This is a genomic window from Parabacteroides merdae ATCC 43184 (assembly GCF_025151215.1).
In the GTDB taxonomy this organism is placed as follows: Bacteria; Bacteroidota; Bacteroidia; order Bacteroidales; family Tannerellaceae; genus Parabacteroides; species Parabacteroides merdae.
The window spans coordinates 3,056,589-3,171,931 of the sequence record NZ_CP102286.1; the positions used below are offsets into that span (position 1 = coordinate 3,056,589).

Here is a 115,343-nt window from a genome sequence, read left to right on the forward strand (position 1 = left end):
CTGGCTCTCGATATTGACATTAGCGATACCGGAGTTGGTGGGTAACAGCTGGCTGAGTTTCTTGTTGTTCAACTCTTTCCGGATATACTGTGCGGTGGAAAGCTGGCTGTTGAGTGCCAGCAACTCCTTCTTGTTCTCGGCGGACTGGGACAGGTAGAGGCTGGATGCCGCCTGCACATCCGGCAGCAGGTGCTCACTCTTGTAACCGGCGATGTTCTCATCTACATTGCCCAGCTCGTTTTCGATCACGCTCAGACGGTCACCGATGAACTGCGAAGTACTGACGGCGATCTGGTTCTTGTCCTGAATCCATTTCTCGTTGTACATTTCAATCAGGGTGTTCAGAATGTCTTCAGCCTTCTGAATGGAGGCATCGTTGATACTCAGATTGATAATGGTGGCATCCTCGTTTCCCAATTCCGCATGCAAAGCGGCTGTATAATAATCGGTGACGGCACACACATTACCTTTTCTATAACGTATGGAAGTGCCCACGAATGAATCGTTCCAATATTTTGTGAAATTGATGACAAGTGTGCCTATTTCAGTACGGATGGAATCGCCCATCTTTCCGGAGAAATCTTCCCCAAACGCTTTCCCGTTTACTTCCATGTCGGATATGACAAACGTTTCTTTGGATGAAATATCTATTGTAAAACCGACAGGAGTTTCATCCAAGTGGCGATAGGTGACTGCTAAAGGCGAACTTTTGTATAATTCCACATCTTTCAGTCCTTTGCGGACAGTATAGGTCTCGTTTAATCCCAACCGCTGTACCACCTCGGTCATCAGCGTGGGCGATTTCAGGGTGAGCAACTCATTGTTGATATTGGTATTCGACTTGAAGATACCCAAGTCAGAAAATTCACTGACCACATTGGTGGATGTTCCTCCCTTGGAATCATCTTTCACCAAAATGGCAGCGGTACGGGTGTAAATGTTCGGGGTGCCCAGCAGGTACAAGGCGGCTGTCGCCAGGGTTACGAACAGGGAGAGGGCAAACCAGTGCCACCGGGGCATGAAAATCCCCCACAGGTCTTGTATGCGTATGAAGTCGTCAGCAGGCTTGCTGGCGGTTGTTTTCTTTTCTGTCATATTATAAAAATATAAAGTGATTCCTTTTCTGAAGGTTACTTGAATATTAGCACACCCAACGAAGTGAGGAATGAAGCGACGCTGATCCATAGCGATACGGACTTCACGTTATTCTCGTTGATGGTGCTCTGACCGGCACGCATCTTATTGGGCTGCACATAAATCACATCGTTTTGCTTCAAATAGTAGACCGGAGATTTAAAAATGTCCTTACTACGAAGATCTACCCAGTGGGTGACACGCTCACCGTTTTCCTCGCGGATGACAAAGATAGCATCACGTTTACCGGTAATGGTCAAGTCGCCCGCCATGCTGATGGCTTCAAGCAAAGTGATCTGGTCTTTGGTTATGTTGTACTTGCCGGGGGTTTTTACCTCACCTAACACGGAGAAATAGAGATTCATGAACTCTACGGTCACTACCGGATCTTTCACCAAGTCCTCTTCCATCAGCCGTTTCTTGATAAGGGCGGCAATCTGGCTTTTGGTCATACCGGCAATATGAAGCGTACCAATGACCGGAAAGTCTATGTTTCCCTTGTCATCGAGCGTGTAACCGGATATTTCACCATTATTGTTGCTACTACGTAAATCGGCAGTTCCTGCCCGATACTGGACACGTGTCAGGTTGAACAACGCTGCCAACTGCGGGTCTTTACTGGATACCATGATGGAAATTTGGTCCTTGGGCTGCACGGTGATGTCTCTTGCACCCACAATCGCTTCAGGCTGATTCACAGCAATGTCTTGAAAGTAAAGAATCTCCTTCGAAGTGTGACAGGATGTAAACAACACTATCGCAAAGAGATAAATCAAAAATCGATTCTTCATATTTATATCTGTACAGTTTATATTATTTCTAATTTGTAATTTCAATTAATTTTTATCGTGATTTTTGCGAAGTCCCGTAAAAGCCAGCGGTTTTAGGAAAGAACTTCAATCAGATCGGGGTGCACCTCAGCGGAAACGGCCATGACACCCTCCAATAGGACAACCACCCTACGGTTTCTCTTGCCCTGCACCCGCACAAACATGCCCTTCACGTTATCGAACTTGCCACCGTGGATACATACACGCATTCCTCTTTTCAAGTCTATTTCTTCGGGCCTATAATAAACAGTGTCCTCCTCATAATGAGAAGCTATCTTGATGAAGCTGTCCATCTGGTCATCCGGTACGGTAATATATTCCACCCCCGTGCTCTTTTCCCACATGGCGAATTGCAAGAAATTGTATCGTTTCTTGAATTCAGTGATCTGCGAATGGCTGGCGTGGACGAAAAGCAGACTCGGTATAACCGGCACCAACTTTTTTGACTTCACTCCATGATAAGTTCTTACGGCATAATGTTTCGGGATAAAATATTCCAAACCATATTCCTTGTCTTTCAGCCTGTCCTCTGCCATTTTCTCATTCTTGTAGGCGCGCATGACGAACCATCGGACCTGCCTTTTTTCCTCCGCTGTAAAAAGACTCGTACTCATATTCCGAAACATTTTATAGGTGTGGATATAAACCTAGTTCATGCCAACCTACATATTGGCATGTATTACAATGGATTACGTTCCCTTTTCCCATAATATCCATTGTTAGTTCCATACTTTTGACAAAGTGTACAGACCTCATTTCCGGGGCTTCCGTCACTACTTCTCTTGGCAAGAGAAATATTAGAGGACCATATTTTATGTAATTAATTGATAGACAAGCAGAAAAGCGAAGTGGCATTGTGGCGTTTATCCAATATATGTTAAGCAAATACACTCTGTATGAATGTTTTGGTTATATTTTATCACCTGTTTTCTATCGTTTCTTCAATATTTTACATAACTTTGCACATTGTAATATTTCTCTTGCCAAGAAAATGAGCCGTATGCTCAACAATTTTTATTATATTACAAAATGCTTTCAAAAACCTTTCAAACGCATCTGGTTTTAAATTGTCAATAAGAACATTTCCAACAGTATTCTGCCACTGTATTCATAGATCTTTTCCGGTACTTTTCTTTTTAAGAGAAATATTAGACATTGCAAAGATAGGTAAAATATAGGAAAATATCCACCTGTATGATAAAAAACAGTTTTCTTCGAAAGAAAATGTTTCAAATTCCGGTTTAATTGTCAAACAAATCCTTGTCAGGTTCCATATATAGCATCTGATTATCAGAACTATCCCTTTCCGGTATTTCTCTTAAAAAGAGAAGCAGGATCGGTATAGCCTTTTATTCAGTATTCTGCGTGTCGCATTTGTTCCCGTTATAAAGATTTAAGTATGATGTCATTTGCTTTGTCTACCTGTGAGGTGTCCAGTGAGGCGAGGTAGATTTTGGTCGTGTTCTCCGAATCATGTCCCATCGCCTCGCTGATGGTTGCCAGCGGGACATTTTTGCTTCTGGCAATACTCGCCCAGGCATGGCGCGCTACATACATCGTGAGCGGCATGCCGAGCCCGAGCCGTTTCCCAAGTTCTTTGAGTTTCCCGTTGATGAAATGCGCTGTGCTCCTGTACTGCCGCACGGCATCCTTAGCCGTATCTTTGATGACCGGAAAAAGGTAGGGGCTGTCATTGTGGCCATACCTGTCCAGTATCTCCTGCATGGGTTTCTCCCATTTAATGGACAGACGCCGTCCGGTTTTCTGCCTGCGGTAGGTTAGCACACCGCTCTTCAGATCAGCTTTTTTCAGGTAGGCAATGTCAACGAACGACATGCCACGGGTATAAAAGCTCAGCATGAACATGTCCCTGGCGTATTCCATGCCCGGGGAAATGCGAAGGTCCAGATCGCGTATCATGCGGATCACTTTCAACGGAACAGCACGTTTTACGGTCTTGTCTATCCCGGTGTAGACATGTTTGAAAGGGCTGCGCTGTATCGTCAGTTCCTTGTCCACCGCACGGTTGTAGACGGCACGCAGGTTCCGCATATAATAGGAGGTGCTGTTCGGACATATCCCCTTGTCCTTCAGCCATGCCTCGTATTCCAGCATGAGGGTGGAGCCGATATCCTCCAGCGGGATGTCGCCGTCCCTGCCCCGAAAGCGCGTGAAGCTGTTCAGTACGGTGGTGTACCTCTCGGCGGTGCGCTTCTTGCCGACACGCTCCAGTTCCTCCACGAGCCTCTTTCCGAAGGCCATGAAATTATGGCTGTCCTCAGGGGGCGGGTTGTGAAAAAGTTCGACAACCCTGCCGGCGGGATAGGTACCGCCGGAACGTTCCAGTCCGGCAATGATACTTTCCAGACGGCGGATGTCTTTTTCCATCCGCTCCTTTAACGCAAGCAGAAGGCTTCTTCTGGCATCACCGGATACCGGCAGTATGATTTCCGACATGCGTCCGTCCCATTCCGAAGGGAACAGCCTGTAGCCGGTGTTTATCTGGCGCGCCACCCTTCCGTGGATGATCTGGAAATAGAGCGTTCCCTCCCTGCCTTCCACGGACGAGGACCTGAATTTGGTTTTGATTGTTGCCATAGTGCAGTCATTTTGAATTAGGATTGTCCACTTGCTTCCTGATTTCCTGTGCCTCCCTGAACAGCCGGTGCGCCAGACTGTCCTTGTAGGCCGCCATTTCATGATTACGGATGCGGTTCCTGACCGAGTCCTCAAAAGCGGTCACCAGCCTTTCCACACGCCGGATCTTTTCCTCGTCCCGCTCGATGGTGAAATGCTTCTCCAGGAAGGCGATGTCGGGATCATCCCCCGGCAGGCAGATCCTGATGGCACGGTATTTCAAATCGGCATCCTTCAAAAGCCGGTTCGTGCGGTACTGGTTACAGTTGGTCCAGACGGAAACGACCAGTGCCAGGATCAGTGCTGAAGCTGTCGTTACCACCGCCTTGGATGCGCTTTCCAGACGGTAGGTCACCAGTTTGTGTACCGGTTCCTTTTTCAACAGGACCATTCTCTCATCCAGCCGTCTTACCGTTTCCTTTACCGCCTGGCTGTCCTGCCGCAGGCTGTCCCTTGTCTTTTCCATTTCTCCGGCAAACGTTTCGGCAGACAACGGCCTGCCTTCCGACAACCGGGCGGTATGGCTACGTACCGCTGCTATTTCCGAACTGTTTTTCTCCACTGCGGATTGCAGGCGTTCCAGACGGATTTTCAGTTCCGCAATCCCTTCAGGGGAATTGGTCCGGTTTTCAACTGCGGGGCTTGTGCCTTCCACAGGCAGCGTCTCCACTTTCTTCTCGATCCTTTCAAGGCATCCGTAGATGCCTTCCAGATAATTTTCCTGTTTCATCTTTCAAAGTTTTTTCGTTATACATATGGTTCACAAACTCCTTCCTTTCCTGCGCTTCTTCTTTCTCCGCAGGCGTTCCGCCTCTTTCTCGTCCTCCGTCGGTACCACCGACGGCATGAACACGCCACCCGTACCGGTGACTTCGACCAGGTTATCAATAACAGAACCATGACTTTGTTCATGGTACGGTTGCTTTTGGGAAACGTCATTTTCCAGGGACGTGACATGGTTATGGTCCAATGCCGCATCCAGCCTTGACCAACTGAAACTGCGGTCAATCCCACTTCCCTTGAATGACAGACCGTTCTTTATAAAGCGGATGCCCTGCACTTCATTAGTGTTTTCCTTGTACTTGAATTCCATTTCCACGCCCATTTTTAAGAGCTTATTTTGAAATTCTTTCCATGTATCTGCACTCCTCAAAGCTTCCTTGACCGCACGGTATATTTCGTATTTCACCTTTTCGGAAGCATGCAGCTTTTCCGTTTTAACGGACTGTTTGCCTTCGGAATAGGTGAGCGAATACTTGTCCTTAAGCATTTTTGTCACTTTCTCGTTGCGCTTGAAATCGTTGCTGTCGGAAATCACCTTCCCGTCGAAGTTCACCCGGTTGAAGACGATGTGGCAGTGCGGGTTGTCCGTCCCGTGATGCCTCACCACGATGAACTGCGTGTTCCGTATCCCCATCAGCTCCAGGTATTCCTCCGCCAGCCTTGCCATGAACGCGTCGGTCAGCCTCGGTGCGTCCTCCGGCTTGAAGCTGAGCGCAATGTGCCCCACCGGTTTCGCCACGTCCGGATTCAGCAGGCATTGCCACCGGAAACTGCGTGCCGTCTCCTCCACCGTTCCCAGCAGCACGCCTTCCGAGGCGATGATTTTTGCGTCGTCCTTCTGCGTCACGTAGCGTATGCAGCCGCTGAACGAGCGGCCTTTCCTGATCTTCCCTATCATGAGGCTATCCTCCTTTCGGCCTGTAATCATCCATGATCCGCTTCAGCTTTCCCAGCAGCCCCTCTATCAGCAGCCTTGTCCTGTAAAAGCCGGTCTGGTGCGAGAGCTTTGTCAGCTGGTTCAGGTTGTTCGCCATTCCCGCCAGGCTGCGCAACAGTGCGTTCTCCTCCGGTGTATGCCTTGCCGTAACGGTGGCCGCCAGTGCTGCCTCCCTGATATAGACCGCCAGACTCCGGCCGGACTTCCCTGCCCTGAACCTGAGAGCCTCGTAGCTGACGGGGGAGAACTTCACCGTCACGCCTCTGGTCAATTTACGCGTCCTGCCCAGTGCCGGACAGCCACATTTTTTCTTCATCCCATTCACATCGTTTGTCATATGTTTTTTCTTTTTCGTCCGTACTTCTTTCATTCCAAAATCTGCGACCGGCGGGAGCGGATTTGCCCTCCCAGCAACCGCCGGGCGCGGGGAGCAAGGGTTTTCGGGAATCCGGAAACATACCCTTGCTCCCCCCACAGAAAAATCCCCCCCCGCATTTTCCACATTGAAGCGGGTATACAGGGAACAGTGCATACATCGGGTATACTCCACGCCCGGTAACAGGCTGTCAGATTTTTCTCCACTGCTCGATGTCCCCACGGTAGGCGGCAAGATGCTCCCTGGCAAGGTTCTCCAGCAGTCCGGAAACGCTCATGCCACGCCCGCCGAGCCTGCGGACGACGGCGTCCAGTTCGTCCCTCACATCCTCACTGACGAACACCGTCTTGCGGTTCCTGATCTTCGGGACGGTGAGGTACGTTTCCCGGTACTCCTCCAGCGAGGCCCTGCGTTGCCTGCCGCTCGTTCTTCTTCTCACGGGGTCTTCCGGTTCCGGCGGGGTGTCCTTTCTTCTCGCCTCCCCGGATACCTCCTCCGCAACGAGCCCGGATGGAATCATCGATTCCGTCACGGAAGCGTCCGTACCGGCGGATTCCCCCGGACCGGGTTCCATCATGAGTCTTTCCCACCACTCGTCGTGGCCGGGCTCGAGACTACGGCTGTTCTTTCTGTCTGCGGTTTCGGATACCACCGTTTTCTTTCTTCTCGGTTTTTCAGTCGGTTCACTTTTCATTGTACATGGATTTTAGCTGGTTGATACTGTGGGCACGGTCTACCCGTTTGCCCGGTTGTCGGAAGCAAATAAAACGATAATAACAGACGGTGTGAAACGGACGGGTCCGATTGGCGGGGTTTGCCGCGTTATTCATATTGTTGGATCAGTCTGACAGTGATGACTTCACAAATATACGCACCGGAAATTTTCCACTCTTCGGGAACGGATCTGAACATCTGTTTACTAAAAACAAATGAATGTTAAAATCAGATTTCCATGACATCTGATGACATATAATGACATCTGATGACATATAATGACATCTGATGACATATAATGACATCTGATGAAGGGCCGGAACCATATCCGGGAACAATCATTTACTTTGCGGATGAAACAAGTACGCATATGGTGTCAAAGGTAGTCATCCTGTCTTGAAATTCAGGATGTTCCGCCGGAATTCACTAAATTGCGGCACGGAATCCGGATCCGAAAAGAGAATGAAACAGATGTCAAACCTGAAATTACATTAATTATGGAAATAGTGAACATTGAAGCAAGGACCTTCGAGGCGATGCTCTCGGCCTTCCGGACGTTCGCGGATCGGCTGGACACCCTTTGCCGGCTGTACGGTGACATGGAAGAGAAGAAATGGCTGGACAACCAGGAGGTGTGCCTACTGCTGAAGGTCAGCCCGAGAACCCTGCAGACCCTGCGTGACAATGGCACGCTGGCATATACACAGATCTGCCATAAGACTTATTACAAGCCCGAGGACGTAGAAAGTATCATCCGGATAGTGGAGGAGCGCCGCAAGCGGGCTGAAAGCATGGGAAAATCAATTTGAAAAGCCATGGGAAACGAAAGGATGATACTTTCTCCCGGCAGTCTGGCAGGCGGCTGGGAAAGTCTGGACGGCAGTCCCGATTTCTACATCTTCAGGGATTCCAGCGGGGACTACCGCCTGCTGGCCTACAGCCTTGACGCGGAGTACGGGCGGGGAAGTTTCTCGCTCTACAGGATAGACGGGGACGGGGAGGGATGCCATATCCGTATCGGTACGAAAGAGTGCCGGTTCATGTCGGAGGGATGCCCCCATATCCTCCATGTCATGGGGTGGGGCCGATATATGAGAAACTGAAAAAGTAAATGTCAAACCAACAAACAGATGAGATTTATGATGAATACCGATAACCGTTTGCTCACCCGTGAGAGCAGCGAGCATATAAGAGAGTTCTTCTCTACCGTCGAACGTCTCTCCGTTTCCATGGAGCGTCTCTTTGCCGGCAGGTCACCGGCGATGGCGGGCGAGAACTTCTATACGGACCGCGAACTGGCTGAAAAACTGAAAGTGAGCCGCCGCAGCCTGCAACAGTACCGTGACAGCGGCCTGCTTGCATTTACCCGGCTGGGCGGCAAGATATTGTACCGTTCTTCCGATATCGAGAAGTTGCTTGACGGCTGCTACCGGAAGGCGAGAACCAGGCCGGAGGAACTTTAGAAATGTTCCGTACGGGATCGTGAATAAAGGGGCGGTCGGTTGTCATACCGGTCGCCCCTTCGTTTTCTTTCCATCGGATGAACGACTTTAATTTGCTCATAAAGTATTTATACACAGAGTATTTCTCTTTATGAATTATGATCCGGTGACAACATTGGCATAACATGGCGGGACATGGAAACATTTTTCCGGTATGGCAATAAGATACGGGGATTCCATTATAAAAAAAGACCCTTATTTTATTATGTCATTATGTTATTCTGAAATTGGGGCGGGTCGTTCGTGTACCGGTGGGACGATCCATTCCCGTAATGACGGCATATTCCGTACCGGTATCATTATCCTCCGGCAATGCCGTTTCCCGGTCTTTTCGGAGTGACCTTATGCCGGCCGGTGACAACCGCATGTCCGTGTGTAAACATGACGGCACATAAAAACAGGCACATCCTCCGGGCTTTTGTCCCGTCGGATGCGCCTGTCTCCGTCATGTCATATACAGCCGGACTCCTCCGGCCCATGTCTCTATCTGAGTATCGGATTCGAGAGCAGTATCTTGTAATAGGCCACTCCGCCAATCTCTACCGGCATCCTCGCCATCATGAACTGCACGCTCTTCCTCTCCACCTTCGCCTGCCGCATGAGCCTCTGCACGATAAACCCCGCCGAGAACCTTGCGCATCTTTTGTCCTTCCAGACGATGAACCCCTCGCTGTCGTCGGCCCGGCAGATATACCAGTCACCCGTCTCGTCGTCGTGGGCGAAGTTCACCCGTCCGCCGCCGAGGATTCCTAATTCGATTGACATCGTCTTTGACAGATAGACAGTCCCCCTGCTGTCAAGGTTGATGGTCCGCTTACCCTTGTATGTGACTTCCTGCGGACGGGAGTTTTCCCTGTTGTATACTATCAGTGCCATAATTGTCCTTCTTTTATCGGTTGAACTGTTTTTGTTTTTCAATACATGAAGCTTTCCACCGCCAGCATCTGACTTCTCCATGCGAAACCGCTGTGGGTACGTACCGCGTCCACTATCCTGCATACTTTCTGCGATATGGCCGATGCCGAGATACCCATGCATTCCGCCAGCGCCTTGAACGAGAACTGCGCTTCATAGAACCTGAGCATGAACATCCGGTATTCCTCGTAGGAGAACTTCTGCCTTACGAAACGCAGTATGTCTCTTACCAGCCGCTCGCACCCGTTCAGGTCGTCCTCGGAAAGGAATTTTGCCTCCTCGCCACATCGGAGGAAGAAATCATCTTCAGGGTGTGCATACCGGTTCTCCCTTTTAATCTTTATCAGGGCCGCCTTTTTGTAGCATCCGATGAAATACGCGTCATAGTCCGTTATGTCCTTTCCGGGAACCAGCACCTGCCTTCTTACGAAAAGGTAGGTGTCATGGAAATTGTCCTCGTCCAGCATTCCGTACCGGCGTAACGTCCCTCTCAACCTGTCATAGGATTTTGTGAACCACTCGTTGAACAGTCTTTCCTTTTCTGCGCTCTTGTCTGCCATAACCTTATATTTTTTTGAGTTATACATGGCCTACACGGGTAGGCATTCTTATTTCTTGTGCTTCCTCCAGTTTGTTTTTCGGCGGTCTCCGGCAAGGCTTGCCGTGAAAAAATACGCTCACGCAAAGCGTGAGGAAGATTTTTTCACGAGCAACCAGCCCGCAGGGCCGCCTTGCGGGACCGGCCTGAAAAACAACTATTTTTGCCGCAAGAAATGAGGATGACGGATTCCTTCTGTCTATTGCCTGTCCGGTGAGAATCTAAAATACCATGCAGCTTTTCTGTCTTCGGCATACTTGGAGAAATATTCAAGGATATGGAATGAGAACGGCAATACGTGATATTGCAGAAGGAGCGGAAATGGGATTGGAAACAGGAAGCATGTCCGGGCTTTCATGCGGTTTATACGGCAGTGTTGATTTTGGGGAGGATTACAGGGAAGTGACAGGAAGGTTAGCCGTTCCGGAGAAATTGTATGTGTACGTTTGTTCCTTCTGGAATACGGAGTCTTTTAAAATCATGGAAGACCTCATTCGGGAATGTGTTCCGAACAATACCCCGCCACGGAACGGTTATGACACTTGATATCAGGCTGTAAGCCGTTCCGTAGCTTCAGTATCCCATATCCCATGCATGAATGTGGATCAGGCGGCATTTCACCTCCTTGCCCCGTTTACGGACATGCCGATGCGTTGCCTGCCGGAATTCTCATTCAAGCAGTTTTCGTCCGCCATCATCTTCCAACACACGCATTTGCTGGATGGCTATCCGGTTCAGTCTCACGAGCCGTTCGCCTTGCGGTATGCCCTGGTCTATGAATACGGCGTTCAGGTTTTCCATATTGGAGAGGCAGATCAGTTCATTGATGGAGGCATAGTCACGGATATTGCCCTTCAGACCGGGATTCTGCTCACGCCACATCCTGGCGGTCATCCCGAACATGGCTACGTTGAGCACGTCCGCCTCTTCCGCATAGATGACGCCGGCCTGTGCGGGGGTGACTTCCACCGGTATCAGGTTCTGCCTGATGGCATCGGTATGTATGCGGTAGTTGATCTTTGACAGTTCCCGTTTCGCACTCCAGCCGAGCTGGGCCTGTTCCTCCTCTTTCAACCGCTGGAACTCTTTCAGCAGGTACAGCTTGAATTGAGGGGATACCCACGTGGCGAACTCGAACGCGATATCCTTGTGTGCGTAAGTCCCTCCATAGCGTCCGGCCTTGGCGATGATACCTTTGGAGTTGGTCTTTTCCACCCATTGTTTGACGGAAAGGATGAAACGGTTCAATCCGGCCTCGTTTTTAATTCCCTCGAATTCGGGGGAATTAAAATCCGGATTGTACATCTCCTCCCATATGCCCAGAAACTCGACGGTATTCTTGTTACGCAACCACTTTTCAATAAGGGCGGGACCGTTTTCCATATTGCGGACCATGTCGGTCAGGGAGATATAATCCTTGTCATTGTACGTGATGACTGTCACTTCTGTATTTTGGACTTTAATTTTAGCCATGTTCTTTTAACGGTTATTCGGTTATTATTGGTTCGATGTACAAATGTACGGTGTATTTTCCGGAATGGTCCTCCATATCCGGAAAAGTTTGTGTCACGCCGCCTGTTGCGACAAGCCGTTTCTACCAAGGAAAGGGCAGGCAATACCGGCTGACGTGGATACAGGCGGAACAACTCGCATATGCAATGCAGAGGGAGCAGGAGAGCCTTCACCACAGCCGGAGAGGAAAGCGGTCTCATGCCGGGGTACGGCATGAAAAGGGGCTCCCGGACAGTTCTTTTCCTTGTCGCACATGCACTACGTCGGTCGCAGTTTTCGCCTTCTGAATCCCTTTTACGTCCGTCCCTGCGCTTTCGGAGCGTTTTTCCGGTAGAAAATTTCACCATGCGGAAATTTTCTACCGGAAACCGAAGGGAAAACGCGGAGTCCCGCAGGGACGGACGAACTTTGATGAGGAAGGGGAAAATCGTCCGTTTCATAAATACCATTTCCTCATATGGCATCGCATATTTCCTTCTCCATCTTTTCCAGCTTATGGGACAGGATTTCCATGTCGCTGCTGATCTTCTGGTTGGTTATCCGGGCATATATCTGGGTGGTTTTCAAATCCGTATGCCCCAAAAGACGGCTTACGGTCTCGATGGGCACACCGTGCGAGAGCAGCACGGTGGTGGCGTTCGTATGCCGGGCAACATGATAGGTCAGCCTTATCTTGAAACCGCACTGCCTGCCAAGTTCCTTCAATATGGTGTTGCATCTGCCGTTGCTCGGTACCGGAAATACATGATCGTCCTTGGACAGCCCCTTGTACTTCTCTATGATGCGCTTGGGAACGTCCAGCAGGCGGATGTTGGACTCGGTGTTTGTCTTGCGCCGGCGGGTGATGATCCAGAGGTTGCCGTCGAAGAAGGTCTGGAGCCGGTCGGTCGTCAGCGCCTTCACGTCCGCGTATGCCAGTCCGGTGAACACAGAGAAGATGAAGAGGTCGCGTACCAGTTCGCAGGTCCCGCTTTTCACCGGGGCCTCCATCAGCGTCTGTATCTCACGCTCTGTTAGGTAGCCCCGGTCAACGCTTTCGGGGGAGTTGATGTACCCGGCGAAGGGGTTGAAGGGAAGCGCACCGCTGTTGCGGGCGATGGAGATGACGTGCTTGAGCCCGATCATGTAACCCCATACGGTATTGGTGCGGCATTTCTTCTCCGTACGCAGGAAATACTCGAAGTTGTTGATGAACGTCAGGTTGAGTTCCTTCAGGGGAATGTCGTCACGGCGGTACACTTTCGGGACGAACTCGCAAAGGTGCCTGTATATGGTACGGTAGCGGTTGTATGTTCCCTGCACGCGGCTGTGTCCCACTTTCTTGATGAACTCCTCGTTGTGCTGCTCGAAGAGTTTCAACAGCGTCTCGCGTTTCACGCCCAGCCCGAGGCAGGCGTCCCTCAGCCTGGCGGCGGTGACATAGCCGTCGGACTGCATCAGTTCCTGGTAACGGCGGTTCACGTCCACGCGTATCCGGTCAACCTCCGCATTGATTTTCTGCGCCTCGGCGCTCTTGCCCGTGGCACGTGCCGTTTTCACGTCCCAAAGTTTCGGAGGTACGTCCAGTTTACAACTGAACTGCTTGATTTCACCGTCCACCGTAAGACGGCACATTAGGGGGAGATAGCCGTTGGCTCTCTCGCTGCCCTTCTTCACGTAGAAGAGGATTTTGAAAGTCGATCTGCTCATACTCGTTTTCATACTTTTTTGATCGTTACAAAGTTAATATCAAGCGAGTTGTCCTCAGGTATGAAAAACTGTGCAAATTACTGAAATAGAACCCGTTGTGCCGTTTCTTATTCCCGTTATATCAGTAACGATATGGGAACTGAAGTCTTTCGCTGTTTTTAGCGGATCTCCTTTTTCAGCTTATGCAGTATTATGAGTTAAACACCTAACTGCTTAATAGACTGCATTCTTGCTGTATTATCATCAACCTTGCTTTTTCTTGCTGCGTTTACTTTAAATTTGCGGATTTGCTGCAATACGCGGAAAACATCGTCAAGACTGTCGCGCTGCCTGAATTTTCCCGTATAAGTATCTTTGAATAAAGATGTGTCTTTTACTACGATCTTTACGTCATAGTAAAGTTCCATTTTTTCCAGAATATTGATCAAAGGTTCATTTTCAAAGGCATATATACCGTCAAGCCATAAAAAATGAGCTTTCAGGCGAATCGGTTCTACCTTCATCTTTCCGTTCGAGACAGTCACTTGTTGATCCGGTTCCAAAATGATCCCGTCAGATTCCTTATTCCGGAAAAAGACGCGTACGGAACCTTCCAACAAACTGGTTTGTACATAGCCGGTCGCAGGATAGCTGCACACGTTAAATTGGGTGCCTAAAACTTCCATATCGACATCATGCGTAGAAACAATGAAAGGGCGGGAAGGGTCTTTCGCCACTTTGAAGAAGGCTTCTCCTTCGATCGTAACATTCCTTTTATCATCGGTAAAACTGGCTGGATAGATCAACTTCGACTTCGCATTCAGCCAAACTTCCGTCCCATCCTGCAAGACCAGTTGTGCCCGCTGTCCGGCAGGAGTGTACAGAGTATTCATCACATTCTCCGATAAAAACTCCGCTTGCTCAGGCTGTGCATACCAATATGTCAATATACTTGTTGAAACGACTAATATCAGGATAGCAGCCGCATACCCGATCCGGCGTGTCCAACGCTTCCACATCACGGAGTGTTGCTTTTGCAAAATAAAGCAGTCGTATTTCTGTTTGCCGATTGTTTTATCCTGCACCTGATGTCCTAAGTTCAACAAGGCATATAGATTTTGATACTCTACAAATTCTTTTTTGAGTTCTTCACTCGCCTCGACATCGCGCAGCAGGGATAGTCGCTCTTCCGTGGAAAGTTCCTCATAAAAGTATTTATGTATCCGTTCGTTCATATTTTCCGCTTTTGTTCTTAATAAACGGATCAGGGAACCAAAACCCCCAAGAGGATAAACGGATTTTTTTAATTAGCGAGTAAAAATATTAATAAAGGGAGATAGTCTTTCAATTCGCTTTTAATTTTCTTATAGGCGATATCCATCTGATTTTCAACAGTTTTAAGGGAAATATTCAATTCAGCAGCTATGTCTTTCTGTTTTTTCCCCTCTATTTTGCTTTTGATAAAAATTTCCCGACATTTTTCAGGCAAAGAGTCTACCACTTCAGTAATGATCCGTTCGATATCCTGCTCGGAGAGTAGAGACTGATCGAATAATTCCAAGGAGGCAAGTTTCATCCGCAAAGTAGCCTGATACTCTTCCTGTATCAGGTTGACAGCTTCCTTTACAACAATGCGGTGACGTAAAAGGTCGATACAACGGTTTTTGATCGAAGTAAAAAGCAGGGCAACCAGATTCACATCATAAGCCAAGATCTCTTTTCTTTCCCACAATTCGGTAAATACGTCCTGGACGATATTTTCTGCGTCTTCTTCTGACACGACATACTCCAGAGCGAAATATTTCATCCGGGAAAACCAAGAGACATATATTTCTTCAAAATGGTCGGATAGTATTTTCTTTTCAACCAGCATCTTTCTTCTGTGTGAATAAAATCACGGCGTTCTCGATCTCCAAACTTTAATCTTTAAATTATTATATAGAGTGTGAGAGCTGTGACTTATCTATCAAATAGGGCTCTGGAAAACCTTTGGGAGTAAATAAGCAACATACTCCCACACCATACTTACGGATACGATGCGGGATATGCTAACCCATTCTTCCCCCTTTCAAATTTTCCAGATTTTTATTTGAAAGAATCAGTTAAACAACGCAATTGTGCTATTTGCACAATGCAAATATAGTAATAGTTATTGGTTAGACAAGTAAACTGTATATTGTATTCAAGACAAACGTATCTAATTTTTAGTCGATAGCAGTGTATAAAGTACAAGAACTTCCGAGAGAAGGAACCTATAAGTTCTCCAAACAGCGTTTCTCGGATCTAGTGGAAACAATTCGCATGATAGGGCATGAGTTATCAGAAATTTCCATTGTTTGAGCCTATGACAAACTATTAATGGCAAGTTTCATTATTCAAACTGGCGAAGGAAGAGCTAAAAATATTCATAGCAACAATTTATTTCTTGTTTTTATATACTTTTGCAGCCTGATTAAATAAGTAATATGAATACACATAATCTTTGTTGCATCGGCCACATTACGTTGGATAAGATTGTAACGCCGAAAAGGACACTGCATATGCCGGGAGGAACATCTTTCTATTTCGCGCATGGAATGAGCAAATTAGATACTTCCGACTTCCTGTTGGTAACAGCTCTTGCTGTCAGTGAGATGGACGCGGTGGAAGAAATACGCAGGAAAGGGATCGATGTAAAGGTTTTGCCCAGTACCCATTCCGTCTATTTTGAAAATACATATGGCGAGAACCAGAACAACCGGACGCAGCGGGTATTGGCAAAAGCCGATCCGTTCACAGTTGAAGGGTTACAGGATGTCGATGCCCGCATCTATCATTTGGGAAGTTTGCTGGCGGACGATTTTTCTTTAGATGTAATCAAATATTTATCGACCAAAGGGATGTTATCGGTCGATGCCCAAGGCTACCTGCGTGAAGTTCGCGGTGAGAATGTTTTCGCCGTAGACTGGCCGGAAAAGGAAGAGGCACTGAAATACATCCATATCCTGAAAGCCAACGAACACGAAACGGAAGTTCTCACCGGATGCAAAAATCCGCGTGAAGCAGCTCTGAAATTAGCCAACTGGGGCGTTAAGGAGGTTTTGCTGACATTAGGAAGCATGGGATCTGTCATTTATGCCGACGGCGAATTTCATGAAATACCCGCATACCCTCCAACAGAGATTGTGGACGCTACGGGATGTGGCGATACCTATATGGCCGGCTATCTGTACATGCGAAACAAAGGAGCTTCATACAAAGAAGCAGGATGTTTTGCCGCCGCCATGTGTACAATCAAGCTGGAAGCCTCGGGACCTTTCGGGGGAACAGAGAAGGATGTTTGGGATATTATCGAAAGGTATAAGTGAAACGATTTATGATTTCAGATTTATGATTTATGAGCTATGTATCACTGATAAATCATAAATCTGAAATCATAAATCAACGCAGTTTCTTAGCCATCACCATATAAGAATAAATAAGGACTACGGCATACCCAAATAGCGGTACGACGAACGAAAACGACATTGTCGAGATATCGGCTACATAGCCCATCAATAACGGTCCGACAGCTCCTCCTATCGGAGACATCATCAAGAAGGACGAAGCACGCTTGGTATAGTCACCCAATCCCCTCAGCGAGATAGCAAAAATCGTCGGAAACATAATAGCCTCGAAGATATAGCAGGCAAATAGAGCACCTTTCGACAGAGTACCTAAATTCAGGGTAACGAACAGAGCGCCCAAAACAGTAAAAATCGCACAAATAAACAAGACTTTCTCCGCTCGGATATAACTCATAATCCAACTACCGATAATACGCCCGATCATAAACAAGCCCAATCCACCGAAGGAAAGAACGATCGCTGCCTCATGCGCATCCATCCACCCATCGTCAGTCACATAATTAATAAAGAAACTGTTAATCGATATTTCCGCTATTTCGTAGCAGAACAAGGCCATCACCCCCCAGGTAAAACAACGATGTTTCCACAATCCTTTCAACCCGGCTTTAGCCTCAGCAGTCGTATCTTCGCAATCGTCATGGTTGATCTCCGGCAAGCGGATGCGGAAGAAAATAAGAGCAACAGACAGGACGATAACGCCCATCACGGTATAGGGCAAAGCAATGTTAGCATCTCCGTTGCCGGAAAACAACAGCATTCCACCGATTACAGGTGCACAGATACAACCTAACCCGTTGAAGGATTGTGCCAGATTCAAACGACTGGCTGCCGTCTCGCGATCCCCAAGCTCTGTCACGTAAGGATTGGCTGCCGTCTCCAAGAACGTCAGTCCGCAACCGATCACAAACAGGGAAAAGAGAAAGAAGTTGAATGACATCAACTGTTCGCTCGGAATGAAAAGCAACGATCCGATCCCGTAAAGGATCAGACCGAACACCACCCCCTGGCGGTATCCGTATTTATTAATAAAAAGTCCGGCTGGGATAGCCATTGTGAAATAACCCGTGTACATCGTTGCCTGGATCAAAGCAGAATGAGCCTTCGTCATGACAAGCGCCTCCTGGAAATGCTTGTTCAGCACATCTAAAATAGCATGTGCAAAACCCCATAAGAAAAACAGAGATGTGACTAATACAAAAGGAACCAGATACTCTTTCTTTACCAACGATTTCTTTACTTTTTCCATTTTATTGTTATTTGTTTTATACTCATCTTATTCATTTACCGGATTGTAGGGAATCGTGAACCAGAAAGTCGAGCCTTTACCTAACTCCGAATCCACACCGATCTTGCCATCCAAAGACTGTATGATGGACTCGCAGATGGAAAGCCCCAACCCCGTTCCCTGGACAAAGCTGTCAAATTTAGCAAAACGTTCAAAAACATGCGGAATATTCTCCTCGGCAAGTCCTTTGCCGGTGTCCGCCACATAAAAGCGCAGGATAGCGCCTATCCTCTCATATCCCATCGTAATAGAACCCTCCGAAGTGTATTTGCAAGCATTACTGAGGAAATTGGAGAGAACCTGTGTCAGCCGATTCTTTTCCGAATGGATCACACAAGCGACAGACGGCAGATGGCAAACCAAATCGACACCATCCTTCACACGCGACTTATAGACCTGCTGCAAGTTATTGAATATCTCGGACAAGTCGACTGCCGAATAATTGAAATCCATCTGCCCGGCTTCGATCTTCGAAAGGTCGAGAATATCATTGACCAACTGGAGCAAAAGCTCATTATTCGTCTCGATGATCTTGACATATTCACCGATCTCATCCGGCTCTTCCGCCATCGCAATCAGGTTCGAGAAGCCGACAATCGCGTTTAGGGGCGTTCGTATCTCATGGCTCATATTGGCCAGGAAAGCGCTTTTCAACCGATTGGCCTCCTCCGCCTTATTACGCAGGCGGATCAGTTCGTTCGTCATCTTCAAGTCCGTAATATCGCGCCTCAACCCGATGAGTTTACGTATCTTTCCATTTTCATTCCGTCCATAGGGAACGGCATGCATCTCGAACCAGCGATCTCCCAGTGCTGGGACCATTGTCCTGATCTGGACCTCCATCACATGGATCTTTCCACAGGCAAGGTCTTCCAAACCTTTCCGAAGCAAATCACGGTCTTCGAGATCTACGAACGAAAGATACTCATCCAACGAAATTGTCATTCCTTCGAACACGGTAGACCGCGGCGAGTAGAAAATCCGAGTATCCGGATTGTACTCCCACGAAATAATCTGAGCAGCATCAAGAGTGAAGTCCAACTGTAGTTTGTTCTCTTCAAGTTCCTGCCGTCTCTTCATCTCACCCGTTATATTTCTTTCCGTCCCGATAATCTGTTCGACTTCGCCAGTCTTTTCCGACTTCAACCCGATTGCATAGGTTTCGAACCAATCATAGCCTTCACCCCGCCGGAAGCGAAACACTTCCCTCAGTTTGTTTTCTACTCCCCTGGACAGGCGGGACATAAACCGACTGTATTTTTCTTTGTCGTCCGGATGCAATAAATCCAGTGCACCTTTATTGCTCAAACCATCGTTGGCAAGCGTCTTCCGGTAAAGAGAGGTGAATGTATCCTTCTGCACATCATAGCACCAAGCCGACAGGGAACCGGCATCAAGGGCAACGGACAATTCCCGGCGTATATCATCAAGCTCGAGTTCATTCCTACGAATATCCGTCGTATCAACCATTGTAGCAACAATATATAGGTTTCCCTCTTTATCTTCCAAGCGCGTCTTAGTAGTAACAGCCCAACGGACAGGTAACCCGGTTTCTTCATCAAACAATACCCGGTTAAAAGAAATCGGCTTGTCGCTTTGCAACACCCGGTTATCTTCTTCCCTGAAAAGAGAAGCTTTCAAATCGTTCACTTCAAAATCATTCTTCCCCAACATACAATCAAAGGCCTCTTTATAAAATTCGGAGACTTTGTTGTTGTAGAACAGATAGCGGTACTCATTACTCACATCCTTGATAAACAATCCTACCGGCAGATTATCCATGATCGATTGCAGGAATGTTTTCAAACGCAGGATTTCCTTTTCGGCAACGACATAAGGAGTCACGTCATGGGTAAAGCAGATAACCGAATTATTCTCAAACGGTACAACACGTGCCTTTGTATATTTGATCCGATCCTTTTTCCCGTACTTGCAATTAAAGACAGTCACCTCACCCGTTTCGACCGTCCGCTTCACATGCAAGATAATTTCATCCAGCATCTCTTTAGCCTGCGGATATTCAAGATGAAGATCCTTCAGATTCTTCCCTATCTGGCATCTCGTGTCGACATCTTTCCAATTGTGATTATCAGGGTTCACGATATCCACTATATTCAGATCGAAGTCATAGATGGTTGCCATGTCCGGCATCCGGCTCAAAAGTTCCATCATTTTGGTATTTGCCGTCTTGTAAGCGTCTTCCTTTCGTTTCCTGTAATTTAAGATACCAATAAAGATAACCACCATCAAAATAACCAAACAGACAAACAGGATCACTTCTACCGGATGTTCTTGCCATAATGAAGGTTCTTCGTTATAGAACACCGTATTTTCAGGCAACAACGAGGGGTCGATCCCTGAAGCTACGAGCGTCGGATAGTTGATATAGTAATTGGGAAGTGAAGGAGTGAACTGAAAAGCCGGACTATTTTCGAATCCTTTCGTCAGAACACAATGAGTCAGCAATGCCAAGTCCTTACCCAAATCCTCTCCGGAAATAAAATAGCCACCAATGTAATTCATGTTCGACGTGCCCTGATCCAAAACCTGATAAACCGGCTTGGACGTATAACGTGCCAGCTCATTGTGGAGCATCGAATGTGCATGGGGATATTGAAGGGCATCGGTATACCATCCCGCCGATAAGATGGCATAGGAATCATCCATACAGGCAATCGAATCGAGTAGTTGGGGAGTAGACAGCTTACAGCCATCCATATAGCAAAGGTCGAGCGAATCGATCTGCTCGAAAAGATCGTTGATATAGGACTCGAAAAACGCCATATTATAACGATTGTCATAACAAAACGCCACTTTGCGGATATGTGGCTGAAGTTGTTTTATCAGCGACAGGTTCTCAATGACAAAGTCCTTATAGGAATATCCCGTTATTCTGAAATCGCCGAACGACTCTTTCATCGGCATCATATCGGCAACCGAAAACAGCTTCTTGTCTTTATTCTCATAATCAATGAAGGCTCCTTTCACATAACCCAACACGACAGGAATCTCATGCCAGCTATCCACACAAGTGACCCGATAGGAAGACCAAGCCTCATTACCTAGCAGCACGACCACATCCGGCTTTACCTTATAGGCAGCAAAAAGCTGCCGCATCCATCCTACCCAGGTTTCAAAGACGGGAGAAGCCTCGCAGTCCATATACTCAACAAATATTTTCGCTTCCGAATCTACCTGCATCTGATCTATGAAAGACGCAATCAGATGGTTTCCCTCTTCCTTGATCGGAGAATAAGAGCTAATGACCAAAACCTTCTGACCATTGCCGCTTGTCGTCCTTGCCTCCACAGGGAAAAGAGAAAGAGTAAAAACAAATAAAATTATCAGCAGTTCGTCGATTATCAACTTGCCATTTAGCATCATTATCCCGTTGTTATTAGACTATACCTGCAAATGTACAGCATTTTTTCATTTCAAGAACCTAATATGCTTGTATTTGAGCCACATTATGGCAAAAACGTCCCATTAGCCAGGATACGATCATTGACATCAAGCCAATGCTAAGACGGATAATAAGGGAGTGTCAACCAGAAAATCGAGCATTTTTTCTTCTGACTTAACTTTGAGCTCCCCCCAAGCATTCGACGACCATCTGAGAAGATGCTGTTCAAAAATTACCCACACATCCTTCCTGACACATAGGCACATCGACTTGAATAGCTTTACTTTATTACAGTATAAAGTTACCCTACTACATACCTGGCATTCTTCCCCATCAATCGATAAATGGAAGCTACGATCAACCAGGAAATGGCAAATGCGACAACCGCGGCGGCAGGTATCTGTAAAGCCACCGGTACATGCAAGGCACGCATCAGAACGACACCCGGACCGGTAAAGAAATAATGCACCATATAGATTCCGAACCCACAAGTCGTCAGGTTTGCCAGCAAACTCTTGATCTTTTCGGATCGCACATCCACCTTTTTCATCAATAGGAAAACGGGGACCGTCATCATCACGACGTTAAGAGAACAATAGGTAAAGAAAAGTTCCAGCAATTCTTCGCTGTATTCCGGCAGAGCGGTTACATAGCGGAAACCGAAAAAAGTTACGACATAGCCGATCAAAAACATCGGGATCCCGGCCAACAAGATTTTATTCAGACTCCAGTCGTGATTGCGCAGGTAATGTCCTAAAAGCAGATAGCCGTTGAACCCGGCAAAATAATACAACATATTGAAGGAGTTCCAGGAACAGCCTCCCCATACATAAGGTGAAACGAACTGATAGTAATAAGGCAACAGTGTCGACACGCCCCAGGCCAGCAAAAACCATAGCTTGGCCTTTTCAGAGGCTTTTTCCACCCAGGCAGAGAAAACAGGCAAGTACAAGTATAACCCGATCAATAGATAGATATACCACATATGCACATCTACAATCGAGAAATTCAATGGGATCTCCGCAATATATCTCAAGGAAACATCCAATGACTGACGAGCCACTTCTTCGCCCGAATAGGGAAAAAAGTCCAAGATCACCTCCGGTGACAAGCCTAGCTGTCCGGTTATCCAAGGGAACAGGTTATAAAGCACAGACCAAATCAGGAAAGGCCAAAAGACACGGCTGATCCTTTTTTTATAAAAGACGGAAGTATCGTCCTTCAATGGCAACAGCAAGGCTCCCGTAATCATCACAAACAGGGGGACACAAGGACGGAGAAACGATCCATAAGCTGCTCCCCAGAACTTAATCTGATCGATATTAGCTGGTGGTTCACCCGGATAAAAGTTAAACGGATCTGCACTATGGCAACAAACCACGGTAAACATGGCAACAAAACGTACCACATCCAGCCAAACAACATGCGATCGGCCAATTGCCGAATTCTGACTCTTCATCATAATATTAGCATCTTACTAAGTTTATATTCCAAGCTAAGAACCGCCCGCCGTGCAAACGGAACCAGAAAAGCTTTCATTGCTTTATCAAACTATTAAAGGATTTGTCCGCTCTATAAAAGAGAAAATCCTGACAATCAATATTGTCAGGATCTCTTGTACCCAGACCTGATACAAACCATAGAAATCACAGGAAAACAAAAAGAGTTTATTCTACTCATTATCAACCATTTGCACATCTCCTGTTTTCTCCATTTTTGCCCTATTTTGCCCGTTTTCTGTTATTCAGTACACTTTTAGTACACTTTGAAATATCATTTTCTTTTGCACCTTTGCAATATCGGAAAACAAAAGAAAATCAACTATTTAGTGTAATTACCCGGTTACGGTACCTAAATCGGGATAAAACCTCTAAACAATGGCAAAGTTAGAAAATAAAACGAAAGAGAACCCCAAGTTGGAGCAAAATAAGCTCTCAGACGGTAGAATAAGCCTTTACTTAGAGTATTATTTAGGTAGAGAGGAAAAGCCCGTATTGGATGAAAACGGTAATCAGGTGTATTACGAAAGTGGTAAGATGCAAGGAAGGCCAAAGTTCGCTATCAAGCATCACAGGCGAAAAGAAAACCTTAGCCTTTATCTGATAGACAAGCCCCGTACCCCTGCGGAACGGCAACAGAACAAGGAAACATTGGAACTCGCCATGCGCATACGTGCAGAGCGTGAACAGGAGTTTAAAGAAAGCATGTTGGGTTACCGCTTAAAGAAAGACAGGGCTGTTAATTTCTTGGACTACTTTCAAGCCTATATCAATAGCTATACCAAGAAAGATATTCGCATGGTGCAAATTGCGCTTAGCCGTTTCAAAGACTTCTTGAAAGAGAAGTACCCCATGAATGAATGTAGCATTAAACCGGAACTCATCACCAAAGAAATGATGGAACAGTTTGTAGCTTATCTGCAATCCCGAAGCGTTGGCGAAGGTGCTAAAAGCATTTACCAGCGTTTCAAGAAAGTTATTCGCTATGCGATAGAGCATGATGTAATGCTGAAAGACCCTTGCAAAGATGTCACCTGCAAAGTAGATAGCCAGATGCTTCGGAAAGATGTGCTTTCGCTCGAAGAAATACAAAAGCTGATGGCTTGTCATTATGACAACGAAAACCCTATAGTCAGACGAACGTTTATCTTTTGTCTGTATTGCGGTCTGCGCTTCTGTGATGTAAAAGACCTTACCTATAGGAATGTGGATTACGCAAATCGGTTATTGAAGTTTGAACAAAGTAAAACAAAGGGACATTCTGCCAGCAGTGGTGTGGTTATTCCTTTAAATGACGGTCTATTGTCTATCATTGGTGAAGCTCCAGCAGATAAAAACTGTTTGATATTCGATTTGCCTACATACGAAAGCTGCTGCAAATCGGTCAAGCGTTGGGTAAAGAGAGCCGGAATAGACAAACATATAAGCTGGCATTGTGCCCGCCATTCTTTTGCCGTGAACATTCTAAACAATGGGGCAAATATCAAGACCGTAGCCAGTCTTTTAGGACACAGCGGATTGAAGCATACCGAGAAATACACCCGTGCCGTGGATAAATTGAAAGAGGAAGCTATAAACAGCCTACCCGAACTAAAATTTTAATCATAAAAGACTTATCTTTGCGACTATGGACTTTGAAGCATTAGTAAAACATATCAGTACGATACAGAACACGTTGCAGGCACAAGCCGCACACGCTGTAAACCTCGCCCTTACTTCCCGTAACTGGCTTATGGGTTGCTATATCGTGGAATTTGAGCAGAACGGAGAAGACCGTGCCGCATACGGTGAACAACTGTTGAAAAGGCTGGAACAACGGCTGAAAACAAAAGGTCTGAATGAACGTAGATTTCGTGAATTTAGGCGGCTGTACCTTGTTTATCCACAGCTGAAAGAACCTATTGCACAGTATATTACATCGCAAATTCAAATTCGGCAGTCATTGACCGCCGAATTCACCGAACCAATTCGGCGGTTGGCGACCGCCGAATCTGAAAATAACGTTTGGAAGCTATCAGCAGAACATCCACAAGCCAAAACATCGATGATTCCGTCTGATAGATTATTCAACAGATTATCTTCCACCCATTTAAATACCATATCAGGAATTGAGAACCCGGTAAAACGTGCTTTCTATGAAATGGAAACGATTCGTGGTTGCTGGTCTGTAAAGGAGTTGGAACGACAAATAGCATCTTTATATTACGAGCGTAGCGGACTCTCCAAAAACAAAGAAGCCCTCTCCGCTTTAGTACAGCAACAAGCAACCCTATTACAACCTAAAGATGTTATCAACACCCCTGTTACCTTAGAGTTCTTAGGATTGAATGAACGTGCCTTAGTAACAGAAAACGACTTGGAGCAATCCATTCTTGACAACCTGCAACGCTTCCTGCTGGAAATGGGGCATGGATTCTGTTTTGAAGCCCGGCAAAAGCGTATCTTGATTGATGAGGATTATTTCTTTGCCGACCTCGTATTCTATCACCGCATCTTGAAATGTCATGTCATTGTGGAATTGAAGATAGACAAATTCCGCCATGAGTATGCTTCGCAACTGAATATGTATCTGAACTATTTCAAAGCGGAAGTGATGCAGCCGGATGATAATCCGCCTATCGGTATTCTGCTTTGCACAGAAAAGGGAGATACATTGGTTAAGTATGCCACTGCCGGATTAGACCCGAATATCTTCGTACAGAAGTACATGATAGAACTTCCAAGCGAGGAAGAAATAAAAGCGTTCATTGCTTCCTCAAATTACTAACCTATCATAAAAGTAATGCTGGCGAAAAGAAGAATACTGTTTTTCTTTTCGCCAGCACATATATAAATTGCCGTCAATAGAAACAAGTTTAGTCCGTTTTGGATATATAGACAAAAAAGACTAAACCTTGCAAGCAGAACCACAAATCCATTACTTTAAATTATTGCTTTGAGAATGTTCTTGCCTATATTTCAAAGATGAAATTCCATAAACCTTTTGAAACGACTTTACGAGGTAGCAAGAATCAGTATACCCCATTTTATAGGCTATCTCTTTGACTGTCATGGAACTGTTCAATAACAAATTTTCTACCATCTTCAAACGATTTCGTCCAATATACTGTTGTAGTGTTTCTTGATAATATCGTTTGAAATAAATTCCGATATAATCAGGCGAAAGATGAAATATTTTGGAAAGGCTTTCCGCCCTCAACAACTCCGGTTGGTGTATATGTTGCTGGATATACTGCAACATATATACAGCTGGGTTGGTTTCATTTATAGTAAGATATTTGACAGACAGGCACTCATCTTTAGCTTCATGAACGATATTTCTTGCAACTAAAACCAAGATACTGTTAAGCCACTGCTGTTGCAAATAGTTTGTCCCCATTTGCCTATTGTCTTCTTCCTTTCTTATAAAGTCAAAAAGCTGGAATACCATATTTTCATCCGATTTATTTAGAGAGATTTCTGCCTGACGACTGGAGTCACGAAATATCTCTGCCAGATATTTCCCTATATAGTCTTCCACATAATGAAGCACAAAACGAATAAATATATATTCACTATGCGTATCTATCGTGAAACAATGAGGGGTTTCCGGAGGAATAAGAAACAAAGAATGGGCATGATAAATAACTTCCTCAACCTTACAATCTGACTCCTTGACATAAAATCGTCCAGTTCCCTCATGCACATACACCATTTCGAAGAATGAATGCTGGTGTTCGGCAATTGGAAATATTTCATGATTGCGAATCAGAATTTCAACGGGTTGATATAAATTTTCTTTCCACATAACGAAATAGTACAATATCTTATAGCAAAGATACAATAAATTACATTTCATTCCACTTTAAATTTGCAATAAAAACAAAGAGAAAGGATTTTTAATATTCACCAAAAAAATGATTATGAGACTAAAAGACAAAACAGCACTAGTTACAGGTGCAGCATCGGGCAATGGTAGGGCAATAGCTACTTTATTCGCTCAGGAAGGTGCAAAAGTCGTCCTTGCTGACATCAATAAAGAAGGCGTGGAACAAGTTACTGCGGATTTGCAGCAGAAAGGCTGCGAGGTGTTGTCGGTGGTCATTGACGTAACCAAAGAATCGGATATTGAGCGGATGGTATCAACAGCTATTTCCGCTTTTGGGAGATTGGACATTCTGATTAACAATACTGGTATTTTTGACATGTTGGTTCCTGTTGCCGATACAGATGATGCACTTTGGGAGAAAGTATTATCTATAAACCTGACAGCTCCCATGCGAGCCATACGTTATACGATTCCCATATTCAAGGAACAAGGTGGTGGAGTAATCGTCAACACAGCATCCATAGCAGGATTGACGGGTGCAAGAGGTGGCGGAGCAGCCTATGTCGCCTCGAAACATGGCTTGGTAGGATTGACCAAACACGTGGCCTTTTGCTACAAGGAATGGAATATTCGGTGCAATGCCGTGGCTCCGGGACGTGTAGATACCAACATACGGGATAATAGCAAAAAAGCACTTCAAACATCCAGTAAAGATGGATGCTTATCCGAAGACATGGCTAAGATTACGGAAAAAATTGCAATGGGATATGCCACCAATCAGCGTAAGGCTGCTCCAGAAGAAATTGCAAAAGTTGCTCTGTTTCTAGCTTCTGATGAAGCATCATTTGTAAACGGTAGCATTTTTGTTGCCGATGGTGCTTGGACAGCTTATTGATTTTATAGTAACATTTAAATTCTCAAAGCGTATGAAAAAAATTATTTCTCTAGGAATGATTCTCATTCTCATGTTATTTGCAGGACAAGCATTCGCACAGAGTGCCAGGTTAAACAACAAAATAGCTTTGGTTACGGGAGCGGCATCTGGCAATGGAAAAGCTATCGCCACCTTGTTTGCCCAAGAAAAAGCTAAAGTCGTTCTGGTTGACATCAATAAAGTCACTTTGAATGAAGCCGTAACCTCATTGTCCAAGCAGGGATATGATGTAATAGGCGTAGAAGCGGATGTAACCAAAGAAGCCGACATTCAAAAAATGGTGGATGCTGCTTTATCCAAATATGGACGTCTGGACATACTGGTGAATAATGCAGGCATTTTTGACGAGCTGATACCGCTCGGTGAAGTCAGTGACGACTTATGGTACAAGGTAATGGAAACCAACCTGAATGCACCGATGCGAGGTATTCGTAAAGTGATTCCCATTTTTGAAAAACAGGGCGGTGGGGTCATTGTCAATACAGCTTCCATTGCCGGATTTACTGGAGCACGTGGTGGTGGAGCAGCCTATGTAGCTTCCAAACATGCTTTAATCGGATTAACCAAAAATGTGGCGTTCAACTATAAGGAAAAGAATATCCGTTGCAATGCTGTTGCCCCCGGTAGAGTAGAAACCAATCTGCGCATCAACAGTGAAAAGCTGGCCGGATCCAAAACAGCACGCGACCAGTCTATTGGAAAATGGAAAGATATTGAAGATAAGATTACAGAAGGTTACATCACGAACATGAGGAAATGTACCCCGGACGAGATAGCCAAGGTTGCTCTCTTTCTTGCTTCTGATGAAGCTTCATTCGTAAATGGCAGTATATTCGTGGCCGATGGCGGTTGGACATCATATTGATTGACTGTGAATATATGAAGCATCTTATAAATTATTTAGTGAGTAGAAATTCCTTTTCAGGGAATTTCTACTCTTTCGTAATTCTTAATTTCCGTAGCTTTTGCGGATTGATGATGTTACCTTATGGATATGGGAAGATTGTCAATTATGACAGATATGCCGCAGATTTTTTCGGTAACCCTATCTGTATCGGTAATATTCCGTCTCTGTGGCTGACTATCTTTGCCCAAACCATTTGTCCAATAATGCTTATAGTTGGATTTCAGACCAGATTGGCTGCAAGTATTTTAGCATTTAACATGTTGATTGCGGTCAAATTTCACTTCTTCGACTCATTCAATATTAAGGTATTACCTACTCTATTTTTAGGCTTATACCTTATCCAGCTGCTATTAGGAGCTGGCAAGTATTCATTGGATTATTTTCTTTTTTCCAAAATAAAAATTAGAATTAGCAAAAACGAAACAAAGGGGATACTTCTCTATCTCGTAATCTGTGGAATTAGCTGGTTCGTGTTGGCTAATTATTTTACAGGATTAGTTTCTGTTTGCCTAATTGTGTTAGCAATAACATTATACTTACTCAGTTTATATTACATAAAAGACAATGAACTTTGATTGGAAGGGACATGCCTCCATGCTTGGAGCAAATGTCATGTGGGGACTTATGTCACCGGTCTCCAAAGTTATTTTGGTAGGTGGTGCCATTACTCCCTTAGTAATAACAGATTTGCGTATTGGCGGTGCTATGATTTTATTCTGGATAACGTCTTTTTTTCAAAAGCCAGAACACGTTAATCACAAAGACTTAGTATCTTTATTTTTTGCTTCATTACTAGCCATAGTGTTTAATCAAGGATGCTTCATATTCGGAGTTAGTTTAACCTCTCCCGGAGATGCCTCCATCATTACGACAAGTATGCCGCTTTGGGCTATGATTTTAGCTGCATTCATTTTGAAAGAACCCATAACTGGGAAAAAAGTACTAGGCATTACATTGGGAGCAGGAGGTGCTTTATTGCTTATCTTGGGTAGCGGACAAAATATTCAAATAACATCCACAAACAAAGATACAGCCATATGGGGAGATTTGCTTGTTTTATTTGCCCAATTGAGTTATGCCCTTTACATTGTACTCTATAAAGATTTTGTAAATAAATATTCATTAACAACCATTATGAAATGGATGTTTACCTACTCTTTTATCTGCATGTTACCTTTCTCAGCAAAAGACTTGGCAGATGTACATTGGGGCAATTTACAAATGACTGAAATAGTTGGATTGGCTTTTATTGTGATTGGGGCAACATTCATCAGCTATATGCTTGTTGTTGTAGGACAAAAGAAATTGCGACCAACCGTAGCTGGAATGTATAATTATATCCAACCGATTGTGGCATGTATTGTTGCTGTCTGCTGGAATATAGACTCTTTTAATTTCACAAAAATAGTAGCAGTATTCCTGATTTTCGGTGGAGTATATTTAGTAACTTCCAGCCGCAGTCGAATGGAATTAGAGAAATACGAGAACTGTTCGAATAAAAAAGTACAACAATATTGACAAGCTTAAGAAAGAGCACTACACAAAGAAATGAATTTGAAAAAAGCCGAAGCGGTGAACATAGTTCATCACCCCGGCTTTACTTCGTTTATGGCTTACCCAGTTTATCAGCTTCCTTTCTCAACTGCTCGGCTTGTTCATTGAGTAGCCTTGCACGCTCCAATGCTTCCGCCTGTTTCTTGCTGCGAAATTCAAAATCTATCACAGAATCAGTCAGAATTTGAATGAAATCGTTATCCCTCTGCCAGTTGAATTTGGTTTCCAGTATATCAAGGACTTCTCCGTCTGCCCAACCCTGCATCAGCAAAAAGCGGTATTTCATATCGTTATCCTGTAACTGCTGCATCCGTGTAGCCAAACGGATATTCAACCATATGGAAGCAGAACAAAGAACCAGCACTGCCGAAAAAATAAACAATCCCGGACGAATCCAATAAGTAACCTTGTTATAAATCCGTTGATAGAACGGCAAGTGGGCAACTTCCTCTTTATCCGTCTTGTAGGAATTCAAGGTGTCAACTATTATTTTAAAATTACGATAGATTTCCAATGATATTCTCTTGGTGTCCTCGATGTGCTGCTGCTGACCTTGCATCCTGTTCCGTACATCGTCAAGTTGACTTTGGATAGTCTGCAACTTCTCCACAGGAACAGCCGGATTACTATGCAGCCTCGACAATGCCTGTTCAATCGCTCCAAACCGTTCGAGAGTTTCCTCCCGGCTAGCTGGCGTTACCTGCGCTTCCAACTTCTCTTTCAGTTCTGTTACCATAGAGAGAAGCCCCTCTAAAATCAAGTTGTCTTCCATGTCTTTACAATTTAAGTCGTTTTTTCTTTTTCTTCTTCTTTCTCAAATTCAAGTTCGGCTCTTCATCCACCGGGGACGGTGATGCAAAAAACAGACCGAGCGAACCGCTTATAAACGGACTTTCTGCGTTACTCCGTGTGGGTATTTGTTCCCGAATGGGTGCGAAAGCTGTTTGCCGTTGACTTTCGGCAACATTCAAACCTGTATCTCCGAAATATCTATCCAGTTTGGAAAAACTGAAACTGCGGTCTATCTCCGAGCCTTTGAACGTGTATTCTCCTTTGGAAAAGGATATGCCCTGTATTTCATCGGTCTGTCCCTTTCGTTTGAACTGGATAGTGATACCCTTTTCCGCTAACCTGTGCTGCAACTGCTGCCAGTTGCGGGATTTGCCGATTTCATTTTTCACAGCCGTGTAAATCTCGTATTTCGACTTGTCCGGCTCTTTCAATCGGTGCTGTTTCACCTGCTCTTTCCCCTTGGCGAAATAAAGCCCATGTTTGGCTTTCAGCTTCTTGCATACCTGTTCGTTACGGTACATATCGTTCCTGTCCGAAATAGTCTTGCCGTTGTTGTCTATACGGTTGAACACGATATGCACGTGTGGATGCTCCCGGTCTTGATGGCGCACGATGATGTACTGCGTATCGGTGATTTTCATTTCACGCATATACTCCTGTGCAAGCTGTACCACCTTCTCGTCTGTCAATTTGGGTGCGTCCACTGCCGAATAGCTTAGTGCAATATGTCCAACCGGCTTTTTCAAGTCGGGATTCATCCCGGTCTGCATACAGAAACTGCGGATTATATCGCTCCGGCTCTCGGTCAGAACCCCATCCGCATGAAGCAAAACCGCCTGCTCCTTACCAAGCACATAGTTCACACAGCCCTTAAAACCGCTTCCTTTTTTTATTTTTCCAATCATCCGACAAATGGTTTATGATTTCAACAATCCTATCTTTGAGTTTCACCAATTCCACCGCCACCAATGCGAAACCTCCGGCATTTGCCCTATGCGCCAGCTGGTTGATATTGTTGGCTTCCCCTACCAGCTTGCGGATAGCATCTGCATCCTGCCTGTTCAGCCGGGGTATGACCTCTGCCGAAATAACTGCTTGCCGGACATATTCACTGATGCGCACCCCGGCTTCCCCGGCTCGCTTCCTGATGGCGTAATACTGCAACTCGGTCAGCTTCGTACTGACTACCTTTTTCTGCTTTTCCGTCCGTTTCTTTGCCGGACGACCGCCCGGCTTATCCTGTATCCTTTTCATGTCTTTTTACTTTTTGATGGTATCTTAGAAATTGCGACCAACGGGAGCGGTTTCCTTTGCGGTGAGCAAAGCAAGGTGGTTTCGGTCTACCGAAACATAACCTTGCTCTCCCTATGAAACCGCCAGCCGCTGGCAATCCTGCCGGATTAAATGCCCCTACCTCTCTTTTGTTTTTGGACGGCACATTGTCCGGTTTTCTGCTTCGTTTCCTGTACTTGGCTGGCTGCGTTTTTCTGTTCCTGCTTCCTGCCGCACAAGTAATCGTTCAAGTCCGAATATCCCCTGTAATTGTGCGAGAAGTCACGCACACGGTAGGAGTATTCTAATTCGATAGCCCGTGTCGCCTTATACCCCGCCTCGTCATTGTCGAGCATACAGTGGATGCGTTCATACGGGTATAGCACATCAATGGCTTTCGGCACATTGACAGTCGAGTTAAGAATAACATAGTCCTGCCTGTCAAGGTCAGGCATGGTCGGACAGTTCTTCATGCGGAGCGTAAGGAAAGAGAGGTAGTCCATGAATCCCTCGAATACCAGACACTTCTCTCTCGGCTCTCCCTGCTGCCGTATATGGGTGATGTCTTTCGGGGCAATACAGCCTTTGAAAAAGGAATTGCGAACCTCGTAACCTCCTGCCATGTTCGGGAACCCGATAGCAAAGAATGGCTTCCCGTTATTGGTAAAATGAAGTTCCTTACATTCTCTTTTTGCCAGCTCAATATTGATACCCCGTCCCTGCAAATAACGGAGCAATGCCGGATGAGTTAAGTCCCGGACTTCCAAATGTTGGAAACTTGGTTCTGTCCTACACTGGGGAAAAGAAAAACTGACTGGGCGAACATTCGGGGTCTGCTCTTCTATCCTCTTTAAAAGGTAGGGCAGACTGTCGGAAAAGTAAAGTTCCTTTGCCAGGGCAATGATGTTGCCGCCTTTTCCTGCGCCAAAGTCATACCAAAGGTTGCGGTCTGTATTCACCTTAAAGGACGCTTCGTGTTCCTCTCTCAATGGTGATTTATACCATAAACCGTTACCCTGCCGCTTGACGGGCGAATAACCTAAACTATGCAGATAATCTGCGATGGGTATTTGTTTCACATCTTCGATGTTCATAATATTTTCTTTTTGGGGATTAAAAAATCGTTGAAAAGTGCGCCAGTCCTGTTTAGTCCGTCATATATATACCCGTACCATACTAAACCTGCCTGCTGTCGATACCGGGAAACAGACAGTCCGTTCCGCTTATATATACACCCGGACTAAACCAAACCGACTTTTAATAATGAAAATCGGGATTGTAGCGATAGCCCTTACCCTCTTTCACAATCATGCGCTTGTTCACAAGGAACTTGTTAAGCGACACAAGGACATTGCGTCCACGCTCATAACCTATACTTGCGTAACCTTGTTTCAATGCCGCTATCACATTGGAATAGCCTTGTACAACCTGCTTGCCAAAACCGTTCTCCAATGCTTCCCGGTGCTGCTGTTCCGTCAGCTCTGTAAGCGGAAAGTTCCTGTCTTGTTTGGGTTGCTGGAATACATAACCGTCCATGACTTCGGGCAAAGCGTTGTCATTGATGCGAAATGCGAACGGGTCAAACTCCCGGTCACGTATATGCATCGCCTTTACTTCGCTTATATTGCCGTCCTGCGTGCTTTTCGTGATTTGCAGGACGGTTTCAGCTTTGTTGTTCAGCTCTGTACCGATATGTCCTCTTGTGTTATCATCCCCCTTGTTCAAATGCAGTACGGTATGGATATGCAGATTATACCCACTTGACCAGCGCATCAAAAGGTTGATTAGGTCGGTCGATTCGCTCGGACTGTTGATGTCGTACATCAAATCACGGATTCCGTCAATGATGAGCAACCCCACATCGGGCATATTCTCTAACATATAGCCAATTATCTGCTTACGTTTGTCGGGGGTCTGCTCCCTTAACACAATGAAAACAAAATCGTCCACATCTTTATCGGTCGGCAGTCCGGCAAGGCGCAAAATACGTTCCATGACCTTATGGCAATGGTACTTGCTCTGCTCGGTATCAACATAGAGAATTTTGCGCTTGTTCGGTGGCAGATATGCCGAATACTTCAAAACCTCGTCATTCTTCAATGCTGCCGCAACAATGGCGGAAATGTTGAATGTCTTTTTGCTCTTGGCTTTGCCTGTGGATGCACTGAAATTGCCCAACGTGCCGATAGTAGAACCGTTCACCCAAAGAATTTCGGGCGGTACTTCATAAGTGTCCGTCACCTTTAGACGAATGGTTTTCCAAAGGGCTGCAAAATCTTCTTTCGTCATGGCTGTACCTTGTCCGATTTCCTCTTTCGTCTTGTTTTCCATAGCCATTATTTCTTTAGAGGACGGTTAAGGATATACTTCTGCGCTTCCTGCTCTATCTGCGCCTGCGTCTTCACCGGGTTCTGACGCAACCATGCTTCCAGCTCAGCCTTTTCAAAATAAAGCATTTTGCCCTGCGGCTTGTAATGGGGTATCAAGTTACCCGAAGTCAGCTTGTACAGGTAACTTTTAGAAAGGTTCAAGAACCTGCTCGCTTCATCGAAGCTAAGCACGTTCTTTGAAAGGAACAACATCTTTTCGAGTTCGGAAACTCTTAACTCCAAGTCTTTTTCCATATCGTTTGGGATTTTAGGTGAAACAATATGAAGGTGCGCACCCTCGTCTTTTGTGTTAACGGGAGCAAAGTTAAGAGGTTGAAAATGAAGTCTAATTGACCTTTGTTTGAGCGTTCAATCTATGCTCAACCTTTTTGCAGTTGTTTGATGTATTTGTCTATAATTTCATATCCTTTCGGATAGATGTTCTTCGCCTGGTCTGTCGCACTCGACAAGTCAGTGCGTGTAAGCGGTTCTCCTTTTATCTTCTTCAATATCAACTTGTTGTTTGCTATAACTGACTGCCACTCATAAATGATGTAGTTATAACAGCTGAGTTGCATCATTAGGTAAGCCAACAGACGGGTATTATTAACTTTCAATACACCGTCCAACTTACAGTTGAAAAAATCGGTAAGTATTTTGGTGCTGACAGTAGTAGTAAACATATTCGTTTCGTTCACACATTCAGTCAGAAGTTTGATTTCATTGGCTTTCAAAGTGGATTTGAAAGGATTGCTTTTGCCCACAATCTTGGCTGGAGTGGTTTCTACACTTTCATCTTTTTCTTTTGGCAAGACTTGTTCTTTAGTGGCAACAGAATCTGTATAGTATTTGCTCTCCTGCTCTTGCAGAAAGTACAAATACTTGGAAAGTACCACAAGGCTAACGATGATGGAAAAATAGGGAAGCCGTTCATCATAGCAAGACGGTTCATGCAAATATGCGTCCATATCAAAATCAGAACAACGGAAAGCGATGTACTTTTTCCTCTCATCAGAAGTCAAGTCCTCAAAATAACCGCTTTCCCACAAAAAATCGGGAATATCCATATCCTGTACAATGTCACGCACGACACGGTATTTTTGCTGAATGGCTACTATATTTTCGGTAACACGGAAAATTTCCTGCCGCAAATAATCCTTTATCTGAGCCTTTGTCAGATATTCACGCTTTAAAAATAGTGCATCAACTTTAGTTTTATAGTCATGCGCTACGCAACTATCTAATATCCTCTGTATCGCTCTGAAATTGGTTTCTATATGATTTTCCATAACTGTACCTTTATAAATTTGTTCTCAGATACAAATATAAGGTGGAAATCGCATTTTCCGAGAAAACATTAGCAAGAATAAGACAGAAAAGAACGCATAAGAGTTAAGAAATCATAAAGATGAAAGAATGAAAACCACAAAAGTACACTCTATTCTTGTTTTTGTCGCTCAGTACACATTTAGTACGCCTTATAGAAAGAAAAAACCCTGATAATCAGTCGATTATCAGGGTTTATTAGTACCCAGACCCGGGATCGAACCGGGATGGAAGTGAATCCATTGGTGTTTGAGACCAACGCGTCTACCAATTCCGCCATCTGGGCATTTGCTTTGAGTAAGTTTGTTTCTCATTTGCGTTGCAAAGGTAGACATTATTTTTAAACCTGCAAACATTTTCCTCTTTTTTTTCATTTTATATCTTCTTAGGATTTATGGATAAACGAAATCCCGGAATATTTCGTTAACTTTGTAAGAGTATAACTAAAAAAACAACCTGGATCATCATGAAAGATAATTATTGCGTTATCATGGGCGGTGGGATCGGAAGCCGTTTCTGGCCTTTCAGCAGAGAAAGTTACCCTAAACAGTTTCTTGACTTTTTCGGTACAGGCCGGTCGCTACTACAGATGACATTCGATCGTTTCTCCAAGATTATTCCGATCGAAAATATCTATATTGTAACAAATGAGCAATACGCTTCACTTGTAAAAGAGCAACTGCCAGAGTTGGGAAAATCGCAGATATTATTGGAACCGGCACGTCGTAATACAGCTCCTTGCATCGCTTATGCGGCATATCATATCAAAGCTTGCAACCCGAATGCAAATATTGTTGTCGCACCTTCCGATCATCTGATTCTGAAAGAGGACATTTTCCTGAAAGATGTGCAGAAAAGCCTCGACTTCGTAAAAGACAACAATGCACTAGTTACGTTAGGCATTAAACCGAGCCGTCCTGAAACAGGCTACGGATATATCCAAAGCAGCGATATCATGCTGGACGAATTCACGAAAGTGAAAACTTTTACTGAAAAGCCGGATTTGGAACTGGCAAAAGTATTCATGGAGAGCGGCGAGTTTTTCTGGAATTCCGGTCTTTTCGTCTGGAACGTCAACACCATTTTAGAAGCATTCTCCAAATTTCTCCCCGATATCTCCCTCCGTTTCGATTTGGGCAAAGAAAAATTCAACACAGCGGAAGAACGAGATTTCATCGCCGAGAACTTCCCTTACTGCCTGAATATCTCCATCGACTACGGGATCATGGAAAAAGCGGACAACGTATATATGCTCTGTGTTGACTTCGGCTGGGCCGACCTCGGGACATGGGGATCGCTGTTTGACCTGGCGAAGAAAGACGAACAAAACAATGCGCTCCTAAAAAGTGAAGCGATAATGTACGAAAGCAACGGCAATATCGTTGCCCTCGACAATCCGAAACGCCTCACCGTCATACAGGGCATCAATGATTGCATCGTGGCCGAGTCCGGCAATGTTCTCCTGATCTGCAAGAAAGAGGACGAACAACGCATCAAACAATTCGTTGCCGATGCACAGATGAAATATGGGAAAGAGTTTAATTAACTGATAATCGCCAATTAATCAGGCATCTCATAATGATCAAAAAAATGACAATTGACAATCAAAGGCCTGCCTTTTTGTTGTCAATTGTCATTTTTTATTTCTTTCCACCTGTAAAAAGCCAAATTTGCGATTATATGTGTTTAAACCAAAAGTGTCGAAGTCCGAAACAATGACAGCTTATGCTCACAGATAAATATCCAACTCGAAAAGGAGATAAAATTTACCTATTTGAAAAAAGTTGCATAAACTTGTAAAGGAAGTGATTGAAAAACGAATAAATATATGGCAATTAAATACAATATGGAATTTTACACCCACATCACAATCCCCAAAACCCCATTTACATTTTCCTATACGGTGCAAACGGTTCTGCTTGGTTCCTGCTTTGCCGAGAACATAGGAAAAAAATTGGAGGGAAACAAGTTCAAGACCGATTTGAACCCATTCGGTACGCTTTATAATCCTTCGTCCATAGCCGAAGCGATTCGCATGTTACTTCAGCCGGAACAGTTCACAGGAGATGATCTTTTTCAGCATGAAGGGATTTATCATAGCTTCAGCCATCACAGCCGTTTTTCCTCACCTTCGGAAACGGAATGCTTAGCCAACATCAATAGGCGACTGTTCAGTTCCGCTGACACGATACTGAAAGCCCAACGGATGATCCTTACTTTCGGCACGGCATGGGTCTACAAGCTGAAAAGTTCGGGAAAGGTCGTATCCAATTGCCATAGGCTGCCAGAAAAGATGTTCGACCGACAGTTACTTACCGTAGGAGAAATCGTAGCGGAATGGAAAAGTCTGCTTCTATCGCTTTGGAAACAGAATCCAGAGCTGAAGATACTTTTCACCGTCAGTCCGATCCGCCATTGGAAAGACGGAGCACACGGTAACCAGCTCAGCAAAGCTACCCTCCTGCTTGCCATCGACGCTCTGCAAAAGGAATTCCCGGAACACACCGCCTATTTCCCAGCTTACGAAATCATGATGGACGAATTGAGGGAGTACCGTTTCTATGCCGACGATATGCTGCATCCATCCACCACGGCGATCGAATATATCTGGGAACGGTTCACAGGCAGCATGCTTTCACCTGATTCGCTGTCAATTCTTAAAGAATGGAAGGATATCCAAAAGGCCATTAACCACAAGCCGTTTCAACCGGAAAGCGAAGCCTATAAACGATTCATCTCGCAAACTTTGTTAAAGATGGAACGACTTAACGAGAAATTCCCTTACTTTGATATGACAAATGAAGTCGAAATGATTAAAAAGAAGTTCTAAACTTAATTATAGAGAAAAGAATGGAATATTCAATTAAAGAAATCGCCGGGATAATTGGAGCTGACGCCCAAAAATTATATGACGCACCTGTCAGTATATTGCTTACCGACAGCCGCCGTCTTTCATTCCCCGAACAAAGTCTATTCTTTGCCCTCCAGACAAAGACCAACGACGGACATAATTATATACAAGGATTATATAAATTACGTGTACGCAACTTCGTAGTCAGCACTTTTTTACCGGAGTTCGAATCGATGCCTGAAGCAAACTTCCTTGTCGTCAAGGATACACTGAAAGCACTCCAGAAGTTAGCGGCCCATCACCGGAAACGTTTCAATATTCCGGTAATCGGCATTACGGGAAGCAACGGGAAAACGATTGTAAAAGAGTTTCTTTATCAATTATTGCACAACGAGTTCAACATCGTCCGCTCCCCCCGGAGCTACAACTCGCAATTGGGGGTTCCGCTGTCGGTATGGCAGATGAGCGACAAGAATACATTAGGCATCTTCGAAGCAGGCATTTCCCAGCCGGACGAAATGGAACGCCTTCAACCGATCATCGCACCAACCATCGGCGTAATCACAAACATAGGGGAAGCGCATCAGGAGAACTTTATCTCTTCCACGCAGAAATGTCTAGAAAAGCTGACGTTGTTCAACGACTGCGAAGCAATCATCTATGACGGCGACGATGCTTTTATCGCCAACTGCATCGAGTCGGCCTGCCTGTCCCACAAAGCAATCACTTGGAGTCGGACAGACTCGGAAGCCCCTTTGTATATCGAGTCGATCAAGAAACTGGATTCCGAAACCATTATCCGCTGCACGCTTTTAGGTTTCGACCGGACATACACGATTCCTTTTACGGACGACGCTTCTATCGAAAACGCCATCCACTGTATGGCCGTGATGTTGTATCTGAAACCGACAAGCGTAAACGATATCGAAAAATTCAAGCGCCTCGAACCGGTTGCCATGCGCTTGGACGTAAAGCAGGGTATCAACAACTGCCTATTGATAAACGACACCTACAATTCGGATATCAATTCTTTGGATATCGCCCTCGACTTCCAACAGAGCCGCCGCGTAGAGAAGAATTTAAAATGCACACTAATCCTTTCAGACATCCTGCAATCGGGAACGTTACCGAAGTCTCTTTATAAGAAAGTTGCGGACTTGGTGCGCAGAAAGAAGATCGATCGCATTATCGGTATCGGCCGTGACTTGAAAGAGTACGGAGGTGCTTTCGATATCGAAAAAGAATTTTACCTGACAACGGATGAATTCATCAAGTCTCCGTCTTTCAAAAAGTTCAAAGACGAATTGATCCTGATAAAAGGCTCCCGCCAATTTCATTTCGAACGTATATCCGAGCTGCTGGAAAAGAAAGTGCATGAGACGATCTTGGAAGTGAACCTGGATGCCGTTGTCCATAACTTCAACTATTACCGCTCAAAGCTGAAGCCAGAAACTAAAATGGTCTGCATGGTCAAGGCTTTCGGATACGGAGCCGGTTCCTATGAACTGGCAAAGACACTGCAAGAACATCGTTGCGACTACCTGGCTGTTGCCGTTGCCGACGAAGGAGAAGAACTGCGCAAGGAAGGCATCTCGATCCCGCTTATCGTCATGAATCCGGAATTCAGCAGCTTCAATGTCTTGTTTGAAAACCAGCTGGAGCCGGAAGTGTACAGTTTCCGTCTGCTCGACGCAATGATAAAAGAGACGGAACGCAGGGGCATCACCTCTTATCCGATCCATATCAAGATCGACACGGGAATGCACCGTTTAGGCTTCCAGCCGGAAGATGTACCGGAGGTTTGCCGTCGCCTGAAAGAACAGAGCGGCGTAGTAGCTCGCTCCGTATTCTCACATCTCGTAGGCAGCGACTCCTATATCTTCGACGATTTCACAAAAAAGCAACTGGATACGTTCACCCGCGTGGCAGCAGAACTGGAAGCCGGGTTGGAATACAAGGTGATCAAGCATATCCTGAACTCGGCCGGAATAGAACGGTTCACCGATTATCAGATGGATATGGTACGTCTCGGCATCGGCCTGTATGGAGTCAGTGCCTCCGGTCAGAAAGGGTTGCGTAACATCAGCACGCTGAAGACGACTATCTTGCAGATACAAAACGTTCCGGCAGGCGATTCCATCGGCTACAGCCGGATGAGCTATGTAAAGCGCGATTCCCGCATCGCGATTATCCCGATCGGTTATGCCGACGGCTTGGACCGTCATTTCAGCAATGGTGGTGGCGAGGTCGTGATTAATGGCCACCGTTGCCCGATCATTGGCAATATCTGTATGGATGCCTGCATGATCGATGTCACCGATACCGACGCACACGAAGGAGACTCCGTCATCATTTTCGGCGAAGAACTCCCTGTCAGCGAACTTTCGGACAAACTAAAGACCATCCCATACGAGATACTTACCTCTATCTCGCCGAGGGTAAAAAGAGTGTACTACAGGGAATAAATATCCGGGGGCCCTATCCTGTCCCAGACTTGAAGGGGTTTCATGTAAGCGATTGCGTATCTTGCACATTTTTACTATCTTTGTGCCGTAACATATTAAAATAAAAGGTATGAGTCATAATTTATTGAAAGGCAAGCGAGGCATTATATTCGGTGCGCTGAATGACATGTCCATCGCCTGGAAGGTGGCTGAAAAAGCCGTAGAAGAAGGAGCAACGATCACACTGAGCAATACACCGATCGCCGTTCGTATGGGACAGGTGGATGCTCTGGCTGAGAAGTTGCACGCCGAAGTTATTCCGGCGGATGCTACGAGCGTGGAAGATTTGGAAACGGTTTTCTCTAAATCAGTAGAAATATTAGGGGGTAAGATAGATTTCGTTTTACATTCCATCGGCATGAGCCCGAACGTGCGTAAGAAACGCACTTACGACGATTTGGACTACAGCATGTTGGAAAAGACACTGGATATCTCCGCAATCTCTTTTCACAAGATGTTGCAGGTTGCCAAAAAGCAGGATGCCATTGCCGAATACGGTTCAGTGATCGCCCTCTCATATGTGGCAGCACAACGTACATTCTTCGGATATAACGACATGGCAGATGCCAAGAGCCTACTGGAATCCATTGCCCGCAGTTTCGGCTACATCTATGGCCGTGAAAAGAACGTGCGTATCAATACCATTTCCCAGTCACCGACATTGACTACAGCCGGTAGTGGCGTGAAAGGCATGGATCATTTGATGGATTTCGCCGAAAAGATGAGCCCGCTGGGCAATGCCACAGCCGACGAATGTGCAGACTATTGCGTTATGATGTTCTCCGACCTCACCCGCAAAGTCACAATGCAGAACCTCTACCACGACGGTGGCTTCTCAAGCATGGGTATGAGCCTTCGTGCCATGAACCAGTACAGCAAAGGTCTGGAAGAATATACCGACGAAAACGGACACATCATTTACGGTTAAGCCGTAAATCAGGTGAAAGCGGAAAGGTGAAAGAGGAAAGTTTACTTCGTGTTTTCTCAAACTTTCAGCTTTCAACTTTCAATTTTCAACTCATAACGCTATGCTCGTAAAAATATACCCCGAAAACCCCAATCTCAGGGAGATAGACAAGGTGGTCAATATCATGCGCGACGGTGGCCTCGTGATTTACCCGACCGACACCGTTTATGCCATCGGTTGTGACGCGTTGAATGTGCGTGCAGTCGAAAAGATCTGCCAGCTGAAAGGCGTCAACCCGCAGAAAAGTAACCTGTCCATTATCTGTTATGATCTTTCCAATCTGAGCGAATACGCCAAAGTGAGCAACGCTGCTTTCAAGTTGATGAAGAAAAACCTACCGGGCGCCTTTACCTTCATCTTGCCGACCAGCAGTGAGCTACCAAAAATCTACAAGAACAGAAAAGAGGTAGGGATCCGCGTGCCGGACAATAATATCATCCGTACACTTGTACGGGAACTCGGAAATCCGATTTTGACCATGTCTTTGCATGACAAAGACGAGATCATCGAATACAGTACCGACCCCGAACTGATCGAGGAGAAGTATGAAAACCTAGTGGACATCGTCATCGACGGCGGTTACGGAGGTACGGAAGCCTCGACCGTCATCAACTGCACAACAGACGACTTTGAAATCATCCGCCAAGGAAAAGGAGAATTAATCTATTAAGCAAACAAGACAAGATGAACTGGAATCAATTACTCTCCGGCAAACGTTTCGGAATGGAAGAATATCACGAACGCAAACATGAACGCACCGATTTTCAGCGAGACTACGACCGCCTGATCTTTTCCTCCCCTTTCCGCCGTTTACAGAACAAGACTCAGGTATTCCCCCTACCGGGCAGTATATTCGTGCACAACCGTTTGACACATAGCTTAGAGGTCTCCTGTGTAGGACGCTCATTAGGCAACAATGTCGCCAAAGGCCTGATGCTGAAATATCCCGACGGAAGCGTCAATTTCCCGGAAATAGGTTCCATCGTCTCAGCCGCCTGTCTTGCCCACGACATGGGCAACCCGCCATTCGGACATTCAGGAGAACGGGCGATCTCCGCTTACTTTGCTGAAGGTAACGGAAAAAAGTTACAGGAAAAGATTCTCAACGAAGGAGGGCGCTATGAAGACTTTCTTCATTTCGAAGGGAATGCGAACGCCATGCGTCTGCTCACCCACCAGTTCATCGGGCGCCGCAAAGGGGGCTTTGCCCTGACATACAGCACGCTTGCCTCCATCATCAAATATCCGTATTCTTCCGTTTACGCAGGGAAGAAAGGAAAATTCGGTTTCTTCCAGTCGGAAGAGGAGGCTTACCTGCGCATTGCCAACGAATTAGGCATTAGCCGGAACCCGGAAGACGCAAATAGGTTCGTCCGCTATCCGCTTGTTTATTTGGTGGAAGCAGCTGACGATATCTGCTACCAGATCATGGATATCGAGGATGCCTACAAACTGCATATCCTAACAACGGAAGAAGCCATCCGGTTGCTCCTCAATTTTTTCGAAGGGGAACGCCTCGACCATATTGTCCGTGTCATGAAGATGGTAGACGATACCAACGAACAGATCGCCTACTTACGTTCCTGTATCATCGGCCTCTTGGTTGACGAATGTTCCCGCATCTTCCTCGAAAACGAAGAGGATATCCTCAGCGGAACATACAACACTCCGCTTATCGATAACATTTGCGATCAGGCAAAAGCCGCATACGACACCTGCTCAAAAACCGCTTACAAAAAGATATACCGCGCCAAAGAAGTTTTAGACATTGAACTAGCAGGTTACCATATCTTCAGTCATTTGATCGACACGCTGACAGAAGCTGTCATGAACCAGGATCATGCCTACAGTAAGCTCCTGTTGCAACGCATCCCGGAACAGTACGACACAAACGCACCGACCGTCTACGGCAAAGTACAATGCGTCCTCGATTATATCTCCGGCATGACAGATGTATATGCATTGGATTTATACCGCAAGATCACAGGTATGAGCTTGCCGGCAGTCTAATATTCTTCCCTATACTTGCTCTCCTGTTTATCATCAAGAATACTCAGGTAGCTTTTATATCGCGATTCGCTGATATAATGTTCTTCTACGGCACGCAAGACGGCACAGCCCGGCTCATGGCGGTGAGAGCAGTTATTGAATTTGCAATCAGCGGAGAATTTGAATATTTCAGGGAAGTAATGAGCGATTTCCGCACCTTCCATTTCGATCGTGCCAAAACCTTTGATACCTGGAGTGTCAATCAGGTAACCGCCATCCGACAAAGGAATCATCTCAGAGAAGGTGGTAGTATGCATTCCCTTGTTATGGTATTCGGAGATATCGCCGGTACGGAGATTGACACCTGGGATCAGTTTATTGATAATAGTTGATTTCCCCACACCTGAATGACCCGACAATAAAGTGATTCTCCCTTTAAGGTCTTCTCTCAACACATCCAAGCCCTCTTCGGTACGGGCACAAAGCATAGAGCAAGGATAGCCGATCGTCGTATACAGAGTGACCAAATCGTCCAATAATTCCCGGTCACCGCCATGATAGCGATCTATTTTGTTGAAGACTAACTTCACCGGCACACGATAAGCCTCGGCTGTAGCAAGAAAACGGTCGATAAAAACGGTAGTGGTAATCGGATAGTTGACTGTCACGATCAGCATCGCCTGGTCTACGTTCGCGGCGATAATATGCGACTGCTTGGAAAGATTGGAAGCGCGGCGGATGATGTAATTCTTCCGGTCTTCGATCTTGGTGATAAAGGCGGTCCCTTCGGTATTGATATCAATATCGACCCGGTCTCCGACCGCAACAGGATTGGTGGTACGGATATCTTTCAGGCGGAAATTTCCTTTGATCTTACTTTCTATATCGCGACCATCATCGGTGCGTACGGTATACCAGCTACCCGTATTCTTAATAACCAATCCCCTCATGTTAATTGAAAGTTGAAAGTTGAAAGTTGAAAATTGAAAGAAAGGATCTATTCCGTCACTTTCAACTCTCAACTTTCAACTCGTTATACTGTCATTATTTCTTTTTCTTTTGCGGCGTAGAGTTCATCTACTTTCTTGATATACTTGTCATGGACCTTCTGAACTTCTGCTTCCGCATCTTTCTCGACATCCTCAGGAGTTCCGTCAGTCTTAATGCTCTTCTTCAATTGCTCGATCGCATCACGGCGAGCGTTACGAATACTGATTTTAGCAGTTTCCGCTTCCTGCTTAGACTGTTTAGCCAACAGACGACGACGTTCTTCCGTCAGAGGAGGAATACCCAAACGAATCACTTCACCATTGTTTTCAGGAGTGATACCGACTTCGGAATCCATAATTCCTTTTTCAATATCCTTTATAATCTTCTTCTCCCAAGGAGTGATCATGATCGTTCTTGCATCCGGAACAGTTACGGTAGCCACATTTGTCAAAGGGACAGGAGCACCGTAATACATGACTCTCACACAATCCAAAATTTTCGGATTCGCCTTTCCGGCACGGATATGAGACAACTGTTCGTCCAAATATTCAATTGCGAAAGTCATCTTCTCTTCTGCCGCCTTTACATACTGCTTTATATCTGCCATAAGTGATTGTATATTTTTGTTTTCTTTGTTATTAGGCAAACAAAAATAGTAAAGTTTTTCTTTTTGGCAAACTGTTTATAGAAATATGTTATTCCCGAACTGCCGGGACTACCTCAACTTCGTAAAAAGGAAGAGCAGATAAAACACTCCAACTACCAAGACCAACAAGGTACCTGTCTGCGAATGAAGGGCATCAGAAGCAAAGCCCATCAAGAGCGGAAAAACCGTTCCACCGAAAAGTCCCATAATCATCAAGCCGGATACTTCGTTTTGCCGTTGAGGCATCGACAACAAAGCCTGGGAGAAAAGGATAGAGAAGACGTTTGAATTGCCATATCCGACCAAAGCAATGCTGACATATAGCAGGACCTTACTGTCAAACAAAAGGAAACCTGCCATCGAAGCAACCATCAGTACGACACTGACGACAAAAAACTTCTTCGCCGCCCAATGAGCTAAGACCAACGAACCGGTCAGGCAACCGATCGTACGAAAAATGAAATAGAGGCTCGTTGCAAATGCCGCCGCATGTATATCCACCCCCAACCTTTCCATCAGGATCTTTGGGGCGGTAGTATTCGTACCAACATCTATGCCGACATGGCACATGATACCTACAAACATCAACAAGATAAACGGGTTACCCAACAAGGCTATGCATTCGGCAAATGTGGACGGTCTACCTTCCGGCGCCTCTTCCTTAATAGAAGCCGCCCCCAACAGTAAAATTGCCACAATCGCTATTGCCATATAGACCGGGAACAGTACACGCCAGCCCAATCCCAGCGAAGGGATCGCCGCCGTCGCCCCCCACATGGCGATATAAGGTGCCAGAAAAGAAGCGATCGCCTTGACAAACTGCCCGAAAGTCAAACTACTCGCCAACTTATCTTCAGTAATAATATTAGAGAGAAGCGGGTTCAGAGAGGTCTGCATCAAAGCATTCCCGATCCCTAATAAAGAAAAAGAGACCAACATCACCATATAGCCATCGCCGAAACATGGGATCAGCAACGACACGAAGGTAACGACTAGGCTCAGCATGACCGTCTTTTTCCGCCCGATCTTATTCATCAACATTCCCGTCGGGACGGAAAAGATCAGAAACCAGAAGAACACTAAAGAAGGAAAGATATTCGCTTCGGAATCCGTCAATCCTAAATCCAACTTCACATAGTTGGAGGCAATTCCTACCAAATCCACAAATCCCATCGTGAAGAAAACTAACATCACTGGGATCAGCCTTATATACAAGCTTTTCTCTTTCATAATCAGTCTTTATATAGGATAAGCAGGCCATGCACCCTCTTTCGTACAAACAAAAGCTGCTGTCCCGACAGCTGTTTGATGGGCTTCGCGCAAGGATTTACCGGCTAATATAGAATAAACGAATGCTCCAGAGAAAGAATCTCCCGCCCCGACCGTATCAGCCACCTCGACTTTGGGAGTAAGAATCGTCGACTTGTCGGCAACCGTATAGACAGAACTGTAGCGACTGCCGGCAGTCAAAATCATATAGCGCAGGCTGTAACGCTCAACCAATTGGCGGCAAGCTGTATCTTCATCCTCCGAAAGGGAGAACATTTCACGTATCAGGTCGAGTTCCTCGTCATTGATCTTAAATACATTCGCCTCTTCCAGCAGACTGGCGATCAACTCCTTCGAGTAGTAAGACTGGCGGATATTGACATCGAAAAACCGAAGCGCCTCTTTACGGGCATAGGAAAGTAACGCATGAATCGTCGCACGCGATTCGGGCGAACGCTGCGCCAACGTACCGAAGCAGATGGCATCCGCTTCTTTCACCAGATCGACGGCTTCCTGAGTCAAAGGTATATGATCCCAGGCAACACCTTCTATAATCGTATAGGTCGGGATACCGTCTTTCAACTCCACCATCACGCTTCCGGTAGGATATTCGACTGTCCCCAGCAAATGGCAGATACCGTTCTTATCCAACTCCTGGACGATCTCCGTCCCAAACACGTCATTCCCGACCGCGCTGACCGCATATCCTTCGGCCCCCAATTGGGTAGCATGGTATACAAAATTGATCGGAGCGCCTCCGGCACGTTTCCCCGTTGGCAACACATCCCAAAGGAGTTCGCCTATACCGACAACAACAGGTTTACTATCTTTCATTAATTTACTTATTTTATATTTTCTAAATTACTCCCAGATGGATCGGGACGTGTATACTTCCATTTCTTTTACTTCGATATTATTTCCAAAAAAATGGAATCCTTCCCTGTTTTTCAAGTCCGGCCGACGCTCCATCGAATAAGAATAAGCCCCATCATCAATATAAACTTCAATAGAAGTTTTATCCAAGATAATATCGGCCGCGATTTCCATGCTTGTCATGTCCTCGGGCGAATAAAACACACCATTGATCCGATTGTAATTCATATCGTAATCCAGTAATGACTGCCCGAACAGGTTCAGGCCGGCATTCGTGGCATGAGACAATTTGAGGGTTGTACGGATACGCAATGTACTTGCATCCTTATACTGCCGAAGCAGTTCATCAGCTTTATCTGCCGTCAGCGCTCTCCACTTTCCGACTGAGGTCTGCAAGCGGTCAAGTTCGTCGATCGGTTTACTAAACAGGCGAATGCCGTCTTTCGTCGTTCTCAAAGACAACTCCGTCGGGAATAACATCATCCCATTAAAAGGCATTCCCGGATGAGAGATACGCCCCCAACCGATCTGAATACGACGGCCATCCGACTCAGGTATATTCGTAAACGTCTGGGCAGCATAGATAGAACCAGTCGAATAGTAATATTTGCCGGATTCAGGTGTAAATTTCTTTCCGTCAAACACACCCAACATATAAGTCCCGGAAGCACCATACATCACCCATTTAGTATTGTCCTTATTCCCATCGACAGGGAGTTCGAACAATTCAGGACACTCCCAAAAACCGGTAATATGGCTTTCGAATGTCCAGTCTTTCAAGTTGTCAGAGTTGTATATGGAATGTCCATCGCGCTCATTCAGCACCATGACCCATTTACCTGATGGTTTATGCCAAAAGACTTTCGGATCGCGAGTATCCTTACTGTTCCATTTGGCCTTAGAATCGATCACCGGATTGCCCTTATATTTTGTCCAAGTGCGTCCTTTATCCAGGCTATAGGCTATACATTGCACCTGCTTTTCCGGGTTGTCAGCTGTATAAATAGCCACCATCGCCGGAATACCATTCTTTCCGAAGCCAGAAGTATTATCATAGTCGATCACTGCCGAACCGGAAAACATCGTACCGTGTTCGTCGGGATACAGGGCGATCGGTAGCTCTTCCCAATGTATCAAATCATTGCTTACTGCATGCCCCCAATGCATATTCCCCCAGTCGCGTTCATACGGATTATGTTGGTAGAACAAGTGATATTCACCGTCATAATACAGCAATCCATTAGGATCATTGTTCCATCCTCTACGTTGAGTATAGTGGATTTGCGGACGGTTGGTTTCTTTATACAAGCTATCTTGCCCGGTTATTTCATCTGCTTGATAAATCTTGTTTATACCTGTTTTATTCCCAGTATAAGATATTTTTATCTCTTTGTTCTTCAAGGCAGACATATCGCAAAACACCCAATAGTCCGGTTTTCCCGAGGCCAAACGAATCTCAAACACCCGCTCTTGCCGCCCTCCCACATCAAATGTCATCAGAGCCCGGTCTACCTGATGCGAAACCGGCAGATTGAGGTATCTCTTCGTTATTTTCATTGTCAGGTCTTGCGCACTCAAGGTGAAGATACAACCCACCAGGGCACTCGCAAGCACCCCTATACGTTTGTTATTCATTTCAGCATTAATTATGCACCAGCGTTCCGATGTTTTCACCGCTCATCACCTTTTTCAGATTACCGTTGGTGTCCATGTCGAAGACGATGATCGGAAGATTGTTTTCCTTACACATCGTGGTGGCTGTCAGGTCCATCACCTTGAGGCCGCGCGTATAGATTTCGTCGTAGGTGATGTCCGAGAACTTGGTAGCAGTCGGATCCTTTTCCGGATCGGCAGTATAGATACCATCTACACGGGTTCCTTTCAGCATCACATCCGCTTCGATCTCGATACCACGCAGGGAAGAACCTGTGTCAGTCGTAAAAAACGGATTGCCAGTACCGCCCGACATAATCACAACATGGCCCTGTTCAAGCAATTCGATCGCACGCCATTTGTTATAAAACTCGCCGATCGGTTCCATACGGATAGCAGTCAGCACTTTGGCTTTCACGCCCTGAGCGACGAGGGCAGAACTCAAGGCCAAACTGTTGATGACCGTTGCCAGCATCCCCATCTGGTCGCCTTTCACACGGTCGAAGCCTTTGGAAGCCCCGCTCAGGCCGCGAAAGATGTTGCCGCCACCAATCACAATTCCAATCTGGACACCCATTTTGGCAATTTCCTTGATCTGCGTCGCATATTCGTTCAGACGAACTTCGTCTATACCATATTGTTTACCTCCCATAAGCGATTCTCCGCTTAATTTCAACAGGATACGTTTGTACTGAGCCATATTGTCTTGATTTATTTGATTGTTATACCCACAAAAATACAGTATTTCAATGACCCAGCAATAGCAGTCCTTTATTTTAGTAAAACATTTTAACGAGACTGTACACCCACTGTAACAATTTTGTAACATCCCCCTTCTACCTTTGTCTGTAAAAAAGAGAAACACACACTTATATTACTTATTTTGAAGACGCGAAGAAATCACCAAGACCTTATTCCTAACTTTTATACGGCAATCCTCTTTCAGCGGAAAGAAACGGGTTGCCGTATATTTTCCCGCAATACCTATAAATACTTTAAAAACCGAAACAATACGGATTTACCTCTTGTTTTGAATAAACAAAACTAAAGTAGTAATCATTTAAAAACGTAATGGTATGAAAGATTTATTAATCGGTATGGTAGTCGGAGTTGTCACAGGTTATGTACTCCGCAAAATGGAAGATGATGGAAAATTCCGTTGCCTCCACGCAAACCTCCACCACCTCGCTTCAAAGGCAAAAGAAGAAGCGATGAACCTGAAAGACGCAGGCTTGGACAAAGTAGAATATGTTGCCGACCGCGTTCATCAGGTTGCAGAGCAGGAAAAGAGCAAAAAATAAAATAGTCGAAACAAAATCCTGCTCACTAATTCAGACATAGTTTGAGAAAGGTGTGTCAAATATCGGTATTCATGGGACGCAAACAACGAAGACGAGCGCAGATCAACGCAGATATTATTAATTATCAGCAAAATAACCTGCGTCTATCTGTGTATTCTGCGTCATCTGCGTCCAGTGATATCAAATTGGCACACCTTCCTCGAATTATCGTGACAGACGTGTTTTACTAACGCGCCTCTCCATGTTTTATCAGAGTTTATCCTTTAAATATTTTCCCGTATAAGATGCCTCGCACATGGCCACCTCCTCCGGCGTTCCAGTGCAAACCAGATTTCCTCCGGCATTCCCACCTTCGGGGCCGAGATCTACCAGATAGTCGGCACATTTGATCACATCCATGTTATGTTCGATAATGACAACCGTATGACCTTTATCGATCAGGGCATTGAAAGCCTTTAGCAACGTCTTGATATCATGGAAATGCAGGCCAGTCGTCGGCTCGTCAAAGACGAAAAGTGTCGGTTCCTGCTTCTCTTGACCCAAATAGTAAGCAAGTTTCACACGCTGGTTTTCACCACCGGACAAAGTGGATGAAGTCTGTCCGAGTTTGATATACCCCAACCCAACATCCTGGAGGGGTTTCAACTTTTTGACAATCTTCTTTTCCTGTGATCCCGGATATTGTCCAAAGAACTCAATCGCCTGGTTCACGGTCATTTCCAGCATATCATAGATACTCGCACCGTGATATTCGACATCGAGCACATCCTGTTTGAAGCGCTTGCCGTGGCAGGTTTCGCATTCGAGGGTGATATCGGCCATGAACTGCATCTCGACCGTGATCCTGCCTTCTCCTTTACATTCTTCACATCGCCCGCCTTCCTTATTAAAGGAGAAATAGGCAGCCGAATAGCCCATCTGCTTAGCCAAAGGCTGCTCACCGTAAAGTTTACGGATCTCATCATAGGCCCCGATATAGGTCACCGGGTTGGAACGGGAACTCTTTCCGATGGAGTTCTGGTCGACAAACTCGATACTTTTGATCATGTGCATATCGCCTTCCAAGCCGGAACAGTCAACCATCAAGCGGGCAGCCTCGTCTAAATAATGCTTGACACCTTCGTAGAAAATATCACGCACGAGCGAACTTTTACCCGAACCGCTGACACCTGTTACGACTGTCATCACATTCAGGGGGAACTTCACATCAATCCCTTTCAAATTGTTTTTACGGGCACCTTTCACCTCGATATAATTATTCCAGGGACGACGATAAAGGGGCACTTCTATCTGGTCCTCTCCCGTCAGATACCGGACGGTATAGCTGTTGCTACTGGTTTTCAAATCGTCCACATCACCCTGATAGACCACTTCCCCACCCAGGCGACCGGCCTTCGGACCGATGTCGATAATGTAATCGGCCGCACGGATAATCTCTTCGTCATGCTCCACCACAACAACCGTATTACCTAATGCTTGCAATTGCCGGAGCACCTTGATCAGCAAATCGGTGTCACGAGAATGGAGCCCGATACTCGGCTCGTCCAATATATAAAGAGACCCGACCAAGCTACTCCCCAAAGAAGTCGCCAAATTGATACGCTGGCTTTCTCCTCCGGAAAGAGAGGAAGACAGGCGGTCAAGCGTCAGATAGCCCAACCCCACATCCAACAGGAATTGCAGGCGGTTAGTGATCTCCGTCAGCAAACGTTTGGCAATGGATGCCTCGTTCTCGTCAAGTCGAAGATTATCGAAAAAGGCTTTTGCTTCCGTGATCGGAAGGGTAACCAGTTCCGCAATATCCTTTCCCCCTACCTTTACATAAAGGGCTTCGGGACGCAGACGGGACCCTTTGCAAGTCGGGCAAACGGTCTTTCCACGATAACGCGCAAACATCACACGGTACTGTATCTTATACAGGTTCTCTTCCACAAATTTAAAAAAGTCATCGATGCCGTGCAGTCCGCGGGCACCGTGCCAAAGCAAGTCTTTCTCCTTTTGCGTCAGATCGTAATAAGGACGATGGATCGGGAAGTTATATTTCTCGCTCTTCACTATAAACTCTTTCAGCCATTCTCCCATCACATCGCCTTTCCAGCAGACTACCGCTCCCTGGAAAACAGACAAGCTTTTATCCGGCACGACCAGATTTTCATCGATACCGAGCACCTTCCCGAAACCTTCGCAAGTCGGGCAGGCGCCTAACGGGTTATTAAAACTGAACATCATATCGGTCGGTTCCTCGAACACCATACCATCGGCCTCGAATTTCTTGGAATATTCTTTTACAACCGTTCCTTCGGATGTGTAGATACGGATGATACAAGTATCGTGCCCTTCAAAAAATGCCGTTTCGGCAGAATCAGCAAGACGGCTTTTCAATGTCTTGTCATCCGATACGACCAGACGGTCTATCAACAGTTCGATCACCGGGTAGGAAAGCAATGCGTCATCCGCCAATACTTCACCGATACGGTAAACGGTCTCATTGATAGACAAACGGGTGTAACCTTCTTTTTGCAGGATTTCCAATTGTTCCTTGATACTGCGCCCATCCGGCAGGACGACAGGGGCGTATACGGCAAAACGAGTCCCGGCGGGATAACCCAAAACTTCTTTCACGATATCGCTCACCTGATGTTTCTTCACCTCCTTCCCCGACACGGGAGAGATGGTTTTCCCGATACGGGCATACAGGAGCCGAAGGTATTCGTATATCTCCGTAGAGGTTCCCACCGTCGAACGCGGGTTACGGGTGTTCACCTTTTGTTCGATGGCAATGGCAGGGGGAATACCTTTGATATAGTCGCATTCCGGCTTGCTCATACGCCCCAGGAACTGACGGGCATAGGCCGAAAGGCTCTCCACATAGCGGCGCTGCCCCTCCGCATACAACGTATCAAATGCCAATGATGATTTTCCACTACCGGAAAGGCCGGTTATAACGACCAGTTTATCTCTGGGGATCTCGACATCGATATTTTTCAGGTTATTGATTCGAGCTCCTTTGATGAATATAGAATTGTTTTCGGACATAATGATGATTTATCAGCCTGACATATAGACACGGATTACACATCTGTGTAATCCGTACCCAATATAAACAACGCAAAGGTAAAAAAGGATTGCCGTTTTGCCAAGTAAACGACTGACATTCACATTCGGAAACAATCAATTTACACATTCTATATAAACGGGGCCGACCAAGCCGGATTTCTGCAACGTATCGGTTGGTTTCCAGCTATTGCAGGGTGTCCAGGTTTTCCGTTCGGATTCCGGCAAACCACTGTCGCCGATCAAACGGTTCATCCAAGTGGTAACGACCTCTATCTCGACTTTATTCTTTCCTTTACGAACCAAATCCGTGACATTTACCCGGTAGGGAGCCGTCCAGACACCACCGGCATACTGACCGTTGATCTTCACTTTTGCCATCACACCGACATCGTTCAGATTCAGATACAATTCGCCCTCAGGCTTCTTTTTCAACTTAAATTCCGTTTCGTACCAAATCGTACCGGAATAATAGCGGATATCGGGGTTCTCGTTCTTACTGATATCTTCCAGGCGGGCAAAGGTCTGGCTTGCGGGGCCTCTTCTCTTTTCCTCAAAGGATACTTTCCAGGGAGCATCCAGGCGGACAAGCGTCTGCAGAACCGGATAGTTTAGTTGTAACCCTGTCTCCTCTGCTTTTGTGGCCGACCGACGGAACACGATAAAAGCACTCTCATAAGGATACAACTTCAATGGAACGACTGTCCCCGCAGCTGTCACCTCATAGGCCGGAAGCGTACGAATACGGCCTGTTGTCGCATCCCACAATTCCGGTTGCCTTGAACGGATACGAAATTCCGGACGGATCTCAATCATCTCGTCTTTCTGGTTGGAGATAAAATAGATATCTGCATCTTCGGCAGAACGATGTCCATAGAGAACCGGAGCATCTGCCGGCAATCCGCAATCCGGCACACAACCGATATGCTTCAAGGCCTCCTCCATTGTCATACCGAACAGCAATTCGCCCTTTCCTCTTTTGACAGCCTTCACACTTCGCCCGTCCAAACCGGACCATAATTCGCCGGCCAACTTTTCAACCTGCCTGTCAGCCGTCGGGAATGATTCTCCACTCGGCGAACGTTTCGGAGCCGGACCTAAGACAACTGCACCGTCTTCGATCAGTTTCTTGATCTTGGCAAGTAGTTCGGGACGCATGGTTTCAAGCTTCGGAAGTACCAGTATCCGGTATTGAGTGCCGTGAGGCAACGTCAGTAAACCGTCCTTTACAAAGAGGTCGCGCTCGATCACCTCGGCATTGATATAATCGAACTGGTAGCCTTTCGGCAGTTCAGGGTCTACGATACCGGTCATCTTGGGAGCATCTTCGCCGATGAAATAAGCGACATCGGCAATATTCAAGCCTTGTTGCAACATATAGTTGACTCGTTTCAGATAGGATGTAAACAAATCCATCTGCGGATACCAGGTGTTCAGCCGGTTGAATTCGCTGCTGAACCAGGCGTTCATCCCCGGCTCCCGTTCTTCCGAAGGCTGCGAGATATAGACATGCAACAACGTATTATTGATTCCTTCCGTAAAGAAACGGTCGCCACGCTGTTTCATCATGGCAGGATAACAACTGAAAGGCGTCCCTCCACTGGTAAACGATTCGACCGAGATCTTCTGCTTTCCATAAATATGTCCGCAGGAAGAGGCGGCACGGTTCTCGATATTCCCTAAATCGCCAAAGCTCCAGAACTCACCTCCTATCTCGTCCGATTGTCCGCCATATTGCAGGAACTCACCGGGAAACCCCCAATGCCCGTAGTTTTCCAACCAGGTCGTCAAACCATATTTATGACAGACATCCCGTAAGCCGCCGACATAATCGTATGCGACCTTATCTGCGATCAGACGGCGCAAATCCCAAAGGAAACGGTCGGAACGATCCTCGCTCCCGACCACATATCCTTCATAAGCGGGAAGAAACGGTAACGGGTCATAGCCGTAACGCGCCTGGAATTCCGACAAGAAATCGTCGGTAAAGTTTTGTCCACCCGTTTCGTAACTATCTTGTACGACTACTTTCCAACAAGCACGGTCTTCAGCCGGAATACGACGGTAGATTTCACCCATGAAAGCCTCGAAATGCGCTTCTACATGCTTGCGGCTCATCTTATCTATCTCCAGTCCGGTCGCTTCGGGATCAGCCGGGCTGTTCGTCACGCCCGTCGGGAGCATACCGGTACGCAGGATCGTCCATTCTCCCGCCGGAGCTTTCCAGATAAGGCGGTCTCCTTGCAAGAAAGCTGAAATATCCAATACTTTCCCCGGATCAATAACCAGAGAGGGATCACCCACTTCCGGTTGTACCGGCCACTGGTATTCATGCCAATAAGGAAGCGGAGTCTGAAACATCTTGGCTAATGTCTTTTCGGGATAACGTTCCACAGCAGGAAGGGACAAGAATTCCACCTCTCCCAATCCCATACCAGATGCCGTGTTAGCCAGTTCCAACCGGAACTCGCTTGCCGTCGTCTCCGGGACAGAGATAACAACCGGAGCATACGGATCGAAGCCGACATTCAAATTCGCATTGAAACGGTCGATCTTAAATTCGGACAGCATCCGATAGCCTCCGTTCTCTTTTACTAATAAACGGGCATTGGTTTGAATCGGCTGACGGGCAGGGAAGATTTGCAAACTGCGTAAAGTAAACGGTTGGTCCGTCCTGAAATCAATCGCCACCGGCTTTTCGCTTTTTTCCGTAAAAAGCACGGCAGTCTCCTTATCTCCGTCAATCAGGCTGTTCAGGTTTTGCAAAGACATAGCAGATGTCACTTTTGCATTTGCCGCCGACAATCGGGTCGCTTTCTTTTCGACAGAGGGAAAAGCGATCACCCTCACATCCTGAAAGTCTTTATCGGGTTTCGCCAAAACCACTTCTACCTGTTTTCCTCCACTGACTTCCGCCTTTACCGATGCCAGATAACGCATCGCCTGCTCCGGTTTCACCCACGGACCGCCCGACTGGCTCCATCCGGGTGAATTAAAGATACCGATCTCTATCCCTAACTCCGTCGCTGTTTTAAGGGCTGCATGCAATATCTTCCACCATTCTTCACTATAAAACGGAACGGTCTTATAGGGCGTATGAATCCCTTCCAAGCCGATATTCCCGATAAAAGCCCGGTTGATCCCAGCTTCTTTCATCGAATACAGGTCCTTCTTCACTCCTTCTTCCGAGATATTCCCGGAGATCCAATACCAATAAACGGAAGTTTGTACTTTTTCAGCCGGATTCATAAAACCGGCCTCAAGTGCATTTTTATCTTGCCCATTTCCCGTAAAAGGGACCAACAACGAAAGGCAAAGCAATGTTTTAAACAGAGGTTTTCTCATGATCTGTTCTTTTTAAGATTCCGACGGTAAAAGTAGCAAGATTATCTTTCACCTCTGGTTTCTATATTGATTTATATCTTTTCAAAAATGCTTTTTCAAACAAGTTTTTATCCAGCATTATTTCCAAAACCATTGTTTATAACATAAAAAACGATAGAGACTTTTAAACTTTTGCTATCTTTGTGTCGGCTTGTACAAAGTATATAAGACAACAAACAAAAGAATCTCAAATCACAGACTTCATGATGGCAAAACACCTCCGTCTGTTACTGATCTTGTTGCTTGGAGCAGTAACATCCTGTAAGACGACACAACAAATACCGCAGCAACCGACTGGAAAAGAAGCGAAACGAGAATTTCGCGGAGCTTGGATACAGACAGCTTTCCAGGGAGAATATAAGGATATGACACCCGCACAAATGCGGAAAGACTTTATCCGCAAGCTCAACTATCTGCAAAAATGCGGGATCAACGCTATCATCTTCCAGGTACGCCCGGAAGCCGACGCCTTCTATAAATCCGACATCGAACCCTGGAGCCGTTTCTATACCGGCAGGCAGGGACTCGCCCCGGCCGGAGACTTCGATGTGACGGCCTTCCTGATCGAAGAATGCCACAAACGGAATATGGAATTCCACGCCTGGCTGAACCCTTATCGGGCAAGCACAGCCGGGAATACCCGTTTTGCCGATTCACATATATATAATAAGCATCCGGAATGGTTCGTGACCTACAACAAGCAAATCCTGTTTGACCCGGGACTACCGGAAAGCCGGCAGTTCATCTGCCGAGTGGTACGGGATATCGTGAGCCGTTACGATATAGACGCGATCCATATGGATGACTATTTCTACCCCTATCCGGTAGCGGGCATGCCTTTCCCGGACGACAAAAGTTTTCAAAAATACGGATTGAACAAAGGATATAAAGTATCACAACGTGCAGAATGGCGAAGAGAAAATGTAAACAAGCTGATTCGTGAGATCAAGCGTACCATCCTATTATCCAAACCGTGGGTAAGATTCGGCATCAGCCCGTTCGGCATCTACCGCAACAAAAAAAGCACACCCGACGGTTCAGGCAGCAACACCAACGGATTGCAAAACTACGACGACCTGTATGCCGATGTGGCACGCTGGGTAAAAGAGGGTTGGATAGACTATAACATTCCACAGATATATTGGGAGATCGGACATCCGGCTGCCGACTATATCACGCTGATCCAATGGTGGAACAAAAACGCGACGCGGGAAGGCACGCATCTGTATATCGGCCAAAACGTAGCACGTACCATGAAAGCAGACCAGCTCACCCGCAAAATGCTTTACGAACGTTCACTCTCGAAAGTAAAAGGCAATTGCTTTTGGCCTGCAAACGAAATACTCTGGAATAACAAAGGGGTGGCCGACAGCCTGAAACAGAACTACCACCGTTATCCGGCATTGATCCCGGCCTACACCCATCTGCACAACCGGGCTCCGCAAGAGGTCAAGAAACTGAAAGCCGAATGGACTGCCCAGGGCTATATGTTGCACTGGCAGGCGGAACAGAGCAAGACCAATCCCGAATTGGCAAGCTATTTCGTCATTTACCGCTTCGAAAACAAGGAATCGGTCAATCTGGACGATCCTTCTAAGATCGTAGCGGTCACACGCGAGACGAACTATCTGCTACCCTACGACGACGGAAAGCGCAAATACCGTTATGTAGTCACAGCCGTAGATCGTTTCCATAATGAAAATCAAGGTAAAAGCAAAAAGGTAAAACTTTAAATTCAGCCACGGATGTCAGATTTTATCTGTCAGAAATATACAGACTGTTCTTCTTGCTCCCACTATCAGAAACAGATATTCAAATACCGTTCTTTCCCGAAAGGAATGATGATCCCGAAAGAACGGTGTTCACAAAATACGATCTATTTTCTGATATCCGGCTCCGTTCGGGTAACCAGCGACGAGCATCCGGATACGGTATTTCACGACGGGCAGTTCATCATGCAGCCGATCGGTTCACGTGTAGAGTTCCACATCCTGGAATCCACGGAATGCATCCTTTACCTGTTCGAGACTCCGCAAAACATTTGTACCGACCGTTTCAACAAAGGACTGGAACTGGCGAAAGAGTCTCCCATGCTCCCTATCGTCATGGATATGTGTTTCCCTTTGCGCCTTTTTATCAACGGGCTCAAAATGTACCTCAACAACGAACTCCTGTGTGTGGAATTCCTGAAAGCCAAGCAGACGGAGTTGTATTTCCTGCTCAACTGCTATTATACATTGAAAGAGATCGCCAATTTTTATGCACCTATATATAGGTATAGCCAAACATTCCGCTACTTTGTCATGCAAAATTACCTGAAAGCGAAAGATGTCGAGTCTTTTGCTCAATTAGGAGGATACAGCACTATCACCTTCCGGCGTTTATTCAAAGATACGTTCGGAGAGCCAGCTTACCAATGGATGACCAAAAAGAAATGCCTGGATATACAAAACGACCTGATAACCACGAATGCAAGCATATCCGAGATCTGCTATAAGTACGGTTTCGAATCCTTGTCTAACTTTTCCCATTTCTGCCGGGCCAACTTCGGCAAATCTCCACGCGCCATCCGCAACGAAAGAGACGAAAACGTGTAGAAATCAATCCATTTCATACATTCCAACCTTTTGATTAAAAAAGCAATTCATCCGGAATCTCCCACCCTCGCGGAACAACTAATCCGAAACATACCCTAAACTAACTCGGAAGTCATAGTAAACTAAATCAAGACATACAGTATATTATTTATATGTAGTACTACTTATCGCAAATAGGTAGCACTACATATCGTCTATAGGTAGTACTACATATAGGCAATAGATAGTGACTACCAACAGATACTTTACTATATGTTATGAATTAGTTCTTGGGGTGTTTTGATTTAGTTGATGGTATGAAACGGATTAATTTACCGGTCATCCCAGGCCGATCTCTCAGAGTGCCGCATATCGGAACCGACACCTATTTAAATATGTAAAATCTATATATTTATAAACAGAATCGATACTGAATACACATTCGGACAGATTTATTGCATATCTTTGTAGAATAAACTATTTAGTATTGGGGGTATATGAAATTTAAACTTATCACTCTGTTTATCATCCTTTGCCTAGGATTCACAAGCTGCTCCGAGAACGAGACTCCGGAACCCCGGACAACCCGCACCATATTAGTCTATATGATGGCCAATAACAGCCTCAACAGCTTCGCCTCGAAAAACATAGAAAGCATGATAGAAGGAGCAACCAGCAAAAATCTCAACGGAGGAAACCTGATCGTTTATTATGCTCCCGCCGGTTCGCCCCCGGAACTTCTCCGGATAAAAGAAGAAAACGGTGTTGTCAAGAAAATCCATCTGAAGGACTATGAAAAGCAGAATTCGGCTGATCCGGACGTGATGCGGAGCGTGATCGGCGAAGTGGTTTCACAATATCCGGCAGACAGTTACGGGTTGGTGTTATGGAGCCATGGGACAGCCTGGCTTCCTTCCGACTACCAGAATAAGCTGAAAGCGTTCGGACAGGACGGCAACAACTGGATGGAGATCGACGACCTGGCAAAGGGACTGCCAGATGATCTATTTGATTTTATCCTGTTCGATGCCTGCTACATGGCAAGCGTCGAATGCACTTATGAGCTTAGAAACAAAGCTGAATATATCTTAGCTTCTCCCACCGAAACAATGGCGGACGGATGGCCTTATGAAGAGATGATGCCGCAACTGTTCGCTACTGACCTGCAACTGGAAAAGGTTGGTGAAACATTCTACAACCATTACCTGAACAATACCTATCCGTATGCGACCGTATCGCTCACGAAAACAAGCGAACTGGATAATCTGAAAAGCGCAATACATGATATCTTGGCAGATAAGACCGAAAGCGATATTTACAGTCTCGATCCAAAGAACATGCAAAGACTGGAATATTTATACCGTAGCCCAGGAATGCTTTATGACTTCAATGATTATATCAAGCAGTTGGCGACAGCCGAACAATACGATCGTTTCATCAGTTGCCTGGATAAAGCAGTCGTCTACAAGGCCCATACGCCCAAATCCTACTACGCCGCCATAGGAAATGCGTTGCCGATCAAAAGCTATTGCGGCCTGACCATTTTCGTTCCGCAAGAATCTCTACCCAAAATGCTCGAATGGTATAAACAAAGAGTCGGCTGGTATAAGGCAGTTTATGAATAAATCCTCTATCACCGGATCAGGAAAGCCTTTTTAAAGCGTTTCACCGTACCTTCGGGGTGGTATATTTCAGCATAAAAGATATAGACACCTGTTTGCAGCGGACTTCCGTTGTTGGCTACGCCACTCCATGTGATCTTACCGGAGATGCCTAACAACTCATGATTGGATATATCAGCTACACGCAGACCGGAGGTATTGAAAACGAAAGCGCGACAGCTATATCCCGGACGGTCGAGCAGGTAGGACACCGTGTAACTACCGGACTCTTCTATCCACACAGGAGGTTCTATACCCGTGGCACCGCCCGATGAAGCGTCTTTGTATTGGGAGTTCTGATAGCCAGGTGTGCCATAGCCAACTGTTTCGGAAGCGGAGGTCCAGTTTGCCGCGTCTTGTGTAGCGGCATCCGGATCGATACGCTCAAGGGCAACTCCTTTTTTATTTTTGACTGAATGAGCATGCCATTTAGACGAATAGGCGACTTCATCTATTATTATTTCATCCGCTGTACGAAACAATACCAAGGTAGAAGATGTATTGGCAAGAATAGGAAGCTTGGCCAATCCGCAAAGAGCAGACGGATCGGCTATATCATAAAAAGAAGTCACACCTTCCAAGTTCTTGGTCAAGAGGAGGTAACTTTTTGCCTCCAGATTATGCAGGACGGAAGTCAATGGATAGCGAGTGCTAAGTGTTCCGTCCGATTTACGGATGGCGACAGAAAGGGCGGACAAAGACAAGGAATGCTCCGAACGATTATACAATTCGATATATTCGCTGCCTCCGACATATGGGTCAGGGAGCAACTCGTTAATGATGATTTCTCCGGGTTGGATCAGTTCTGTGACTCCCGGAATGTTGGGATCATCCGGATTATCCGGGACATCGGGTCGGTCTGGATCTACCGGCGGATCTTCCTCCTTATCGGGAGAAGAATTAACGGCACCGGGAGTTCCACCACGTGGATCAGTAGAAAGATGCCAGCCTGAAGTGCCTCGTTCCCACGACACTCCGGAGGTAGCCGCTTCATACGCCACTTCTTCTATCTTGCCCCCGGCAGCATCCCACAATTGCAATACAGCTCCTTTGTCATTCAAAGCCGGAAACTTCTCGATAGGAATCAGCAACGTTTGGACAGGGAAGGAGAACGCATCCTCCTGGTCCAGTAAAACTGCATATCCGCCAGCAGGCAAATCCATCTCTGGCAGGGCTTTCGTCTTCTTCCCCGTCACATTCTTGTACACCCATCCGTCCAACGAGACGGTAGCAGCAGTCGTATTATGTAATTCGATATATTCCACCATTCTTCCATCTCCCGGCTTTGCCATGACTTCATTGATAACGACCGAACCTGCTGGATAGCTCTCCGGTTCATCCGGATCAGGCTTCGGTTCCGGCTTATCCGTCCCAGGTTCTTCTTCCCCTCTCAACACGACTTCGACAGCTTCATCCGGCATCGCCTTTCCCGACAAAGAGCGAAGACCGGCATAAGAGATCGTGTATGAATGGTCCAACTGCATCTCTTGATCGAAAAAAGTGCTTACGAATTGCTTCGTCCCTGCATCTACATACCTTTTGAGGTAAGCGTCTCCAATATCCGAAATACTGAAGACAGCCTTATCAATATCAACCGGCTTATCAAAAGCGAACAGCAAGTTGGAGGCCGATAGCGGCTCGACCTCAAGCAACTTTGGCGGACTTTCTGATTCTCCCGGTTCTTCTTCAGGCTTGTCCGGCTCGATCGGTGTCTCCGTCACCCGATTAAGCACACACACATTATCTATGCTGAAAAGAGAACTTCGTGTCTTCGTGTAATAAAACGTAAACACCAAGTTGCCTCTCTCAACCGGCTCTTCGATCGTGTACATGGCTGAACCTTCAAGGCGGTATCCCTCCATATCGTCTGTCTTGTAATACAAACTCCACCGGAGATTGTCTTCAAGCGTCACTTTCACATGTAACAACAATGGCGACTCTTCAAAATCGGTCTGTGGCAGAATCAAATTCCCGTTTCCGTTACGCTTCAGTCCTAGTTCCTTGTTGCCGGTATTCCCGATACGTACATAATAATAACGTTCTTGATTTTCCTGATACAAATAGATACATAATTTGTTCTCGTCGCTCGGTTGGTTTTGCATATAAACATCGAACTCCCATTGCATATCGGGCGAATAGGCGATTTCTTTGCCTATGGAAGCAGTACCTGACTCTGTCGGTTTGATATTCAACTGAAGCCTGCCATCAGCATTGACTACAAACTGCCCTCTGTCTTTGCCGATCCAGTCGGCCCCCAACATCGGGCCGTCAAACGTCTCATTCACCTGTGAATTCACACAAAAAGGAAGTAATATGAAGAGATAAAGAATAAATTGTTTCATAGCATTCTAGTTTTGTTTATAATTTGCATATCTTTGCACCCCAAAACGTTGTAATGAAGGAAATGCAAAGCTTTCCGTAAACGTTGTAAAGTTATACTATTTTTTTTATAAACAAATTAATTAGTGCTCAAAATGAAAGTAGCAATTGTTGGAGTGAGTGGAGCGGTAGGACAGGAATTCCTGCGCGTACTCGACGAGAGAAACTTCCCAATGGATGAGCTTGTGCTTTTTGGCTCATCTCGCAGTGCCGGACGTGTTTATACTTTCCGTGGTAAACAAATTACCGTCAAGGAGCTTAAGCATAACGACGACTTCAAGGGAATCGATGTTGCTTTTGTTTCGGCCGGTGGCGGTACTTCTATCGAATTCGCAGAAACCATTACGAAATATGGTACTGTGATGATCGACAATTCCAGCGCATTCCGCATGGACAACGATGTACCTTTGGTAGTTCCCGAAGTGAATCCGGAAGATGCACTGAATCGTCCGCGCGGTATCATTGCCAATCCGAACTGTACCACCATCCAGATGGTCGTTGCATTGAAGGCAATCGAAGGCCTGTCGCACATCAAGCGTGTACACGTATCGACCTACCAGGCTGCCAGCGGTGCAGGCGCAACAGCAATGGCCGAACTGGTAAAACAATATGAACAACTGCTGAAAGGCGAAGAACCGACTGTGGAAAAGTTCGCTTATCAACTGGCTTACAATGTCATCCCTCACGTAGACGTATTTACGGATAACGGCTACACGAAGGAAGAGATGAAGATGTATAATGAAACACGCAAGATCATGCACTCTGACATCGAGGTGAGCGCAACTTGTGTACGTGTTCCGGTTATGCGTGCCCACAGCGAAGCGACTTGGGTAGAGACAGAACGACCGGTCAGCGTAGAAGAAGCTCGTAAGGCGTTCGCCGAAGCCGAAGGTGTCATCCTGCAGGACGAACCAGCGAAGAAAGACTATCCGATGCCGTTGTTCATCGCTGGAAAAGACCCAGTTTATGTGGGCCGTATCCGTAAGGATATCACGAACCCGAACGGCTTGACATTCTGGACAGTAAGCGACCAGATCAAAAAAGGGGCAGCCCTGAATGCTGTACAGATTGCAGAATATCTGTTGAAAGTAAAGAATATCGGATAAACGATATACGATATTTGGATATAAAGAGAAGGAGATGTCAAAACTCCTTTATCAGGATCTTTTAGGCACGGATTTACACGGATAAATTTATTTTCTTTCCGTGTAATCCGTGCCTAAATTATATCTTCATTTCTTTCAGTCCTTCTTCCAGCGTATGCGGGCGATAGCCCAATTCGCGTTTTGCTTTTTCGATGGACAGTCCGCTATTGCGTGGACGTGGCGTTGCCTCCTTCATCTCTTCCGTTGTGACCGGACAGATCAGTGAACGATCCAGTCCGAAATAATCGGCTACACGGTATGCCATTTCTGCGATAGAAAGATATTCCGCGCCACAGATATGATAAATACCGGAATCATCGGTATGCACAAGCCGTTCCACTCCGTCGGCAATATCCTCTACCCAAGTCGGTGTGCGATATTGATCGGCGACGACACGGATCTCTTGCCCTGCTTCCAAGCGGTTCTTGACTAATTGAAGGACATTGCCATGCTGTCCCGGCAACGCTTTCCCATAGACGACAACCACACGGACAATAGCATAGTTGCGGCAAATACTCGCTACCGCCTGTTCTCCCTGATACTTGGTCACGCCATAGTAATTGAGCGGAGCGGGCAGATCTTCTTCCGTATAAAGACGGTCACTTCTCCCGTCAAACACAAAGTCTGTCGACAAATGGATCAATCGGCTCCCCTGATGCTCGCAACAATACGCCAAGTTCTCTACCGCCGACACGTTAATGGCATACGCCTCCTCACGGTGCTGCTCGCAATAATCCGGGACGGAAAGAGCCGAACAATTGACAACGACATCAGGACAGATATGGTCGAACAAGGCCTCCACCGCCGGATAGTCGTTGATGTCCAACCGGACGGAAGTATGGTTCCCTCCCGGACGGATATCCGGATGAAGGGAACAGCCGAATACTTCGCAGGCCCCGTTCTCCGAAAGGTTATCCAGGATTCTTCTCCCGACAAACCCATTAGCACCTATAACCAATATCTTTTTCATCAAAACATATAGATCAGAACACCCAACACACGGTGGTTCGTCACCGAATGCGTGTTTTCTATTTTACCATTTTCTGCATTCATATCTCCATACCAGGCAAGAGAAGGACTGTATTCCACTCCCAGCTTCCAGTGGGGCAGATTATAAGAGAGTTGGAGGTTGGTAGTAAACACCTGATCCACCTCCAATCCGACACCATAGGTCGGCCCGGCAATCGTCTTTCCCGTTCCTAAGTTCTTCAGATAGCCGACAAAGATTCCCGGTTTCCATTTCTTGCCATAGACTATATTCAGCCAAGTCATGGAATGACGGTAAGGCGTATACTCCTGTTCACCTGTACGCGGATCGACAGAGGTAACCGCATAACCACCCAACATACAGGCTTGCGTCAGATTGGAAGCCAGCAACGTCTTACCTGCAATCACCCAATCCTGAGTCATATATTTGGCATATGCCTCAAAAGACAACGAAGTGACCCGCTCGTTCACTTTATACACCCGGTCGTCCACCGTCGTTTGCTGTCGGGGTTTCAAGGACAGCACTTCCATGCCGACGCCGGCAATCAAACCATCAACCTTATAATCAGCCGAGACGTAGACTTCCGGGATGCAGCTGTTCTTGATATATTCCTCGCTTTTTCCGTTCGGGCCGGCAGACAAATACTGCAACTGCCACAACACGGCTCCTGTCAGCTGCAACCCTTTGCCCGACGTGTACCGGTAACGGATCTGAGGGCTACGGTTAAACGGTTGGAAAGGCGCACCGGTCGAAAGGTTCAACATTTGCGGAGATACATCGCCGAACAACGGATGCCAGGTTTGTCCTACCAGTACCGCCGATTTTCCCCAATCTAAGTTGACATAAGCATGGCGAATACGCAAGACCGCCCAGTTGCTTCCGGAGCCGCGAAAATCCGCCTCTAACTTGGCTGTTGTCACGGCTTTCCCGATATTCGGTCCCGTCACGTCTACTCCCAAACGGGAATAGAGCAGATAGAAACTCCCGTTTGCCGTGGCATTCAGGTCATTACCATCGGCATCCAAATTCTTGTCTTTAGGATAAAGGTGGAATAGCCCATCCACAATTTCAGCATTGGCACGTGAATTATAAAACAGGTCGCCACGCACCTGTCCATAAAATTTATAAGAAAAATTCTTTTTCTGAGCATGACCGGCCATAACCATGCATAAGGCCGCGAAGAGTAGCAAATATCTTTTCATTTCTGTCTTTTCAAATTGATTGCAAAGGTAAGGAAGTTTGGGATTACTGCAAAACAAGAAGAGTCTTACTACACCTTAACCTTATCCGAAAAACAGGAAATATCCTGGTAAAAGCCTCCCTGACACCCATACAAAAAACGGAGAGAATAACATTTTAATACATTCACACCAAGCAAGTCGTAGTTCCACTATAGGGAACCATCAGTTTTATTCAAAGATAATTCTTAGAGCTCTGAAAAACGCTTGGAAAAAGGAACAGGGAAATTCTTCGAGCCTTTAAAAGTAATACATCACAAGTCCCAATATACGATGGTTCGTGACACTATGCGTATTGACGGTCTTGCCAAAGGCTTTGTCCGTATCACCATACCAAGCTGTCGTCGGCATATATTCCATACCGATTTGCCAATGGGGCAGATTGTAGGAGAAAGCGATATTGGTAGAGAAAACTGGTCTATATCCAATCCCATACCATACTCGGTGGCGGAAACTAATACGTCGGCCGTTCCCAAGTTCTTGGTATAACCGGCAAAGAAGTGCCCCTTCCATTTCGTCCCGCAAGTGAAATTAATCCAAGATGTGGAATGCCGGAAAGGCCATGCAGATGCCGGCCAGCAGTAATATCAGCTTTTTCATTCTTATAGTTTGTTACCAGTTTAACAGAGTTGAGCCACAAAGATATATATTTTCCTGTATTTCATTTGAAGAACGAAATATTATTTGTTACTTTGCTTCCAAGTTGTAAGCCTTAAAGGCCAAATCGATTAATAATGTAAACTACATAACAACATCATGGAAAGTAAGAAATTTTTACTGCAGGAGAAAGATATTCCTACAGCCTGGTACAACATCGTAGCAGACATGGAGAATAAACCGCTTCCTCCGCTCAACCCCAAAACAAAGGAACCGCTCAAGCCTGAAGATCTCTATCCTCTATTTGCCAAAGGATTGGTAGACCAGGAGATGAACCAGACGGATGCCTGGATCGAAATCCCGGAAGAAGTTCGCGACATGTATAAAATCTGGCGTCCGACTCCGTTGGTCCGCGCTTACGGACTTGAAAAAGCACTCGACACGCCGGCTCACATCTACTTCAAGAACGAAAGTGTCAGCCCTGTCGGATCTCATAAACTGAATTCCGCTATTCCGCAGGCCTATTTCTGCAAAAAGGAAGGCGTGACCAATGTCACGACCGAAACAGGCGCCGGACAATGGGGAGCTTCCATGGCTATGGCCGCCAAACATTTCGGATTGGAACTGGCTGTCTATATGGTAAAGGTCAGCTACAACCAGAAACCCTACCGCCGTTCTATCATGCAGACGTTCGGAGCCGAGGTGATCGCCTCGCCCAGTATGAGTACACGTGCGGGCCGCGACATTATCACCAAGCACCCGAATTATCAGGGAAGCCTGGGAACAGCCATCTCCGAAGCGGTCGAGTTGGCTATGCAGACGCCCAATTGTAAATATGTATTGGGTAGCGTGCTGAACCATGTGATGCTCCACCAGACAGTTATCGGCCTGGAAGCTGAAAAACAAATGGAGATGGCAGGAGAATACCCGGACGTAGTTATCGCTTGTTTCGGTGGTGGTTCAAACTTCTCCGGTATTGCATTCCCATTCCTGCGTCATAAGCTGACACAAGGAAAAAATATCCGTATCGTGGCTGCCGAACCGGCCTCCTGCCCGAAACTGACACGTGGACAATTCCAGTACGACTTCGGTGACGAAGCCGGCTACACGCCACTGCTTCCGATGTTCACTTTAGGGCATAACTTCGCCCCGGCCAATATACACGCAGGCGGTCTGCGTTATCACGGTGCAGGTTCTATCGTCAGCCAATTAAAGAAAGACGGCCTGATGGATGCTGTAGATATCCAGCAGCTTGAAACATTCAAAGCTGCCACGTTATTCGCTCAGAGCGAAGGCATTATACCGGCACCCGAATCTTCCCACGCTATCGCTGCCGCTATTCGCGAAGCAGAGCAGGCTAAAATCGAAGGCAAACCACGTACGATCCTGTTCAACCTGTCCGGTCACGGCTTGATCGACATGGCCGCTTACGACCAGTATCTGGCAGGCGACCTGACAAACTACGAAGTCACAGACGCCGATGTAGAGAAGAATCTTTCGGAAATAGAGAAGATCATTAAATAAAAACAAGATAAACTCCGATCATTTTCGTGATCTCACGAAAATGATCGGAGCAAATGAAAATGGCGCTAATAACAGGGACTCACGTCTTTTGTTATTCGCGCCATTTTCGGTTGTGTCTATGAAATATTCTAAAATAGGTATTATGAGAAAATGTCGTTATAACTTGTTGCCGGAGCAACCATATTCTGGACATTTAAGCTAAAACTTTTCTTCTTTTTATCCCACATTCCGTATGTGGTGTTGATTTCCCCTGTTTCTGCATCGTATGAATAAGTCGTCAGATAATAGGGAACCCACTCATCCTTACTCTTATTCCAGCGATATGCCTTCTTTTCTGACACTTTGCCGTTTTCATTGTAAGAAAATTCATATTTAACTTCTTTATTCAAAAGCCCATTGTCATTTAAGAAAATGACTTTTGAAATAACCTTACCATTCTCTTCCTTCGTATCATACATGTACTCTCTGGGAGAGGCTGCGCTCATTGCAAGATTACACAAGAACATAACTGCAAGAACAAGAATGCTTTTACTTAAAATCGAAGTCTTCATATAATTATTACTTTAAGATTACTTTCAAATTGCGGTGCAAATGTAGGTACTATTCCATAACCAACCAAACTTTTGCTTACATATTGTCAGCATACACATCTAATTTAACAATATTAAGCACTTCGTCCGCCTTTATATGGCCTGGCATACTTACATATTGTAAGAAAATAATCATTCATATCCAAGACTTCACGTTTCATCTTCCTTAAATTCGAGTATATCCGCCGGTTGGCAATCGAGCTCCTTACAAATTGCCTCAAGAGTAGAAAAGCGTATAGCTTTGGCTTTACCCGTCTTTAGGATCGAAAGATTTGCCGGGGTAATACCGATACGATCGGCCAAATCACCCAAAGTGATCTTTCTTTTTGCCATCATCACATCCAAATTCACTATTATAGCCATATCTTACTCCTCTGATTATTCGTCAATTACGACATTATGAATTTCACTACCCGCATCTCCAGATGTTTGCCAAGCTGGAATACTCAAACTCCGATTCAAGCAATAAATACAGGCAGCAGATAATATTATACTAAGAACGGAGAACCCAGTAAAGGGCATTCCCCCATTATTTCATATACGGAACAGACATTCGGGTAATAAATTATAAGCAAGACCGAAATTCCATTCACAATCATATCCGAAAGAATACATAGACTCAAACTGCCGGAACAATAAAAAAGACATCGCTTGTGTCTTATTTATCATGATCAGATTCTTAAATTGTCAACTCCTGTTCCTCTTTCATCTGCAGACCGATTGCAAAAATACGACCTACCAATAAAGCAATCAGGCCCATTATCAATGTCATCGGCTGAAAGTCACACCAGAAATTATGTTCATAACCTTCCAACTCGAATAATCGGGTTGCCTCCCAGTAATTCGTTATCATATAAGCTTGTGTCAGTATGAAAGAGATCAGCAGATTGCGTCCGATGCGATTCAAACGGCGTACATTCATCCAATCGAATATCACCTCGTGATTAATCGCATTGATAAGCTTATAGAATTGGATGATCGCTTTTATAATAAAGAACAGACCGATCAGTATAAGGAAACTTACATATCTTGCAATTCCAACATCTTTGGATTTCGCCCAGACCAATGTCTTGATATGTGAAGCCGGATACCACTCCTGATCCTTCTGATTGAATAGCTTATCTGAAGTGGCAGCCAAAGATTTCGGCCATAAACTAAGAGTCATCGGGCTTAATATTCCCGCACTAATGTTTGTTGTTCCCTGCTCATGCGCTTCTTCAGCCTGTGACATTCCTTCTTTGAAACCGTCCACAAATGCATTACCCATCGAATAGATGCTCGGAACCAAAGACAAACCGACAAAGAAAAATATCAAAACACAGATTAAATTCAATTGCTTTTTCATAACCTATAGCATTCTTGCTTAAGAAGAAGGGCGGGCAAACCCCGCCCTACCTTCCATTATAAACCTTTTATATCAAACGGCATACGGGCAATAATACCGGATTCCGTTTCAGCCCGGCGGATCGTTGAGAACAGTTTGAATTGCTCTTCGCCCATTACAGATTTGGCGATGGAGACTTTTACTTCATCCATCTGCTTCTCCATGAATTTGGTAAAGAAATCTTTCGGGCCATCTGCTACTATTACAGAATAATCAGTCAATTCCGCTAAAGTCGCAGCCTCTTTGATCGCATCATCCATGCCGCCCAACTGGTCGACCAAACCTCTTTCCAATGCCTGTTCGCCTGTCCATACACGTCCTTGTCCGATCGAATCGATCTCAGCTTTTGTCATGCCGCGGCCATCTGCGCAACGAGTCAGGAATAAATCATATGTTTGTTCTACACCACGCTGGATCAACGCCTTTTCATCTTCACGCATCGGACGACTGATGTCCCCCAAATCAGCGAATGTATTTGTCTTTACGATATCCGTAGTTACACCTACCTTATCAAATGTTCCGGTAAAATTACGGACGACACCGAATACACCGATTGAACCTGTCAAAGTCGTACGTTCGGCGACAATCTTGTTTGCGGCACAAGAGATGTAATAGCCACCGGAAGCAGCATAGTTACCCATCGAAACAACGATCGGCTTCTTAGCTTTCAGCTCGACCACTTCTTTCCATATCTGTTCGGAGATATAAGCGCTACCGCCCGGAGAGTTCACACGAAAGACTACGGCTTTTACATCATCGTCATCTTTCAGCTTGCGCAATTTATTTGCCATTTCTTCTGAAATCACCTGTTCGTCGGCACTGAAAGGAGAAGAAGAATCTTCGTCTCGGATTTCACCTTCCGCATACAAGACAGCGATCTTATTCTTGTTCTCTTTTTCTTTTACTTTGATAGAGACAATTTTGTCCACTCCGGCAGTTTTCAGCTTGCCCTTCACATCCTGTCCGGCCATTTCTTTCACACAGTTTTCCACCTCATACCGATAACGAAGCCCGTCCGCCAATTTATAATCGACAGCATTGGAAGCCTGGCCCATTGCAAGACCTTCGTTCAGGTAACGATCCAATTCGTCGGAAGAGATATTACGGCTTTTCTCGATAGCGGTTGTCAAGTTCCCCCATACGCTGCCCAAGAAAGAAGTCAACTGTTCACGATTGGCATCGCTAAACTTTTTCAGGAAAAACGGTTCTACGGCACTCTTATAAGTTCCAACCTTAAAGATATAATGTTCCACTCCGATTTTCTCAGCCAACCCGGTAAAAAACAACCCCTGTGATGCAAGACCAACCAACGAGACGCTACCTTGCGGATTTAGGAAAACAGAGTCAGCTACGCTACACAGGTAATAAGCCCCCTGCGTATAATAATCGCCGTATGACACGATAAACTTACCGCTATCCTTAAAGTCCTCCAACTCGCGGCGGATCGCCTCAATCCCTGCAAAGCCTGTAGAAAGCGAACCGGCTTCCAGATAAATACCTTTAATATTATCGTTTGCCTTTGCACGGCGGATCGCTTTGATCACATCCGACACAGCCATTTGATTGCTACTTTCTCCCATCAGTTCCGAAAAAGGATTCTTCACAGCCTGATCGACCAAGACACCATCCAAAGACAATTTGAACACCGTGTTCTTATCCGGTTTGTACTCGGAAGAACCGTCAGCACTGGCGGCTACTCCTATGATGAAAAAAATGGAACCCATTGTTACGATTCCCAAAGCAACCAACACTCCCAGCGTGGATGCAAATACCGTTTTGAAGAATTGTTTCATAATGTTTTATGTAATTATTGTTCGTTTTTCAAATAATATTTATCGTTTTTCGATATTCAAAAGAATATATTATTTCTGACTCCACCAAATATTTTTATTGTTTTTCGATAAAAATATTACGAAACACAGAAAATATATATTGAAAGTAAGCGTCAACCTTCATCAGAGACCAAATCAGCTCCGGAAGGCTCTATTTAAGTGACAATCGCCATGCTACTATTGTCAAACAGCCTGCTCATAGACCTTTTGCCTTTAGTCGAAAGCCTTTTCGCCCTTGGTCAAAAGCCCTTTCGACACTGGTCAAAAACCTTTTCGACTAAGGGCGAAAAGCAAAGGAGTGGTAGTAATAGTTGTTAATACCTGTGTATTTGTTGATTAATTGATATTGTAACGTCTTTGTTTTTCACTTAAATATATAGAGGTGAAACCGAAGAGGCATGGTCAACCTATTTCAGGACGAGACAATCAGACTCTTCCTAAATACTCATCCACCGTATAATTCAAGAATTGGTTGAACGGATATAAAAGTTTGAAATCTTCAACGGCCTTATCCATCCAATCCGGTTCGAAAAAGAATTCATCCGGTTTATAGGAGACGACACTGAAATCTTTGTGACGTAGGATTTCGTCATATTTGAAATCGGAAGGATAGCCGGCAGGCATACGTTTCAGGACTTCACCCTCCATTGTCGGATATGTCTTCTTGAAAGCCGGCTTTTCCATGATGGCGACAAAATCTTCTATATTTTCATAAATGTCTTTACGGAGTGCTTTCAGCAAGGCAGGCGGCGGACACCAAACACCTCCCGAAAGCAGGCAGCCACCCGGTTCAAGATGAATATAATAGCCGGCACGCTCGCTGCCCCGTCCGCCACAGGAAGCCATATAGGCTGCAAAATGAATCTTATACGGAGTCTTGTCCGGTGAAAAACGAATATCCCGGTAAATGCGGAACAGGCAATCTTTCGCCTCCAATCCGGCTATTTCCGGATCGAAGAGGGCGATCCGGTCAATCAGTTGTTGTACTTCGTCAATAAAACCCTTGCGAAGGGAATCGTAACGGCTTTTATTGGCCTGAAACCATTCCCGGTTATTGTTCTGACGCAGTTCCGTCAGGAATTGTATTATTTCTGCATTCATCCTTTGATATATTATTTAAAACATAAATCCCAAATTCATATAAAACTGCAAATGCGAATTACGGTTGGACATGCCGAACGTTGCACTCAAAGGACCGGCAATACTGTTATAGGCATATCCCAGGCTGCCTCCCCAAAGGCTTTTCCCCTCCAGCAGATGAAAAAAATCGTTGTTATGAATGCCATAGTTGCCGGTCAGCGTGATATAATTGTTCCCCGCAATACGTTGCCGGAGCTGGAGGCGAGCCACCACGACCGAATTATCCAGGATTTCCACATGATTGATCCCGGCAAAAGGCAATTGCTGAGACAAATAACGTCCGAACGTCTCCCCACCGATCGCATTTAAGAACGGAAAAGCCGTATTTCCCCCGATCAGGACACGCCCGTAAAACGCAGGCAACAAACTCAAACGTGAACTAATGGGACAAACCGTCATAAACTTCAAGCCGATAGCCGAGAAAGGAGAGCTACCGTTATATTTCACAAAGTTGTCCGTATAGAGTGAATAGTCCGCCTCCAAAGAAACTCCCCTATTTGGGAAATACCGCCGGTCCAATGTTTCGAGATGTGCCGATGCGAAATAACTAAAAAAGCCCTCCGGTTTCACAGTATACAATTCATCACTCCCTGTGTAAAGAAAGGAATTATAATTAAAATATTCATAACGCAGTCCGGCCTTCACCTTAAAGCTCAACCAGTTCATATCCGAATAAGCGAATTCTGCAAGATGGTGTGTATAGGTGGTGTTAAACCGTTTATCTCCCTTCTCATAAATGTCCAAATTATTATAGCTGAACTTATACGACAAATTGAAATTGCGCAGCGGAGAACGTTCTATCGAGTAATCCAGCATAGCAGAAGATATCTTACTCCCCACACGCCCGGTAAAAGCAAAACGGGAATGATTCCGTTTCCCCTTATGATAGGTGGCATTCACCAACACTCCGATGATTTCCTCCGAATCGAAACGTATACCTAAATTCACAGAACTTTCCGATTTAGGCTGCAAGGTCAAGACCAGATCCTGCTGGCTCTCGCCGGTCAGTTTGTAGTTTACATAAGCATAGGCATTTGTCCCGACCAGAATAGACATGGATTTGCGCAGTTCCTTCAACGTAATATGACTGTTCTCCTTTAGCGCACAGATACGATGCAACCAGTTCAGGTCGCGCGGATCGGCTCCATCGAAACGAATATGACGGACATAGAATGTATCAGCAGGCAAAACAGGACGATGCGCCAGGCGCCGCGACTGTATAGAAAAGGTATCGGTATCCGAAAGACCGATCCTACGCTTCAAAGCCATGATTTCGTTCCAATGACGGCGAGCATCAGCTTCTCCCCTGTGTAACATCGTATCAAGAGCTGCAGGAGCAAAACTGGAAGAACGGTAAGGTTCCATATCCGGACGAAACAGCAGATCGGTCCGGTCACGGTTCCGCTCATATTTGTCATAGCCATGTAAAGCGATGATCTGCGTTGCGATGTCACCGGGAGAATGCAGGCGGTCGTAACTACGCAGATCGCTCGTTGCCAAATCCACGCCGATAACGATATCCGCTCCCATAGCAAGTGCGACATCCACCGGATAGTTATTGTTCAACCCGCCATCGACAAGCACCATACTGTCCAGCCGGACAGGGGTAAACACCGCCGGAATCGCCATACTGGCACGCATGGCAAGCGGAAGGCTGCCTTTGTGGAATACATAGTCTTTACCACTAACCATATCGACCGCCACACAAGCAAACGGGATCAGAAAAGAATTAAAATCGACCGAATCGTGATAACCGATCGTCAGGTCCGAAAAGAGGTTTTGCAAGTTCTGGCCTTTCACAACTCCATCGATCACCCGGTCTTTCTTCTCCAACCCGAAAGGTAAAGAGACTATATAACGCTCCGCCTTCTCTTTTTCAGGGAAGAGGAGATGACTACGTTTCACTTTGTCGCTCAACAACATATCCCAGTCTTGCAACTCTACCATTCTTTTGATCTCATCCGGGCTGTAACCGATAGCATACAAACCCCCGACAATCGCCCCCATACTGGTCCCAGCCACGATATCGATCGGTATACCGACTTCCTCCAACACTTTCAATACCCCGATATGCGCCACACCTTTTGCACCGCCACCGCCCAACACGACTGCGACTTTCTTGCGTTCTCCCGCCATCCCAGGCCAGGCAAGCAAGCATATAAGCAAAAGAGACAGGTATTTCTTCATCATCACAATCCCTTTTTTAGTTGTTATCCACAGATATATTCTTCTACGAGCAGACTCTTATCAATCGTTACTACTTCATAACGAATACCTTACTTATATCCAATGGCAAAGATATATTTTGTTATCACCTCACGCAATAAAAGGATTGAAAAAACATAACATGTGCCGTCTATTTTCCAACAAACAACAGCTCGAACCAGATATATTCTTTCATATCAAAAGCCTTATGCCACTCTTGCGGCGACAGTTTGGCATTCCGTACATCGCAATAGCTGCCGCCCTGTAGTAATTTTCCGTCTACCAGTATTTCGCGCAAAGCACCACTGGTGTAGGAAGTAAGCGGGATCGTATCTGAAGTAGAAAAAGGGCGGTCGGGATAGGTTTCCAATAAGATACAGTGCAGGATATCTTCCAGTTCTATCTCCTTGGTTATTTGTAAAGAATCGACATTCAATGTAAAACGTGCCGTATGTTTGTGGACTGGCTCGACTGCCATCTGTAGGCGCAAAACCGTATCTTGCATAAAGCAAGGCGTCTCGTTCAATATTTTATAACTCACCTTCCCGTTTTGGGAATATGCCATTCGTAACTGATACGGCCGGCCCTGGAAAGCACCGGTTATTTCCACACACTGGCTACTTGACGGAACATCCGTTTCCACATAACCAATACGGACCGGGACCGGTTGCTTAGGCGAACAGCCGGCAACCAGCCCGATCAATAGTACTATTCCAACAAAACGCATCATAGCTTATTTCATATAAACGACCATCAATACCGGATTATCATCTTCTGTCAATTTTTTCAATTGGGGATGTTCCAGGACTCCCGGATTCTTTTCTGCTTCTTTCATAATATCACCGGCCTCCCAGACAGAGACCAGAGTGTTCCGGTCCAAAGAAGTCGCCGGACGCAAAGGCAAAGCACCGGGGAAGTCGTTCTTGATATAACCTCCCGGAACGGAAAAACATTCCTTTGCTTTTTTGTCGTAAAGCACCATATGACGCTCCCGTTGTTTTTCTCCCGCCCAATAATTATAAGGCATAAAAAGCAATGAATCGGTTTCTATCACCTGGTTGCGGATATATGGAGCAGCAATCGTGTTGTAGGTCTTCCAGTCACCATCGCAGGCTTCCATGCGACAGTCAATGGGGATGGAATATTTGCCTAAATCGAAGATATAACGGGGTTGGAGCTCCTTTTCCGTCACAACGAACAAAGTATCATTGTAAAACTCTTTGTAGCAAATCAAATCTTTATAGCGGAACATGTATCTGTCTATGCCACTCATCATCAGCCACCTAGTTCCGCTTTTGACTTCAAACAGGTCCGAACGATAAAAGGTATTCAATATATTCTCTTTTTGGCTGGAGATATAGATACGTTCTTTTTGTTGCCCACTGCTATTCAACATGAAGGTCGCCACCAAGGTATCATTCAACATGGCAAATTGTGCCGTTTCCTTATCCGGTATCTTTATGTCATAAAGGAATTTTCCGGTTTCCATCTCATAGACATTGATCTTCCCGGAAGTTGTCAGCATAAAGATCAATCCCGTATCCTCGTTCACATCTATCTGTTGGAAATAGTTGAATTGTCCGGGACCACCACCCCTCGAACCGATGTTCCTGACAAACTTTCCATCCGTCGTATACTGATACAACCTCGTATTACTGGAAACAAACCAATATTTACCGGTCTTTACCACCTTCCCCGAATTTATAAAATCGATCAGGCACTTATCATTCGTTTCCAACGGAACATACTGTACGGAATCGGCAATATCGCTCAACTTAATCTCCCGCTCGACACCGACTCCTGCCTCGAACGGAATGGTTATCGGATACTCCGACTCCACAGGTTCGAATTCGACAGTTACCGGTTGTTCGACATTCTTTCCCGCACAAGCCGAAAGAAACACGACTACACTCAACAGAAATACTTTTCTATATTCCATATTTATATCGATTATATTGTTCAGATATTCTATCTATTCCAAGTCGGCGTCTTTCAACATTTTCCGTGCTTTCTCTTTTTCTTCCTTACTCAGGGCGAGCGTATCGAGTTTAGCACCGCTTTTACGCAATTCCTTTTCTTTTTCTCTGGCTTTTTTAATATGTTCCTGCATCTTCTCGCGCCTCAAACGTTCATCTTCCGGCATCTGCGGCAGTTGGGCGACCAAGGCACGCAGATCAGCGACAGCCAACTTCGTCTTCTTCCCATCGGGAGCCAACATCGTCACTTCATCGGCATTCCGGAAAAAGGCATCTTCACAAACCGCTTCCAAGAAAGGGCGGTAATTATAAAGATACTTTTGCGACTTGTCTGTCTTCATATAGGCTGTCAGGTAAGTGTATCTACTGAAAATCGTCTTTTGCAATTTTTCCTCCTGCTGAAAGAGTCCCGGATCGACATCCCAGTATTGTGTACTGATCTTATACAGGAAGTGCAACTGGGTTGGGTCTTCCTTCCATGCGGCATAATACAGCTTTTCCGCTTCGGGCCAACGGCCGTCCCTTTCCAAGGCATCACCTCGGAAGGTCGTCAACATATTAACTAGGAATTTTTTCGGCTGCATATTCGTTTCCGCCAGATCGAAAAGCTCATAAGCCCGTTTACGGTCGTATGTTTTTCCCAGGGAAGCGCCATACAACATGACTGTTTCCACATCCGTCGAATCTATTTCATAGGCCTTCTCCAGCAGCTCGACCCCATCAAGTGCATGACTGGACATATAGCGGGCCGCCCCCGCATATTTAAGATTCAAAAAAGAAGAATCGCCATCGGCCAATAGACCGGTATAGACTGAATCAGCCTGCTTATAATCTTTCGTCATATAGAGAGCCATCCCTTTACTCTGCCGTATCTGGCTGTTATCCGGATTATAGAACAAGGCGGTATCGCACACCTGCAAAGCTCCCTGTCCGTCCCCCATCCGCAATAACGTATTTATCAGAGAAGATGCCACACGCACATTTTCCGGGTTCAGCTCCAAAGCACGGGCATACAAAGAAAGGGCGATCATCGTATTAGGACCGGTCCCTCTTTTAATATGGCAATCAGCCAGCCCGGTCAGGATAGAAGGATTTTCACCTTCGATGGAAGCAAGTATATGATAGTGTTCCGTCGCTCGACCATAATCTCCCAACTGATAATAGAGACGCGCCAACTGATAGTTGGCATAGAAATTCATGCTGTCGGTTCCCAATACTTTACGATAACATTGTTTAGCTTCCGCTATCCTTCCGAAATTGATCGCATTCCTGGCAACGGCATTCAATGCATCCACATTGTTCGTATCCATCTTCAAGCAATGAGAAAAACACTGATAGGCCTCCTTATAGCGTAACAGCCCCTCATACGCCTGCCCGATTGCCGACATTGTAGCATAATCGGCTGAATCGGCAGGAGTAAGACTATCCGCACGTGCTACAACTTCCTGAAATTGTTTTTTATTGACCAATTCCTGAAGATTAAGACTCTGCGCCTGTCCCCAAAGGGACAGTACGCAAAGAAACAGTAATAGAGAAAACTTACATTTCATAATGGTATCGTATTAATGACCGATTCTGGTCAATTACTGCAAACGGAAAGTAACCGGAACCGTATATTTTACGGCTACAGCCATATTGTTTTGTACGCCAGGATTCCATTTCGGCATTTCCCGGATCACCCGGACAGCCTCCCTGTCCAGCGAAGGATCGATTCCACGGATCACTTCAATATTTTTCAAACTTCCATCCGTGTCGACAACGAAAGAGCAAGAGACACGTCCTTGTATTCCATTCTCCTGAGCAATAGCCGGATATTTTATACGTGTTGCCAGATATTTCAACAACGAAGCCTGTCCACCCGGAAATTCCGGCATCTGTTGCACTACCGTAAAGACACGACCGGACGTATCGACTTCTTTAATCTGCCTCTGCACGATACGAGAGGATGCTTTTTTCTTTCCACCGGAAAGCCGGAAAGTTACCGGTACCGTATATTTGACATTAACCACTTTGCCCCGCTGTTTTCCAGGCGACCATACCGGCATGGAGTTTATCACACGCAAAGCCTCCTCATTCAGTTCCGGACTTACCCCACGAATCACTTCTGCCTCCGAGATAGCCCCGTCTTTTCCAACAACGAAAGAACAGCTAACCCGTCCCTCTATACCATTTTTAACGGCCGATTCCGGGTATCTGACATTCGTCGCCAGGAATTTCAGCAGAGCACCCTGTCCGCCAGGGAATTCCGGCATTACCTCCACAACGGTAAACACCTGGTTACGGGCACGTCTGGCAGCCTCAATTCCTTCCTCCGATAGCACATACTCCTCACGTTTTTCAGCAGGAGAAGCATCACCGACAAAAGGGAACGGCAAGATAGCCTCCGGTAGTAAGACATCGGCAAACGTGCTTTCCGTCAGTTCGTCCGTGATCCGGGCCAATGCATCGACATTGCTCAAAATCAGCAAGGTGCCCACAACCGGTATAAAAATCAGGTATTTCGTCCTCCCTATGCTCCGGGAACGTTTCTTATTCATCATGCTGATCCGATTTTTCAGATGCAGCATATTAAAGTTATTAGATAAAGAGGTCACCGATCTATTGGTATGTGCCAACCCCAAAAGGTGATATTGGTAGCTACGACTGTCATAGCCCGATTCAAGTACCGTATCATCCGCCAAATATTCCAGATTATGACGTACCTCTCTTTTCAACAGCCAGACAAACGGATTCACCCAACAGATGATACAAACCAATTCGCAAATAATCACGTCAATCGAATGCCACTGGCTGACATGCGTACACTCGTGTACCAAAATCTCATCGATCTCTTTCTCGGAATGGCTGTCGGGATGCAGAAATACCAGCCGGAAAAAAGAAAAAGGACCGGCCGGTTTATTCAACAGATGTACACGTACGTTACGGATCAAAGTCACTTCCGACCGCCGTGCCAGTAACAAGATGCTGCTCAACTGCACTAAAAAACGGAACGATAAGGCAATTACACCGCTCCAATAAAGATAAGAAATACCGGGAAGTAACAAATCATGCCAATTTGTTTGGGGAACATTGCCGGGGGTTATTGTCGTTTCGGGCAAAATGGCTGAATACATTTGTATGACTTCCACTATCGGCCCCTGCTCCCGGATCCAATCCTGAATATTCATCAGCGGATAAAGCAATGACACCCCGAAAAATGCCAACAAGATGGTACGGCGTAGTTTAAAGAAGGTGTCCTTATAAAAGAACAGCCGGTAGAAGGCATAAAGGAGTATAAAAGCTACATTTACCTTCAAGAAGTAGGCAAATTCCGGTGTCATGGCATTATGTATTTAACAGTTTATTCTCGTCCTTTTTCAATCATATCGATAATCTCTTTCAACTCATCGGTCGATATCTTCTGTTCTTTAGCAAAAAAGGAGACCATTTCCTTGTAAGAGTTCTCGAAATAGTTGTTCACCACACTTCCCATAAACGTCCGTTTATATTCCTCCTGTGGGATCAGCGGCCTGTATTCGTAAGTATTTCCGTAACGTTTCGCTTTCACGTATTTCTTACGTTCCAGATTCTTCACAATAGAAGCGAGTGTCGTATAAGGAGGCTTAGGCTCTTCATACTTCGCCAGGATGTCTTTGATAAAACACGGCTCGATCTGCCAGATCCAGCGCATTACATCCTCTTCCTGTCTTGTTAATCTTTCCATGTTTCTATATTATTTTTTACGATCGTATCGCAAATCTACGAATACATCGTAAATATGCAAGAAATAATGCGTTAATTTGTATTAACAATTAATAATCCATCATCTATTCGCTGCATGCGCCAAAAAGGAATTTATCTATAAGCAGCCACACCAAAACATCCCCCTATATTAATTAATGATTTTATATACTCCAAGGGGACACTTTTTAAGCATGGGATTTCACTTTTTCCGACGATAAAAAGTATTTGAATTAGCAGTTTTTACATGGAATCTGTATAGTTTATAAATAACCAACATTTTTTGACAAAATAGCTATTAGAGCTTAACATATATTATCCGTAAAAGGCTTGACAAACAAGCTTAGCTAGTGTATTTTTACATTGTGGTTTTTTCATAATAGTATTAGATTTAAGGTTAACAAAGTTGGTTAGGGGTTGTCGAGATGACAATCCTTAATTTTTTATATACCTGCCTCTTTCTTTGCACATCTTGTTGCCTGTCATATTTTCATGTTTTTATAGTGCTTTTATAGTACGCCACTGATAAAAAAGTCTTACTTTTAAGCCGCATAATTGACAAAGAATCTATATAAATACAATATCATGAAAATGCTATCTTTTATTTTGGTACTCCTTTTAGGGGGGTTTATGCCTGCCGGGAATCTTTTGGCTTCAGACAAAGAACAAAATCCTCATTACATTACTGTGAAGAACAGCCGGGATCTACAAGCCTATTTCCGGTATGCTCCCGATCGCCCGATTGTAATCAGTGGACATCGTGGTGGAATGCTAGACGGCTATCCGGAGAACTGCATCGAATCATTCGAAAAGACCCTGTCCTATATGGAATCGTTTTTCGAGATAGATCCGCGTTTGACAAAAGACGGGATAATCGTATTGATGCACGACGAAACCATCGACCGGACAACTACCGGGAAAGGAAAGGTTTCAGATTACACTTATGCAGAACTGCAACAATTCAATCTGGTGGACCGAAACGGCAACGTGACAGCCTTCAAAATTCCAACTTTAAAAGAATGCCTGGAATGGAGCAAAGGCAAAACAATCCTGAATTTGGATATCAAGGATGTACCTTTAGAAGTTATGGCTGATTTTATAGAAACAGAAAAGCCTGTTAACGTCATGTACACGGTACATAACGCCAGTCAAGCCCGCTATTATCTCGACCGGAAACCGGATGCGATGTTTTCTTGCTGGTGTAAGAATCGGGAAGAATTCGATAATTATGAAAAAGCCGGCATCCCCTGGAAACAGGTAATGGCTTATGTAGGCCCGAAGATGAAGCCTGAACAGCAACCACTGTATGACGCTCTGCACCGTAACGGAGTCATGTGCATGATTTCCGTTGCTCCGACACATGATCGCGCGAAAACGGAAACAGAGAAAACCGCCGGTTACCGGTCAGAGATCAGCACTCGTCCCGACGTGATCGAAACGGACTATCCGTACCTGTTTCAAGGACTCGATTTAACAAAATAACGCAGTTTAAAGGACTCTTTATAGCCGATTAAAATCTTTTTGCTATTTATGCTCATCTGATTAACAAGTATTAGCAACAAAATGCTTGACAAACGCTCTTGACGAGAGTATCTTTGCAATGTGGTTTTTTCATAATAGTATTAGATTTAAGGTTAACAAAGTTGGTTAGGGGTTGTCGTGAGACAGCCTTTAATTGTTTATAGAGGTTCCGTTTCTTCTCCCACATACAAATCGTATACGAAAAAGCCGGTCAGGACAGCTTATAGAGATTTCCCGGCAACGCTTTTACCTTCCCGTTTATTTCCAGTTCGAACAATAGCATAGAGAGTTGATGTACCGGTATCTCCAACACTGAGGCAAGCTCGTTGATATGAATCTCATTCCGCGTTCGCATAATGGCTAAAACCGGATTTTGTTCCGAGGTGAATGTTTCCGCTTCGGCGAAAAACAACTCCGTTTGAACGGGAGTAGCCCCAGCTTGGATATCCCAACAAAGAGCGGAGAGCAGATCGTCCGCAGAAGTGATCAGGCCGGCTTTATTTTGTCGGATCAAATTGTTGCATCCTTTGGAATGGCTGTCACCGACACGCCCTGGAAAGCTATAGACATCCCGGCCATAAGAGAATGCAATATCGGCAGTTACCAAAGAGCCTCCTTTTTCTGCCGATTCAACCACGATCGTACAATCCGAGATTCCGGCGACAATCCGGTTCCTCCGGAGGAAATTTGGACGGTCTGGTTCTGTACCGCTGGGAAAATCGGTCAACAGACCGCCCGATTCCAGCATTTCGACAGCCGTATTCCGATGGCAGGAAGGATAGATACGATCCAAGCCATGCGCCAGCACAGCAACAGTCGGAAGTCGGTTGTACAAAGCGTTCCGGTGAGCACAGATATCGATGCCGTAAGCCAATCCACTCACGACCAACAAGTCCGGGATCACTTTTGCCAAGTCTTTTATAAGGGATTCGGTAAGCTCCCGACCATATTCGGTCGCGTTGCGAGTACCCACAATACTGATGATACGGGTCGCATCAAGGTTAGTATTTCCCTTAAAATAGAAAAGTATAGGGGCATCCGGACATTCTCTCAAGCGCACCGGATAATCTGTATCAGTCAGATAATAACAGGAAATATTGTTTTTCTCGATAAAAGCCAACTCTTTTTCCGCCCGTTGCAAGATTTCCGGGCGTTTGATTTCGGCAGCAATATTGCTGCCGATACCAGGGATCCTTCCTAACAACTGTTGCTTTTCAGTAAACACAGCCTCTGCTTCTCCCAAAGCCTGCAGGAGATGACGCGCCAGGATATCTCCCACGCCGTTTATCATAGTAAGGCCGATTTGGTAAATCCGTTTGTCAGTCATGTATGTTCTATTCTTTTTAGCATTTCGTCGAAATATTCACCGCGTGTCAACTTTCCGTTCTCAACGATAACCGACTCGACGATTCCTTTCGTCGCCAATGCATTGTCAGAAGCCCTATATATATCCTGCTCGAATACGAGCTTGACTCCTTTTTTATAGGCATTGAGGCAAGAGATATAGCTGTCGCCGCTCTTGAGCGAGGTCTTATACTGGATTTCTACCCGCGATACAAATCCGTCAACCCCTTTTTCGTGCATCTTTCCGAAGTTCTCGCCAAGCGACTCCAAGAATTCATGCCGAGTATGTTCCATATAATGCTGATAATTGGAGTTGTTGACCACTCCTTGCAGGTCGCATTCGTAGTCACGGACCTTGTCTGTCAGTTTAAAAATATACTCTTTCATTATTCAAATACCTTTTCAAGTTGAACCTTTTCCATTTTATACAATCGGTCAGACGGCCGAATCTTCTCGTTCACCTTGAGAGAGAACCGTTCACCTTTAACGGTCTCGTCCACCGGCTTCAAGTCCACACGGATTTCTTCTATCGTCTGCATAACCGCACCCGTTGTCGGTCCGGTAATCAGGATCTCATCACCCACTTTCAGGTTACCGGATTCCATTTCGAACTCCGCCACGCCGATCTTGTCGAAATATTTGATTCCTTTGGCAACATACACTTTCTTCTTAGTCGCGCCGGAGCCATATTTGCTACTCCACTCACCCAACCGTTGCCCCAAATAATAGCCATCCCAGAATCCTCGGTTGAACACACTGCGCAGGCGTTCGTCCCAAGCGGCAACTTTCTTTTCATCGAACGTGCCATTGCAATAGGCACGCACAGCTTCCTTATAGCATTCGGTCACCAGGCGGACATATTCGGGACCGCGGGCACGTCCTTCGATCTTGAATACCCGTACACCTGCATCCATCATCTTATTCATGAAATGAATTGTCTTAAGGTCTTTAGGCGACATAATATACTGGTTTTCGATATCCAGTTCGATATTGCTGTCTTTATCTTTTACCGAATAAGCACGCCGACAAATCTGCATGCAAGCTCCCCGGTTGGCGGAAGCGTTCATTTCGTGCAGGCTCAGGTAACATTTACCGGAAACGGCCATACAGAGAGCTCCGTGGGCAAACATTTCGATACGGATCAGTTCTCCTTTCGGTCCCGTAATCTGCTGGTCGACGATCTGCCGATAGATTTCATGCACCTGTTTCAAATTCAGCTCACGCGCCAAGACGACAACATCAGCAAAACGGGCATAGAATTTCAGTGCTTCCGCATTGGAAATGTTGAGCTGTGTGGAAAGATGCACCTCCTGTCCGATGCTGTTGGCATAGTTCATAGCTGCCACATCGGCCGCAATGATCGCTGAAACTTCCGCCTCCTTCGCCGCATCGATAATCTCGCGCATCAGAGGCAGGTCTTCCCCATAAATAACCGTATTGACGGTCAAATAGCTCTTAATACCGTGCTCACGACAAAGCGCAACGATCTTGCGCAAATCGTCTGTCGTAAAGTTATTGGAAGAGCGCGAACGCATATTCAATCCTTCGATACCGAAATAGATAGAATCGGCTCCCCCTTGGATAGCCGCCATCAGTGATTCGTACGAACCGACAGGCGCCATTATTTCAAAATCTTTCTCGTTCAAGTTCTTATACATTTACTGGTTCGTTCGCAAAGGTAGGAATAATATCCGAGAAGATCAGCGCAAATGATAAATCGTGATGAGCGGATTTGAATCTTCCGTTATCTGTTGCAGGACCAGATGCTTCTTGAGATCAGGATATTTCTCTTTGAGATATTCGATTTCCACGGCTGTATTAAACTGTACCATTTGTTTTTTGCCGGGATAAGACAGGTAAGGCCAGATAGGAAGACCGTTGTCTTTCGTATTTCGGAAGCCTATTCCTGCCAGCGTCCAGTTGTTTTTGAATAATTCCTGGGCATTAAGCGGAGAAGTTTCACGTTTCAACTCACCGGTAGCCTTATCCAAGCCGTACAAATAGAATTTGGATTGGTTGGAACCTTCGAAACATTTAACGAAGTAATGCCGGGGTGTCTCAAAGAAGCTGAAGACGCTATATTTCCCGTCTACCGCCTCATTACCGGTTTTGGAAGAGCGCATTTCTTTTTCTTCCTCGACAGAATATCCCGTGTTGATAAGAAAAGCCGGAGCGATATTTCTTGCATTTACATCCCAGACCGTGTCTATCCCTTCCGAATAGCATAGTATGCCGTCCTTACTGCCGCTGAATATCCAACCTTTCAGGCTCGTTTCTTCCAACGGCATCAGATCCATATCCCCGATCGTATGCCGGAATGCGATCGTATCGTCTGTGCCCCAATTAAAGACTCCGAGACTGAACATGCCCGGCGTGTTCATGGGAACATACATCCTCCCTAATTCCGCCATCGTATTCGGGCCAACAGAGAATTGGTACGAGTAAGGGCGCGGATTCTCTATCTTTTTGATAAATTCTCCATCAAAGGAGTAGAAAGAGGTGGAGAAGTATTCGCTGACACAGAAGAGGCGGTTCTCTTCGTCTACGGTTAGCGAAATGATCTGTCCGGTTTCTCCCGGCCCGTTTCCTGTTTTAGCGATGCAGCGCAAGTACTTCCCTTTCCGGTCGAACTGCAAGACACCGTCCTGACGGGTAGAATAGACGAAGATATATTCGTCTGAAACACACAGATCCAATACGTCTGCGATCAGGGATTCATCCGTTAGTTCCAACGGAACATATTCGATGGATTCGATTTCGTCTGCAATCTCTACTTGATCGAAAGCAAAACTTGTTGCTGTCAGATCGATCCGGGGGAGTTCTCCGGCGGGTTGTTTGGATTCGCATCCGGTAAAAGTGGCAATGGCTGTCATAAGCCCGAACAACATCTTTTTCATACGCTTTTTTTAGACAAAAGTAGAAGATACGGCTATTTCCCCGGTTTCACATCAGTTCACATCTGCTTAAAAATCACGAATAAAGGAATCACACAGCTCAGGAGTGCCCTTTTCACCTGTGATTTTCTGGTACAGGCGTACGCGGCGCATCGAAATCGCCTGGTTCGTGCAGCAAAGGAGCATGGCGGCAGTAGAAGGGGGAACTTCCATTTTGATCAGGCAGCACATGCGCCATTCCTGTTCGCTCAACTTTGGTATTTTCCTTTTCAGCCGTTCCCGGAAATCCGGATAGGTCCGGTTGAAAGCTTGCAACAATTCTTCCCAGTCTTTGGGAACCGGTTTCCATTCTTCTTTTCGGTGGAAGCGCAGGTAGATTTCTGAAGAAAAGAAATCTGTTTCGGACAGGGAAACGACATTTCTTTTCTGCCGGTAGCGGGAATATCCCCAGATTCCGGTACTGCAAGAGACAAGTAGCGTGACCCAGACATATATTTGTTCTTTTTGTGCCTTTTGGCTATCGGTTAAACGTTTTTCCCATTCTTTCTGTTCCGAGGTACGAAGGAGTTGGGTAATTTGATTTTGTTCTTTTTCCTGTCGCAGGACGGATAAGTGATGGAGGTAGCTTTTGTGGTAGAAATCAGCTTGCAGGCTGTCTCCACGGCTTTGGGCGATGCGGGACAGGGCAGCATACAGATGCGGGTGGGAAGGGGGGACCTGACTTAAACTCTTTTCGGCTTCGTCCAATTTTCCCAAAGTAATCTGCAAATCAGCCAAAGCCAGACATACTTCTGCTTTCTCTTTCGGGAAAATCGTTTGTTCCAACTCCGTTTTTAATAAAGTTTCAGCCTCTTTATTGCTTCCATTCTGTTGCAATATCTTTGCCTGTTTTATCCGACATCCAGCCATTTCATAATAGTGAAAGGCACTGTCTGCTTGTCCGGACAAGGTATACATATCCCCTATTTCCCGGTAAAGTTCCAGCCGTAGCGAATCGCAGGCAGGACTTTTGATATAGCTTAATGCTTTTTTCTCACTTTGTAGTGCCTTTTGTTTTAAAGATTGATACCGATAGATTTTTCCCATTTCCAGGTAGGCAAGGGAAAAGACGGTGCTGTCTTTCTCCTTCTCCGCCAATTTGATTGCCTGTTGATAGGTTTCCAATGCCGGAAGAAATTGCAATCTTTCCCCATAGAAAGCAGCCTGTCGAAGGAGCTCTCCGGCGGTGACAATCTCTTTTTGTTCGGTAGAAGAACAGGCGGTGAAAAAGCAAATGAAAAAGAGTATCTTTACATTGTGTATCATCTGAATCCTTCTTTTGAAGGAGTAAAGATAATAATATTCCTCTCCGTTTACCCCCTGGAGCAGGTTTTGTAAACGGAGAGGATGATAAATAGATAATCCGTGTTTCTGATTTTAATCGACGAATTGCAGGATCTCGTATTGGACAGGGTAATTGATTTTCTTTTTCAGTTCTTGCTTAACCGTTTCCAACAGGTCTTTGGGAGTACTTTTGTTAATCTTTATACTTACTTTCGTAATATTGTCCTTGTAAATCTTGTCTATGCGTTGTCCGAGATTGGCTCCCGGTTTGGCATGGCGATCGTATAAAACGAACTGTTGGTCCGGCTGCCCGTCCCGGTAACTGAAAATAACCTGTCCGGCAGGAGGTGGGGGAGGTGGAGCCGCAGCATCTCCGATCTTGAAAATATTCATGTTGATTTCGCTTGTCAATCCTTTTTTGTCCAACAAGTTTTTTAATTTCTCCATTTCTTGTCTGGATACTTTCGGATTTTCAGGTTGGAGAATTAAGGAAGCTGATTTGGATATCTTATCCAGCCTCGGATCATTCTGGTTTGCACTAAACTTACTGATGCTTAGTGCTGCGACAATCTTTTTATTCTGAATCAGATAAACCACATCGTCATATTTGCGGTAAGGTTTGGCAACATCATCCATGATAGTATTCGGAACAGTCATGTCGATCTTGCATTTAATATCTCTTTCTTCCAAAACATCTTTTACTGTTTCCAGATAAGAAGCCGGGATATCGTCGAAGGCCGGATTAACAGTAACTTCCAGGGCGTTCTTGAATTGTCCCTCCGCTACTCGTGTTCTGATTCTGTCCAGAGTTTTGCATACAATACTGTTCAGATCCTCCGAACCCGATTCTTTGTAGGTGAGGAAAACTGCATGATCCTGTTGCATCGTTTCCTGATTTACCGTACTTTTGTTAATCGATAGATGAATGTTGTCGGTCATTGTCGCTGCCGGCGGCGGACTTGTTTCCGGACGGGCGAATGCACTTAAGGCCGCGAAGCCTACCGGGACCAGGAGCGCAAGCTTCAACCGGGCCCAATTGTTTGATTTCTTTTTTAACATCATAGTAATACGTTTTTTAATTTTACTGTGATTGAAGCTGTTGGCAAGAGTGTAGAGGCTGGAGCCGACAGCTTTTTTCACGAGTAATAGTTGATATTTTGTTGCATCGATGCCTTGACTGAGTACGCCTTTATCCGCCTGGTATTCGTGTATGCCCCGTAATTCCCTTTTTAATAACCATACGGCAGGATTAAACCATTGCAGAAGAAGAATCGTTTCATATAGATCAGATCGACCGAATGGTTATAGCGGAGGTGCATTTTTTCGTGCATGAGGATTTCGTTCGGATGGTTCCGGTAATCGTTTTCCGAAAGGAATATATAACGTCCCCAACTGAAAGGGGATACGGGATCGGGAGTCAGGATTAACGTGTATTTCCCCTGTTTTAGTTTCCTGTTTTTTCTTGTTAGTTGATACATTTTTCCGAATGACAGAATCGTTGTGGTCAGGCAGATACCACTGCCTGTTAGAAAAGCAATCCCGATAATTCCCGTCCAGGGAACAGATATATTTCTCTGCTCTGTCGGAATCGTAATTTCTTCTTTGCTTTCCGGAACAGGAAACGCTTTCATCTCTTCTTCATAGAAAACTATCTCCAGTTGGCTGACTGGCCGGCTAAGAGGAAAAGGCCGGGCTGTTTGGATCCGGCAAAGTGGCAGCAACATGCAAACTCCTGTCCCTACCAGTAATATCCAGCGGTTGAACCGGAAAAACGTGTCGTTACTGAATAATGCCTTGAAACAGACATAAAAGACTGTCAGGCAAATACCAGATTTTAATATGTATAGAAGAAAAGCGTCCATAAGCGTTGGTTTTTTATTTGTTTTTTATCTGCTGGATCAGCTTCTGTAACTCGTCGATCGTGAGCACCTCTTCTTCTATCAGCGTCGAAACGACACGGGTGTACGAGTTGTCATAATATTTGCTGATCACCTGTTTCAAGGAATTACGCCGGTATTCGTCTTCCGATACCAGTGCATAGTATTGGTGCGTATTACCGTATACCTTGTATCCGATATATCCTTTTTCTTCCAATGAGCGGACAATCGTGGACAAGGTGTTATAATGCGGCTTAGATTCTTCCTGTAAGTCGAGTAGTTCGCGAACGAACAGGGGGCCTTTCGCCCAAAAGTAGCCCAATATTTCTTCTTCTTTTGATGTTAATCTAACCATAATCCGTTTTTTGTTAGAGGAATGCACAAATACAACTATATTATTTAGTAACACAACTATATCATATAGTTATTTTACTATATTTTTTAGTAGATATCCTTTTATCCCTGTTTTTAGCAGGAAATCAGTACCTTTGTCCCCGTCATTGATAATATAAATATGAAAATAGGTACAATAGATTTAGGCGAACGCCCCGTCTTCTTAGCTCCGATGGAAGACGTTACAGATATTTCTTTCCGGTTGATGTGCAAACGTTTTGGTGCCGATATGGTTTATACCGAATTCGTTTCAGCAGACGCCCTAATCCGCAGTGTAAATAAAACACAGCAAAAGCTGAATGTGGCGGATGAAGAACGTCCGGTCGCCATACAAATATATGGCCGTGATGTTCCGACAATGGTCGAAGCCGCGCAAATTTGCGAAGCCGCTCATCCGGACATTCTCGATATCAATTTCGGTTGCCCTGTCAAACGAGTGGCAGGCAAAGGAGCAGGCGCCGGCATGCTGCGCAATATTCCACTGATGCTGGACATCACCCGTGAAGTCGTCAAAGCGGTGAACATCCCTGTCACCGTAAAAACCCGCTTGGGCTGGGATGCCGACAACCGGATCATCGTAGACTTGGCCGAACAGCTACAGGATTGCGGTATCGCAGCCCTTTCCATCCACGGACGTACCCGGGCACAGATGTACACAGGAGAGGCAGACTGGACACTGATCGGTGAAGTAAAAAACAATCCCCGTATACAAATTCCCATCATCGGCAATGGCGATGTGACTTCCGCCGAAATCTGCAAACAACGTTTCGAACAATATGGCGTGGATGCCGTTATGATTGGCCGGGGCAGCATAGGCCGCCCCTGGATTTTCAGAGAAGTGAGGCATTATCTGGATACAGGCGAGACATTGCCTGCCGAATCTTTTTCATGGTATCTGGACATACTGAAAAAGCAGGTGGAACAAAGCGTGGAACGTTTGGATGAGCGCCGGGGAATTCTCCACATTCGCCGCCATTTGGCTGCAACTCCGCTGTTTAAAGGTATTGCAGACTTCAAGCAGACACGCGTCGCCATGCTACGTGCGGAAACAGTGGAAGCATTATTCGACATTCTGGATTCCATCCCCGACAAATTTCATACAGGATACGGATTTCAAAGCGACTCTCAAGTGTCAGAATCGATCGATTGTTGATATAATAACAGTGTGAATCCGCACACAGTGTCAATTTTAAAACAAAAAGTAGCAAATTTGCAATAAAATGTAATTACAAACTCTTGCGTATTCAGTAAATATACTTTATATTTGCAGTGAGTTTTTTTCATAGTATTTTAGATCTAAGGTTAACAAAGTCTTTGCAGAGAGGGAATCGAGAGACTGTTTCACTGGAAAGCAACAAAAAAGCCGCATCCACTTTTATTATAGGGAGTGCGGCTTTTTTGTGGGTTTGAACGAACATAAAGAAAGCCCGTTGCCATTGGCGACGGGCTTTTCCATATACATACATATATAATGTATTAGTCTTGTAACTTAGCAGAGATGAACTCGCGGTTCAAGCGAGCGATGTTGCTAACGGAGATGTTCTTCGGACATTCCATTTCGCAAGCGCGAGTGTTCGTACAGTTACCAAAGCCCAGTTCATCCATCTTAGCAACCATTGCTTTTGCACGACGAGCAGCTTCCACCTTACCCTGAGGCAAAAGAGCCAGCTGGCTAACCTTTGCAGAGACGAACAGCATAGCTGAACCGTTCTTACAAGCAGCAGCACAAGCACCGCAGCCGATACAAGCAGCAGCATCCATAGCCAAATCCGCATCAGCCTTAGAAATAGGAATTGCATTAGCATCAGGAACCCCACCTGTGTTTACAGAAACGAAACCACCTGCCTGGATAATCTTATCATAAGCATAACGGTCTACCATCAAGTCGCGGATTACCGGGAAACCAGCAGAACGCCACGGCTCGATCGTAATCGTCTCACCATCATTGAAACGGCGCATATAGAGCTGACAGGTTGTTGCACCTGTTGCCGGTCCGTGCGGATGTCCGTTTACATACAATGAACACATACCGCAGATACCTTCACGGCAGTCGTGGTCGAATACGATAGGTTCTTTGCCTTCGCTAACCAAACGTTCATTCAAAATGTCTAACATTTCCAAGAAAGAAACACTCTGATTGATTTTGTCGATTTGGTAAGTCTCAAACTGTCCTTTATCTTTCGGACCTTTCTGACGCCAAACTTTAAGTGTTACCTTTATATCTTTATCCATGATTCTAATTTTTGTGATTGATGATTATTACTTCTTGTAGTTACGTGTTTGAGGAACAACGAACTGATAGTTCAAATCTTCCTTCAGCATAACCGGGTCTTTGTCTTCACCCTGGTATTCCCAACAAGAGACGTACATGAACTTATCGTCATGACGCATAGCTTCGCCTTCTTCGGTCTGATGTTCCGTACGGAAGTGACCACCACAAGATTCTGCACGGTCTAACGCATCGTGTGCCATCAACGCACCGATTTCGATAAAGTCAGCCAAACGCAATGCCTTGTCCAATTCCACGTTCAAGCTATTGGCCTCACCCGGAATGAATACATTGCTCCAGAATTCCTTCTTCAGGTCTTTCAACATTTGGATAGCTTCTTTCAAGCCTTCCGCGTCGCGTGCCATACCGACGTGTTCCCACATGATATGTCCCAGCTTACGGTGGATAGAATCGACTGTTTCTTTACCCTTCACGTTCATCAACTTCGCGATACGGGCGTTAATAGCCTTTTCTGCTTCCACAAATTCAGGCAGGTCAGTGCTAAAGCGCGGAACCTGGATCTGGTCAGACAGATAGTTCTGGATCGTGTAAGGCAATACGAAGTAACCATCGGCCAATCCCTGCATCAAAGCAGAAGCACCCAGACGGTTAGCGCCGTGGTCAGAGAAGTTGGCTTCACCAATTGCGAACAGCCCCGGAATAGAAGTCATCAATTCATAGTCTACCCACAAACCACCCATTGAGTAGTGCAATGCAGGATAAATCATCATCGGAGTTTCGTACGGATCATCGTTCGTGATCTCTTCGTACATATCGAACAGGTTACCATATTTCTGTTTAACCACTTCCTTACCCAGACGGTTGATAGCATCGGAGAAATCCAGGAATACAGCCAAGCCCGTGCTATTTACACCGAAACCGGCATCACAACGTTCTTTAGCGGCACGTGAAGCCACGTCACGAGGAACCAAGTTACCGAATGCCGGATAACGACGTTCCAGATAGTAGTCGCGATCTGCTTCAGGAATATCCTTTCCCTTTTTTGTTCCGGCCTGCAATGCCTTCGCATCTTCCAGCTTCTTCGGAACCCAGATACGGCCGTCGTTACGCAGTGATTCTGACATCAAAGTCAGCTTAGACTGGAAGTCACCTTTCACCGGCACACAAGTCGGGTGGATCTGCACCATACAAGGATTAGCAAAGTAAGCCCCTTTCTTGTAGCACTGCCATGCAGCAGAACCGTTAGACGCCATCGCGTTAGTAGACAAGAAGAATGTATTTACATAACCACCTGTCGCAACAACGACTGCGTGAGCGGCAAAACGTTCGATCTTACCGGTAATCAAATTACGGGCAATAATACCGCGAGCACGTCCGTCAACCTTCACAACATCCAGCATTTCATGGCGTGTGTACATCTTCACCTTTCCCAAACCAATCTGACGACTCAATGCAGAGTAAGCACCCAACAGCAGCTGCTGTCCGGTCTGACCACGAGCATAGAACGTACGGGATACCTGAGCACCCCCGAATGAGCGGTTATCCAACAGACCACCATATTCGCGAGCGAATGGTACACCCTGTGCTACGCACTGGTCGATAATAGAGTTTGACACTTCAGCCAAACGATAGACGTTTGCTTCGCGGGCACGGTAGTCACCACCTTTGATTGTATCGTAGAACAGACGATAAACCGAGTCACCATCATTCTGATAATTCTTTGCCGCATTGATACCGCCCTGTGCAGCGATAGAGTGTGCACGACGGGGAGAGTCCTGAATACAGAAATTCAATACATTGAATCCCATTTCAGCCAGAGAGGCAGCAGCAGAAGCACCCGCCAGACCAGTACCTACTACAATTATGTCCAAACGACGTTTGTTTGCGGGATTCACCAATTTCTGGTGATTTTTATAATTTGTCCACTTCTCAGCCAACGGGCCTTGAGGAATTTTAGAATCTATTTGAGTCATAATGTTTTATTTTCAAATTGAAAAAATAATATCCGAAATTAAGCACCTACACCGTTCAGGTAGAAGATAACTGTGATAACAGCGAATAAGCCACAAATAATAGTGGCAACCCATTTAGAGATACATTCCCAACGGCTTAACCAAACGGTATTGTTCCAGCCAATTGTGTGAATCGCAGACCAGAAACCGTGAGTCAGGTGAAACCACAGAGCAACGAACCAGATCAGATACAACACCGTATTCACAACATTGCCCTGGAAGTAGAAATTGATAAACGCTGCACCATCCTGCGGATGAATGTCACCATGAATACCTGCCAGTTCGGCAAACATCATGTTGTACCAGAACTGAGTAAAGTGCAGAACCATGAACAGGATAACGATCACACCCAAAACAAACATGTTCTGAGAAGCCCATTCAACACCTTTCGGACGAGCGTTGATGGCATAACGGTCGTTACCGCGAGCCTTACGATTCTGCAGAGTCAAGATAATAGCATACACGAAGTGCACGACTACACCTGCAGCCAACACCAATGTACCGAGCAAAGCATACCAGTTAGAACCCAGCAAACCGCAAATCACGTTATACGCTTCACCAGAAAATACTGCCGCAATGTTCATACATAAGTGGAACACCAAGAACAGAATGAGAAAAAGACCTGATATACTCATTATCAGCTTCTTCCCGATAGAAGAATTAAGTAACCACATAAGATAATAATTTAAGTTATTTAATTGTATTTAGAAATTTCCTCCAATCTATGGTTATTATCGTGCAAAGGTATGCTAAATCCCCATATCACGCAAACGATTAAAGAAATATTTCATCAATTAGAACGCTGCTTGCTGGCTGGTTTTATTTGCATCAGATATCACAAACGGATTGTGCGAAACGAAAAAATTTCGTTTTTTTGTAGCCGATACAGGCAAGGTCTTGCCGGATAACTGATTATTATTTAATTGTCATATTATGAAAACTGCTATTTTTTCTATTGGTGTTTTTTTGATTTCTCTGTTCTTAGGCTCTTGTCAGCCTTCCGAAACATCCTGTTCCGTCGTCGACACGGGGAAAACCTTAGACTATAAGATAGGAGATAAACTGTTGTTCTCTTACAACTATACCACGGTTTACCCAGCCCCTGGCGTTGACTCGGTCTATAAACGCAGCGGTTTCATCCATCCTTTGAAGACATTGGGAGGCGAAGTGATGACCAATTGTTCTCCCGCCGACCATTACCATCATTTCGGTTTGTGGTATGCCTGGACGAAAACCACGTTCGAAGGAAACGAGATCGATTTCTGGAATCTCCACAAAAAACAAGGAACAGTTCGCTTCCGCAACTTCGAACACGTATCCGACAACGGTTTTGTTGCGACACTGGACCATGTGGTCTACCCCGATTCTCCCGCAGAAAAAGTAGCAATGAACGAACGCCTGGAGATCAACATCGGGACAACATCCTTACCAGGTTATTACATCGACTATCATACCACTATCCGCCTCGCCAGCCCCAGCCCGATCACCATGGAAGCTTACCGTTATGGCGGCATATGCATCCGTACGCGCGAAGACTGGAACGATCAGACAGCCGAAATGCTCACCTCGGAAGGCCTTTCCCGCGACGAAGCTGACGGTTCGAGAGCCCGTTGGTGCTACTACCAAGGGAAAGCCGGAAACGAAAAGGCCTGTATCCTAATCGTTGCCTCCCCTTCCAACCTAAACTATCCTGAGCCCTTACGCGTATGGGACAAAACTGTCAACAAGCCTGCCGGTGACGTCATGTGGAATTTCTCACCGACCAAGCAGAAGGCATTCACATTGGAACCCGGTAAAGAACTGAGCCTGTCTTACCGCATTTATGTATTGGACAAGAACATCAACGCTACTACGGCAGAAGTGCTGTCCGATTTCGAACGTGATTGAATTTCTACTAAAACAAACTGACAATTTGCAGGGCAAGGTAAACAAGAAAAGGAAAAAGGGCTTGTTCTCCTATATCATCAAAGACAAGGCTCTTTTATGTAAATACAGCTACAAATCAATGAAAAACACGTAATAAAACTTACCCAACACCCCCATGTATCCGCCCCCGACACCCGGATCTATAAGAGCGTAAGATCCGGGTGTCGGGGGCGGATACATGGGGGTGTTGATAAAATTGTCTCCCTACTTTTACCTTAAAATGCTTGGAGTTTATTCATTTAAAACAGATAGATGAGCGATTACAGATAGTGATAGAAGCGTGATATATAAAACAGGTATCTATCACTTCAGATACGCACTGATTATCAAGACTCACACGACATTTAGTGATAGAGTGACAGATGTTCATGAAAAAACATCCTAGAAATCACCCCATCCCGACTACTGAGCTTCAATAAAGTTGCACTAAAATTAGATAAATTAACACAGGCATTGTATTTCATTGCCTATTGCCCTTTTCCCAGTTTTTCGACAGATACAAAATCATGTTCTGTGCTGATGAGAATATGCATAACCACAAAACTTTCAGACAAATATGCAATATTATAAAAATAAGATTATTTTTTGACCACCCATGCACAGAAAGAGATATAAGTTCTATCAGAACTATGGTTTTTAATTATCTCATATCCGGGTCAAAGGTATGAAATTTTCATTTCGTTGTATGTTTTTTTATTAAAAAAGTTCATATAGCACTCATTTTTAACAATTCAGACTTACAGGCTACCAACAAGCATCAGACAATATCAGACTTTTGAACCTTTTTAAGCACAAGAAGTAATTTGCGGCTTATCATTCAACTCTATTTTTGTACAATATTCACACTTATCAGATACATTTCTTCATAAATACATGAGTTCTGATAGAACTAAATTACAAAAACACAGAAAAACGCTATAAAAATATGCAAAATCTAATGAGCATGATCTAATAAAGACACTCAACAGATGTAAGCCGTTTTCGTGGTATGTATTATTTCTTTTAAATATATACTCTATGTTGAAAAAAACTAAATTAGTAAGTCTGATGCTACTGGCAGGAACTTTAGCTGTTCCAGAAAGTGCTTTTGCCGAAATTACTCCGGAAAGGCCGTCAGTAAGTCTATCCCAACAAAATGGGAAAGTAGTATGTGTGGTGGAAGATTCGTTCGGCCCTGTGATCGGAGCTTCAGTTGTTGTAAAAGGAACAACCAACGGAAATGTGACAGACATGGACGGCAAAGTTGTTTTGGAAAATTTGAAGAAAGGAGATATTATTCAAATTTCTTACATTGGATACGCGACACAGGAAATAACCTATACAGGACAACCGTCAATCCCTGTAACATTAAAAGAAGATACCCAGGCGCTACAAGAAGTAGTAGTAGTAGGTTACGGTACACAGAAAAAAGAGAATTTGACAGGTGCTGTGGCAGCTGTTGCCGGTGATGTACTAGAAAACCGTCCTATAACAAATGTTGGACAAGGATTACAAGGTGTTGTTCCAAACTTAAACGTCACCATGAGTAAAGGTGGTGCTCCTGGTAGTAGCTCTGACTTTAATATTCGCGGTAACAACTCGATTAACGGTGGTAGCCCTTTAGTGTTAGTTGATAATGTTCAAATGGATGCCAACCTTGTTAATCCGGAGGACATCGCGTCTATTTCTGTTTTAAAGGATGCCGCATCTGCTGCTATCTACGGTGCCCGCGCTGCTTATGGCGTTATTTTAATTACAACAAAGAAAGGTAAAAGTGAACAAAAACCTCAGATTTCCGTATCAGCAAGTGGCTATTGGCAGAGCCCTGCATTAAGGATGCACAATATCAACTCTTTGGAGTATCTGGAAATGAGAGATATTGCTGCCGCCAATAGCGGGATGAGCTCCTTGATCACTCCGGGACAATTAGACTATGTAAAGAAATATATGGATGGCTCTTATAAGTATTCAGAATATTTCGATCAGTCGCAAGATCAAAGTCGATGGATTTATTGTGGCAACACTGATTGGTTTAATGAATTGTACAAAACAAGTTTCTCTCAACAATATAATGTAAACATTAGTGGTGGAGACTCAAAAACAACTTATTACGGCTCTGTCGGATTTGCTGACCAGAATGGTATTTTAAAAACAGCTGATGATAATTACAAGAAATTTAATGCGACACTGAATCTTTCTTCACAACTGACAAAGTGGTTGCAGGTCAGTGCCAAAATCGCAGATAATTATTCAACAGAGGATCACCCCATTACCAACTCTACAGCTGGAATCGATGCCTATGGAGGTATGTTGAAAAATGACTTAAGCCCGTTAATGCCTGTACGTTTTGGCCATACAGGAAGACTCGTTTATAGTCCTGGCGCAGCAGCCATCAATGATTCTAACTTAGGTATCCAAACTTCAGGCGATTATATCTATAAAGAAGAAGGTATTAACAACTATTCAGGTCAGAACGGGAACACAAATCCCGCTGCTGTAGGAGATTTAGGCGGATATACCAAATATAAAATCAACGATTTATGGTTGACAGGTGCTGTAAAAATCACTCCTTTGGAAGGATTGGTTATCAATGCTGATTATACATATAATATTTATAGCAAGAATGCATCAGAGGTTCAACGGACATTTACAGATTATACGGCTGTAGCTGGAACAGAAGCTCTTTATGGTTGGACAAAGCCAAGTTATGCAAATTATACTACAAATGAAGATTACTACTATGCATTCAATGCATTTGCAGAATATTCTAAATCATTTTTAGAAAATACGCATAACTTTAAGATTATGGCCGGTTATAACCAAGAAAAGAAATCCAACAAAAAATATAATGCAAAACGTACCAATCTGATTGTTGAAGATATTCCTGACTTGGATTTGGCGACAGGTGAACAAAGCATGTCTTCAGAAGATACATATTGGGCAATTAATGGTTTCTTCTTCCGCTTCAATTACAATTACAAACAACGTTATCTACTCGAAGTTAACGGCCGTTATGACGGTTCATCCAAGTTTGCAAAAGATCATCGTTATGCATTCTTCCCATCTGTTTCCGCAGCATGGCGTATCTCAGAAGAAAATTTCTGGCAGCCGTTAAAAGGTTGGTGGAATGATATGAAAATCCGTGGTTCTTATGGTTCATTGGGAAATCAGGTAATGGATGATCTAGGTAATTTCCCATATTTAGCAACATATGGGACGAATTCTTCCTACAATTATTTGATTAACGGATCCAAACCTGTTATTGTAAAAGCACCGGGGCTTGTCGCTCCTGATTTTACTTGGGAAACAGTCACTCAAATGGACTTCGGTTTTGATGCTTCATTTCTGAATAATCGACTGACGGGAACATTTGACTGGTATCGTAGAAATACAAAAGACATGTTGGTAGCCGGAGCAACTTTACCTGCAACATTGGGCGCCAGTGTTCCTAAAAGTAACTCTGCTGACATGAAGACCATAGGCTGGGAACTTTCTTTAGGATGGAATGATCGATTAGAAAATGGATTTTCTTACTGGGTAAAAGGTGTTTTGTCTGACTATCAGGCGACTATCACCAAATATGCCGGAAATGACGCAGGTTTCTATTCACAAAGTGATGATGATGGTAAATATTATGTAGGACAAAAGATTGGTGAGATTTGGGGATATCACTCAAACGGCCTTTTCCAATCAGACGATGAAGCTGCAACAATAGACCAAAGCGAACTTTATGCTGGAAAATGGGGTGCGGGTGATGTAAAATACGAAGACTTAGATAATGATGGTAAAATCACAAAAGGGGAAGAAACAATCTATAACCCGGGTGATAAGAGCATCATAGGTAATAAAACACCTCGTTATCAATTTGGTATTACCGTTGGATTTGATTATAAGAACTTCGATTTCGAGATGTTTTGGCAAGGAACAGGAAAACGTGACTATATGTTGAGTGGCGCTCAGTTCTGGGGATTCACCAGCCAATGGGATGTTCCATATACTCCGGCCCTTGATTATTGGACAGAAACAAATACAGATGCTTATTTTCCAAGACCAGGATGGCAAAATGGCGGTAACAGAGTCACAAGTGACCGTTATTTACAAAGTGCAGCTTACGGGCGTTTGAAGAATTTGACGGTAGGTTACACAATTCCGAAGAATCTAACGACAAAGTGGGGCATTTCTCGTTTGAGATTATATGTGACAGGAGAAAACCTACTCACTATCACTCCTCTGAACGATGCCTTCGATCCCGAAACATTGGGAGGAATGACATACCCGATTAATCGAAAAGTTGCAATTGGATTAAATTTAACACTGTAAAAAACGAAAGATGACAATGAAAACTAAACATATCTTATTAGGATTAAGTCTTGGATTGTTAGGAGGATTTACGGCTTGTGACGTGACAGACCTCAATCCAAAAGACAGCATTACCGACAATAGCTACTGGAATACAGTTAGCGATTTGGAAAATTATGCCAAAGGCTTTTACATGAACCTGACAGGAAAAGGTTTAAGGGCAGATGGAAGTGAAAATTTGGATGATTTAAATACTCTTGATGAAAGAAGTGACAATCGTCTGGTCGCTTCTCCCGACCAATGGTTGTTCAACGAATGGGTTATACCTTCTGAAGCAAATTTCGATTCAAAATGGTATTGGAACAATATTCGTAATCTAAACTATTTTATGACTCGTTACCAACGGGTAAATGCGACAGAATCTGAAGTAAATCCGGTTGTTGCCGTAATTCGCTTTTTCCGGGCTTTCGATTATTTCGATAAAATCAAGACATTTGGAGATGTTCCTTGGTATGAAAAGGATTTGACAACTGCCGATATTGACGAATTGTATAAAGCACGTGACGACCGTGACTTTGTACTAGGGAAAATTATCGAAGATCTGGAATTTGCAATTGAATGGTTACCGGAAAAAAGTGCAGCAGAGGTAGGTGCTTTACATAAAGATGCCGCTCGTACATTTTTAGCCCGTGTTTGCCTACATTATGGAACATATAAAAAGTATCATAATGTTTCGACATCACCTACATCTCAGGAATTATTACAAAAAGCGGCGACTCTTGCCAAAGAAGTGATGGATAGTGGTCTTTACGATATCGTACAAGGCTCGGATGCCGGAGCAAACCAGTCTGCTTTTGCCGATTATCCCTTGTATTATGCAAACCAGTTTACACAAGAGGATTTAACGACTAATAAAGAATGTATTTTAGCACGTGTTTTCGAAGCAGACGTATTGACTCATAATCTCGCTCGTGGTGGAGGAGTCGGCCTTTCTAAAGATTTTGCAGAATCATTCCTTTGCAAGGACGGTTTGCCTATTGCAAACAGTAGTGAATACAAGGGAGATGAAACACTGGATGATGAAATGGCAAACCGCGATCCTCGTATGTATCAGATTATAGACAGTAAATATCGTCCATATACGGTCAAAAGCAATGGTATGCGTGTAGTAAATTCCGGTATTGATGATAAAAAGGAATTTAGTCCGTCTGAAGAACCAGGAACAAATATCCATTCAGCTCCGGGATTAACCGGGACTGCCACAGGATACTCACCTATCAAACTGGTGTCAGCAAGCCAGAGCCAACAAGATGCAGTGAAAACATCTTCTTACGACTGGTTTGTTTTCCGTTACGCAGAAATCCTGCTGATCTACGCTGAAGCCAAATGCGAATTAGGTGAATGCACACAGGCTGTTTTGGATGAGACGATTAATAAATTGCGCGACCGTGTTGAGATGAAACATTTAACAGTATCTCCAGTAGCCGATCTGAATCCGGTTGATTATGGGTATTCTATAACTCCGTTGTTATATGAAATCCGCCGTGAACGTCGTATTGAGTTGGCTTTGGAAGGTTTCCGTTATGATGATATCATGCGTTGGAATGCGATGAAACTATTCGAAAATCCTAAAACATATCTAGGCATGCGTGTTACAGATAAAGTAAAAGCGTTATACCAACCTGAAGTATTTGAAGGATCAACAGCCCGTGATTTAATCGAATATAATGGTAAAACTTATATCCGCATGTATTCTGGTAAAAGTTTGAACGAAGCCGGCCGTAAATGGACAGGAAACGACAAGCGTCTGTACTATCCTATCCCAACAAGTCAGATTACATTGTCTGCAAGCCATGGTTCTCTTCTAAAACAAAATCCGGGTTGGGAATAAATCTCATACAAGAGGGAAGGTTAGCCTTCCCTCTTTATTTCCCTCAATAAAATATAATGAGAATATATTACTTATCTTATTGTCTGCTGGCTAACAGGACGTTTATATTACAATCTTATAGAATATATAGAGAGTTACACACATCATAAATGTTCCGAAATCAGGCATGTATACAGTAGGTGTTCAAAACGGGATTTTATATGAACAAGAAAGACTTAATATTAAATATTCTTTTATTTATTAGTCAAATAATAGTCTTTTATTATTTCTTCTGCTATTTATTCCCTTTTAAGGAACAGCTACAAATGTTTCAATTTACATCACAGTACCTAACTGAAACACTGAAGCAGGCTGGTGGTGTCGCTATTTATATATCGGAATTTCTCTCTCAATTCTATGTGGTATTTTGGACAGGACCTATCATTTCTGCTCTACTTTTAACTTTAGTGGCTTTATTATCATCATTAATACTGAAAAAGATTAACTCACGAAACGATTTACCTCTTATTTTCCTGTTACCCTGGCTATCTTTACTAATTATTAGTTTAGACTATGATTATTATGAACAAGGAACTATTGCTTATTTATTTTTATTGCTTTTTCTATGGCTATATACAAACATAAAAACACGAATAAAATTTATTTATGGCATTTGCATCATTCCTATTTTATATGGAATAGCAGGTCCTATCGTACATTTATTTGCTATATCGGCATTGTTCTTTGAGTTTTTAACCAATGGAAAGAAAAAATATATTAGTATTATTTATTTGTTGATTGCCGCACTTTCAGCAATTGCAGGTACTTACTTAGGATATAGTAGAAATTTAACTTTAGCGTTTTTACCAGAGGCTTATTGTAATCCACTACAAACAGTATCCGGGATATATTATGCATGGTATGCATTACCTATGACAATGCTTCTGGTTGCTTATTTGAAACGATACAAAGAACCCGTTTCTCTAAAAGGGAAATGTATATGGGAAGGGGCACAATGGGCAATCATGTTTCTATTGGTCTATCAAGGAATCTTTCATTTTGGGAAATTGGATGCACAGCATTCCATGAAGCAGGACTATTTGCTCCGGACGGAACAGTGGGACCTTGTTATCAGTGAATTTAACCATGATGTATTGTCTAAACGCCGAATGTGCGGTTTAAACTTAGCTTTGGCACATAAAGGCCAGCTTTCAGAGAGATTGTTAGATTATCCTCAACACGGTATTGAAACCTTGATGCTACATTGGGATCAGTCGATCTATACAGCACAACTGCATAGTGATCTGTATTATTGTATGGGAATAATAAGCGCAGCACAAAAATTCGCTTTTGAAGCGTTTGTCAGTTCTCGTTCTTCCGGTAATCCGCGGATGTTGAAAAGGCTGATAGAGACAAATCTGATAACAGGGTCCTATCCGATTGCGGATAAATATATTCAATTGTTGGAAAAGACTTGGTTCTATAAGGATTGGGCTACTGCTCACCGTCGATTTCTTTACAATGATAAAGCAGTCGAGGAAGATAAAATTTTAGGAATGAAACGTCGCTGTTGGAAGGCCGAAGCCTCTGCTGCAAAACTATATACAGATCCTGTCAGTTCATTAATAAACTTGCTCCCGGCTTGTCCGGATAATAAAGCAGGATTAGCATATTTGACTTCGTTTTTACTGTTGAACAAAGATATTGAAACTTATAAAACCTTGCAGGAGAGCTTGTACCGTTCTCCCGCCTGGCGCGATATGACGGAATGCCAGCAGGAGGCAATCGTGATTTGCAGTCCCAATGATCCGCACTTCTGGTTAGAGCATGGGGTGAGCATCAAAGTAAGGAACAGAGCGATCGCTTTTATGCAGAAAGTGCAAGATATTTCCCGTTCGGGGCAGAATCCTGCGGTCGCTTTGGCTTCCGAGTATGACAAAACGTATTGGTACTATTATATGTTTAATATGATGGACAAATGAAACAATTGCTTTTTTGCATATTCCTTTTGTTGTTGGAAGGATGTTCTTCCAACCAGCCACCTGCCGTCTCCGGGCAGATAGATGAACTGCCGACCATCTATCCGGATTATATTGACGTAACCATACCGCAATCGATCGCACCTTTGAATTTTGCCGTGCAAACGGAAGGGAAAGCATGCGCGGTATTTACAACCGAAGGATATGCATTTACCGTTTACGCCTCCAACGGAGCCTTTTCCATTCCCGATACAGACTGGGAAAAGTTATTGACTGCGGCAAAAGGGAAACAGGTAGAGGTATCTGTCCTGACAGAAGAAAAAGGGAAATGGAATGCCTTTCTTCCGTTTCATATCCGGGTTTCCGAAGACCCGATCGATCCGTATATCGCTTACCGCCTGATCGATCCCGGTTACCAGCTATGGAACGAGATGGGAATCTATCAACGCGAATTATCCTCTTTCGATCAGGAACCGATTCTGGAAAACCGCCTGACGGATAATAATTGCATGAACTGCCATTCGTTTTGCATGCAGGACCCGGACAAAATGCTGTTCCATGTCCGTGCAAAGTATGGCTGTACCGTGTTTGTGGATGGCGACCGGATAGAAACGCTCGATACAAAAACCGATCGGACGATATCGGCATTGGTCTACCCTTCCTGGCATCCTTCGGGAAAGTTTGTTGCTTTTTCCATCAATAATACAACCCAGGATACGCATCCGGTACATCGTACAGAAGTATATGACAAGGCATCGGATGTAGTCGTCTACGATGTAGAAAAACAGGAAATCGTCACGACTCAAGCACTATTCTCAAAAAAACGTTTTGAAACATTCCCGACTTTTTCACCGGATGGAAAACAACTTTACTTTTGTTCCGCCCCGGCATTGAAAGTTCCGGGCGAATTGCGTGACCTTCGTTATAGCCTTTGCCGCGTTTCTTTTGATCCTGAAAGCCGGACTTTCGGTTCTGTTGTCGACACGATCTTTCAAGCGGAAACAGAAGGGCAAAGCATTTTGTTTCCCCGTGTCTCGCCAGACGGAAAATATCTGCTTTGTACAACGACATCTTACGGAACCTTCCCTATCTGGCACAAAGATGCGGATCTGTGCATGTTCGACCTGAGCACGGGTGCGCAAGTTCCAACAGAAGAAGCGAACAGCCCTGATACGGACAGTTATCATTCCTGGTCGTCCAACAGCAAGTGGGTGGTATTCAGCAGCCGTCGTTTGGACGGCTTGTACACACGTCCTTTCATTGCTCATGTCGGTGAAAGAGGCGTTCTCTCAAAGCCGTTCGTCCTGCCTCAGAAATCAACGGAATATTATACATTTCTCACCAAATCGTATAATATCCCGGAATTTGTCAAGGGGAAAGTGAAAACGGATACATACAAATTAGTTTCCCGAATAAAAGAAGGGAAAAACCAGCAGATCTCATTTACAAAATAACAACATGAACACAAAGAATCTTTTAATCACCGGTATGTTTGCCGGGTTATTTCTTTCCTGCAAGGAAGTAGAGCCGCCCGCACCTGTTTTGCCGGTTCCGACGCCGGAGCAGATCAAATGGCAGAAAATGGAGAATTATGCATTCGTGCATTTCGGGTTGAACACATTCAATGATTTGGAATGGGGCTATGGGAATACACCTGCGGAAACATTCAATCCGACAGACCTGGATTGCGAACAATGGGTACGTATCATCAAAGCGGCCGGCCTGAAAGGGGTGATCCTGACAGCTAAGCACCACGACGGCTTTTGCCTTTGGCCGACCAAAACGGTCGACTATAATATCTCTAACTCGCCTTATAAAAACGGAAAGGGCGACATGGTTCGCGAATTGTCCGATGCCTGCAAGAAGCACGGCTTGAAGTTCGGGCTTTACCTCTCTCCCTGGGATCGCCATAATGCCGAATATGGGCGGGAAGGATACCAGAAGACCTATCATGAGCAAATCAACGAACTGATCTCCAACTACGGTCCGTTGTTCGAGTTCTGGTTTGACGGGGCGAACGGAGGAAATGGCTGGTACGGTGGAACGAATGAAACGCGTTCGATCGATCCGAAAACCTATTACGGCTACGAGACGGCCCGTGAAATGATCAAAGCGAAACATCCGGAAGCGATGATCTTCGGCGGAACGGTTCCCGATATCCGCTGGATCGGCAACGAGTCCGGTTGGGCCGGCGAAACAAACTGGTCGCCCTATTCGTTGGACAAGGAGACACATTATACACAAAACCAATGGGGAATGAAAGACGGAAACCAGTGGTTGCCGGGAGAATGCGACGTATCGATCCGTCCGGGGTGGTTCTATCATCATCGTGAAGATCATCAGGTTCGTACTGTTCCGAATCTGGTCGATTTGTATTATCGCAGTGTGGGGCATAATGCCAACTTCCTGCTGAACTTCCCGGTAGCACTGAACGGCCAGATTCATCCGGTCGATTCGGCACGTGCCGTCGACTGGTATCATACGATCCAAGCAGAGTTGAAAGATAATCTTTTGGCAGGTATCCAGCCAAAAGCAAGCGAAACCCGTGGGGGTGCTTATAAAGCATCGAATGTGACGGACGACAACTGGGATTCTTATTGGGCTACTTCCGACGGGATGACGTCGGGCTCGCTGACTTTCCCGTTACCGACAGGGACTTCGCTGAACCGGGTGATGATTCAAGAGTATATACCTCTTGGACAACGTGTATGCGCCTTTACGCTTGAAGTGGAAAAGGATGGCAAATGGCTGCCGGTGGAAACAACCGATACGCTTTCGACAGTAGGTTACAAACGTATCGTCCGTTTCAAAACGACTCCGGCAGATGCTTTGCGCATTCATTTCACAGAGGCAAAAGGCCCGTTATGTATTAATAATGTGGAAGCCTTCCTGGCTCCCCCGCTGTTGGAACAGCCGCGTATCGTGCGAAATGCGAAAAATGAAGTCCATATAGATGTGGAAAGCGAAGGAGCCGACATTTATTATACAACAGATGGAACGGAGCCGACGGCACAGTCTGCAAAATATGAAGTTCCGTTTATATTGGACAAGAAAGGAACCGTCAAAGCGATTACTTATGATGCGCAGTCCGGCAAATCCGGTCCTGTAGCCAGCCGCCGTTTCGACCTGCCAGCAGTCGATTACAAGGTGACCAGCCCTGCCGATGAGCGGACAAATCTCATGTTTGACGGAAACGGTTATTCCACCTATTATCTGCCCGAAGGCAAAAACGAAATAGTAGTAGAGTTGGCCGCCCCTCATACGATAAGCGGTTTTGTTTACACCCCTAATCAGGGACGCGATTCGCAGGGACATATTTCAAACTATCAATTGTCAGTGGATGGAAAGGTCGTGGCTTCGGGCGAGTTCTCAAACATCAAACATAACCCGATTGAACAAGAAATACATTTTGCTCCTGTCAAGGGCAAAAAATTAGTTTTTAAGGCAACACGAATTGTTGATAACGTAAAACGTGTTGGAATTGCTGAGTTTTCAGTTATCACGGAAGACTAAACGATTTTCAACATAATTTGTGTTTGGCAGCAAGTGCCTGTGAAGGTCCTTGCTGTTTTTTTAGGGCCATTCGGTCCTTCCGCAAAAATCGCCCTTATGCTCCTGAAGTCATACACCGGATTCTCCGACAGGCAGCTGGTGGAACATCTGAACAGGAACATACACTACCAGATGTTCTGTGGAATCATGAGAGCCACATGCGTTTTCCTACGGACATGAAACTCCTTTGGGAAAGCATCGAATGGCTCTACAGCCATATATGCCGGCATTGCAGGGATCTCTGGGCATAAGACGTCCGCGCAACAAATACAGGAATGTGGCGGAATCCTATCTGTCCTACTGCAAGAAAAGAAAGAGGAGAGCTTCAAGGACAAAAGTGATTATACTCTATCATCTTCATATGCCATGTATTTTGTGGGAACATTTACTGAATATCCCTAAATAGACATTTTATTTAAATATTGTTTATTGAAAATCAACTAAACCTAAACAGCTTTTGCAGTGATAGTTTCAAAAAAGATGCATGAGTTCGATAAGAACTATGGTATTATGAAATCTCATATCCGGGTCAAAGATATGATTTTTTTTATTTCGTTACGCGTTTTTTATAAAAAAATCACATTGATTTTATTTTTAACAGTTGATTTTTATAAATTCTTAGCGATCATTGGGGAATACTATGAGTTAAAATTTGTTTGTCGCGATGTCGACTGTAAAAGTTTTAAATTTATCACAGATTATGTTTTACATAATACCATAGTTCTTATCGAACTATGTAAAAACACAGATTACTATAAAGTATACTTAAATCAAATAATAAGCAAAGTCCAATAAGGCACTTAACAGATAAAAGTAATTTTCATAAGATGTGTTTTAATACATAATTTATATAAGAACAAATTTATCAGTCTGATTTTATTTTACTCATGAAATAAACTCAATAACAATCTAAGCCTCAAATGATGTTTAGATTCAATATTAACAAAATAATTTTATTATGAAAAAGGAACCTGTATTTGCCACTTTAGTGCTATTATCGGTCATGACCTCACCGACCATAATGGCTACGCCATGGCATTCTAACACAAAGGTTGGTCCAGAATCAATCGTAACAAAAACGAGTTCTAAACAAAACTATGTCAACGCTAAGACAGTAAAAGGCACAGTTGTCGATGAAAACGGTATCCCCATTATTGGAGCGAATATTGTCGTAGCAGGTACAACACATGGTACAGTTACAGACATCGATGGTAACTTCACCTTAGAGGGAGTAAATAATGGTGACAAACTGACAATATCCTATATCGGATATATTGAACAATCACTCGTTGTTAACCAAAATTCGGAGTACAAAATCGTCTTAAAAGAAGACTCGCAGAGTTTAGACGAAGTTGTAGTCGTCGGTTATGGTACACAAAAAAAAGTAAACCTGACAGGTGCCGTTGCAGCAATTGGTGCAGATGAAATCATCCAAGCCCCGGTAGCCAATATCTCGAATGCCTTGGCTGGTCGTCTACCGGGTATCCGTGTACAAAACACAGGCGGTACGCCGGGTGCCGAATCTAGCGTGGATATTCGCGGATTCGGGAAACCTCTGATTTTGGTAGATGGAGTTGAACAACCAGGTTTCCAAGTAGACCCAAACGAAATCGAAAGCATTTCCGTATTAAAAGACGCCTCCGCAGCCATCTATGGAGTGAAGGCAGGTAATGGTGTCGTATTGATCACGACCAAAAAAGGTGCAGAAGGGAAAGCGCAGATCACATACAACGGATCTATCGGCTGGCAGAACTTCACAAGCTATCCAGATATGGTAGATGCTGCCGGATACGCAGAGTTGACCGATGAAGATGCGATCAACCGAGGGAATGCCCCCGTTTATGGACCGGATAAATTAGCCTTGTTCCGCGAAGGCACTCAAGAAGGATACAAAAGCTACGACTGGAAAGACATCCTAACCCGCAAGAATGCTCCACAGACTCAACATAATATCAATGTGAACGGAGGAACCGAAAAAGTGAAATACTTCATGTCAGTAGGTTACTTAAATCAAGAAGGCTTGTATGCCACAAAAGATATCAATTTCTCTCGTTACAACTTCCGTTCCAACATCTCTGCGAAAATTTCCAAGTATTTGACCGCAGATGCGCAGTTAAGCGGACATGTACAAGACAAGATGGCACCTTATGACGACGATACTTATATCATTCACGGTATCACCCGTATGCACCCTTACTATTCTCCATACGCCAACGACGAAGAAGGTAAGCACTATGGATTAACCAACTTCCAAAATCCCCTGGCACGTTCAGATGCAGATGTTTCTGGCTATCGAAAAGAACGTAAGAAATTATTCAATGGTGTTTTCTCCTTAAAATATGATATGCCGTTTATTCCAGGACTGTCAGCCAAGGTTTTATTTTCCTATTTGACAAAAGTAGAAGAATTCAAAACCTTTGCGAAAGAGTTCAAACTCTATTCATACGATAAGGAATCTGGTAAATACAATACGGTTTTCACAGGAAACTCGCCGTCCAACTTGACTCGCAAAGATTACACACAAGAGCAGAACATGCTTCAGTTCTCTCTGAATTACAATCGCACATTCCTTGACAAACACAATGTGCAGGCTTTGTTCTTGTATGAACAACGTGAAGATTTGGATGATTATTTGCAGGCCTACCGTCAATTTGCAATTGATGCCCTTGACCAAATAAATTCAGGTTCGGACAAGAACAAAAATAACGCAGGTGTAGCAAGCGAATTGGCCAACGCATCTTTTGTAGGACGTATCAATTATGATTACGCAAGCAAATATTTATTCGAATTCTCTTTTCGCGAAGATGGTTCCGCAAAATTCTACAAAAACAACCGTTGGGGATTCTTCCCGAGCGTATCCGTAGGATGGCGTTTATCCGAAGAATCATTTATCAAGAATAACACCCAAATTTTTGACAACTTAAAGATCAGAGCATCATATGGCGTCATGGGGGATGACCAATTCTTGGACTCTAGCGGTAATCCGCAAGTTCTTCCGTTCCAATACCTGACAGGTTACAACTATCCGGGTGGAACAAATTATATCTTCGGTAGCGATGTAGTCAATTCATTGATAACAAAAGGATTGGCTAACACAGAATATTCTTGGTTGACATCCAAGATACTAAATGTCGGTTTCGATGCATCTTTGTGGAATCGTAAATTAGAAGCAAGTGTAGATGTTTTCTACCGGAAACGCGACGGCTTATTTGCATACCGTTCCGGTTCATTACCCAACACTTTTGGAGCTTCTTTCCCACAAGAAAACTTAAACAGTGATGATTTCCGAGGTTTTGAGTTGGTATTAGGACACACAAATACAGTAGGAGACTGGACTTACTCGGTCAAAGGTAATATGTCGTTCACTCGCGCGAAAAACCGCCACATTGAACAAGCTGATCCAATCAACTCCTATAAGAACTGGACCAGTAACTTTAGCGATCGTTGGAATAATATGTCTTTCGGTTACAAATGTGTAGGTCAGTTCCAAGATCAAGAAGACATCAATAACTGGGCAATCCAAGATGACGCCGGCAACACGACTATGATGCCGGGCGACTTGAAATACGAGGATTTCAATGGCGATGGCGTAATTGATAATAACGATATTCAACCAATTACCCGTAGCAACACGCCAGAAATTTATTTCGGTTTGGACCTGAGTGCCTCTTGGAAAGGTTTCGACTTCTCCTTGTTGATGCAAGGAGCAACCAATTACAATGTATATATGTCTGGTTGTTTGGGTAATGCCATGTTCAACGGGTCCAATACATTGGAATGCTTTATGGACCGATGGCATCGCGAAGACTTGTATGATCCTGAATCGGCATGGATTCCGGGGAAATATCCGTCAACATGGAACTCCGGGAAGCCATCTAACACTCGTGTTTCTACCTTCAACCACATCAGCTCATACTACCTGCGTGTAAAAAACATCGAGTTCGGCTACACCTTCCCCAAAGAGTGGTTAAGCAAGGTTTATGTTGAAAGATTACGTCTGTATGTATCCGGAAATAACGTACTGACATTTGATAATCTGCCGTTTGGCGACCCAGAAGCACCCAGTAGCGATAGAATCTTATATCCGCAGTTGAAAATTTGGAATATTGGTGTAAATGTTACATTTTAAGAATTTGATTAAAATATGAAAAGCATAAAATTATTAGTACTGTCTTTGTGTGGGCTATTTAGCATGTCGTCCTGTGTCAACGACTTCTTGGACCGTGATCCTATGGATATTATATCTGAAGACTTGGTTTGGTCCAATGAGAATGCGGTCAACGCTTATATGGCCGGAATGTACGAAGATATGTTCGTCGAACCTCATGCATGGTTGATTAACTGGGGTACCTTGGGGCATTACACAGACGAATCCATGCGTAGTTATTCATGGGGCTATCCCTACACCCCGGTATTGGATCTCTCCAGCTTGCAACAATGGGAATACAATAAAATACGTATCGCCAATGTGTTCTTGCAAAACATCCAAACCTCTACATTGAACGAGGATTTGAAACAACGTTGGACAGCGGAAGCACACTTTGTACGGGCATTCCACTATTTCACAATGGCAAAACGCTATGGTGGTGTACCTTTGATAAAAGAGGTACAAGAATATACCGGAAACAACGTAGAAGAACTAAAGGTTCCGCGCAATACGGAAGAAGAAGTCTGGAACTTCATTGCTGAAGAGTGTGATTTAGCGATCGCCGGTTTGCCTGAATCCTACGGATCTACAGACCAGTTCCGTGTAACCAAATATGCCGCAGCCGCTTTGAAAGCAAGAGCTCTGCTTTATGCAGGCTCCATCAGTCGCTATGGCACCGTACAGTTGAATGGCTTGGTAGGTATTCCTGCAGATAAGGCAAACGACTTTTTCAAAAGATCCATGGAGGCCTCTGACATGATCATTAAATCAGGCAAGTTCGCTCTATTCAATCAAGATCCGGATCCTGCTGCCAACTACCAACAACTGTTCTTAGACAAAACAATGAACAGCGAAGCTATCTTTGTAAAAGCTTTTGCATCTCCTGACAAAGCGCATAATTTCGATTATGCTATGGCCGCTCCCTCCTTCAAAATTGACTGGGGAACCAATACAAGTCCGACGTTGGAATTAGTAGAATCATATGAGTATATAGATGGAACACCTGGTACGTTAAAAACAACCGATGCAAGTGGAAATCTGATCTATTACGAAAACGCAGAAGATATTTTCAAGGATAAAGACCCGCGTTTCTTCGCCTCTATTCTTTACCCAGGTTCTCCTTGGCAAAACGGAGAGTTGGAAGTAAGACGCGGCATTATCAAAAATGATGGCTCCAAAGAGGCTGCCTCGGCATTCACGGATGTGTTCAGCGAAGATCCGTCTATGAAAACCGGAGGTAAAGATGGGCTCGTCATGGCAGGTGATTGCAGTCGTACAGGATTTTATATCAAGAAATTCATGGATCCTACCAATCGAGTAGAAATGGACCGTTCCGAAACGAACTTTATGGTGTTCCGTTATGCAGAAACCTTGCTGAATTATGCGGAAGCCGCTTTCGAATTGGGACTAAAAGACCAAG

The 115,343-nt window shown here is 44.9% G+C and carries 94 protein-coding genes, 1 tRNA gene and 1 pseudogene (2 of these 96 cut by a window edge); 34 read left to right on the top strand and 62 right to left on the bottom strand.

Going from position 1 to position 115,343, the window contains the following annotated elements; translation table 11 throughout:
* From NQ542_RS12765 to NQ542_RS12800, 8 genes are all read right to left on the bottom strand, one after another.
* On the bottom strand, positions 1-1,095 hold the 5' portion of the coding sequence (locus tag NQ542_RS12765; RefSeq protein WP_005634564.1) for a GumC family protein. Its footprint begins 1,323 nt before the window's first position; only the first 1,095 of its 2,418 coding nucleotides appear in the window; the start codon lies at positions 1,093-1,095; its stop codon lies off the left edge, out of view.
* Positions 1,096-1,130: 35 nt separating this feature from the next.
* On the bottom strand, positions 1,131-1,925 hold the full coding sequence (locus tag NQ542_RS12770; protein ID WP_005634567.1) for a polysaccharide biosynthesis/export family protein: 795 nt from the start codon (positions 1,923-1,925) through the stop codon (positions 1,131-1,133).
* 92 nt (positions 1,926-2,017) lie between these two features.
* A complete protein-coding gene (locus tag NQ542_RS12775; RefSeq protein ID WP_032596399.1) occupies positions 2,018-2,578 on the bottom strand; it encodes a UpxY family transcription antiterminator in 561 nt (186 codons plus the stop codon).
* Positions 2,579-3,347: 769 nt separating this feature from the next.
* Entirely contained in the window at positions 3,348-4,562 is a 1,215-nt protein-coding gene (locus NQ542_RS12780; RefSeq protein ID WP_005634576.1) for a tyrosine-type recombinase/integrase, read from the bottom strand.
* A gap of 7 nt (positions 4,563-4,569) precedes the next feature.
* The gene (locus NQ542_RS12785) at positions 4,570-5,331 is read right to left on the bottom strand and encodes a hypothetical protein (RefSeq protein ID WP_005634578.1); all 762 of its coding nucleotides are present in this window, start codon (positions 5,329-5,331) and stop codon (positions 4,570-4,572) included.
* A gap of 30 nt (positions 5,332-5,361) precedes the next feature.
* The gene (locus NQ542_RS12790; protein WP_032596396.1) at positions 5,362-6,282 is read right to left on the bottom strand and encodes a relaxase/mobilization nuclease domain-containing protein; all 921 of its coding nucleotides are present in this window, start codon (positions 6,280-6,282) and stop codon (positions 5,362-5,364) included.
* A 4-nt stretch (positions 6,283-6,286) separates the two neighbouring features.
* Positions 6,287-6,658 (bottom strand): plasmid mobilization protein, encoded by a 372-nt coding sequence (locus tag NQ542_RS12795; RefSeq protein WP_032596400.1) that lies wholly within the window; start codon positions 6,656-6,658, stop codon positions 6,287-6,289.
* A 229-nt stretch (positions 6,659-6,887) separates the two neighbouring features.
* Complete coding sequence (locus NQ542_RS12800) at positions 6,888-7,391, bottom strand: DUF3408 domain-containing protein (protein WP_005634584.1); 504 nt, start codon at positions 7,389-7,391, stop codon at positions 6,888-6,890.
* A gap of 517 nt (positions 7,392-7,908) precedes the next feature.
* On the opposite strand from NQ542_RS12800, the gene NQ542_RS12805 reads away from it, so the two are divergent.
* The 3 genes from NQ542_RS12805 to NQ542_RS12815 are packed head-to-tail and all read left to right on the top strand — an operon-like array spanning position 7,909 to position 8,874.
* Positions 7,909-8,220: a helix-turn-helix domain-containing protein gene (locus tag NQ542_RS12805; RefSeq protein WP_005641682.1), complete on the top strand. Its 312-nt coding sequence runs from the start codon at positions 7,909-7,911 to the stop codon at positions 8,218-8,220.
* 6 nt (positions 8,221-8,226) lie between these two features.
* Positions 8,227-8,514 carry a hypothetical protein gene (locus tag NQ542_RS12810; RefSeq protein ID WP_007845189.1) on the top strand — a complete coding sequence of 96 codons (288 nt, stop codon included), beginning with the start codon at positions 8,227-8,229 and terminating at the stop codon, positions 8,512-8,514.
* 36 nt (positions 8,515-8,550) lie between these two features.
* Complete coding sequence (locus NQ542_RS12815) at positions 8,551-8,874, top strand: helix-turn-helix domain-containing protein (RefSeq protein ID WP_005641972.1); 324 nt, start codon at positions 8,551-8,553, stop codon at positions 8,872-8,874.
* 338 nt (positions 8,875-9,212) lie between these two features.
* Here the strand turns inward: NQ542_RS12815 and NQ542_RS12820 are convergent, their stop codons facing one another.
* Genes NQ542_RS12820 through NQ542_RS12830 form a run of 3 tightly spaced genes read right to left on the bottom strand, consistent with a single transcriptional unit; the run spans position 9,213 to position 10,388 of the window.
* Positions 9,213-9,392: a hypothetical protein gene (locus tag NQ542_RS12820; RefSeq protein ID WP_005641974.1), complete on the bottom strand. Its 180-nt coding sequence runs from the start codon at positions 9,390-9,392 to the stop codon at positions 9,213-9,215.
* A 4-nt stretch (positions 9,393-9,396) separates the two neighbouring features.
* Complete coding sequence (locus tag NQ542_RS12825) at positions 9,397-9,789, bottom strand: hypothetical protein (protein WP_004320820.1); 393 nt, start codon at positions 9,787-9,789, stop codon at positions 9,397-9,399.
* A 38-nt stretch (positions 9,790-9,827) separates the two neighbouring features.
* Positions 9,828-10,388, bottom strand: coding sequence for a sigma-70 RNA polymerase sigma factor region 4 domain-containing protein (locus tag NQ542_RS12830; RefSeq protein WP_004320822.1), 561 nt, complete (start codon positions 10,386-10,388; stop codon positions 9,828-9,830).
* 320 nt (positions 10,389-10,708) lie between these two features.
* On the opposite strand from NQ542_RS12830, the gene NQ542_RS12835 reads away from it, so the two are divergent.
* A complete protein-coding gene (locus NQ542_RS12835; RefSeq protein ID WP_226766765.1) occupies positions 10,709-10,972 on the top strand; it encodes a hypothetical protein in 264 nt (87 codons plus the stop codon).
* 123 nt (positions 10,973-11,095) lie between these two features.
* On the opposite strand, the gene NQ542_RS12840 is transcribed toward NQ542_RS12835, so the two are convergent.
* From NQ542_RS12840 to NQ542_RS12860, 5 genes are all read right to left on the bottom strand, one after another.
* The gene (locus NQ542_RS12840) at positions 11,096-11,899 is read right to left on the bottom strand and encodes a KilA-N domain-containing protein (RefSeq protein WP_004320828.1); all 804 of its coding nucleotides are present in this window, start codon (positions 11,897-11,899) and stop codon (positions 11,096-11,098) included.
* Entirely contained in the window at positions 11,866-12,402 is a 537-nt protein-coding gene (locus NQ542_RS12845; RefSeq protein ID WP_005636633.1) for a hypothetical protein, read from the bottom strand. The genes NQ542_RS12840 and NQ542_RS12845 overlap by 34 nt, the downstream gene beginning before the upstream one ends.
* Positions 12,392-13,639, bottom strand: coding sequence for a site-specific integrase (locus tag NQ542_RS12850; protein WP_005636637.1), 1,248 nt, complete (start codon positions 13,637-13,639; stop codon positions 12,392-12,394). Before NQ542_RS12850 ends, NQ542_RS12845 begins: the two co-directional genes overlap by 11 nt.
* Before the next feature lie 185 nt (positions 13,640-13,824).
* Complete coding sequence (locus NQ542_RS12855; protein WP_005636640.1) at positions 13,825-14,841, bottom strand: FecR family protein; 1,017 nt, start codon at positions 14,839-14,841, stop codon at positions 13,825-13,827.
* Positions 14,842-14,909: 68 nt separating this feature from the next.
* Positions 14,910-15,479, bottom strand: a complete 570-nt coding sequence (locus NQ542_RS12860; protein WP_005636642.1) for an RNA polymerase sigma-70 factor — start codon at positions 15,477-15,479, stop codon at positions 14,910-14,912.
* 592 nt (positions 15,480-16,071) lie between these two features.
* On the opposite strand from NQ542_RS12860, the gene NQ542_RS12865 reads away from it, so the two are divergent.
* Positions 16,072-16,953 carry a PfkB family carbohydrate kinase gene (locus NQ542_RS12865; RefSeq protein ID WP_005636645.1) on the top strand — a complete coding sequence of 294 codons (882 nt, stop codon included), beginning with the start codon at positions 16,072-16,074 and terminating at the stop codon, positions 16,951-16,953.
* Between the two features lie 73 nt (positions 16,954-17,026).
* Here the strand turns inward: NQ542_RS12865 and NQ542_RS12870 are convergent, their stop codons facing one another.
* The 3 genes from NQ542_RS12870 to NQ542_RS12880 all read right to left on the bottom strand — a co-directional run bounded on the left by NQ542_RS12870 (position 17,027) and on the right by NQ542_RS12880 (position 23,142).
* Complete coding sequence (locus tag NQ542_RS12870) at positions 17,027-18,238, bottom strand: sugar MFS transporter (protein WP_005636647.1); 1,212 nt, start codon at positions 18,236-18,238, stop codon at positions 17,027-17,029.
* A gap of 27 nt (positions 18,239-18,265) precedes the next feature.
* A complete protein-coding gene (locus tag NQ542_RS12875; RefSeq protein WP_005649582.1) occupies positions 18,266-21,661 on the bottom strand; it encodes a sensor histidine kinase in 3,396 nt (1,131 codons plus the stop codon).
* 320 nt (positions 21,662-21,981) lie between these two features.
* Positions 21,982-23,142, bottom strand: coding sequence for an acyltransferase (locus tag NQ542_RS12880; RefSeq protein ID WP_005633136.1), 1,161 nt, complete (start codon positions 23,140-23,142; stop codon positions 21,982-21,984).
* A gap of 415 nt (positions 23,143-23,557) precedes the next feature.
* Here NQ542_RS12880 and NQ542_RS12885 point away from each other — a divergent pair, with 415 nt between their 5' ends.
* Complete coding sequence (locus NQ542_RS12885; RefSeq protein ID WP_005633139.1) at positions 23,558-24,781, top strand: site-specific integrase; 1,224 nt, start codon at positions 23,558-23,560, stop codon at positions 24,779-24,781.
* Positions 24,782-24,806: 25 nt separating this feature from the next.
* Positions 24,807-25,946: a PDDEXK nuclease domain-containing protein gene (locus tag NQ542_RS12890; protein WP_005633145.1), complete on the top strand. Its 1,140-nt coding sequence runs from the start codon at positions 24,807-24,809 to the stop codon at positions 25,944-25,946.
* Positions 25,947-26,096: 150 nt separating this feature from the next.
* On the opposite strand, the gene NQ542_RS12895 is transcribed toward NQ542_RS12890, so the two are convergent.
* Complete coding sequence (locus tag NQ542_RS12895; RefSeq protein ID WP_005633148.1) at positions 26,097-26,966, bottom strand: helix-turn-helix domain-containing protein; 870 nt, start codon at positions 26,964-26,966, stop codon at positions 26,097-26,099.
* A 115-nt stretch (positions 26,967-27,081) separates the two neighbouring features.
* Here NQ542_RS12895 and NQ542_RS12900 point away from each other — a divergent pair, with 115 nt between their 5' ends.
* The 4 genes from NQ542_RS12900 (at position 27,082) to NQ542_RS12915 (ending at position 30,346) form a co-directional block, all read left to right on the top strand.
* Positions 27,082-27,882, top strand: a complete 801-nt coding sequence (locus tag NQ542_RS12900; protein WP_005649584.1) for a glucose 1-dehydrogenase — start codon at positions 27,082-27,084, stop codon at positions 27,880-27,882.
* A 55-nt stretch (positions 27,883-27,937) separates the two neighbouring features.
* Positions 27,938-28,786: a glucose 1-dehydrogenase gene (locus NQ542_RS12905; protein WP_227945687.1), complete on the top strand. Its 849-nt coding sequence runs from the start codon at positions 27,938-27,940 to the stop codon at positions 28,784-28,786.
* Positions 28,787-28,899: 113 nt separating this feature from the next.
* On the top strand, positions 28,900-29,403 hold the full coding sequence (locus NQ542_RS12910) for a DoxX family protein (RefSeq protein WP_229055940.1): 504 nt from the start codon (positions 28,900-28,902) through the stop codon (positions 29,401-29,403).
* Complete coding sequence (locus tag NQ542_RS12915) at positions 29,393-30,346, top strand: DMT family transporter (protein ID WP_005633153.1); 954 nt, start codon at positions 29,393-29,395, stop codon at positions 30,344-30,346. Before NQ542_RS12910 ends, NQ542_RS12915 begins: the two co-directional genes overlap by 11 nt.
* 88 nt (positions 30,347-30,434) lie before the next feature.
* On the opposite strand, the gene NQ542_RS12920 is transcribed toward NQ542_RS12915, so the two are convergent.
* The 8 genes from NQ542_RS12920 to NQ542_RS12955 form a co-directional block, all read right to left on the bottom strand.
* A complete protein-coding gene (locus NQ542_RS12920; protein ID WP_005633155.1) occupies positions 30,435-31,154 on the bottom strand; it encodes a hypothetical protein in 720 nt (239 codons plus the stop codon).
* A 4-nt stretch (positions 31,155-31,158) separates the two neighbouring features.
* The gene (locus tag NQ542_RS12925; RefSeq protein ID WP_005633158.1) at positions 31,159-32,079 is read right to left on the bottom strand and encodes a relaxase/mobilization nuclease domain-containing protein; all 921 of its coding nucleotides are present in this window, start codon (positions 32,077-32,079) and stop codon (positions 31,159-31,161) included.
* Complete coding sequence (locus NQ542_RS12930; RefSeq protein ID WP_005633161.1) at positions 32,045-32,428, bottom strand: MobC family plasmid mobilization relaxosome protein; 384 nt, start codon at positions 32,426-32,428, stop codon at positions 32,045-32,047. Before NQ542_RS12930 ends, NQ542_RS12925 begins: the two co-directional genes overlap by 35 nt.
* 146 nt (positions 32,429-32,574) lie before the next feature.
* Entirely contained in the window at positions 32,575-33,540 is a 966-nt protein-coding gene (locus NQ542_RS12935) for a toprim domain-containing protein (RefSeq protein ID WP_005633162.1), read from the bottom strand.
* Positions 33,541-33,703: 163 nt separating this feature from the next.
* On the bottom strand, positions 33,704-34,783 hold the full coding sequence (locus NQ542_RS12940; protein WP_005633163.1) for an AAA family ATPase: 1,080 nt from the start codon (positions 34,781-34,783) through the stop codon (positions 33,704-33,706).
* Entirely contained in the window at positions 34,783-35,070 is a 288-nt protein-coding gene (locus NQ542_RS12945; RefSeq protein ID WP_005633171.1) for a helix-turn-helix domain-containing protein, read from the bottom strand. The genes NQ542_RS12940 and NQ542_RS12945 overlap by 1 nt, the downstream gene beginning before the upstream one ends.
* A gap of 125 nt (positions 35,071-35,195) precedes the next feature.
* Positions 35,196-36,104 carry a hypothetical protein gene (locus NQ542_RS12950; RefSeq protein ID WP_005633173.1) on the bottom strand — a complete coding sequence of 303 codons (909 nt, stop codon included), beginning with the start codon at positions 36,102-36,104 and terminating at the stop codon, positions 35,196-35,198.
* Positions 36,105-36,343: 239 nt separating this feature from the next.
* Positions 36,344-36,427 (bottom strand) — tRNA-Leu (locus NQ542_RS12955).
* Positions 36,428-36,607: 180 nt separating this feature from the next.
* Here NQ542_RS12955 and NQ542_RS12960 point away from each other — a divergent pair.
* The 6 genes from NQ542_RS12960 (at position 36,608) to dgt (ending at position 44,473) form a co-directional block, all read left to right on the top strand.
* Complete coding sequence (locus NQ542_RS12960) at positions 36,608-37,687, top strand: mannose-1-phosphate guanylyltransferase (protein WP_005633179.1); 1,080 nt, start codon at positions 36,608-36,610, stop codon at positions 37,685-37,687.
* Positions 37,688-37,987: 300 nt separating this feature from the next.
* Positions 37,988-38,971: a GSCFA domain-containing protein gene (locus tag NQ542_RS12965; protein ID WP_036658198.1), complete on the top strand. Its 984-nt coding sequence runs from the start codon at positions 37,988-37,990 to the stop codon at positions 38,969-38,971.
* A 20-nt stretch (positions 38,972-38,991) separates the two neighbouring features.
* Entirely contained in the window at positions 38,992-41,457 is a 2,466-nt protein-coding gene (locus NQ542_RS12970) for a bifunctional UDP-N-acetylmuramoyl-tripeptide:D-alanyl-D-alanine ligase/alanine racemase (RefSeq protein ID WP_005633184.1), read from the top strand.
* A 109-nt stretch (positions 41,458-41,566) separates the two neighbouring features.
* Positions 41,567-42,424, top strand: a complete 858-nt coding sequence (locus NQ542_RS12975) for an enoyl-ACP reductase FabI (RefSeq protein ID WP_005633196.1) — start codon at positions 41,567-41,569, stop codon at positions 42,422-42,424.
* A 100-nt stretch (positions 42,425-42,524) separates the two neighbouring features.
* Positions 42,525-43,133, top strand: a complete 609-nt coding sequence (locus NQ542_RS12980; protein ID WP_005633198.1) for an L-threonylcarbamoyladenylate synthase — start codon at positions 42,525-42,527, stop codon at positions 43,131-43,133.
* 14 nt (positions 43,134-43,147) lie between these two features.
* Entirely contained in the window at positions 43,148-44,473 is a 1,326-nt protein-coding gene (dgt, locus tag NQ542_RS12985) for a dGTP triphosphohydrolase (RefSeq protein ID WP_005633199.1), read from the top strand.
* Here dgt and rsgA read toward each other — a convergent pair.
* The 6 genes from rsgA to pyrH form a co-directional block, all read right to left on the bottom strand.
* Complete coding sequence (gene rsgA, locus NQ542_RS12990; protein WP_005633200.1) at positions 44,470-45,402, bottom strand: ribosome small subunit-dependent GTPase A; 933 nt, start codon at positions 45,400-45,402, stop codon at positions 44,470-44,472. The two genes, dgt and rsgA, sit on opposite strands and share 4 nt — an antisense overlap.
* A gap of 83 nt (positions 45,403-45,485) precedes the next feature.
* Positions 45,486-46,049: a ribosome recycling factor gene (gene frr, locus NQ542_RS12995; RefSeq protein ID WP_005633201.1), complete on the bottom strand. Its 564-nt coding sequence runs from the start codon at positions 46,047-46,049 to the stop codon at positions 45,486-45,488.
* 108 nt (positions 46,050-46,157) lie between these two features.
* A complete protein-coding gene (locus tag NQ542_RS13000; RefSeq protein ID WP_005633202.1) occupies positions 46,158-47,318 on the bottom strand; it encodes an MFS transporter in 1,161 nt (386 codons plus the stop codon).
* Positions 47,319-47,327: 9 nt separating this feature from the next.
* Complete coding sequence (locus NQ542_RS13005; protein ID WP_005633203.1) at positions 47,328-48,191, bottom strand: carbohydrate kinase family protein; 864 nt, start codon at positions 48,189-48,191, stop codon at positions 47,328-47,330.
* A gap of 27 nt (positions 48,192-48,218) precedes the next feature.
* Positions 48,219-49,865, bottom strand: a complete 1,647-nt coding sequence (locus NQ542_RS13010) for a DUF4980 domain-containing protein (RefSeq protein WP_005633204.1) — start codon at positions 49,863-49,865, stop codon at positions 48,219-48,221.
* A gap of 7 nt (positions 49,866-49,872) precedes the next feature.
* The gene (gene pyrH, locus NQ542_RS13015; protein ID WP_005633205.1) at positions 49,873-50,583 is read right to left on the bottom strand and encodes a UMP kinase; all 711 of its coding nucleotides are present in this window, start codon (positions 50,581-50,583) and stop codon (positions 49,873-49,875) included.
* A gap of 376 nt (positions 50,584-50,959) precedes the next feature.
* On the opposite strand from pyrH, the gene NQ542_RS13020 reads away from it, so the two are divergent.
* Positions 50,960-51,184, top strand: a complete 225-nt coding sequence (locus tag NQ542_RS13020; RefSeq protein WP_005633206.1) for a hypothetical protein — start codon at positions 50,960-50,962, stop codon at positions 51,182-51,184.
* A gap of 249 nt (positions 51,185-51,433) precedes the next feature.
* On the opposite strand, the gene uvrA is transcribed toward NQ542_RS13020, so the two are convergent.
* Together uvrA and NQ542_RS13030 are read right to left on the bottom strand one after the other, a co-directional pair.
* Positions 51,434-54,220: an excinuclease ABC subunit UvrA gene (uvrA, locus tag NQ542_RS13025; RefSeq protein ID WP_005633208.1), complete on the bottom strand. Its 2,787-nt coding sequence runs from the start codon at positions 54,218-54,220 to the stop codon at positions 51,434-51,436.
* A gap of 135 nt (positions 54,221-54,355) precedes the next feature.
* Positions 54,356-57,583, bottom strand: coding sequence for a glycosyl hydrolase (locus NQ542_RS13030; RefSeq protein WP_005633211.1), 3,228 nt, complete (start codon positions 57,581-57,583; stop codon positions 54,356-54,358).
* 242 nt (positions 57,584-57,825) lie between these two features.
* Here NQ542_RS13030 and NQ542_RS13035 point away from each other — a divergent pair, with 242 nt between their 5' ends.
* From NQ542_RS13035 to NQ542_RS13045, 3 genes are all read left to right on the top strand, one after another.
* Positions 57,826-59,355 (top strand): glycoside hydrolase family 10 protein, encoded by a 1,530-nt coding sequence (locus tag NQ542_RS13035; RefSeq protein WP_005633212.1) that lies wholly within the window; start codon positions 57,826-57,828, stop codon positions 59,353-59,355.
* A 12-nt stretch (positions 59,356-59,367) separates the two neighbouring features.
* The gene (locus NQ542_RS13040; RefSeq protein WP_005649605.1) at positions 59,368-60,219 is read left to right on the top strand and encodes an AraC family transcriptional regulator; all 852 of its coding nucleotides are present in this window, start codon (positions 59,368-59,370) and stop codon (positions 60,217-60,219) included.
* Between the two features lie 476 nt (positions 60,220-60,695).
* Positions 60,696-61,823 carry a clostripain-related cysteine peptidase gene (locus NQ542_RS13045; RefSeq protein WP_005633216.1) on the top strand — a complete coding sequence of 376 codons (1,128 nt, stop codon included), beginning with the start codon at positions 60,696-60,698 and terminating at the stop codon, positions 61,821-61,823.
* A gap of 8 nt (positions 61,824-61,831) precedes the next feature.
* Here NQ542_RS13045 and NQ542_RS13050 read toward each other — a convergent pair whose 3' ends face one another.
* Complete coding sequence (locus NQ542_RS13050; RefSeq protein ID WP_005633217.1) at positions 61,832-64,201, bottom strand: lamin tail domain-containing protein; 2,370 nt, start codon at positions 64,199-64,201, stop codon at positions 61,832-61,834.
* Positions 64,202-64,333: 132 nt separating this feature from the next.
* Between NQ542_RS13050 and NQ542_RS13055 the strand changes: the two genes are divergently transcribed.
* The gene (locus tag NQ542_RS13055) at positions 64,334-65,344 is read left to right on the top strand and encodes an aspartate-semialdehyde dehydrogenase (protein ID WP_005633219.1); all 1,011 of its coding nucleotides are present in this window, start codon (positions 64,334-64,336) and stop codon (positions 65,342-65,344) included.
* 118 nt (positions 65,345-65,462) lie between these two features.
* On the opposite strand, the gene rfbD is transcribed toward NQ542_RS13055, so the two are convergent.
* The 3 genes from rfbD to NQ542_RS13070 form a co-directional block, all read right to left on the bottom strand.
* Positions 65,463-66,353 (bottom strand): dTDP-4-dehydrorhamnose reductase, encoded by an 891-nt coding sequence (gene rfbD, locus NQ542_RS13060; protein ID WP_005633221.1) that lies wholly within the window; start codon positions 66,351-66,353, stop codon positions 65,463-65,465.
* Positions 66,353-67,573: a DcaP family trimeric outer membrane transporter gene (locus NQ542_RS13065; protein WP_005633223.1), complete on the bottom strand. Its 1,221-nt coding sequence runs from the start codon at positions 67,571-67,573 to the stop codon at positions 66,353-66,355. Before NQ542_RS13065 ends, rfbD begins: the two co-directional genes overlap by 1 nt.
* A gap of 276 nt (positions 67,574-67,849) precedes the next feature.
* Positions 67,850-68,122, bottom strand: a complete 273-nt coding sequence (locus NQ542_RS13070) for a hypothetical protein (protein ID WP_224204833.1) — start codon at positions 68,120-68,122, stop codon at positions 67,850-67,852.
* A 243-nt stretch (positions 68,123-68,365) separates the two neighbouring features.
* On the opposite strand from NQ542_RS13070, the gene NQ542_RS13075 reads away from it, so the two are divergent.
* Positions 68,366-69,730, top strand: coding sequence for a TrpB-like pyridoxal phosphate-dependent enzyme (locus NQ542_RS13075; protein WP_005633229.1), 1,365 nt, complete (start codon positions 68,366-68,368; stop codon positions 69,728-69,730).
* Between the two features lie 140 nt (positions 69,731-69,870).
* Here the strand turns inward: NQ542_RS13075 and NQ542_RS13080 are convergent, their stop codons facing one another.
* From NQ542_RS13080 to NQ542_RS13130, 11 genes are all read right to left on the bottom strand, one after another.
* A complete protein-coding gene (locus NQ542_RS13080) occupies positions 69,871-70,281 on the bottom strand; it encodes a DUF3836 domain-containing protein (protein WP_005633231.1) in 411 nt (136 codons plus the stop codon).
* A gap of 189 nt (positions 70,282-70,470) precedes the next feature.
* On the bottom strand, positions 70,471-70,683 hold the full coding sequence (locus NQ542_RS13085; protein WP_005633234.1) for a helix-turn-helix domain-containing protein: 213 nt from the start codon (positions 70,681-70,683) through the stop codon (positions 70,471-70,473).
* A 316-nt stretch (positions 70,684-70,999) separates the two neighbouring features.
* Positions 71,000-71,665, bottom strand: coding sequence for a DUF2975 domain-containing protein (locus NQ542_RS13090; RefSeq protein ID WP_005633238.1), 666 nt, complete (start codon positions 71,663-71,665; stop codon positions 71,000-71,002).
* Positions 71,666-71,721: 56 nt separating this feature from the next.
* Entirely contained in the window at positions 71,722-73,497 is a 1,776-nt protein-coding gene (gene sppA, locus NQ542_RS13095) for a signal peptide peptidase SppA (protein ID WP_005633239.1), read from the bottom strand.
* A 465-nt stretch (positions 73,498-73,962) separates the two neighbouring features.
* Positions 73,963-74,637 (bottom strand): DUF2461 domain-containing protein, encoded by a 675-nt coding sequence (locus tag NQ542_RS13100; protein WP_005633243.1) that lies wholly within the window; start codon positions 74,635-74,637, stop codon positions 73,963-73,965.
* Positions 74,638-74,652: 15 nt separating this feature from the next.
* The gene (locus NQ542_RS13105; protein WP_036723915.1) at positions 74,653-76,863 is read right to left on the bottom strand and encodes a patatin-like phospholipase family protein; all 2,211 of its coding nucleotides are present in this window, start codon (positions 76,861-76,863) and stop codon (positions 74,653-74,655) included.
* Positions 76,864-77,032: 169 nt separating this feature from the next.
* A complete protein-coding gene (locus NQ542_RS13110) occupies positions 77,033-77,611 on the bottom strand; it encodes a hypothetical protein (RefSeq protein WP_005633247.1) in 579 nt (192 codons plus the stop codon).
* A 3-nt stretch (positions 77,612-77,614) separates the two neighbouring features.
* Positions 77,615-78,820, bottom strand: coding sequence for a 6-bladed beta-propeller (locus tag NQ542_RS13115; protein WP_005633249.1), 1,206 nt, complete (start codon positions 78,818-78,820; stop codon positions 77,615-77,617).
* Positions 78,821-78,853: 33 nt separating this feature from the next.
* Positions 78,854-80,407, bottom strand: a complete 1,554-nt coding sequence (locus NQ542_RS13120; RefSeq protein WP_005649613.1) for a tetratricopeptide repeat protein — start codon at positions 80,405-80,407, stop codon at positions 78,854-78,856.
* A gap of 33 nt (positions 80,408-80,440) precedes the next feature.
* Complete coding sequence (locus NQ542_RS13125; protein ID WP_005633252.1) at positions 80,441-82,177, bottom strand: M56 family metallopeptidase; 1,737 nt, start codon at positions 82,175-82,177, stop codon at positions 80,441-80,443.
* Between the two features lie 20 nt (positions 82,178-82,197).
* Positions 82,198-82,560 (bottom strand): BlaI/MecI/CopY family transcriptional regulator, encoded by a 363-nt coding sequence (locus NQ542_RS13130; RefSeq protein ID WP_005633254.1) that lies wholly within the window; start codon positions 82,558-82,560, stop codon positions 82,198-82,200.
* A 608-nt stretch (positions 82,561-83,168) separates the two neighbouring features.
* On the opposite strand from NQ542_RS13130, the gene NQ542_RS13135 reads away from it, so the two are divergent.
* Positions 83,169-84,059, top strand: coding sequence for a glycerophosphodiester phosphodiesterase family protein (locus NQ542_RS13135; RefSeq protein ID WP_005649616.1), 891 nt, complete (start codon positions 83,169-83,171; stop codon positions 84,057-84,059).
* A gap of 250 nt (positions 84,060-84,309) precedes the next feature.
* Here NQ542_RS13135 and dprA read toward each other — a convergent pair whose 3' ends face one another.
* The 8 genes from dprA to NQ542_RS13175 form a co-directional block, all read right to left on the bottom strand.
* A complete protein-coding gene (dprA, locus tag NQ542_RS13140) occupies positions 84,310-85,425 on the bottom strand; it encodes a DNA-processing protein DprA (protein WP_005633257.1) in 1,116 nt (371 codons plus the stop codon).
* Positions 85,422-85,829, bottom strand: a complete 408-nt coding sequence (locus tag NQ542_RS13145) for an acyl-CoA thioesterase (RefSeq protein WP_005633259.1) — start codon at positions 85,827-85,829, stop codon at positions 85,422-85,424. Before NQ542_RS13145 ends, dprA begins: the two co-directional genes overlap by 4 nt.
* Positions 85,829-87,100 (bottom strand): peptidase U32 family protein, encoded by a 1,272-nt coding sequence (locus NQ542_RS13150; RefSeq protein ID WP_005633262.1) that lies wholly within the window; start codon positions 87,098-87,100, stop codon positions 85,829-85,831. Before NQ542_RS13150 ends, NQ542_RS13145 begins: the two co-directional genes overlap by 1 nt.
* Before the next feature lie 42 nt (positions 87,101-87,142).
* Entirely contained in the window at positions 87,143-88,339 is a 1,197-nt protein-coding gene (locus tag NQ542_RS13155; RefSeq protein WP_005633265.1) for a 6-bladed beta-propeller, read from the bottom strand.
* A gap of 66 nt (positions 88,340-88,405) precedes the next feature.
* A complete protein-coding gene (locus tag NQ542_RS13160; RefSeq protein WP_005633266.1) occupies positions 88,406-89,641 on the bottom strand; it encodes a tetratricopeptide repeat protein in 1,236 nt (411 codons plus the stop codon).
* Between the two features lie 111 nt (positions 89,642-89,752).
* Positions 89,753-90,721: a hypothetical protein gene (locus tag NQ542_RS13165; RefSeq protein ID WP_005649620.1), complete on the bottom strand. Its 969-nt coding sequence runs from the start codon at positions 90,719-90,721 to the stop codon at positions 89,753-89,755.
* 167 nt (positions 90,722-90,888) lie between these two features.
* Positions 90,889-91,521, bottom strand: coding sequence for a M48 family metalloprotease (locus tag NQ542_RS13170; protein WP_005633270.1), 633 nt, complete (start codon positions 91,519-91,521; stop codon positions 90,889-90,891).
* Between the two features lie 13 nt (positions 91,522-91,534).
* Positions 91,535-91,891: a BlaI/MecI/CopY family transcriptional regulator gene (locus tag NQ542_RS13175; RefSeq protein ID WP_005633273.1), complete on the bottom strand. Its 357-nt coding sequence runs from the start codon at positions 91,889-91,891 to the stop codon at positions 91,535-91,537.
* 159 nt (positions 91,892-92,050) lie between these two features.
* On the opposite strand from NQ542_RS13175, the gene dusB reads away from it, so the two are divergent.
* Positions 92,051-93,082, top strand: a complete 1,032-nt coding sequence (gene dusB / locus NQ542_RS13180) for a tRNA dihydrouridine synthase DusB (protein ID WP_005633275.1) — start codon at positions 92,051-92,053, stop codon at positions 93,080-93,082.
* A 323-nt stretch (positions 93,083-93,405) separates the two neighbouring features.
* Here the strand turns inward: dusB and NQ542_RS13185 are convergent, their stop codons facing one another.
* The 3 genes from NQ542_RS13185 to NQ542_RS13195 are packed head-to-tail and all read right to left on the bottom strand — an operon-like array spanning position 93,406 to position 96,845.
* Positions 93,406-94,161 carry a succinate dehydrogenase/fumarate reductase iron-sulfur subunit gene (locus NQ542_RS13185; RefSeq protein ID WP_005633281.1) on the bottom strand — a complete coding sequence of 252 codons (756 nt, stop codon included), beginning with the start codon at positions 94,159-94,161 and terminating at the stop codon, positions 93,406-93,408.
* Between the two features lie 27 nt (positions 94,162-94,188).
* The gene (locus NQ542_RS13190; protein ID WP_005633282.1) at positions 94,189-96,132 is read right to left on the bottom strand and encodes a fumarate reductase/succinate dehydrogenase flavoprotein subunit; all 1,944 of its coding nucleotides are present in this window, start codon (positions 96,130-96,132) and stop codon (positions 94,189-94,191) included.
* A 38-nt stretch (positions 96,133-96,170) separates the two neighbouring features.
* Positions 96,171-96,845 (bottom strand): succinate dehydrogenase cytochrome b subunit, encoded by a 675-nt coding sequence (locus NQ542_RS13195; RefSeq protein WP_005633284.1) that lies wholly within the window; start codon positions 96,843-96,845, stop codon positions 96,171-96,173.
* Between the two features lie 259 nt (positions 96,846-97,104).
* On the opposite strand from NQ542_RS13195, the gene NQ542_RS13200 reads away from it, so the two are divergent.
* The 9 genes and pseudogenes from NQ542_RS13200 to NQ542_RS13240 form a co-directional block, all read left to right on the top strand.
* Positions 97,105-98,058 (top strand): DUF6807 domain-containing protein, encoded by a 954-nt coding sequence (locus NQ542_RS13200; RefSeq protein WP_005633288.1) that lies wholly within the window; start codon positions 97,105-97,107, stop codon positions 98,056-98,058.
* Between the two features lie 1,056 nt (positions 98,059-99,114).
* Complete coding sequence (locus NQ542_RS13205) at positions 99,115-102,396, top strand: SusC/RagA family TonB-linked outer membrane protein (RefSeq protein WP_005633300.1); 3,282 nt, start codon at positions 99,115-99,117, stop codon at positions 102,394-102,396.
* Positions 102,397-102,406: 10 nt separating this feature from the next.
* Positions 102,407-104,266 (top strand): RagB/SusD family nutrient uptake outer membrane protein, encoded by a 1,860-nt coding sequence (locus NQ542_RS13210; protein WP_005633302.1) that lies wholly within the window; start codon positions 102,407-102,409, stop codon positions 104,264-104,266.
* Positions 104,267-104,466: 200 nt separating this feature from the next.
* Positions 104,467-106,227 (top strand): DUF6057 family protein, encoded by a 1,761-nt coding sequence (locus NQ542_RS13215; RefSeq protein WP_005633304.1) that lies wholly within the window; start codon positions 104,467-104,469, stop codon positions 106,225-106,227.
* Positions 106,224-107,678: a TolB family protein gene (locus NQ542_RS13220; RefSeq protein WP_005633307.1), complete on the top strand. Its 1,455-nt coding sequence runs from the start codon at positions 106,224-106,226 to the stop codon at positions 107,676-107,678. The genes NQ542_RS13215 and NQ542_RS13220 overlap by 4 nt, the downstream gene beginning before the upstream one ends.
* Before the next feature lie 4 nt (positions 107,679-107,682).
* Positions 107,683-109,737, top strand: a complete 2,055-nt coding sequence (locus NQ542_RS13225; RefSeq protein ID WP_005633309.1) for an alpha-L-fucosidase — start codon at positions 107,683-107,685, stop codon at positions 109,735-109,737.
* A 69-nt stretch (positions 109,738-109,806) separates the two neighbouring features.
* Positions 109,807-110,119, top strand: a pseudogene (locus NQ542_RS13230) (transposase); the annotation flags it as partial.
* Between the two features lie 615 nt (positions 110,120-110,734).
* Positions 110,735-113,905 (top strand): SusC/RagA family TonB-linked outer membrane protein, encoded by a 3,171-nt coding sequence (locus NQ542_RS13235; protein WP_005633317.1) that lies wholly within the window; start codon positions 110,735-110,737, stop codon positions 113,903-113,905.
* A 15-nt stretch (positions 113,906-113,920) separates the two neighbouring features.
* On the top strand, positions 113,921-115,343 hold the 5' portion of the coding sequence (locus NQ542_RS13240) for a RagB/SusD family nutrient uptake outer membrane protein (RefSeq protein WP_005649627.1). 335 nt of this gene lie beyond the right edge of the window; 1,423 of the gene's 1,758 nt are visible here — the first part of the coding sequence; it begins with the start codon at positions 113,921-113,923; its stop codon lies beyond the right edge, outside the window.

Coding starts and splice junctions, on each gene's coding strand:
- NQ542_RS12770 (WP_005634567.1), bottom strand. CDS start 1,925: ATGAAGAATCGATTTTTGATTTATCTCTTTGCGATAGTGTTGTTTACA.
- NQ542_RS12775 (WP_032596399.1), bottom strand. CDS start 2,578: ATGAGTACGAGTCTTTTTACAGCGGAGGAAAAAAGGCAGGTCCGATGG.
- NQ542_RS12780 (WP_005634576.1), bottom strand. CDS start 4,562: ATGGCAACAATCAAAACCAAATTCAGGTCCTCGTCCGTGGAAGGCAGG.
- NQ542_RS12785 (WP_005634578.1), bottom strand. CDS start 5,331: ATGAAACAGGAAAATTATCTGGAAGGCATCTACGGATGCCTTGAAAGG.
- NQ542_RS12790 (WP_032596396.1), bottom strand. CDS start 6,282: ATGATAGGGAAGATCAGGAAAGGCCGCTCGTTCAGCGGCTGCATACGC.
- NQ542_RS12795 (WP_032596400.1), bottom strand. CDS start 6,658: ATGACAAACGATGTGAATGGGATGAAGAAAAAATGTGGCTGTCCGGCA.
- NQ542_RS12800 (WP_005634584.1), bottom strand. CDS start 7,391: ATGAAAAGTGAACCGACTGAAAAACCGAGAAGAAAGAAAACGGTGGTA.
- NQ542_RS12805 (WP_005641682.1), top strand. CDS start 7,909: ATGGAAATAGTGAACATTGAAGCAAGGACCTTCGAGGCGATGCTCTCG.
- NQ542_RS12810 (WP_007845189.1), top strand. CDS start 8,227: ATGGGAAACGAAAGGATGATACTTTCTCCCGGCAGTCTGGCAGGCGGC.
- NQ542_RS12815 (WP_005641972.1), top strand. CDS start 8,551: ATGATGAATACCGATAACCGTTTGCTCACCCGTGAGAGCAGCGAGCAT.
- NQ542_RS12820 (WP_005641974.1), bottom strand. CDS start 9,392: ATGGGCCGGAGGAGTCCGGCTGTATATGACATGACGGAGACAGGCGCA.
- NQ542_RS12825 (WP_004320820.1), bottom strand. CDS start 9,789: ATGGCACTGATAGTATACAACAGGGAAAACTCCCGTCCGCAGGAAGTC.
- NQ542_RS12830 (WP_004320822.1), bottom strand. CDS start 10,388: ATGGCAGACAAGAGCGCAGAAAAGGAAAGACTGTTCAACGAGTGGTTC.
- NQ542_RS12835 (WP_226766765.1), top strand. CDS start 10,709: ATGAGAACGGCAATACGTGATATTGCAGAAGGAGCGGAAATGGGATTG.
- NQ542_RS12840 (WP_004320828.1), bottom strand. CDS start 11,899: ATGGCTAAAATTAAAGTCCAAAATACAGAAGTGACAGTCATCACGTAC.
- NQ542_RS12845 (WP_005636633.1), bottom strand. CDS start 12,402: ATGCCATATGAGGAAATGGTATTTATGAAACGGACGATTTTCCCCTTC.
- NQ542_RS12850 (WP_005636637.1), bottom strand. CDS start 13,639: ATGAAAACGAGTATGAGCAGATCGACTTTCAAAATCCTCTTCTACGTG.
- NQ542_RS12855 (WP_005636640.1), bottom strand. CDS start 14,841: ATGAACGAACGGATACATAAATACTTTTATGAGGAACTTTCCACGGAA.
- NQ542_RS12860 (WP_005636642.1), bottom strand. CDS start 15,479: ATGCTGGTTGAAAAGAAAATACTATCCGACCATTTTGAAGAAATATAT.
- NQ542_RS12865 (WP_005636645.1), top strand. CDS start 16,072: ATGAATACACATAATCTTTGTTGCATCGGCCACATTACGTTGGATAAG.
- NQ542_RS12870 (WP_005636647.1), bottom strand. CDS start 18,238: ATGGAAAAAGTAAAGAAATCGTTGGTAAAGAAAGAGTATCTGGTTCCT.
- NQ542_RS12875 (WP_005649582.1), bottom strand. CDS start 21,661: ATGATGCTAAATGGCAAGTTGATAATCGACGAACTGCTGATAATTTTA.
- NQ542_RS12880 (WP_005633136.1), bottom strand. CDS start 23,142: ATGATGAAGAGTCAGAATTCGGCAATTGGCCGATCGCATGTTGTTTGG.
- NQ542_RS12885 (WP_005633139.1), top strand. CDS start 23,558: ATGGCAAAGTTAGAAAATAAAACGAAAGAGAACCCCAAGTTGGAGCAA.
- NQ542_RS12890 (WP_005633145.1), top strand. CDS start 24,807: ATGGACTTTGAAGCATTAGTAAAACATATCAGTACGATACAGAACACG.
- NQ542_RS12895 (WP_005633148.1), bottom strand. CDS start 26,966: ATGTGGAAAGAAAATTTATATCAACCCGTTGAAATTCTGATTCGCAAT.
- NQ542_RS12900 (WP_005649584.1), top strand. CDS start 27,082: ATGAGACTAAAAGACAAAACAGCACTAGTTACAGGTGCAGCATCGGGC.
- NQ542_RS12905 (WP_227945687.1), top strand. CDS start 27,938: ATGATTCTCATTCTCATGTTATTTGCAGGACAAGCATTCGCACAGAGT.
- NQ542_RS12910 (WP_229055940.1), top strand. CDS start 28,900: ATGTTACCTTATGGATATGGGAAGATTGTCAATTATGACAGATATGCC.
- NQ542_RS12915 (WP_005633153.1), top strand. CDS start 29,393: ATGAACTTTGATTGGAAGGGACATGCCTCCATGCTTGGAGCAAATGTC.
- NQ542_RS12920 (WP_005633155.1), bottom strand. CDS start 31,154: ATGGAAGACAACTTGATTTTAGAGGGGCTTCTCTCTATGGTAACAGAA.
- NQ542_RS12925 (WP_005633158.1), bottom strand. CDS start 32,079: ATGATTGGAAAAATAAAAAAAGGAAGCGGTTTTAAGGGCTGTGTGAAC.
- NQ542_RS12930 (WP_005633161.1), bottom strand. CDS start 32,428: ATGAAAAGGATACAGGATAAGCCGGGCGGTCGTCCGGCAAAGAAACGG.
- NQ542_RS12935 (WP_005633162.1), bottom strand. CDS start 33,540: ATGAACATCGAAGATGTGAAACAAATACCCATCGCAGATTATCTGCAT.
- NQ542_RS12940 (WP_005633163.1), bottom strand. CDS start 34,783: ATGGCTATGGAAAACAAGACGAAAGAGGAAATCGGACAAGGTACAGCC.
- NQ542_RS12945 (WP_005633171.1), bottom strand. CDS start 35,070: ATGGAAAAAGACTTGGAGTTAAGAGTTTCCGAACTCGAAAAGATGTTG.
- NQ542_RS12950 (WP_005633173.1), bottom strand. CDS start 36,104: ATGGAAAATCATATAGAAACCAATTTCAGAGCGATACAGAGGATATTA.
- NQ542_RS12960 (WP_005633179.1), top strand. CDS start 36,608: ATGAAAGATAATTATTGCGTTATCATGGGCGGTGGGATCGGAAGCCGT.
- NQ542_RS12965 (WP_036658198.1), top strand. CDS start 37,988: ATGGAATTTTACACCCACATCACAATCCCCAAAACCCCATTTACATTT.
- NQ542_RS12970 (WP_005633184.1), top strand. CDS start 38,992: ATGGAATATTCAATTAAAGAAATCGCCGGGATAATTGGAGCTGACGCC.
- NQ542_RS12975 (WP_005633196.1), top strand. CDS start 41,567: ATGAGTCATAATTTATTGAAAGGCAAGCGAGGCATTATATTCGGTGCG.
- NQ542_RS12980 (WP_005633198.1), top strand. CDS start 42,525: ATGCTCGTAAAAATATACCCCGAAAACCCCAATCTCAGGGAGATAGAC.
- dgt (WP_005633199.1), top strand. CDS start 43,148: ATGAACTGGAATCAATTACTCTCCGGCAAACGTTTCGGAATGGAAGAA.
- rsgA (WP_005633200.1), bottom strand. CDS start 45,402: ATGAGGGGATTGGTTATTAAGAATACGGGTAGCTGGTATACCGTACGC.
- frr (WP_005633201.1), bottom strand. CDS start 46,049: ATGGCAGATATAAAGCAGTATGTAAAGGCGGCAGAAGAGAAGATGACT.
- NQ542_RS13000 (WP_005633202.1), bottom strand. CDS start 47,318: ATGAAAGAGAAAAGCTTGTATATAAGGCTGATCCCAGTGATGTTAGTT.
- NQ542_RS13005 (WP_005633203.1), bottom strand. CDS start 48,191: ATGAAAGATAGTAAACCTGTTGTTGTCGGTATAGGCGAACTCCTTTGG.
- NQ542_RS13010 (WP_005633204.1), bottom strand. CDS start 49,865: ATGAATAACAAACGTATAGGGGTGCTTGCGAGTGCCCTGGTGGGTTGT.
- pyrH (WP_005633205.1), bottom strand. CDS start 50,583: ATGGCTCAGTACAAACGTATCCTGTTGAAATTAAGCGGAGAATCGCTT.
- NQ542_RS13020 (WP_005633206.1), top strand. CDS start 50,960: ATGAAAGATTTATTAATCGGTATGGTAGTCGGAGTTGTCACAGGTTAT.
- uvrA (WP_005633208.1), bottom strand. CDS start 54,220: ATGTCCGAAAACAATTCTATATTCATCAAAGGAGCTCGAATCAATAAC.
- NQ542_RS13030 (WP_005633211.1), bottom strand. CDS start 57,583: ATGAGAAAACCTCTGTTTAAAACATTGCTTTGCCTTTCGTTGTTGGTC.
- NQ542_RS13035 (WP_005633212.1), top strand. CDS start 57,826: ATGATGGCAAAACACCTCCGTCTGTTACTGATCTTGTTGCTTGGAGCA.
- NQ542_RS13040 (WP_005649605.1), top strand. CDS start 59,368: ATGTCAGATTTTATCTGTCAGAAATATACAGACTGTTCTTCTTGCTCC.
- NQ542_RS13045 (WP_005633216.1), top strand. CDS start 60,696: ATGAAATTTAAACTTATCACTCTGTTTATCATCCTTTGCCTAGGATTC.
- NQ542_RS13050 (WP_005633217.1), bottom strand. CDS start 64,201: ATGAAACAATTTATTCTTTATCTCTTCATATTACTTCCTTTTTGTGTG.
- NQ542_RS13055 (WP_005633219.1), top strand. CDS start 64,334: ATGAAAGTAGCAATTGTTGGAGTGAGTGGAGCGGTAGGACAGGAATTC.
- rfbD (WP_005633221.1), bottom strand. CDS start 66,353: ATGAAAAAGATATTGGTTATAGGTGCTAATGGGTTTGTCGGGAGAAGA.
- NQ542_RS13065 (WP_005633223.1), bottom strand. CDS start 67,573: ATGAAAAGATATTTGCTACTCTTCGCGGCCTTATGCATGGTTATGGCC.
- NQ542_RS13070 (WP_224204833.1), bottom strand. CDS start 68,122: ATGGAAGGGGCACTTCTTTGCCGGTTATACCAAGAACTTGGGAACGGC.
- NQ542_RS13075 (WP_005633229.1), top strand. CDS start 68,366: ATGGAAAGTAAGAAATTTTTACTGCAGGAGAAAGATATTCCTACAGCC.
- NQ542_RS13080 (WP_005633231.1), bottom strand. CDS start 70,281: ATGAAGACTTCGATTTTAAGTAAAAGCATTCTTGTTCTTGCAGTTATG.
- NQ542_RS13085 (WP_005633234.1), bottom strand. CDS start 70,683: ATGGCTATAATAGTGAATTTGGATGTGATGATGGCAAAAAGAAAGATC.
- NQ542_RS13090 (WP_005633238.1), bottom strand. CDS start 71,665: ATGAAAAAGCAATTGAATTTAATCTGTGTTTTGATATTTTTCTTTGTC.
- sppA (WP_005633239.1), bottom strand. CDS start 73,497: ATGAAACAATTCTTCAAAACGGTATTTGCATCCACGCTGGGAGTGTTG.
- NQ542_RS13100 (WP_005633243.1), bottom strand. CDS start 74,637: ATGAATGCAGAAATAATACAATTCCTGACGGAACTGCGTCAGAACAAT.
- NQ542_RS13105 (WP_036723915.1), bottom strand. CDS start 76,863: ATGAAGAAATACCTGTCTCTTTTGCTTATATGCTTGCTTGCCTGGCCT.
- NQ542_RS13110 (WP_005633247.1), bottom strand. CDS start 77,611: ATGATGCGTTTTGTTGGAATAGTACTATTGATCGGGCTGGTTGCCGGC.
- NQ542_RS13115 (WP_005633249.1), bottom strand. CDS start 78,820: ATGGAATATAGAAAAGTATTTCTGTTGAGTGTAGTCGTGTTTCTTTCG.
- NQ542_RS13120 (WP_005649613.1), bottom strand. CDS start 80,407: ATGAAATGTAAGTTTTCTCTATTACTGTTTCTTTGCGTACTGTCCCTT.
- NQ542_RS13125 (WP_005633252.1), bottom strand. CDS start 82,177: ATGACACCGGAATTTGCCTACTTCTTGAAGGTAAATGTAGCTTTTATA.
- NQ542_RS13130 (WP_005633254.1), bottom strand. CDS start 82,560: ATGGAAAGATTAACAAGACAGGAAGAGGATGTAATGCGCTGGATCTGG.
- NQ542_RS13135 (WP_005649616.1), top strand. CDS start 83,169: ATGCTATCTTTTATTTTGGTACTCCTTTTAGGGGGGTTTATGCCTGCC.
- dprA (WP_005633257.1), bottom strand. CDS start 85,425: ATGACTGACAAACGGATTTACCAAATCGGCCTTACTATGATAAACGGC.
- NQ542_RS13145 (WP_005633259.1), bottom strand. CDS start 85,829: ATGAAAGAGTATATTTTTAAACTGACAGACAAGGTCCGTGACTACGAA.
- NQ542_RS13150 (WP_005633262.1), bottom strand. CDS start 87,100: ATGTATAAGAACTTGAACGAGAAAGATTTTGAAATAATGGCGCCTGTC.
- NQ542_RS13155 (WP_005633265.1), bottom strand. CDS start 88,339: ATGAAAAAGATGTTGTTCGGGCTTATGACAGCCATTGCCACTTTTACC.
- NQ542_RS13160 (WP_005633266.1), bottom strand. CDS start 89,641: ATGATACACAATGTAAAGATACTCTTTTTCATTTGCTTTTTCACCGCC.
- NQ542_RS13165 (WP_005649620.1), bottom strand. CDS start 90,721: ATGATGTTAAAAAAGAAATCAAACAATTGGGCCCGGTTGAAGCTTGCG.
- NQ542_RS13170 (WP_005633270.1), bottom strand. CDS start 91,521: ATGGACGCTTTTCTTCTATACATATTAAAATCTGGTATTTGCCTGACA.
- NQ542_RS13175 (WP_005633273.1), bottom strand. CDS start 91,891: ATGGTTAGATTAACATCAAAAGAAGAAGAAATATTGGGCTACTTTTGG.
- dusB (WP_005633275.1), top strand. CDS start 92,051: ATGAAAATAGGTACAATAGATTTAGGCGAACGCCCCGTCTTCTTAGCT.
- NQ542_RS13185 (WP_005633281.1), bottom strand. CDS start 94,161: ATGGATAAAGATATAAAGGTAACACTTAAAGTTTGGCGTCAGAAAGGT.
- NQ542_RS13190 (WP_005633282.1), bottom strand. CDS start 96,132: ATGACTCAAATAGATTCTAAAATTCCTCAAGGCCCGTTGGCTGAGAAG.
- NQ542_RS13195 (WP_005633284.1), bottom strand. CDS start 96,845: ATGTGGTTACTTAATTCTTCTATCGGGAAGAAGCTGATAATGAGTATA.
- NQ542_RS13200 (WP_005633288.1), top strand. CDS start 97,105: ATGAAAACTGCTATTTTTTCTATTGGTGTTTTTTTGATTTCTCTGTTC.
- NQ542_RS13205 (WP_005633300.1), top strand. CDS start 99,115: ATGTTGAAAAAAACTAAATTAGTAAGTCTGATGCTACTGGCAGGAACT.
- NQ542_RS13210 (WP_005633302.1), top strand. CDS start 102,407: ATGACAATGAAAACTAAACATATCTTATTAGGATTAAGTCTTGGATTG.
- NQ542_RS13215 (WP_005633304.1), top strand. CDS start 104,467: ATGAACAAGAAAGACTTAATATTAAATATTCTTTTATTTATTAGTCAA.
- NQ542_RS13220 (WP_005633307.1), top strand. CDS start 106,224: ATGAAACAATTGCTTTTTTGCATATTCCTTTTGTTGTTGGAAGGATGT.
- NQ542_RS13225 (WP_005633309.1), top strand. CDS start 107,683: ATGAACACAAAGAATCTTTTAATCACCGGTATGTTTGCCGGGTTATTT.
- NQ542_RS13235 (WP_005633317.1), top strand. CDS start 110,735: ATGAAAAAGGAACCTGTATTTGCCACTTTAGTGCTATTATCGGTCATG.